The sequence below is a fragment of the Kribbella sp. NPDC051952 genome (genome assembly GCF_040680855.1).
GTDB lineage: Bacteria > Actinomycetota > Actinomycetes > Propionibacteriales > Kribbellaceae > Kribbella.
Window position 1 is genome coordinate 223,491 of record NZ_JBFAXQ010000006.1, and the last position, 113,660, is coordinate 337,150.

Here is a 113,660-nt window from a genome sequence, read left to right on the forward strand (position 1 = left end):
AATAGTTGGCCAGGCGGTACGGCTTGACCCAGAGCCATTCGGCCCAGCGGATGATCCGCAGGTTCGGGTACTTCTCCTGCTCGTCGTACAGCTGCATGTTGAGCCACGAGCTGTTGCGCTGGTCGGCGAGCTGGAACGGCGCGGTCACGGCCTTGCGGACGACCTGCAGGTTGACCCAGAACACCGTCCGGTTCGAGCCGACGATGCTCATCGCCCGCTCGACCTGCGCCGCGAACTTCGGCGGGTCGAAGATGTCGTTCGATCCGCTCGCCATCAGGATCCGTCGCGGCAGTCCGTACGTCGTCGCCCACTGCTGCAGCGCGTCGACCGCGCCGGACGTGGGCCGGCTGGACCAGTTGTGAACGGCCATCTGGCTGCCGTCGCGCTTCAGCAGCCGTGTCGCCAGCGCCTTCCCATCCTGGACGGAGATGCTGTCGCCGAACATGTACACGCCGTTGGTCTCGCGGGTGTGCTGGATCTGCGCCGCGGTCGAGATCGCCTTCGTCCCGTTGGCCCACGGGCCGAGCGTGCCGGAGCCGTAGAGACCGCCGGGGGTCGCGGTGGCGGAACTGGTGGCGGCCGTCGCGGTCAGGGTCGGGACGACAACGGTCGAGGCGGCGACGGCTGCCCCGGTCGTAAAGATTTGCCGTCGGTTGGGTTTCAACGAACTCAAGCGCTTCCTCACGGAAAGGAACTGTGCGGCCTGAGGACCGAGAGGCGCAAGTCCGGTTCTGCATCGTTGCACGAACGTGCCAACGCCTCGATCGCGGCGGAAATAATACAGGCCTAGTCCGCGATCGGTAACCCTCCGCAATGGGTTCGCGCCTGAGTTTCCCGGTTTTCCGGAATTCTGTAACGCCTTGCAGTGCTTGAGCGATGAAGCAGCTGTCGGACGAGCGCCTGTCGAACGGGTCGGCGCGGCTCTGGAGGGGTGCCGCGTCAATCCGTTCGTCTGACTAGTCAGCCGACGTCGCAGTATCGGTCAACGCGGTGAGCAGCGGGCCCGCGATGGCCAAGATTTCTTCCGGGTCCGCATCCAGCCCGTCCAGCCGCACCAAGTGCCGCCCGATCACGAGCCCGAGTGTCAACGCTCCGATCACGCCGGAGCGCAGGACGGCGTCCTCGCCCGGCAGCTGCGCTGCCACCTGGCGCTGCTGCCCGGTCATCGCGGCGCGAACCTCTTCGGCCGCCTCCGGGTGGCTGAACATTGCCCGCAGCGCAGCGAGGGCCGCGGCCGGCTCCTCCGCGAGCTTCTGGGTGAGCCCGGCTCGCAGCAGCTCGGCGATCTGCGCCGGCGAGCCCTCGATCGGCCCGTCCGGGGGGATCGTCGCCGCTTGGGCGAACAGCTTCTCCTTGGATCCGAAGTACCGCATCACCAGGCCGGGATCGCTGTCGGCCGCCGCGGCGACCGCGCGGATCGTGGTCCGGTCGTACCCGTGCTCGCCGAACAACCGGCGCGCCGCCGTCAGGATCCGCGCTTCTGTCCGCTGTCGCTGCTCCGCCCTCGTGGTCACGCGTTCAGTCTACGCATGTTGACTCAGCTCGGTGGCTAGGTCTACGGTTTCAGTCAACGTGTGTAGACCGAAATGAGGAGAGATGATCCAGGCAATCGTGCTGACCTTCCTGGCCAGCCTGATGGGGACCAACGGCGTACCGCACTTCGTCGTGGGCATCAGTGCTCGCGAATACCCGAACCTGACCGGAAACTCACCGACCAGGAACGCGGTCGGCGGCCTGGTCGCGTTCGTCATCGCGGGTGCGCTGATCGTCGTCGCGCAGGTCGGTGAACACCCCTGGTCGGCCGCGATCGCCGGTGTGCTGGGTGCTCTGGTGATGACCGTCTTTCATGCCGGGGGTGGTGCTTTCCGGTTGAACAGAAGGTTTGGGAAACCCATGCCGAGCAGCGGAACGTTATCGTCGGGGGCATGAGCGGTGAGGCGATGCTGGTCTTTGACGACGGACTGACGGCGTACGACTTCGGCCGTGGTCATCCGATGAGTCCGATCCGGGTCGAGCTGACGATCCAGCTGGCGCGTGCGCTCGGCGTACTCGACGAGCTCAAGGTCGTGCCGGCGCCGATGGCGGACGACGCTCTGCTCGAGACCGTCCACACCGCCGAGTACGTCGCCGCCGTCAAGCGAGCCGGGGAGAACCCGGACGAACCGGATCCGGAGCACGGGCTCGGCGATCACGACACGTACTGCTTCCCGAACATGCACGAGGTGACCGCGCGCATCGTCGGTGCGTCGGTCGAAGCAGCCCGGGCGGTCTGGGAGGGCGACGTACTGCATGCCGCCAACATCGCCGGCGGTCTGCATCACGCAATGCCCAACCGGGCCAGCGGATTCTGCGTGTACAACGATCCGGCGATCGCGATCCAGTGGCTGCTCGACCACGGCGCCGAGCGCGTCGCGTACGTCGATGTCGACGTGCATCACGGGGACGGCGTACAGACCGCGTTCTACAACGATCCCCGGGTCCTCACCGTCAGCCTGCACGAGTCGCCGACCACCCTCTTCCCTGGCACCGGATCAGCCGGCGAGACAGGTGGTCCGAATGCTGAAGGTACGGCGGTCAACGTCGCGCTGCCCCCGGGGACGGGAGATGCCGGGTGGTTGCGGGCGTTCCACGCGGTCGTCCCGGAGGTGGTGAAGGCGTTCCGGCCGTCGGTGCTGGTGACGCAACACGGATGCGATTCGCACGTCGAGGATCCCCTGGCGCATCTGTCGAAGACGATCGACGGACAGCGGGCGGCGTACCTGGCCCTGCATGACCTCGCGCATGAGGTGGCCGGCGGGAAGTGGATCGCGACGGGTGGTGGCGGCTACGCGATCATCGACGTCGTGCCGCGGGCCTGGAGTCACCTGCTGGCGATCGTCGCGGGCAACCCGGTGGCCCCGGAGACGCCGGTGCCGGAGGTGTGGCGCGAGGAGGTCCACGGCCGGTTCGGGCGGGTCGCGCCGGTCCGGATGACGGACGGCCGGGACGCGTCGTACGTCGACTGGTCGACCGGTTACAACCCGGACACCTGGTTGGATCGCGCGATCAAGGCGACCCGGGAGGCCAGTTTCCCTTTGTTAGGTCTTGATCCGTCCTACTAGGTCATCCCTGGATCCCGGTTGAGTCACAGGAGTCCCCCTCTTTCCCATTCGTACCAACAGCCACTACGCTCATTGCATGCACGGACGGAGGTGCCGGAGGGGAAGCCGGCGCACGATCCGTGCTGGAAGTGCGGTGCGCAATGGCATCAAAGAAGTCCGGTGGTGAGCAGCCGCTCGCCGAGGTGAAGTTCCTGACCGTGGCGGAGGTCGCCACGGCCATGCGCGTGTCCAAGATGACGGTGTACCGGTTGGTGCACTCCGGTGAGCTGCCCGCGGTGCGGGTAGGTCGTTCGTTCCGGGTATCGGAGGACGCCGTGCACGACTACCTCAAGGGCGCCTTCTTCCAGGCCGGATAACCACGAGAAGCCGAAGCGGCCGGATCCCCGTGGGGACCGGTCGCTTCGTCATTTCCCGGATACGTCTCTGAGCGCGGCGGCCGCCTGCTTGACCACGTCGTCGGGCAGGTCCGACCACAGCTGATGATGAGCCGCCGCACTGGCCTGTACGGCGCGCTCCGCCAGCGCGACACCTTCGTCGGTCAGGCGGATCTGAGTGCCGCGGCCGTCCACAGGATCCGGCTCCCGGACCACGAGCCCGCGCCTGACCAGTTGGTTCGTCACGTTGCTCGTCCCGCCGGATGACAGCAGTAGATTGCGGCTCAGGTCGGAAGGCTTCTGCCGGTACGGCGTCCCCGTACGGCGCAGCGACACGATCACGTCGAACTCCGCCGTGGTCAGCCCGAGCTCCCGCAGCACCTGCCGGGTCGCCTCGTTCAGTTCGGTGGCGAGCAGGAGGATGCGCTTCGTCAGCTCGCTGGTCGGATAGAGCACCTCCGGCAACTCCCGCTGCCAGGACGCGATCAACCGATCCACCCGGTCACCGGTGGGGTCGCTCATGGTTGACAGCCTAACTGCCTTTGGTGATAGCTTTCAGAAAAGCTTTCTAGTGAGGGAGTTCTGCGGATGCGGATGTTGTTGCGGGGTGGAGTGGTCGTCGACACCGAGCCGGAGGTGGTGGCGCGGCCGGAGACCGACGTACTGATCGAGGACGGGCGGATCGCGGCTGTCGGGGCTGCGTTGATCGGGGACAGCGAGGCGGCGGACGTCGAGGTGATCGACGCTCGGGAGCGGATCGTGCTGCCCGGGTTCGTCGACACGCATCGGCACCTGTGGCAGTCGGCGTTGCGGGGGATCGCGGTCGACGCGGATCTCGGGGTGTACTTCGAGCGGGTGCTGACCGGCTTCGGCGCACGGTTCCGGCCGGAGGATGTTGCTGCGGGCAACCTTGCCGGTGCGCTCGACTGCCTGAACGCCGGCACCACGACCGTGCAGGACTTCTCCCATGTGCAGAGCTCGGACGAGCACGCCGACGCAGCGCTGGATGCCTTGCAGGACAGCGGAATCCGGGCTGTCTTCGGCTACGGTCCGCCGCCGCTCGGTGGCGGTGCGGTCGATCCGGCCGGGATGCGGCGGATCATGGCACGGGCGTCGGACCGGCTGAGTCTCGCGGTCGCGGCGATCGGGCCTTCGTTCGTGCCGTTCGACATCGTTCGCGCCGACTGGGAGTTGGCCGACTCCCTCGGGGTGCCGGTCGTGGTGCACATCAGCAGTAGTGCGCAGGCGGTCGATCCGATCACGCGGCTGCGCGACGCGGGCCTGCTGCGGTCGAACACGCTGTACGTGCACGGCAACAACCTGCCGGACTCCGAGTTGAAGCTGATCGCAGAGTCCGGTGCGGCCGTCTCGGCGACGCCGGTGGTCGAAGCCCGGATGGGGATGGGACAACCGCTGGCCGGCCGGTTGCGTGCGGCCGGCGTCAATCTCAGTCTTGGGACAGATGTGGTGACGACCGGTGGTGGTGACATGTTCGGTGCGATGCATGAGGTGCTTGCGCTCGGCTACCGGACGTTCTCGGCTGCCGACGTACTCCGGATCGCCACGCTGGAGGGTGCTCGGGCGCTCGGGCTGACGAATGTCGGCTCGCTTGCTGTTGGCAACCAGGCTGACGTGGTGTTGCTGCGGACAACCGATATCAACCTGGCCGGCGGATTGCATGATGCGGTCGGGACCGTGGTCACCTCGGCTCATGCCGGGAACGTCGACACGGTGCTGGTCGGCGGCCGGATCGTCAAACGCGGCGGTGAGCTTGTGAGTGCGTCAGTTCCCGCAGCTCTGCAGGCGTTGGCCGACTCGACCGCCTACCTCACCGCTTGAGGAGCTCGGTGATGGCCGCGACGATCTCCGCCGGGGCCTCCTCGGCCATGAAGTGACCGGACTTCGTGGTCTGGTGGTGCAGGTCGGGAGCCCAGGCCCGCCAGTGGGCGGCGGCATCGAAGCCGAGTGCGGCACCCCAGTCCTGCTGGATCACCATGACCGGCATCCGCAGTTTGTTGCCCTCAGCAAGATCGTGCTCGTCGTGGGTGACATCGATGGTTGCCGAGGCGCGGTAGTCCGCGACGATCGACGGTACGGCGGCCCGGCAGGCGTCCAGGTAGTGGGCGCGGACGTCGACCGGGATCACCGTCGGATCGTTCGACCAGATGTCGAGGAAATGGCCGAAGAACCTGTCGGCAGTCGCCGCGATCATCTCCTCGGCGAGGCCGGGCGGCTGTGCCATCAGGTAGAGGTGGAAGCCGACCGCGGCGGTGGTCCCGTGCATGACGTCCCACATGTCCAGGGTCGGCAGGACATCAAGGCACATCAGGTGCGTGATGGCGTCCGGGTGGTCGAGACCCGCGCGGAACGCGACCAGAGCGCCGCGATCGTGACCGGCCAAGGCGAAGCGCGGGAAGTTGAGCCCATTGGCGAGGGCGACAATGTCCGCGGCCATCACCCGCTTCGAGTAGCTGTCACCAGCCGGCTTGTCGCTGGCGCCGTACCCGCGGAGGTCGGGGACGATCACCGTGTGGTTGCTGGCCAGGTCGGCGGCGACGTGCCGCCACATCAGGTGGGTCTGCGGGAAGCCGTGCAGGAGGACGATCGGCGTACCGGAACCGCCGACGGCGACGTTGAGTTCGACGTCGTCCACGCCGGGCAGGCGGAGATAGTCGAAGCCGTTGATCTTCATGCCTGCCAGCGTCGCGGGTCCGGATGAGCATTGGATGAGCGCTACCGTGGCCGGGTGGAATTCGGGGTGCTCGGGCCGGTCGTTGCCTGGGACGAGGCCGGGCAGCCGGTGGCGCTGAAGGGGCCGCGGCACCGGGCGGTACTGGCGCGGTTGATCGTGGCTCGTGGTCGCGTCGTACCGGCGACTGCTCTGGTGGATGAGCTGTGGGTCGATCCGCCGGATGGTGGGTTGAGTGCGGTGCGGACGTTCGTGGCGGCGCTGCGGCGGGCGCTGGAGCCTGACCGGCCGCCGCGGACGCCTGCGCGGTTGCTGGTGACCGAGGGCCCTGGGTATGCGTTGCGGACAGACGCTGTGGACGCCTGGCGGTTCGAGGAGGCCTTGCGGGTTTCGTCGCGGCCGGAGGAGTTGGTGGCGGCGCTTGGGTTGTGGCGCGGGCCGGCGTACGCGGAGTTTGCTGACGAAGGGTGGGCGCAGGGGGAGCGGTCCCGGCTGACTGAGTTGCGGCTGCAGGCTGTTGAGCGACTGGCGGAGATGCGGCTGGCGTTGGGGCTGGCGGCTGAGGCTGTGGCCGAGTTGGACGGGCACGTGACCGAGCACCCGTGGCGTGAGGACGCATGGCGGTTGCTGGCGTTGGCCTTGTACCGGAGCGGTCGGCAGGGCGATGCTCTCGCCGTACTGCGTCGTGCCCGGGCCATGCTGGTCGACCAGCTCGGAGTGGATCCGAGTACGGCGCTGAGCCGGTTGGAGACCGACATCCTCAACCAGGCCGCGCAGCTGATGCCGGTCTCGAACGTGTGGGCGGAGACGGCCGCGGCGTACGAGGCGACTGTAGGTGGGACGCGGGCCCGGTTGGAGTCAACGGTTGGTCTGCTACGCGATCTCGCCGTCACCGGGGCCGGCGGGCTGGAGGCTGCCCGTCGGCATCGGCTGGCCGCGATCAGTGCGGCGGAGGAGTTGGGGGATTCTGAGCTCACCGCGCGGGTGATCGGGGCGTACGACGTACCTGCGATCTGGACGCGGTCCGACGACGCGGCGCAGGCCTCGGCGGTCGTGGCTGCGGCTGAGCGGGCGTTGCCTAGGCAGGAGCATCCGAAGGCGCGGGCTCGGCTCCTCGCGACGATCGCGCTCGAGTCGCGGGGCTCGCGGGCGCCTCGGCCTCGGCAGGCGGCGTTGGAGGCCGTGGAGATCGCCCGTGAGGCTGATGATCCGGGGTTGCTCGCCTTTGCGCTGAACGGGCTCTTCATGCAGGCGTGTTACCGGGCCGGCCTGTCGGCCGAACGCGACGCGATCGGTGCTGAGCTGATCGCAATCTCCCAGCGCCATGCGCTGACGACGTACGAGGTCCTCGGTCACCTGATCTGCCTGCAGTCCGCCTGCGCCGTCGCCGACCACTCTGCGGCCGACCATCACGCAGCAGCCGCTGACACCCTGGCTGCTCGTCACGAGCTCCCGTTGGTTGGGGTCTTCACCCGGTGGTACGCCGCACTTCGCGAAGACACCGTCTCCGCCTACCAGGAGGCCGCCGCGGAGACCGCGGGCATGCCGGGGCTGTCCGAGGGACTGCTCCCGCTGGCTCTCGCGGCCCACGCCGTACGCCATAAACAGCCGTTGCCCGAGGCCGACTACGGCCCGCACACCCCGTGGGTCCGCCCACTGCTCCTGGATGACGTCGCCGCCCTGCGAGCTGTACCGGATCCACCACCAGGCCTTCTCCTGGAAGCCCACTGGGCCCTGATCGCCCACGCCGCACGGCAACTTGGTGACGCCCAGACCCTCGAACGCGCGCGGACCGCGCTCGCACCCGCGTCGACCGAACAAGCAGGAGCGGCCTCGGGTCTTCTCACCCTTGGCGCGGTCGCCGACTACCTCTGACGACTATGTAGGCCAGACCGAAAAGGCTTCCGGGTGCCTCGGCCAGCTCCTAGGGTCAGGAAGAAGCGACCCCCGAGAAGGCTGGAGTGGCGGATGAAGGTCAGCATGACGGTGACGGACCATGCCTGGACCGATGCTGTGGACGGCTTGCGGCGGATCGTGGAGCTTGCCGACGCGGGTGGGATCGACACGATCTGGGTGCCGGATCACCTGTTCCAGGCCGATCCGACCAGTCATCCGCAGGCCGAGCTGTTCGAGGCCGTCAGCATGCTCGGGTACCTGGCCGCGATCACCAGCCGGTCCCGGATCGGGATGCTGGTGTCGCCAGTGCCGTTCCGGCCGCCCGCTGTTCAGGTGAAGGCGATCGCGACGCTGGACGCGTTCACGCGTGGGCGCGCCTGGTTCGGGGTCGGGATCGGGTGGGAGGGCGACGAGGCGCGGGCGATGGGGATTCCGCTCGAGCCGGCCAAGGCGCGGTTCGAGCAGTTGGACGAGTTGCTGGACATCGCGGATCGCATGTTCGCCGGCGACAGTTCGCCGTACGAGGGCAAGCATTTCCAGCTCGGTGGGCCGATCTGCAGCCCGCGGCCGGCCACCCGTCCGCCCGTACTGATCGGTGGCACGGGGGAGCAGAAGACGCTGCGGATGGTGGCGCGGCGTGCGGACGCGTGCAACCTGTTCGACCTGCCCGACGGAGGTACGACGGTCCGCCACAAACTCGACGTACTGCGCAAGCACTGCGAGGACTACGGCCGTCCGTACGGCGAGATCGCGAAGACCCTCTCCACCCGGCTGACTCCGGACGACACCGTCACCACCTTCGTCGAACGTTGCCGCGAGCAAGCATCGTGGGGAATCGACCACGTCATCGTGATCCGCTCAGGCCCATGGACACCAGAATCCACTGAGATCCTCACCACCGCAGTACCCGAGGTCGCCGCCCTCTGACTCCCAGCGACCTCCCAGGTTCCTCCCAGGACGGTCGCAGTCCTCGGGTCGAGGATTGACTCATCGACCCGAGGAGGAACCCATGATCCCGATCAAGCTCGTCAAGACCGTTGCCGTGAGCACCATTGCCGGCCTGGGCCTGGCAGCCGTCGCGTTCACGCCGGCGGCCTATGCAACCACCACCACGCCGACCGCCGCCCCACACCTGGCCGTCCTCACCGACCCGATCATCCAGATCCCAACCCGCAAAGCCGCGTGAGATCAGCAGCTCTTGAGTGAGTAGACCGGCCTGAATCGACGAAAGAGTCGAACGTGCTACGGGCGGCGGGCCCGGACGGCGAGCGAGTGCGGGACGCCGGTCTCGCCTGGTTCCTCGAAGCGTTCGATGGTGAGGCCGGTGTTGAGGAAGGCGTTCAGGTAGTCGGCCAGCGGGAGATGGTTCATGCCGATCCGCCGGCGGATACCGTCGGCTGCCCACCACTCCGACTCCTTCTGCCAACCCGGCTCCCGGTAGTTGGGGTGGATGAGCCTGCTGCCGTCCTCGTCCCAGACGACGTGCGGACCGTTGAAGCACGGATGTACGCCGTACTCGACCAGGACACCGCCCGGCCGCAGCAGCCGGGTCGCCTCGTGCAGGACCGCACCGAAATCGTCGACGTCGGTCGAGATCCACATCACCATCACGGTGTCGAACGACTGGTCCGCGAACGGGAGGGCGGCGGCGTCCGCATGGCTCAACGGTCCGTCGGTCCGGGTGCGTGCGCGGCGAAGTTGATCCGTCGAGTAGTCCACACCGACGACGCTGCGACCGCTCGCACGGATGGTTTCGAAGTTCCGGCCGGTGCCGCAGCCGAGGTCCAGACAGGGTCCTGAGCCTGGCCCGAGCAGTTCGAGGAGTCCGGGTTGGTGTGGCTCCGCGCCGTTCACGAAACGGTCGTCGTACCAGTCGGCCAGACCGTCGTACTTGGCCTTCGTGCCAGCGCCCATCGCAGCCTCCCCAGGTCGGTCTCCACCCTATCCGCGGCCTGCTTTAGGTTCACGCGGTCGCGTACAGGTAAGCTTTGCCGACGTTCTCTTTGAGTTTGGATGGTCGACTGTGGGTTCGGTAATCAAGAAGCGCCGTAAGCGGATGGCGAAGAAGAAGCACCGCAAGCTGCTGAAGAAGACGCGGGTGCAGCGCCGCAAGCTCGGCAAGTAAGCAGGTCCCGCCGCGCCCGATCGTAGGACGAACACAGGGCGCGGCATCGTGTGGGATTGCTGTCTGGCTGGGGGTCTCTCGTGGCACAGGTGGTGATGGTGACCGGCGTCTCGCGAGACGCCGGTGCTCGCTGTGCCCGGAAGCTGGCCGACGACCCGTCGATCGGCACGGTGCTCGGCGTCGACGTGGTGCCCCCGCGCGCCGAGCTGGGCCGGGTCCGGTTCGTCCGGGCCGATATTCGCAACCCCGTGATCGCCAAGGTGATCGCCGCGGAGGACGTCGACACCGTCGTCCATACCGGCGTCGTGGCGACCCCGGGCAGCGCCGGCGGCCGGGCGTCGATGAAAGAGATCAACGTCATCGGCACCATGCAGCTGCTCGCCGCCTGCCAGAAGGCGCCCGGCGTGGCCAAGCTGGTGGTGAAGTCGTCGACCACGGTGTACGGCGCGGGTCCGCGTGACCCGGCCATGTTCACCGAGGAGATGGCGCCGCGGGCGATCCACCAGACCGGTCTGAGCAGGGACGCGGTCGAGGTCGAGGGGTATGTGCGCGGGTTCGCCCGGCGCCGCCCCGATGTCTGCGTGAGCACGCTCCGGATGGCGAACTGGATCGGCCCCAAGACCGACTCCCCGATGACGCGCTACTTCGCGATGCCCGTCGTACCGACCGTCTTCGGGTACGACGCCCGCCTGCAGTTCCTGCATGAGGACGACGGCGTCGCGGCGATCCTGCACGCGACCGTGAACGATCTCCCGGGGACGTTCAACCTGGCCGGCGACGGTGTGATCTCGCTGTCCCAGGCGATCCGCCGGCTCGGCCGGCCGACGCTCCGGCTGCCCTCGTTCACCGCGGCCAGCACAGCGGCTGCCGTCCGCCGGGCGCGGCTCGCGGACTTCTCGCCGGACCAGATCACGTTCCTGACGTACGGTCGGGCGGTGGATACGACGCGAATGCGGACGGAGTTCGGGTTCGAGCCCGGGTACACGACCGCCGCGGCGTTCGACGACTTCCGGGCCTCGCTCGGACCAGGCACCATGACGCGGGTTTCGGGGTTGCTGTCGGCCGGACTGGGAGCGCTGCGTGGCTGACGCGGACGTGATCCCGATCGGTTCCGGCGGACGCCCGGGCCGCGGGAGTGGCCGACGTACGACGCCCTCCGCCGCGACACGTGCTCTCGCCGGGCCGGGTGCGGGCCGGTCGAAGAAGGCGGGCCGGAAGCCTGACCAGGACAATCGGGTCACCGAGGTCGAGGACGCGGTCATCGAGGCGCCACCGATTGCCGAGGTCCCACCGGCCCAGGCCGGCTTCGACTTCGCCGGGCTCGAGCGGGTGGTGCGCGAGCTGTTCGGTGAGGACGGGGAGCGGCGGGTCGCGGAGTGGCTGGCCTTCCTGCGGCGGCGGTTGAGCGGGCAGTACGAACTCGACGAGTTCGGGTACGACTCCGAGCTGACCGACCAGGTGCTGCTGCCGATGCTGCGCCCGATGGTGGAGAAGTGGTTCCGGGTCGAGGTGCGCGGGATCGAGAACATCCCGACCGACGGCAGCGCGCTGATCGTCGCGAACCACTCCGGCACGATGCCGCTCGACGGACTGGTCACCCAGGTGGTGGTCGCCGATCAGACGAACCGTCCACTGCGGACACTCGCGGCGGACCTGGTCTTCCAGACGCCGTTCGTCGGCGAACTGTCCCGCAAGGGCGGCGCGACGCTGGCGAACAACGACGACGCGGAGCGGCTGCTGCGGCAGGGCAACCTGGTCGGGGTCTGGCCGGAGGGGTTCAAGGGCCTCGGGAAGCCGTTCGCCGAGCGGTACAAGCTGCAGCGGTTCGGGCGGGGCGGATTCGTGAGCGCTGCGATGCGGACCGGCGTACCGATCGTTCCGTGCTCGATCGTCGGGGCCGAGGAGATCTATCCGCTCGTCGGCAACATCGCCTCGCTGGCCCGGCTGCTCGGTGTTCCTTATATCCCGATCACACCGTTCTTCCCCCTGCTCGGGCCGCTCGGCCTGATCCCGCTGCCGTCGAAGTGGCTGATCGAGTTCGGCGAGCCGATCCGCACCGACGAGTTCCCCGAGGGTGCCGCCGACGACCCGATGCTGGTCTTCAACGTCACCGACCAGGTCCGCGAAACCATCCAGCAGACCCTCTACACCCTCCTGATGCAACGCCGCGGCGTCTTCTTCTGACCCCACCCCACGCCTTCGCCGGCCCCACCGCGCGCGGCATTCGAGGGGATATCGACTCCGGTGATGGGTTCTCGGCTGGTATGCGGGTAGAGAACCCGCGACTCGAGGGGGTATCCCCTCGAATGTCCGGACGACAGAAAGCCCGGCACACCACCTGGTGTGCCGGGCTTCTGATGTCAGTGGTCTTGGCGAGCTACTTCCATGGGGGCAAGAGGGTCTCCAGGACTCCTGGGATGTTGATGATCGGGGTCGAGGGCAGTCCCAGGGACGGGAACGGCCACGGCCACGACGGGGTGCCGCTGGGTGGAAGTGAAGGGATCACCGTCGGGGTCGTCGTCGGCGAGTGAGACGACGAAGATGGTTTCGGCGGGGTCTTCAGTGATGGCTGGGGCGTGTTGGACTGCTCCAGGATCGTGGTGTTCGGAATCTTGGACGGTGCCGTGGTCGGCACCACCGTGGTGGAAACACCAGGCGTCGGCGCCGTCGACGGCTTTGTCGTCGGATTGCCGTTGCCCGAGTCGCTCGGCTCCGTGGTCGGAGCCGGACGGTTCGGCTGGGTACCACCCTTGGCCGGCTTCGGTGCATCGCACTTCGGGCAGGCGACCGTGGTGTGCTTGGCCAGGTCCTCGATCGTCGCCAGTGCCTCCACGGCGTACTTCAGCGACTCCGGTGGGAGCTTCGGCGCGAGCTCACCAAGGGCCTGGCGGGCGCTGGTGATGAAGCCCGTGATCGCCGTGATCGACGTCTGGTCGCCGTCCTGCTGGTACGACGCGACCAGTCGGGACACACCCTTGCGGGCCTGTGCCGAGAAGTCGTCGAGAGTGCTGTTGATGGTGCCAACACTGCCGCCGGAGTCGGCGAGTTGCTGGACCTCGGACAGTCGGGTCATCGCATGCTCGAGATCGCGCCGGCCGCGAGAGTCGTCGCCGACGCTCACATTGGTCGAAACGTTCTCGATGCTGCGCTTCATCCCGTACAGCGTGTCGCCGGGCATGGCCTGTTGAGCGGCGGCGGCAGAACCGATGCCACCTCCGAGCAGGACCAGCGCGGCGGTACTGGCCACGAGCCGGATGCGCCGGCCGTGACGATGGCGGATATCTGTCACGGACGCGTCGACGTCCTCGCCACCCGGCGGGTCGTCGGAGCTGTCTGGGGTGCTGCGCACCACCATCGGAGTCGTCGTCGCCGCGCGGGCGGCCGCCTGTTCGAGCAGACGGTGCCGTAGTTCGGCGCTGAACTCCGGACGCGGTGCAACTGCGCCGGCGGTCCTCAGCCGTCCGACGAGTTCTACAGCCTCCACAAGCTCCGGGTCATCGCTGTGTCGCGAAGAGTGACGGGGCCCGTGATCGACGGCGTGCGCGAATTGCTCCGCGCGCGCTCGAGCCCTGTGTAGGTCACTCATGGATTCTCGTTCTCCTCAATGGTCCAGTCGGGGTCACCGACAGGTCCTCACCAGGCAAACGAGGAAACTCCCTGACGGGTTACGAAAGACATTCGTTGTCATCCGCCTCACCTCAAGTCCTTGGGGATAACCTTCGCCAAGTGCCGTACGGCCCTCAGTTGCAGTTGCTTGACGGCGCCTTCGGATTTCTCCAGCGCCTTGGCCGTTTCCGCGATCGACAACCCTGCGAAGAACCGCATCGTCAGACAGTCGCGTTGTTCGTCGGGCAAGCCCGCGACGGCGTCCCGCAGCACCTCGGCGGTGGCGGCGGCCAGTACGTCGACCTCCGGCCCCTCGGTCTGCCGGTCGTGCGTCTCGATCTCGTCCGTGACCACTTCCAGCCGGACCCGGCCGGATTTGTAGTGGTCGGTGATCAGGTTCCGGGCGATCGTCACCAGCCAGGCGCCGAAGTCCCGGCCCTGCCAGCGGAACGAGTCCAGCGCACGCAGCGCCCGGACGAAGGTTTCACTGGTCAGGTCCTCCGCGAGTGCCGATGACGACACCCGCGCGTAGATGTAGCGATAGACGGTGAGCGAGTACTCGTCGTACAGCTCACCGAAGGCACCGACGTCCCCGGCCTGGGCGCGATCGACGAGCTCTGCACGTCTCATCCCGTCCGGGCTTGGCTCCGGCGTCGTCAAGATCTCTCCCCGTTCAAATGACCCGTCGTCTGACACATCCGCGCTTGGCCACAGCTGCTGAGACAGCACCGAGCGTTACGTGAGAAGCACTCGCTGTCAACAGCGCGAGGCGCGCCGTCCTTCCGTCCGGTCATCGATCGTCACGAATGCGCCAGCGGACCGCGGCCGGTGTACGGCGCAGCCTGCTGTCGGGGTTCTCGCGCATGGTCTCCCCATGCGGACGGTTCTGCAGTGTGAGGTTCAGCAGATGTCGCCCACAAGGTCACTTGTATATATCCCGTCACGCTCTGCTGCAACCGTTCCGACCAGCCGGTCGGGAAAGAACGCCCCGGGCCGCATGACAGACTCACCTGGTGAACTTCAATTTCGCGGACATTCTTCGTGACACAGCGCAACGTCACGGCGAACGTCTCGCGCTGGTCGACGGGGATCGGCGGCTGTCCTGGAGCGAGCTCGACCAGGCCGTCGACCGGACCGCGCAGGGGTTCGCCGCGGCCGGTCTGGTGCCGGGGTACCGAGTGGTGCTGCTGGTTGCCAACAGCATCGAATTTGTCACGTCCTACCTGGGGATTCTCCGCGCCGGCCTCGTTGCCGTGCCGCTGAACACCGGGCTCACCAAACCCGAGATCGCGAACGTCGTGACGCACTCCGGAGCCCGGCTCGCGGTCGTCACCGCAGACCTCGCGGAGCGTGTCGAGAGCGTGCGAGCGGTCGCACCGGACGAGCTCGAAGGTAACGCTCCGTTACTTCCGTCGATCGACCCGGAGACCCTCGCCGTGCTGCTGTACACGTCGGGGACGAGTGGCGATCCGCGCGCCGCGATGTTGAGTCATCGTGCTCTGGCGTCGAACGTGAAGAACCTCTCCGAGCTCGGCGAGGACCGGATGGGACCGGAGGACGTCGTACTCGGCGTCCTTCCGATGTTCCACGCGTTCGGTCTGAACGCCGTCCTCGGCTGGGCGGTGAAGACCGGCGCGGCCCTCGTCATCGATCAGCGGTTCGAGCCGGCTCACACCTTCGACCTGATCCGGAAGCACGGCGTGACGCGGTTGCCGCTCGCACCGCCGGCGCTGCACGCGCTCGTGGCCAGCCCGGAGCTGCGCGACGCGCTGCAGTCGGTCAAGGTCGTCCTGACCGGGGCGTCGACCCTGGATCCCGCGCTCGCGGTTCGCTTCGAGCTGGCCAGCGGCCTCTTCGTGCACCAGGGGTACGGCCTGACCGAGGCTTCCCCGGGCGTCACCACGACGTTGGGCGAGAGCGAGCCGAAGCCCGGTTCGGTCGGCCGCCCGCTGCCGAACGTCGAGCTCCGGATCGCGGACGAGCAGGGTGAGGACGTCGAGGGCGACGACCCCGGCGAGATCCTGATCCGCGGCGGCAACCTGTTCTCCGGTTACTGGCCGGACGGTGTGGAAGGCCCGGACGAGGAGGGCTGGTACCGCACCGGCGACGTCGGCTACCTCGACCCGGAAGGCGATCTGTTCCTGGTCGACCGGTTGCGCGAGCTGATCATCGTGTCCGGCTTCAACGTCTTCCCCAGCGAGGTCGAGGAGGTGCTCGTCGGTGCTCCCGGCGTACGGGAGGCTGCCGTTATCGGCGTACCGTCCGAGGAGACGGGCGAGGCCGTGAAGGCGTTCGTCGTACCGCAGCCGGATCAGACCGTCGACCCGGGCGAGGTCCGGGAGTACGCCGGGTCCCGGTTGGCCCGGTTCAAGTGCCCGGCCGAGATCGAGGTGGTGGACCACCTGCCGCACTCGGTCACCGGCAAGGTCGCGAAGGGCAGGCTGCGGGAGGCACCCCGATGAGCCGCGTCACGCTGTACAGCAAACCCGGCTGTCACCTCTGCGACGACGCCCGGACGATCGTCGAGCAGGTCTGCGCCGAGCTGTCGGTGGGGTGGACCGAGGTCGACATCACGCAGGATGACCGGCTGTTCACGGAGTACGGCGAACAGATCCCGGTCACTTTCGTCGACGGCAAGCAGCACGACTTCTGGCGTGTCGACCCCGTACGGCTCCGAAAGGCACTGTCCGGGTAGTGGGATGTCTCCCACGTCACTCTTACCGATTTTGTTCTCACGTTCACAAGCTCCTAGAGTAAGAACGGTCGCCGGCCGTCAGACCGCGGCTTGAACTACCGTTCCCAGGAGAATTGTGACGCGTGCCAGCAGCCGTCGCCCCGGCCCGCCGACGAGAACCGAACGCGGGATTCCCGAGGCGACTGTCGCGCGCTTGCCGGTCTATCTGCGGGCCCTGACCGCGCTGTCGGACAGTGGTATCGCCACCGCGTCGAGCGAGGATCTGGCGACCGCGGCCGGCGTCAACTCGGCCAAGCTCCGCAAGGACCTGTCCTACCTGGGCTCCTACGGCACCCGCGGGGTCGGGTACGACGTGGAGTACCTGCGCTACCAGATCGCCCGCGAGATCGGCGTCACCCAGGACTGGGCCGTGGTCATCGTCGGGATCGGAAACCTGGGTCACGCGCTGGCGAACTACTCCGGCTTCGGGACCCGCGGATTCCGCATCGTCGCCCTGCTCGACGCCGACCCGAACCTGGTCGGCGAGCGGATCGGCGACATGGAGGTCCGCGACTTCGCCGAGCTCGAGGACATCGTCGAGACCGACCGCGTCTCGATCGGGGTCATCACCACTCCCGCCGGTCCGGCCCAGGAGGTGTGCGACCGGCTGGTCGCCGCCGGGGTGACCAGCATCCTGAACTTCGCGCCGGTCGTGCTCTCCGTGCCCGACGGCGTCGACATCCGCAAGGTGGACCTCTCGATCGAGTTGCAGATCCTGGCGTACCACGAACAACGAAAGTCCGGAGAGGCGGCGCTCCCCCAGGTGCCCGAACTACCAGCGATGAACGGTCTGACCGATCTGCCCAGTGTTGGCGGGGGTGTCGGCGCATGAGTTACCTGGTCGTCGGCATCTCGCACCGCTCGGCGGACATCAACGTCCTCGAGCGCGTGGCGCTCGACCCGGACGCGGCGACCAAGCTGGCACTGACCGTCAAGCAGTCCCCGGCCGTCGCGGAGTCCGCCGTCCTCGCGACCTGCAACCGGACCGAGGTCTACGCGACCGTCGACCGGTTCCACGCCGGTATGGACGAGGTCACCGCGATCCTCGCCGACATCACCGGCGTACCGCTGCTGGACCTGGCCGAGCACCTCTACGTGCACTTCGAGGAAGGTGCCGTCGCGCACCTGTTCCAGGTCGCGGTCGGACTCGACTCGATGATCGTCGGCGAGAGCCAGGTCCTCGGTCAGGTGAAGGAGTCGCTGCGCTTCGGGCAGGACCTGGAGACCATCGGCACCGACCTCAATGCCCTGTTCCAGCACGCGTTGCGGGTCGGCAAGCGGGCTCGCGCCGAGACCGGCATCGACTCCGCCGGACGCTCGGTCGTCTCGGCCGGACTCGAGGCGGTCGGCGGGTTCGAAGGCCGCCGCGCGCTGGTCGTCGGCGCCGGATCGATGGCTTCACTGGCCGCGCAGACGCTGCTCAACGGCGGCGCGAAGAGCGTGACCATTGCCAACCGCAACTATGAGCGCGCGGTCGCGCTGGCCGATCGGGTCGGCGCTACCGCGATCCAGCTCGCGGCCGTCCCGGAGGCCTTGGCCGACGCGGATCTGGTCGTGTCCTGCACCGGCGCGCGCGGCGTCGTACTGACCGAGGAGATGATCCGGAACGCGGCGGACGGGCGACCGTTCGGCGTTCTGGACGTTGCCCTGCCGCGGGATGTTGCCCCCGAGGCGGCCCGGGTCGCCGGCGTCACGCTGGTCACCCTCGCCGACCTGGCCGGGACGGCCGGCGGCAGCGAGCACGACATCGACGAGGTACGCCGGATCGTCGGCGAGGAGACGGGTTCGTTCGAGGCCACCCGGCGGGCGGCCTCGGTCGCGCCGACCGTGGTCGCGCTGCGGGCGATGGCGACCGAGCTGGTCGACTCCGAGCTGGCCCGGCTCGAGCGCCGGCTGCCCGGACTGGACGAGACCCAGCGGCACGAGGTCGCGCGGACCATCCAGCGCGTGGTCGACAAGGTCCTGCACAATCCGACGGTCCGGGTGAAGGAGCTCGCGGCCGACCCGGGCGGACCGACGTACGCCGATGCACTCAGGCAGCTGTTCGCGCTGGATCAGGCGACCGTGGATGCCGTGACTACACCCAAGGCGAGCGGGGGTGAGCAGGCATGATCCGGCTCGGAACGCGGCGGTCCGCACTGGCGACCGCGCAGGCTACGCTGGTCGCGGAGGACCTGCGGAAGCTCGGTCACGAGGTCGAGCTTGTCCTGATCACCACGACCGGCGACGTGAACAGGGCCCCGGTCGAGCAGATCGGTGGCACCGGCATCTTCGTCAGCGCGCTGCGCGACGCCTTGCTGTCCAACGAGATCGACATCGCCGTGCACTCGCTCAAAGACTTGCCGACGGCACCGATCGACGGCCTGTCCATCGGCGCCATCCCGGTCCGCGAGGACCCGCGCGACGTCCTGGTCGCCCGCGACGGGCTGACGCTGGGCGAGCTGCAGACCGGTGCCCTGGTCGGCACCGGCTCGGCCCGCCGGGTGGCTCAGCTCGACGCGCTCGGCCTGGGCCTGGAATGCACCGGAATCCGCGGCAACGTGGACACCAGGATCTCGATGGTGGCCGAGGGCAAATTGGACGCGGTGGTGCTGGCAAGGGCAGGGTTGTCCCGGTTGGGACGGCTCGCCGAGGTGACCGAGACCCTGGATCCGATCCAGGTCCTGCCCGCGCCGGGACAAGGTGCCCTGGGCATCGAGTGCCGCGCGGACGACACCGAGGTACTGGCCGCCCTGGCCCAGCTGGACGACCCGGCCACGCGCGCGGCGGTGACAGCGGAACGGCAACTGATGGCCACCCTCGAGGCGGGGTGCACGGCTCCGGTCGGAGCACTCGCCGAGGTGGTCGACGGTGAGGACGGCCCCGAGCTCTGGCTCCGGGGCGCGCTCGGCCAGGACGACGGCGTACGGCGGCTCTCCGCGAACGGGCCGGTGGACGACCCGGTGTCCCTGGGCAAAGCGCTGGCGAACGAGTTGCTGGAGCGGACATGACACCGGTACGGGGAACGACGGCGGCCCACGATGCGGCGCACGAGCACAAGACGAGCAGTAGGACGAGGACGAGGGCGAAGGCAGACGTGAGCAGCGCTAAGACAGCCACCGCGGCATCCACGACACCTCAGAATGTGCCGGCGAAGGCGGCGGCCACCACGAGCACAGCCAAACAGACCAGGCCACTCGGCCACGTGACCTTCGTCGGCGTCGGTCCCGGTGATCCGGCCCTGCTGACGCTGGCCGGTCGCGACGTACTCTCGAACGCCGACGCGGTCGTCGTCGAGGGCCCCGAGCACGATGCGTTCCTGACGTACTGCAAACCGGGCGTCGAGGTGATCGACGGTTCCGGTGCCGAGGGCAGCCGGGCGCTGAAGGTCGCGGCCCGGGCCCGGCTGGTCGTGAAGACGGCCAAGTCCGCGGCGAACGTCGTACGCCTGCTGACCGGTGACCCGTTCACCTTCTCCAGCGGCGCCGAGGAGGCGGCCGCGTGCAAGAAGGCCGGCATCGGGTTCAACGTCGTCCCGGGTGTCAGCGAGGTGTCGGCGGTTCCGACGTACGCCGGGATCCCGCTGACCATGAAGGGCGACCGTGAGGTCACCGTGGTCGACCTGGCCGAGGCCAAGCTCGATCTGACCCGGTTGCACCCGAAGCAGACGCTGGTGCTGCTGAACGCGACCGAGGTCCTCAAGGACACCGTCGCCGCGCTGGTCGAGGCCGGCTTCGACGCCTCGACGCCGGTCGCTGCCACCGTTGGTGGTACGACGACGGCCCAGACGAGCGTGGTCGGGACCCTCGAGACGATCTTCGCGGATCTGCGCGCGGCCAAGGTCACCGGCGAGGCCCTGATCGTGGTCGGCGCCGTGGTCGAGCAGCGCGAGGCGCTGTCCTGGTTCGAGACCAAGCCGCTGTTCGGATGGCGCATCCTGGTGCCGCGCACGAAGGACCAGGCCGGGCCGCTGATGGACCGCCTGCGTCGGTACGGCGCGATGCCGGAAGAGGTCCCGACCATCTCGGTCGAGCCGCCGCGCAACCCGCAGCAGATGGACAAGGCGATCCGCGGTCTCGTCGAGGGCCGGTACGAGTGGGTCGCGTTCACCTCGGTCAACGCGGTGAAGGCGGTCCGGGAGAAGTTCGACGAGTACGGCTTGGACGCGCGGGCGTTCTCCGGGCTGAAGATCGCCGCGGTCGGCGACAAGACCGCCGAGGCCATCGGTGCCTGGGGCATCCGCCCGGACCTGGTCCCGTCCGGTGAGCAGTCCGCCGCCGGGCTGGTCGAGGACTGGCCGCCGTTCGACGAGGTGCTGGACCCGATCAACCGGGTCTTCCTGCCGCGGGCGGACATCGCCACCGAGACTCTCGTCGCGGGTCTGACCGATCTCGGCTGGGAGGTCGACGACGTCACGGCGTACCGGACCGTGCGCGCCGCGCCGCCGCCGGCGCCCACCCGCGAGGCGATCAAGTCCGGCAAGTTCGACGCGGTCGTGTTCACCTCGTCGTCGACGGTCCGGAACCTGGTCGGTATCGCCGGCAAGCCGCACGCGTCGACCGTGATCGCGGTGATCGGTCCGGCGACGCTGAAGACGGCCGAGGAGCACGGACTGCGCGTCGACGCGATGGCCGAGTCGCCGTCCGCCGAGGAGCTGGCCGACGCACTCGCCCGGTTCGGTGCGGACCGGCGTGACACCATGGTCGAGGCCGGTGAACCGGTCACCCGTCCGTCCGAGCGCCGCTCGGGATCTCGTCGGAAGAGCTGATTCAGGTGCCCGGATTTCCAGAGGTCAGGCCGCGGCGGCTCCGGTCGTCGGCGGCGGTGCGCAGGCTGGTCGCGGAGACCACGCTGGAGCCGCGGCAGCTGATCCTGCCGATGTTCATCCGGGAGGACGCCCGCGAGCCGATCGCGATCAAGTCGATGCCGGGCGTCGTACAGCACACTCGTGACACCGCGCGGAAGGCGGTTCATGAGGCCGCTCAGCTCGGGCTCGGTGGGGTCATGCTGTTCGGCATCCCTGCTGAGAAGGACGAGGTCGGCTCGGGTGCGATCGACCCTGCCGGCATTTTGAACGTCGCGATCCAGGACGCCGTCTCGGAGGCGGGTGACTCGCTGCTGGTGATGGCGGACACCTGCCTCGACGAGTTCACGTCGCACGGGCATTGCGGCGTACTGGACTCTGCCGGCCGGGTGGACAACGACGCGACGCTTCCGCTGTACGCGCAGATGGGTGTCGCGCAGGCGTCCGCCGGTGCGCATGTGGTCGGGCCGTCCGGGATGATGGACGGCCAGGTCGGCGCGATTCGTACGGCGCTGGACGCGGCCGGGTTCGTGGACACGGTGATCCTGGCGTACGCCGTGAAGTACGCGTCGGCGTTCTTCGGCCCGTTCCGTGAGGCCGTGGACTCGTCGCTGACCGGTGACCGCAAGACCTACCAGCAGGACGGCGCGAACGCCCGCGACGCGATCCGCGAGGTCGACCTCGACATCGCCGAGGGCGCCGACATCGTGATGGTGAAGCCGGCGCTGGCCTACCTCGACATCATCCGGCAGGTCCGCGACCACGTGAACCTGCCCGTTGCCGCGTACAACATCTCCGGCGAGTACGCGATGGTCGAAGCCGCCGCCGCCAACGGCTGGATCGACCGCGACAAGGCCATCCTCGAAACCCTCACGTCGATCCGCCGAGCCGGCGCCGACACAATCCTCACCTACTGGGCCACCGAAGCCGCCGCCCGCCTCCTGAACCCCCGCTAGACCACGAGCTCTCCCGCGGCCCCGGGGTGTTCCCCTGGGGTTGGGGGAGCGGCAGAATGGGGTGGGGGATGGGGGTTGGTGTGGCGGGTGAGTTGTTGCCGGTGGTGGCGGATACGCCTAGTGAGCGGCCTGCCATGGGGTTCGAGGCTTATGCGGAGGCCATTGCTGCTGCGGTTCGGGGTGGGTCGCCGCCGCAGTTCACGGTGGGGATCTATGGGTCGTGGGGGAGTGGGAAATCCTCGCTGCTGAACGCGATCCGGGCCGAGTTGGCCAAGGATCCGGGCGTGCTGACGGTGATGTTCGACGCCTGGCGGTACGAGCGGGCGGACCACATCGTCGTACCGATGCTGAACGCGATCTACAACGCGACGCCTGAGCTCTCCGACACGAAGCTGACCGAGAAGGTGCGGTCGGCGCTGACGTCCGTGGTCCGGAGCGTGACGATCAGCATCGGGCCGGTGAAGCTGGATCCTGGTGCGGCCTTCGCGGCGGCGCCCGCCGATACGCCCGACAAGCGGTATACGGATGCGCTCGATTCGGCGTACGTGCGCCCGTACCAAGACTTGAAGGCGATCGCCGAAGCCCTCGGCAACCGTCGCATCGTCGTCCTCGTGGACGACCTGGACCGTTGCTCGCCGGACAAAGTGGTGTCGTTGCTCGAGGCGATCAACCTCGTGCTCGACGTGCCGGGATTCGTTTTCGTACTGGCGTTGGACTACGACGTACTCGTCCGTGCCGTCACCGCGAAGTATCCGCACGCGTCCGGGCATGTGTTCATCGAGAAGATGGTCCAGGTCCCGTTCCGGGTGCCGCGGCTGGACATCCAGGAAGACCTGTTCCTGCACGACCTCGTGCCCGGATGGGCACCGCCGGAGGGTTCGCTGCCCGATGAGTTCAGCCGGATCGCGTTCGATGTCGCGACGCTCGGACTGGCGGCGAATCCACGGCAGGTCAAGCGATTCATCAACTCGTTCCTGCTGTTGCTCAGGATCGCGGGGACCCGCGGGATCACGACGTACCCTCGACTGATCGCAGGCCTGGTTGGGCTTCAGCTGCGGTGGCCGGCTGAGTACCAGGACCTCACGGACGCCGTCTATGCCGAGGACAGCGATCCGCTGGCGTCGTTGCAATCGGGCGATCATCCGGATTTGGCCAAGTATGCAAAGGCATTCTTCTCACCCGCTCCACAAGCCGAGGAGCTACGAGCCGTCATGCACCTCACCGAGGTCGTCGCTCAGCCCGAGTCGTCGGCCGATCGTGAGTTCGGTAGTCGCGCCTCGGATTCGGTCAGTGCGGACCAGGTACGGGCGGAGACGGCGGAGGCGATCAGGTCCGCGCTGCTGCAGAAAGGCTTCACCGAATCGTCGCGCGCGGCGGGTATCTACAACCACGAGGCGTTGCCGTATCACCGGGTCCGGATCGGCAAGACAGTCGTCCGTTTCGAAGCCAAGGAAACCAGCGGCCGTTGGGTGATGGGCGTGTCGATGTACCTGACCAGGGCGCTCCCCGAGGCGCTGCAGTTGATCGACGATTTCCCGGTCATGCGCCAGCGCATCAACGCCGGCGTGATGACGTCGTACGGACGAACCCTCCCCGAGGCCGCACTGCGCTGACTGCCTGGGGGCCTGAGGCAACGGATGGGTTAGCCTGCTGGAGAGTCCTCAGCGGAAAGGGAGTGCGTCGTGCCGGATCAGCCGGATGCGTTGGACGAAGCGCGGTCGAACGTCCAGGCGGCGCAGGACCATCTCCGGGGCGTCAGCGACATGATCCTCGACGCGCTGGCCGCCGACGATCTGCTGGCCGGTGGGCAGTCCACCGATGACTCGCCCGGTCAGGCGAAACGATGAGCGAGGCCGCTCCGGAGCAGACGTTCGAGAAGCAGGCGCACGCGCTGGCGGAGAAGACCGCCAACGCGATGGAGATGGTCCGCAACTCGTTGCGTACCGCCGCGGATCGGACCCGAGCGGTCGACGGCCACCTCAGCAAGATCCGCAGGGATCTGGCCGAGCTGCCGGATCAGGCGCGGCGGATGCGATCCTCTGACTCCCCGCGGACGCACCTGCTCGATGCTCAGTCGTACGGCGATGAGATCCACCGCCAACTCGGATATGCCCAAGATGCGCTCACCGAAGTCCATGAGCTGATGAGCCGGGCGAACGGCCCGCTGGCGCACGCGAAGGGCTTTCTCCAGGAACTCGAGACCCTCGAGGCCGCGGAGACCGCCCGGAAAGCCGCCGTACAGCGGGAGTCTGATGAGCAGACTGAGTCCAAGCCGCCGGTGACGGCGAAGTCGCTCGGGGAACGGCTCACGAAGCTCGAGGCGACGGTCAACGTCACGAAGAACGCGGTCGAGCCGGCCATCGCGGAGCTCCAGAACGCTGCGAACTCCCTCCAGAAGTTGCGCGGCGCCTCGGTCGGCTTCGAGGATCGGCAGACGACCTCGGCCTTGATCGACCGGGTCGGCGACACCGTGAAGAACGACCTGAAGCAAGTGCCTGCCACCCTCCCCAACGCCGGTCCCGCCGAAGCGGAGGCCGATCGAGCCACCCGCGCCGCGAAGGACCTGGAGAAGCACTTCAAAGCCGGTCTGAATCCGACCGCGCCGGCTGCTCAGAAGCAGGTCACGGCGGAGGACCCCCGCGTCGCCTGGTCCGCAGGCAAGGACCTCACCAAGGACCGCGGCAACCTCGACCGTTAGCGGCCGTTGGTCATTCGGTCAGGGAGTCGCCTCGGGTAGTCCTGCGGTAGAGAACCGTGCCGGCTACTCGGGTTCGGGACAAGAGGCCGCTGGCGGTGAGGATCGAGAGATGTTGGCTGATGGCGCCAGGGGTTAGTTGGAGGCGGCGGGCCAGGGCTGTGGTGGTCGCGGGTTCGGCGAGTGTGGTGAGGATGGTGGCGCGGGTTCGGCCGATCAGGGCGGCCAACGCGTCGGGTGGGGGTGGTGGGGTGGTTTCCCACAGGGTGGCGACGCCGCGGACCGGGTAGGCGATCATCGGCTGGTACCGCTCGCCCGGGAAACCGGGCTTCACGCGGCCGGTCATCGTCCGCACCCACGGCCATCCCATCGCGAACGGCACCAGGGTCAGCCCGGTGCCCGACAGTTCCCCTGACCAGTCGAAGGGTTCCGCGACGGTCAACCGGTTCCCGTCGAGGGTGACGGTCTCGTGCAGGTCGTCGAACAGCGCCTGCAGGCCGCCGGCCGCGAGTCGTTGCGAACGCCAGAGCACGTCCGCCTCGAGCAGTCGCAGGATCCTGGGCCAGTGCTCGGCCAGCGCCACCTCCCAGTACGCCGCGAGTGTGTCGGCGATGCGATTGATCGCAGCCGCCGGGTCCGAACGGATCCGGTCCGCCACCTCCTCGGGCATGTTCGGCACTTCTTCGGCGATGTCGGTGATGACCCGCTGCGGATCGGTACGCCGGATCTTGTCGAGCTCGGTGTTGATATCGGGCTGTGGCTCGGTCGGCGTGAACGAGATGAAGTCGGCGATGAACCCGCGGACCGGTGCGAGCGCGAACACCTCGGTCAGGTCGAGCTCGGCCACCCTGGACCGGGTCGCGCGCGCCCAGGGCAGGTGCAGCGAGTGCTCGCCGGGTGCCCGGAGTGCGACCGTACTGAACGTCAGCTCCATCAGCGGTGAGAAGGCGAACCTGATCCGGGCCACGTCCTCGGGTCGTAGCCGCCACTCGATCAAGGCGCCTCCCAGCTGGGCTTTTAGGTCAGGCTAAAAGTATCGCCCGCTCTCGGTGCCCCGGCCACAGTCGAGGCCAACCGTTGAAAGGAAGAGCGTGATGAGCAAGCTGATTCTGGATGTGTCGGTGTCGCTGGACGGGTTCTCGGCCGGCCCGAACCCGCGGCCCGAGGAGCCGATGGGCGACGGCGGGGAAGGGTTGCACGAATGGGCCTTCTCCGGGGAGGGGCCGGAGGGTGAGCTCGACGCCGGCGTCCGCAAGGAGCTGGACGCGATGGTGGGGTCCGCGATCGTCGGACGGCGTACGTTCGAACTCGGCACGGCGCCGTGGGGCGGTACGCCGTGGCCCAACATGGCGAGCTTCGTGGTCACTCACGAGACGCGGGACGACCTCCTGGCCGACAACGGTGGGACGTTCTACTTCGACGGGCTCGAGTCCGCGGTCCGGCGGGCCAAGGAGGCAGCGGGGGACAAGGACGTGGTCGTACTGGGTGCCGAACTCGCCCAGAGCCTGCTCAAGGCGGGCCTTCTCGACGTGGTCTGGATCCACCTCGTGCCCCGGTTGATGGGGTCGGGCACGCGGTTGTTCGACGGGGTGCAGGCCGAGCTGATCCCGGAGGGAAAGCCGCTCGCGGGGGCGGCGACGCACCTGCGCTACCGGGTCGCCAAGTAGTGCTCGGGGCCTAGGGAGCCTTGCGGGAGGGGAATCGCGGGCGGAACTTCGAGCCGTACTCCAGCTGCGTGTAGCCCGAGGAGTGCACGCCGACCGCGATACACCCGACCGCCAGGAACACGATCCCCGCGAGCATCGAGATGTGCCAGAAGGCGGCCGTGATGCCGGCGAACGCCGCGCCTTGGGCGACTGCCTTCGCCACCGCGACCGACCGTGATCTGGTCGTTCGGCGCCGGAACTCCTCTTGCCGGTTCAGTACGAGAAGCGCGGCGAGCAACGGGATCGAGACGGCGAACGCGACAACGCAGATCGTCGCCGACAGATCCAGCGAGTCCTCGGTCAGGAACGGCTGCACCACCACCAGACCAGCGGCCGCCAACCCGCCGTAGATCAGGTTGGACTGACGGATCCACTCCTGCTGATTCGCCGGATCGGACGCGGCATCCCTGACCTCCTGCCCGAACCGCTCGGCCTCAGCCTCCACGAGCTCCGGCCGCTCGAGCAGAAAGTCCTCGTCCTCATCCATGCCCACATCCTGCCCTAGCTCCGGCCACCTGACCTCAAAGGTGGCACGCGGCAACTAGCGGTGGATGGTGTAGTCGGATTGGGTGAAGCCGGCCTTCAGGGTCCGGGTGGCGTTGTGGGTCAGGGGGATGTCGGCTTCGAGGGGGCCGAAGAGGGGGATGCCGGTGCCGAGGAGGACGGGGGCCGTGGTGATGGTCAGTTCGTTCAGGAGGCCGGCGCGGAGGAAGGTTTGGATGACGCTGCCGCCGTCGGTGTAGACGCGCTGGGCGCCGCGGTCGTTGAGCGTCTCGACCAAGCCTTCGAGGGTCCGGTGCACAATGACGCGCTCGTCGGCGTCCGGGGCGAGGGTGGTGCTGAGCACCTCCACCTGCTTGCCGTCGTACGGCCAGAAGTCGAAGGCGAGCACGGTCTCGTAGGTCTTGCGGCCCAGTACGACGGTGTCGATGGACGCCATGAACTCGTCGTACCCGGTGTCGCCCGCCTGCTCCCCGCGCTCGGTGAGCCAGTCGATCGAACCGTCGGCGCGGGCAATGAACCCGTCAAGACTCACCGCGATGAACACAGCCGCATGGAAACTCACCCACCTATCTTTCCATGGTGGTTCAACGCCAGTGTCCCGTAAGCGATGTAGCTTGACGGGACACTAGTAGCCGGTGACGTCGGGCCAGGTCAGTTCGATGCCGTCGGAGGTCAGGCGGGACTGGAAGTCGGCGAGCAGGCCGGGGGTGTTGCGGACTGCTCGAGGGGTGGCGTCGTGGTCCAGGCAGAACGCGGCAAGGAGGCCCGCGGCTTCGCCGATGTTCCATTCGATCGGGTGCAGGCGGTAGCAGCCGTTGGTGATGTGGGTGGTGCCAAGGTTCTTGCCGGCCGGCAGTAGGTTCTCGACCCGTTGCGGGATCAGCGCCCCGAGGGGGATGCGGAACGGGCTGCTGGCCACGTCGATGTAGTTGTCCCCACCCGTGGACGGGTGCAGGTCGATGCGATACATGCCGACGCCGACGGTGTCGTCGTACTCGACCGCACCCCGTTCGCCGCGCACCGCGACCGAGAGGTCCTGCTCGACGATCGTGTACTCCGCCTTGATCCGCCGGGACTCCCGGATGTACGGCGCCTGGGCCAGACCATCCGTGGATCCGAGCAGATCACCGCGCAACCGCAGCCCGGGGAACCCAGCGCCGCCGTCCGGTCGCGGTGCCTCGGTCTGGAGCCAGTAGAAGACCGACTGCGACAGTTCCTTGGCCGCGGCGAGGTGCTTGGCCGCGTCGGGTACGTCGATGACCGGGCCCTCGAAGTAGTCGATCATCGGCCAGTTCACCAGGCAGATGTCGCTGTCGTACGCACCCGGCTGGAAGTGCCGTCGGGCCGCGATCCGGCGGAACGTCCAGAGGTTCGTATCGCCGCCGCTCTGCCGCTGATCCGCAACCACCGCCAGCGGATCGTCGTCCGGGTTGGGTGTGAACGACCGCCGCGAACTCTCCAACGTCCGCGGGTTCGGCGCCGTCCAGGACAGCAGCCGGTCACCCCAGAACGGGGGCTGGTAGTTCCGCCAGAACGCATAGTTGGCCGGCTTGTCCCCGACGTGATCACCGTCGACATGGTCGACCACGAAGCAGTACGACACGGCCTGCATGTTCATCGGCTGGGCCTCGGCCGGCGCACTCGGTTCCCCGGTCTGGCTCTGCGCCTCGAAGCCGGTGACGTACTCCGTCCCCGTCAACGGAAGCAGCTCACCGGTCTCGGTCGCATCGAGGATGTACGGCGCTGTGACGGTGACCCGATCGTCCGTGTCTCGATGCCGCACGGTCACCGCGGTTACTCGATCGCCGTCGGTATCCGCGGCGACCGGCACGTACGGCTGAAGGATCTGCAGTCGTTTGCTCGCACGGTACGGCGCCAGCATCCCTTCCAGCACGGCCAACGCCACCCGCGGTTCGTGGCAGAGCTTGGACACATACCCGGCGCCCGGATTCAGCTGCACCGCCGCCCGCGATGCCGCGGTGAGCGGATAGAAGCGGCGGTAATACTCACGGATCCCGTCGCGCAAAGCCCGGTACGACGCGGTCACCCCGAACTGCTCGACCCAGGTGTGCTCGTCCGGCGGGACGGCCTGGCTTGTGAGCTGCCCGCCAATCCAGTCGAACTCCTCGGTCAGGACAACCGAGCGACCAGCCCGCAACGCAGCCAGGGCCGCGGCAACCCCACCCAGCCCACCGCCAACCACAAGAACATCCGTATGCATTCAGACACCTTTGGGCGTAGTAAGGGTGATTCCCTCAGTCAGTTCGCAAGGAAGTAGTTGTTGGCGCTTGGCCGGGGTGCCGCTCAGGATCGACTCCAGCAGCTCGACCGCGCGCAAACCCATCGCGCGCCGCGGCACATGGAACCCACTGAAATCCAGATCGCTCTCGGTCGGCCGAGTGGCATCACCGAGCGCGACCACGGACAGGTCGGCCGGAACCTGCACACCACGTGCGGAGGCAGTGGCGAGTAGCGCGATCGCGTCGGCCCGCTCCTCCACGAAGACGGCCGTGATCTTCCGCTGGAGCAGCACGTCGAGCAATGCGCCCGGATCGCCGCCCGGAAGATGCGGTGCCCGTGCACCAGCGGCCGCGCGGAAGCCCCGCATACGGTCGGCGGACGACTCCGCACCGGCACCAGGCCCGGCGTACGCGATGTGCTTGTGGCCTAGGGACTGGGCTCGCTCTACGACGGTGCGGGTGGCGGTGGTGTAGTCGGCTCCGACGTACGGGACCGGGCCGCCGGCGTCGTTGCGGCGGCCGACCGAGACGTACGGGTAGCCCTCAGCGTTCAGGCGGGTCAGCTCGTCGCGCGGGACCTCGCGACCGAGCAGGAGACAACCGTCGGCGATCCGGAGCCGGTTGTTCTCGTGGAAGATCCGTCGCCGGCCGGACGTCACCGGCGCGCTGGTGAACAGCAGCAGATCCCACCCGAGCTGCTCCGCGCAGTCCTCGATGCCGGCCATGAACGGGTGGTAGAAGTCCCCACTCGAGCTCGGGAACACGGACTCGTACGTGAACACGCCGAGGATCTGGTTCCGCTGTTTGAGCATCCGGCGGGCCAGCGGATCGGCCTGGTAGCCGGTCTCACGGATCACCTTCAGCACCCGGTCCCGGGTCTCGGCCGGGATCCGGGCGGTCGCGTCGCTGCGGTTGTTCAGCACCAGCGACACCGTCGTCTGGCTGACGTTCGCAAGCCGCGCGATATCGCGCTGGGTCAGTCGGGTGGCCTTGTCCGGCATCATGCGACAGTAGCTCGGCAGCACGAAGCCGGTCAAGCCAGAGCCTAGTGATAATACGGATCAGCAGACCATCAACTGACCTGCCTCCAGGGCCAGGTGGCTGCCGGTGAACCGTTCGCGCAACCGCCGGTCATGGGTGACGACGACCAGCGCGCCCCGGTAGCTCGCCAGTGCCTCCTCCAACTGCTCGACCAGCAGCGGCGACAGGTGGTTCGTCGGTTCGTCCAGCAACAGCAGATCGACCGGCTCGGTGACCAGCCGGGCCAGCTCGATCCGCCGGCGCTGCCCGAACGACAGCTCCTCGACCCGCTTACGCAGATCGGCGGTATCGAACAGCCCGAGCGACAGCAGCGACTCGGCGGCGTCGTCCAGCTCACCCGTCCGCCCAAGCGCAAACGCCTGTACGAGCGTCAACCCGCAAGGCCACCTGACACCGTCCTGATTGAGATGCCCCACCCGGGCCGGCCGTCGTACCGTCCCCGTATCCGGACTGAGCTCCCCAGCGAGTACCCGCATCAGAGTGGTCTTCCCGGCACCGTTGGGCCCAGTCACCAACAGACGCTCACCCTGCTCGATGCGCAGCGACTCCACGTGCAGCCGGGTCCCGACGCGCACTCCAGTCAGCTCGACGTCCGAGTTCTGCCCGGACTCTTCGAGCCGCGCGACGAACGTGAGTGGCTCGGGCGGCGGCGCGACCGGGTTGTCGGTCAGCCGGTCCAGACGGCCCTTGAGGTTGCGGATTCGGCTCATCGCGCCATGCCCTCGACCGCGGGCCCGGAACGGACCGGCGGCGAAGACCGCCAGCTCCATCTTCCGGGGAATCTCGTCCAGCTTGGCCGCGTTGGCCTCGACCAGTCGTCGGCTACGCGCGATCTCCTGGCGCCATTCGTCGTACTCACGGAGTCGTCGGCGCCGCTCGGCCGCCTTGGCCGCGAGGAATCCGTCGTACCCGTTGCCGTACCGGGTGACGCTCCGCTCCTCCACCTCGAGGATCGTGCTGGTGAGCCGCTCCAGGAAGACGCGGTCGTGAGTAACCGCGACGACCGTGCCGCGATGGGCGCGAAGGTGCTCCTCCAGCCACTCCACGGCCTGGTCGTCCAGATCGTTCGTGGGCTCGTCGAGCAGCAGCACCTCCGGCTGGGCAGCTAGCGTCGCCGCCAGTGCGAGCCGGGACCGTTCACCACCGGACAGGGTGCCTAGCGTCCGGGTGCGGTCGAGCCCCGGCAGTCCGAGTCGGTGCAGCATCAGGTCCACGCGAGCATCAGCGTCGTACCCGTCGCTCGCCTCGTACCGTTCGACCAGAGCGCTGTAGACGCCCAGCAGTTCCTCGAGTCGTTGACCCGAGGCGATGGCGACCTCGACGGATCGCATCTGCGCCTCGAGCTCGCGCAGGTCGGCAAGGGCCAGGTCGACGGCGTCCTGCACGGTCGCCTCGGCAGGCAGGTCGAGGGCCTGTGCGAGATGGCCGACGCCGCCCGGAGCAATGCGCCGTACCTCACCGTTGTCGGGCGCCTCGACACCGGCGAGCAGCTTGAGCAGGGTGGACTTGCCGGCGCCGTTGTCGCCGATCACGCCCACCTTCTCGCCGGGGCGGATGATCAGATCGACCCGGTCGAGTACGACGTGGTCGGCATAGCGTTTGGTGACACCACAAAGGGCGATATGGGCAGTGCGCATCGGGCGCACACCTCCTGTGATTGATGTGAGTGCGAGCAGAGATGCGCACTGATCACAGGGAACCCATGCGCCCAACGATAGAGACGCACCATCGTTGGGCGCAACGGACTTTCTAGGACGTACGAAGCGTGAGGACCTGTCGACCGGGAACGCGACCGGTGAGGTAAACCCGCAGTCCGTCCGGCGTGAGGCTGCCGCCGAGGTAGGTGTATCGCTCACCCGGATCCATCGCGACCCGGGCGGCGCCGTTGCCGGGCCCGAACTCGATCCGGTCCGAGCCGACCGTGTACGCCCCGGTCCCGGACACCAGCTGGTAGTTGCCAGCGGCATCCAACGCTTCGACGCCGGACAACGTCCCGCCTGGACGGAAGCAGAGCTCGATCGCGTACGCCGTCTCGTCACCATCCAGCTCGAAGGTCAGATCGAATCCGTTGCCGACCTCAACCACCGTGACCTCGGTCCGCAGCGAGCGGTACTGCTTCGGCCGGTGCGGGAAGTCCATCGACGCGTAGAAGCGGCCCTCCGGTGTGAGCGCATACCGGCCGTCCGCACGCCGGTAGCGCTTCGGCAACGGCAGGTGATACGGCACCTTGACCTCGTCGGCGAGCTTGAACGCGCCCGGCCCAGTACGCCGTAGCCCGTCGCTGCGGAAGTGGCCGGTACTGAAGAACTGCGGCGACAACCGGACCGAGTCGAGGATCGCCGCACCCTGCCGGAACTTGAAGAAGGTCGGGTTGGTGGACAGCCCGGACGAGATCACCGGGATGTCGTGGAAGTCGGTCCCGCCGAACACGGTCGCCGTCCGTGTACCTCGCCGGATCCGGGCCGACGCCTGCGCCGGGAAGTGCTGGACGAAATCGGCAGGAGCGGGCTGCGCCGCCGGAAGGACGCCCGCCAGTTCGGGCCGCTCGAGCACCTCGGCGAGGAAGTCGCCCAGCTCGCCCGTCCCGCGCTGCTCGATGCCCTTGGCAACGGTCGTGAACCGGCCGTCTTTGGTGTGCAGGGCGAGTTCGCGGAACTGGGTCAGGTACCACCAGACGTCACGGACCGACTTCTGGTCCTGCCGTCGGGATGCGGTCGTGTCCACCTCGTCGTTCGGCTCGAGGAGGTACAGGGTCGCGTCCAGGTTCCGGCGTACGTCGTCGAGCAGGTCGGGCTTGTTGCGCAGCCAGGCAATGGTCAGCAGGCACGGGTTCGTCACCTCGGCGGCGTACGTCGAACTCCGCTCGCTGTAGATCCCGTCCTGGGTCGCGTCGATCCCTTCGTCGAGCCAGTCGTCGATGCGAGCGGCGTACCGGCGGTCGGGGAAGAGGTGATGGGCGCGGGCCAACGCGGCGGACACCTCCCAGCGATGGTTCGGCGTGTGGACACCGCCGGCCGCGAGCGCCGGACCGGCCTTCTTGATCACCTTCGCGAGGATCGCGCGCTGCGCTTCGGTGTTCGGCTGGCCGTCGAGCAGGGCGTAGAGCATGCAGACGTCCTGGATCGCGAACGCACTGTCCGGCGGCGAGTGCAGGTTGCCGACGTCGTACAGACCGTCGTCGTGCTGCCGCGCGGCCAACTGCTCGACCAGCCACTGCAGCGGCCCGAGCAAAGACGCGTCGTGGTGGTACGACGACCGCTCCCAGGCGTACCCGGAGACGAGCCGGCGAGCCTTGCGCGCCACCGTCCGGATGCTGTCGGAGGCGTTCTGGTACGTGCTCAGCACCAGTGGGATCTGGACCTGGTTGGCATTGGTCAGCACGGTCAGGAAGTCGTCGTCCACAGCAGCTACCTCAGCATGAGCGGTGGCGGCCGGGTGTAGTGCACCCACCGCCACGGTGGTCAGTGAACCGGCCAGGAAGGTGCGGCGCTGCATCAGGAACTCCCTTGGTAAACGGTTGCCGAATGCCCAGAACTGTCGCTGCGGGACTTTGTCCTGTCAACACCTCGCATCCGTCCGCATCCGGTCACCCGCCAGGCTCACGAGCTCTTGCATAAACCGGTTTCTCGTACTAATTTGACCGACCAAGGCAAGCGCTTTCCGCTTGCTGTGAGCCTTTCCGGAGGTAAAGACGTATGAGTGCGCTGGGTGAGCTCGGCAGCCTCCGGCGGCAGAAGAAGACAGCTGGTCAGAAGAAAGACAACTTGGCCGCGTACCTCTTCCTGACCCCGTGGCTGCTCGGCCTGTTCCTGATCACGATCGGCCCGATGCTGGCCTCGCTGTACCTGTCGTTCACCGACTACAACCTGATCCAGGCGCCGAAGTGGATCGGGCTGGAGAACTTCACCCGGATGCTGTCCGACGAGCGGCTGCACAACTCGCTCCGGGTCACCTTCACCTACGTGTTCGTCTCGGTGCCGCTGCAACTCGCGATCGCGCTGCTGCTGGCCGTCGTACTGGACCGGGGCGTGCGCGGGATGGCGTTCTACCGGTCGGTGTTCTACCTGCCGTCGCTGCTCGGCTCGAGTGTCGCGATCGCGGTCCTGTGGCGCCAGGTGTTCGGCACCGAGGGCCTGCTCAACCAGGTGCTCTCCCTGGTCGGCATCGACGGCAAGGGCTGGATCTCCGACCCGAGTACGGCGCTGGGAACGCTGGTGGTGCTGAACGTCTGGACGTTCGGGTCGCCGATGGTGATCTTCCTGGCCGGCCTGCGGCAGATCCCGACCATGTACTACGAGGCCGCGTCGGTGGACGGAGCCGGCGTACTGCGCAGGTTCTTCAGCATCACGCTGCCGCTGCTCACCCCGATCATCTTCTTCAACCTGGTGCTGCAGATCATCCACGCGTTCCAGTCGTTCACCCAGGCGTTCGTCGTCTCCGGGGGCAGCGGCGGTCCGTCGGACTCGACCATGTTCTTCACGCTCTACCTCTACGACCGGGGCTTCGGGAATTTCGACATGGGCTACGCGTCCGCGATGGCGTGGTTCCTGCTCGTGATCATCGGGGTCTTCACCGCGGCGAACTTCTTCGCCTCGAAGTTCTGGGTGTTCTATGACGACTGAGACTCTGCGTACGACCGTCGCCGCCCGGCGGACGTCCGTGGTCAGCTGGGCCCGGATCCGTCCGGTGCTGATCCACGTCGTGCTGGCGGCGTCGGCCTTGGTGATGCTCTACCCGGTGATCTGGATGGTGGTCAGTTCGCTGCGGCCGGGCAACGAGATCTTCCGGGATCCGGGCATCCTGGTGAAGGACCTGCAGATCGAGAACTACAAGGCCGGCTGGAACGCGCTGTCGGAGCCGTTCACCCGCTACCTGCTGAACTCCGCGGTCGTGGTGCTCGGCGCGATCCTGGGCAACCTGGTGTCGTGTTCGATGGCGGCGTACGCCTTCGCGCGGCTGGAGTTCACCGCGAAGAAGTTCTGGTTCGCGATCATGCTGCTCAGCATCATGCTGCCGATCCACGTGGTGATCGTGCCGCAGTACATCCTGTTCTCGCAGGCGGGCTGGATCAACACGTTCCTGCCGCTGATCGTGCCGAAGCTGCTCGCCACCGACGCGTTCTTCGTCTTCCTGATGGTGCAGTTCATCCGCGGCATCCCACGGGAGCTGGACGAGGCGGCCCGGATCGACGGCTGCGGCCGGGGTGGCATCTTCCTGCGGGTGATCCTGCCGTTGATGGTTCCGGCCCTCGCGACCACTACCATCTTCACTTTCATCTGGACCTGGAACGACTTCTTCAGCCAGCTGATCTACCTGACCGATCCGAAGATGTACACCGTCCCTGTCGCGCTCCGATCGTTCGTCGACGCCACCGCGAGTACGTCGTGGGGGTCGATGTTCGCCATGTCCGTCGTCTCCCTCGTCCCGGTCTTCCTCGCCTTCCTGCTCGGCCAGCGGTTCCTGATCAAGGGCATCGCGACCACAGGCATCAAGTAACCCCCTGAAAGGTGCACATCATGAGGCCGCACATCCCGCCCACCGCAGGCCGACGCCTGCGGGCCCTGGCCGCCGTCGCGATCGCTACCACCCTGCTGGCCGCCAGTGCCTGTGGCGGTGACTCCGGTGGTGCCTCGTCCGCGAACGGCGGCGACGTCACGCTCCGGTTCACCTGGTGGGGATCGGACACCCGGACCAAGCTGACCCAGCAGGTCATCGAGGCGTACCAGAAGGACCACCCGAACGTGAAGATCAAGGGTGAGTTCGGCGAGTGGGCCGGCTACTGGGACAAGCTCGCCACCACGGTCGCCGCGAACGACGCACCCGACGTCATCCAGATGGACGAGAAGTACCTGCGCGAGTACGCCGACCGCGGCGCTTTGCTCGACCTGAAGAAGGCGCAGGGCCTGGACACCGGCAAGTTCGAGGACGACACCCGCAAGGCCGGTGAGTTCGACGGCGGCCTGTACGGGCTGAACGCCGGGATCAACTCGTTCGCGGTGGTCGCGAACCCGGCCGTGTTCAAGGCCGCGGGGGTGGCGATCCCTGACGACACCAAGTGGACCTGGGACGACTTCGACAGTCTCGCGGCCCAGATCACCACGAAGATGAACGGCAAGAGCTGGGGCACCGGGGTCATCGGGACCAACGAGGCCGGGCTGAACCTGTGGGCCCGCCAGCACGGTGAGTCGCTGTGGACCCAGGACGGCAAGCTCGGCGTCTCGCCGGAACAGACGACGGCGTTCTTCAACTACGTGGTCAAGCTGCGCGACAGCAAGGCGATCCCGTCGGCGGAGTTCGTCTCCCAGGACATCAACGCCCCGCTCGAGCAGTCCGCGATGGCGACCGGCAAGACGGCCATGAGCTTCATCTGGAGCAACCAGCTCAACGCGATGAGCAAGGCGTCCGGCCAGCAGCTGAAGCTGCTCCGCATCCCGAGCGCGCAGGGCAGTGCGAGCGTGAACGGCTCCTACTACAAGGGCTCGATGTTCTGGTCGATCTCCTCGCGGTCGAAGCACCAGAAGGAAGCCTCCGAGTTCGTCAACTACCTCGCCAACAGCAGCGCCGCCGGTGGCGTTCTGCTGGCCGAGCGGGGCGTGCCGCCGAACACCGAGATCCGCGCCGAGGTGACGCCGAAGCTGCAGCCGGCCGACGCCGCGTCGGCGAAGTTCATCCAGGACATCTCCAAGGACCTCGGCGAGCCGTCACCGGCTCCGCCGGTCGGCGGTGGTCAGGTGGAGAAGATCATCCAGCGCTACACCACCGAGGTGCTGTTCGGACGGATGACGCCGGACAAGGCCGCGAAGGCCTTCATCGACGAGGTCAACGGGGAGCTCAAATAGTGTTGCTACTGGCAACTGATTGGTTGTGACGGGGCCCCGCGTGGCCGTGGCAGGTGTCCACGGCCACGGGGCCTCCCATGTCCGTAACGTCACCCGGCTCGCGGCGGCCGGCCGGGCCGAACTCGTCGCCGTCGCCGATCCACGACCGGCCGAGGGCCTGCCGCCCGGAGTGCAGGTCTTCGCCGGTGTCGATGAGCTGATCGCTTCGACCGAAGTCGATGTGCTGATCATCAGCACGCCGATCCAGACCCACGTACCGCTGGCGGAGCTGGCGATGCGTGCGGGTGCCGACGTACTGCTGGAGAAGCCGCCGACGGCGTCGCTGGCCGAGTTCGAGCAGTTGTCCGCGTTGGTCGCGGAGACCGGTCGGGCCTGTCAGGTCGGCTTTCAGGCCCAGGCGTCCCAGGCCACGCTGACGCTCGCGTCGATGATCGCGGCGGGTCGGTTCGGCGAGCTCCGCGGCATCAGTGCCACCGGCAAGTGGGTGCGGAAGGCGCAGTACTTCCAGCGGGCGACGTGGGCCGGACGACGGACTCTCAACGGAGTCGCGGTCGTCGACGGTGCGATCACCAATCCACTGGCGCACTCGACCGCGGCCGCCCTGCTGCTCGACGGGTCGCCGGGTGCGAACGACGTACGGTCGGTGGAGACTGAGCTGTACCGGGCCAACGAGATCGAGTCCGACGACACGTCCACGGTCCGGGTCGTCACCAGTCGCGGTACGACGATTCTGATCGCGGTCACGTTGTGCGCGTCGGAACATCTCGACCCGGTCGTGATCGTGCATGGCTCCGAGGGTCGCGCTGTGCTGCGTTATACGACGGACACCCTGGAGACGGCTGACGGCGTACAGGCCTTTGAACGGGCGGACCTGCTGGAGAACCTGCTCGATCATCGGGCGGATCCCGGCGTACCGCTGTACTGCCCGCTCGCGGCGACCGGTGGGTTCACCCGGGTCGTCGAGGCGGTGCGGGTGGCGAAGGAGCCGGCCGTGATCCCGGCCGGGCTCGTGCAGTGGGAGGGCGAAGGACTCGAACGGCATCCGGTCGTGCTCAACGTCGAGCAATGGATCGACCGGGCTTCGGACTCGTTGGCGTTGTTCAGCGAGATCGGAGCGCCCTGGAGCAGGTAACCAACTCGGGAGAGTTCATGACGAAGAATCTCGGCTGCAACCACGCGGTCGGACGCTCGATCCAGGTGACCGCCGGCGACGGCGAGTTGTTCACGTATGTCTACAAAGCAACCGATCCGCAGTACGAGTCGCCGCGGCCGTACTTCCACCCGATCCGAACACTGACCGGCGATCTGGTCACCGTGTACCGGCCGTGGGATCACTTGTGGCACAAGGGAATGGCCTGGTCGTTGCCGCACTTCGGGCACGACAACTTCTGGGGCGGACCGACGTACACCAAGGAGAACGGCTACAAGCCGCTCGACAACAACGGGTCGCAGGACCATGACCGCGTCGACGCACTCGACGTCGCGGACGACCTGGTCCGATTCGCGCACCACCTGTCCTGGCACACCCAGGGCGGCGCTCACATCGTCGACGAAGCGCGAACGGTGACCGCTCGACTCGCGGACGACGGCTGGGTGCTGACCTTCGAGACCGCGATGACGAATGTCTCCGGCGCGACGATCCAGATCGGCAGCCCGACCACGGCCGGCCGGCCGAACGCTGGGTACGGCGGCCTGTTCTGGCGTGGCCCGCGTGCGTTCACGAACGGCACGATCCTCGCCCCGCAAGGCAAGGGCGGCGACGAACTCCGCGGTCAGCACGCACCGTGGATGGGCTTCACGGCCAGGCAGGACGAGACCGACACCGCCTCCACCATCATCGTCGCCGACGCGACCGACAATGTCCGCCACCCACCCGAGTGGTTCGTCCGCTCCCAGGACTTCGCCGCCGTCTGCCCGGCCCCGTTCTTCTCCGAGGAACTCCCCTTCCCCGCAGACGACACCCTCCGCCTCCGCTACGCCGTACTGATAGCCGACGGCCTCTCCGACGACAACCGCGCCGCTTCCCTCGCCGCCCAGGCCCAGAAGGCACTCGCCAGCTGACGAACCGTGCCCGGGCTAGCCTGCTCGTCCATGGTTCTTCTTGCGGAGTACGACGAGAGTTGGCCCGGGCAGTTCGCGACGACGGCCGCCGAGCTACGGGTGGTGTTCGGCGACACGGTCACCGAGATCGAGCACATCGGGAGTACGTCGGTGCCCGGGCTGGTCGCCAAGCCCGTGATCGACATCGCCGCGCGGGCGGTGACGCTGGAGGGCGTTGCCGGGAAGGATGCGGGACTCCGTGAGCTCGGGTTCGAGTTCGCGCCCGACGGGCCGCCCGGGCGGCGGACGTACACCCGCGCCGGCTGCAACCTGCACGTGTTCCCGTTCGAGGTCTGGGACGAGCTCAACCAGCGCATCCTCCGCGACCACCTCCGCGAGACGCCTGACGCAGTCCGGCGGTACGGCGACCTGAAGCGCAAGCTCGCCGTGGACGGCCTGTCCGGCTTCGACTACACGGCCGCCAAGACCGACCTGATCCAAGAGCTCACCGATACCGCTCGCGCCCACCGCGGTCTGCCGTCCGTTCGGGTGTGGGAAGACTGAGGCATTGCCTCGATCAGGCCGAGGGCGCACGCTGACGAGTAGGGGATCGACACAGCGATCGCCGTATTGACGACCGCGTCGCACGGGGACGAGGCGTGAGGACGGTGGCGGCCGTGGGGGGCTCGGTGATGGTGCCGGCCGTGGGCAAGGTCCACGGTCCCGGTCCGTGGGCCCTGTGGGCGGCCGTCGTACTGGGGTTCGGCACTCTGCTCGGCTCGATCGCCCTCGCGGTCGCGGGTGACGAACTGGTCCGGCCCGGTCTGCAGGCGTTCCTGTTCAACTGGATCACCATCCCGTACCTGATCAGCGGCACGCTCGCGTGGTGGCGCCGGCCGGAGAGCCGGCTCGGTCCGCTGATGATCGCCACCGCGTTCGTGATGGCGCTGACCGCCTTGCAGTGGTCCTCGGTTCCGGCTCTGCACTCGCTCGGTCACCTGCTGGACATGCTGCCGTCCGCGATGTTCCTGCACGTGTTCCTCGCCTATCCGACCGGCCAGCTGCGGACCCGGCCTCGCCAGGTGCTGGTGATCGCGGGCTACGTGAACGTCGTGATTCTGCAAGTGGCAAAGATCCTGCTCGGATCCTCGTCGGACAACCTCTTCGTGATCACCGCCCGGTCGGCGATCGCGAGCCGGATCGAGGAGACGCAGCTCATCGTCATGGCCGCTCTGCTCCTGACCGGCGCCGCCTTACTACTGGTACGGCGAGTCCCCGCGCGCAGACGCCCGGTCGCGCTGCTCGTGGACGCTTTCGGCCTGGCCCTGATCATGCTCGCGGTCCTGTACATCGCCGGTCTGCGCGGCTGGTCCCACATCGAAGCCGTCCGGAACATCACGTTCGCCGCGCTCGGGCTCGCGCCGATCGCCTTCTTGCTGGGTCTGCTCGACGCCCGGCTGGCCCGCACCGACGTCGGCGCTCTCCTGATGGAACTGCGTGCACACCCGACCAGCGATCTCCGCGAACCGTTGGCACGCGCCCTGCGCGATCCGTCTCTGGCCCTCGCCTATTGGCTACCGCAGTACGACACCTGGGCGGATCCGGACGGCCGGTCCATCACCTTGCGCGGTGCGGAGGAAGGGCGGGCGACCCGGGTCATCTACCGCGACCACGAGCCGATCATCGCGCTGGAGTTCGACCGGTCGCTCGAGGACGAGCGCGAGTTGCTGGACGCCGTCGCCGCGGCCGCCGGGATCGCCTTGGAGAACAGCCGGCTCCAGGTCGAACTGCGTGCCCGCCTGCAGGAGTTGCAGGGCTCACGCGCCCGAGTGATCGACGCGGGTCAGAAGGAGCGGCAACGACTCGAACGCAATCTGCACGACGGCGCCCAGCAACGCCTTGTTGCCTTGGCGCTCGAGCTTCAGTTGATTGCCCGCAGCTCCAAAGACGACCCCGAGACCTCAGCTCGGCTATTGCAGGCGAAGAGCGAGGTCACCGCCTCGCTCGACGAGCTACGTGCTGTTGCCCGTGGCATCCATCCGGCCGTGCTCACCGGTCACGGACTCGCGGTCGCACTCGAGTCGCTTGCCGCTCAGGCCGCCGTACCGGTCGAACTCGACGTCACCGTCGACGGGCGGTTGGCCGAACGGATCGAGGTCGCGGCGTACTACGTCGTCAGCGAAAGCCTTACGAATATAGGCAAGCACGCGAACGCGACCGTGGCCACGGTCCGAGTGAGCCAAGCGGCGGACGCCATCGTGGTGGAGGTCGCCGACGATGGCGTCGGCGGTGCGGACACCGAAGGTGGGACGGGTCTTCGTGGACTCGCCGACCGGGTCGAGGCGATCGGTGGCCGGTTGCGGATCTGGAGTCCGGCCGGGCAGGGGACCCGGCTCGAGGCGGAGTTCCCATGCAAGTAGCGATCGCCGAGGACAGCGTGCTGCTGCGCGAAGGCCTGACCCGGATTCTCAGTAGTGCGGGGCTCGAGGTGGTGGCGGCGTACGACAACGCGGACGATCTGCTCCAGTACGTGCGGAGCTTCCCGCCGCAGGTCGCGATCCTCGACATCCGGTTGCCACCGACCCACAACGACGAAGGGATGCGGGCCGCGTTGCGGATCCGCGAGCAGCACCCGGGGGTCGGCGTACTCGTGTTGTCGCAGTATCTCGAACTCGGCTTGGCCCTGCAGTTGCTGTCGGACTCGGCCGAAGGGGTCGGGTATCTGCTGAAGGACCGGATCAGTGACGTCGACGACTTCATCGGCGCCGTACGGCGGGTGGCCGGTGGCGGCTCGGCCGTGGATCCGAAGATCGTCTCCACCTTGCTGAAGCGGCGGCGTGGGGACGACCCGCTCGACGTACTGACGCCGCGCGAGCGTGAGGCGCTCGAGTTGATGGCGACCGGTGCCTCCAACCAAGGCATCGCGGACGCACTGACGATCACGTTGCGGGCCGCGGAGAAGTACGTCTCGGGCATCTTCACCAAGCTCGGCATTCCGTCCACCCGCAGCGAGTCCCGCCGGGTGCTGGCCGTCCTGCTCTACCTGCGGGCCTGACACCAGAAACCCGAACCCCTCCTTCACCGGTCGACCGGTCTCCCGAACGCGCCCAGAAACGGGAGTCTCGGACGTAGGCCGAGTCCCCTGGAGGAGCAGTGCACAAGTCCCGCGTGATGCAGAACGATCCCGACCCCGAACCCAACCCTGCCTCGTCACCCCGGAGATCCATCATGACGTTCATCCGCAATCACCCCGTCGCCACGTTCTTCGTGCTGGCCTACGCACTGGCCTGGGGCGCTGTCCCGTTCGGGAGCTTCTTCGCCCCCGGTGCCCTGGTCGCCGCGATCGTCGTCGTCCTGCTCACCGAGGGCCTGGCCGGCCTGCGATCGGTCGGCGCCCGGTTGATCCGCTGGCGGGTCAGCTGGATCTGGTACGTCGTAGCGATCGCCGTACCCCTGATCGTGCACTTCGTGACGATCTCGGTGAACGTCGCGATGGGTGCACCGTCACCGGACACCGGTCAGTTCACGCCGTTCTACGGCCTCGCGGTCGTGATCGGGATGAACATCGTCAACCCGACCGGTGGCCCGCTCAGCGAGGAGCCGAGCTTCCGCGGCTTCGCGCAGTCCAGCCTCCAGTCGAAGCGCACACCGCTGGCCGCGACCGCCATCATGGCGGCGGCCATCACCGGCTGGCATGCCCCGCTGTTCTTCATCTCCTCGTTCGGCCTGAAGCCCTTCGAGGCACTGACCACGGTCGCCGTCACCATCTGGTACGCGTGGCTGTTCAACCACGCCGCCGGCAGCGCCCTCATCACCCTGATCGCGCATGCCACCGAAGGTGCCATCAACACCGAGGACCTCTGGCCCGCCGGCGGGGACGCGACCCGCGAGACCTGGCTGTACGTCGCCGTCTGGTGCGCCGTCGCCATCGGCCTGCTGATCGTCAGCCGTCGCTTCTGGACCAGTCCCGCACCCGTCGCCGCGACCCACTCGCAGCACCCGAGCAACGTCAAGGAGACAGTCTCATGACCACCACGCTCGCACCGTCGGACCGACGCTCGTGGAGCGGCTGGCGCACCATCCTGGTCGTCATGGGTTCGCTCTTCGGTCTCGTCAGCCTCATCCTGTTCGCGATCGGTGGCGTCGGGCTCTGGGCGCAGCAGCAACGTGAGAACGGGTCCTTCACCGCGGGACCGGCACGGGTCGCCACGAGCACCTCCGCGCTGTTGTCGCCGTCGGTCGACGTCGGCGGAACCGGGCCGGACGCCTTCTACGCCGATGACTTCCTCGGTGAGGTTCGCATCGACATCACGTCCAAGAACGGCACGCCGGTGTTCGTCGGCATCGGTCCGGCGGCCGAGGTTGCGACGTACCTGAAGGGCGTCGGGTACGACGAGGTCACCGACTTCGACGTCGATCCGTTCAAGGTCTCCACCGAGGCCCGGGCCGGCGACAGGACTCCGGCCGCTCCCGCCGACCAGTCCTTCTGGGTCGCCACCGGCACCGACACCCTCAACTGGACCGCCAAGGGCGGCGACTGGTCAGTCGTAGTCATGAACGCCGACGGCTCCCCGAACATCGACGCCGAACTCAGCCTCGGAGCGACCCTGCCTGCAGTCGAAGGCATCACCATCGGCTCACTCATCGGCGCCGTCCTGATGCTGCTCATCACCACCGCGTTCATCGTGCCGGCTGTGGTTCGGCCTCGACGCGCTGGCGGGGAAGCAAGGGTTACCTAAGTCGCTTAGGGTCGTGGGTATGTCGGAGCCCGCGCTGCAGATTCCCTTCGATGACGCGTTTCGCTTTGACCCCTCGCCGACGTTCGCCGAGCTCCGGGAGAACCAGCCGGTGGCCCGGGTGCGGACGTTGGCGGGGGCCGAGGTCTGGCTGGTGACCCGGTACGACGACGTACGGATGGTGCTCGCGGACCCGCGGTTCTCGCGGGCCGCTGTGGTCAAGCAAGGAGCACCCCGGGTCGCGTTGGCGAAGCCGATGCCGAACAGCCTGACCACGACCGACCCGCCGGAGCACACCAGGCTGCGCAAGCTGGTGTCGTCGACGTTCGCGCACCGGCGGATCGAGCGGACCCGGCCGTGGGTGGCCGACCTGTCCGCGCAACTCGCCGAGGACGTGGCGGCCGCCGGGGACGGGGCCGACATCCGGCAGTTGGTCGCGTTGCCGCTGCCGATCCAGGTGATCTGCCAGTTGCTCGGCGTACCGTACGAGGACCGGGAGCAGTTCCGCGAGTGGACCGAGCTCGGGTACAGCATGAAGATGGCCGAGAAGGACCTGGTCGAGGATGCGATGACCAGTCTGACGGCGTACATCGAGGACCTGGTCATGAAGAAGCTCGCGAACGCGGACAAGCCGGCCGAGGACCTGCTGGACGAGCTCGTCCGGGCCCGCGAGGAAGGTGACCGGCTCAGTCAGGAAGAGCTGATCGCGTTCGGGGTGAACCTGCTGGTCGCCGGCCACGAGACCTCGGCGAACCAGATCTCGAGCTGCGTCGCGACCCTGCTGCGCTGGCCGGAGAACTGGGCCAGGCTGGTCGCGGACCACTCGTTGGTGCCGTCCGCGATCGAGGAGCTGCTGCGGTTCAACCGGTTCAGCGAGGTCGGTCAGCTCCGGGTCGCGGTCGAGGACCTCGAGCTGCACGGCGTACAGATCAAGGCCGGCGAGGGCGTGATGGCGGCGCTCAACTCGGCCAACCGGGATCCACGCGAGTACGACGCTCCCGACGAGCTGCGGATCGATCGGCCGGACAACAAGCACCTGTCGTTCGGCTTCGGACCGCACTTCTGCCTGGGCGCCCAGCTGGCCCGGATCGAGCTGCAGGAGTCACTGCTGGCCCTGGTACGACGCTTCCCACAGCTGAGCCTGGCCAAGCCGGCCGAGGAGCTGGAGTGGCGTCGGGTCCTGGTCAGTGGACTCGCAGAACTGCCGGTGAACCTCGGTCTCGACTGAGGTCCACCGGCAGCTTCTGCTGCTTCTGTTCAGTTCTGCGACGTGAAGGCGAGGCCGTGCTCGGCCTCGTACTGCTCGATGAAGCGCGCGGCCATCGGCTCGCTGCAGGAGATCGCGTCGGCCAGCTTCTTCGCCGTCCGCTCGTGCCCCTCCGGCCAGTCGGACAGCAGCGCCCACGCGCGCATCCGCCGCTTCTCCAGCACGGTCGGCTCGACGGCCGGCTCCTCGATCTTCACCGACTCCATCGCCGGCTTCTCGACCACCGACTCGTCGACGACCGACTTCCGCGCGGCCGGCTCGACCTTCGGCGTGGTGATCAGCGCCGGCGGCTGGTTGTCGCCCGGCTCCGCGAACGGCGACGGGCCCTGCGGCTTCTGCACCACCGGCTCGGCCTTCGGCTGCGGTGCCATCGGGGTCAGCTTCGCCTTCCCGTTGGCCGAGCCGTTGCTCTGGACAACGTGCTGCGGCTCGCCCTCGTCCTCGACCACGACCGCCTCGGCGACCGGTTCGTCGCTGTCGGGCTGGTCGACGATGGCCATCAGCTCACCGGTCCAGGCGTCCTCGTCGCGCAGCGACATCCCGGCGTTGTCCGCCCGCCTCGGCTGCCCACCCTCGAGCACCCAGACCGCCGCGCGCAGGTCGCCGCGATCCTCGAGCTCCGCCGGCTCCGGCGGCGGTGAGATCGCCTTGGTCAGCTTGTTGGTGATGACCTCGTAGTTGATCCGCTCCTCGAGCATCCCGGCCAGCCGATCCGGGTCGTACGTCGTCTCGGCGATCTTCGCCAGCCGCTCGTCCTGGTGCTCGGACCGGATGTACTCGGCAACGGTCCCGGCGATTGCCTCGCGCCGCGACCTGTTCCGGATCTGGTGATGGGCCGCGCGCAGGCTCTCGTACAGGCTGTATCCGTGCTCGATCGCCAGCGACCGCGCGAGCCAGGTGACCCGCGGCTCGCGGACCCACTGGACGACGCCGTACACCGGGCCGGTCTCGCGCATCTGCCCCGCGCGGCGCAGTGCGTCGCGACGGCGGGCCGAGCTGTGGATCAACCAGAGCACGTAGGCGAACGCGGACAGGCCGCCGAAGCCGAAGGCCAGGAAGCGCTCCTCCGGCCGCCAGTGGCCGACCACGTTGAACACGACCGCGACCAGCGCCGCGAAGAACGACATCGCGCGGTAGGCGTAGGCCTGCTCACCCTTGCGACGACGCAGGTCGGCGAGCGCGGCAGTGGCGACACCACCGAGCTCGAGCACGGCCACCGCGGGTGTCACGAGGGCGATCTTGAGCGCCGCCGAGAAGCCGTGGTCAGGCCAGGGGATATGGGTCACGCCGGCCCAGACCTGGCCGACAAGTGCAGCCGCGGCCGCAGTAGCGTAGAAGGCGTAGGCGACCTTGTCCGCACCGGTAAGGGGTACGTTCGCCAGTTCGCCAGTACTGGTATTGCTGGTGTTCTCCTGCAAGACGTGGTCTCCTGACCGGTTTGGGCTCTCCGGCAGTTTCGTCGGGATTGTGGTACGGCGGCCCCTTCCCCCTAGGAGGGCGCTGCATGAGGCTACCGGTTTCCGGCCCCGATAGGGGAGGCGAATCCGGAAACGTCTCGAACCTCCCCACTCCGGTCCCGGTTCACACCTACTAATTCAAACGACTTATCGCGGCGTCGGTAATGGCTACCCGGCGTTCTCGCAATGTCTAGTTGACTGGGCAGGGACTTGATCCCGCGACTCACGGGAAGTCGCCAGGGAATGTGGAGGGAGTCCCAGGGGTGGTTGCGCACCCTGGGGCTATGAGGTCGAGATGGGGGTTCGCCGCGCGCTCGTTGAGTGTGCGCGTGGCGGCGGCGATGGTGGTGCTGGTCGCGGTGGTGAGCATCGTGATCGGCGTACTGACGACGGCCGCGATCAGCTCGTACCTGACCAAGCAGCTCGACGGAAAGGTCGAGGCGTCGCAGGGGCGGACGATCATGGCGCTCACCAAGGGCGGGGGTGGGCCGCCGCCGGATGCGCCGCACGGGCAGGACGCCGGCACGGTGACGGCGTACCTCACCTCGTCGGGTGCCACCGGCAACGTCATCACGTCGGACGGCGTCGTCGCGGAGCTGTCGGACCAGGCCATCGACGTCCTGGATGTGCAGACGGCCGGGACGAACGGGACCCTCGACGTTCCAGGGCTCGGGCAGTATCGCGTGCATGCCACGCAGGTCGGCGGGATCACGGTGGTCACCGGGTTGCCGACCAAGGACATCGACGACACGATCACCAGTCTGATCGGGTGGGAGGTGCTGTTCGGCGGTGTCGGCGTACTGACTGCTGGTGGGGTCGCGGTGCTCGTCGCGCGTCGGCAGCTGCGGCCGTTGCGCCGGGTCGCGCAGACCGCGCGGGAGGTGGCCGGTCTGCCGTTGGACACGGGCGAGATCGGGATGACTGCGCGAGTACCGGAGCAACTCACCGATGGGCGGACCGAGGTCGGCCAGGTCGCGGTCGCGCTCAACACGTTGCTCGGGCACATGGAGAACGCTCTGGATGCGCGGCATCGCAGTGAGCTGCAGGTCCGCCAGTTCGTTGCCGACGCATCCCATGAGTTGCGTACGCCGCTGACCACGATCCACGGGTATGCCCAGCTGAGCCTCCGTCAGCAGGACCCCGAGTTGTTCACGCATGCGATGGGCAAGGTGATGGTGGAGACGACCCGGATGGCGGCGCTCGTGGAGGACTTGTTGCTGCTGGCCCGGCTCGACGCGGGCCGGCCGCTCGACCGTCGTCCGGTCGACCTCAGCCGCCTCGCCCGCGACTCGGTCACCGACGCCGAGATAGTTGCCCCGAGCCACCAATGGGAGCTCAGCCTGCCGCGCGAACCGGTCGTTGTCATCGGCGACGAACAACGCCTGCACCAGGTCGTCACCAACCTCCTCAACAACGCCCGCCGGCACACCCCGCCCGGCACCACGGTCGCCGTCGCGGTCACGGTCGCGGACCATTCCGCCGTACTCACGATCCACGACAACGGCCCCGGTATTCCCGCCGACCTGCAGCCCAACGTGTTCCGCCGCTTCACCCGAGCCGACACCTCCCGCACCCGAGACTCCGGCGGCGCCGGCCTAGGCCTCTCCCTGGCCCAATCCATCACCCAAGCCCACCAAGGCACCCTCACCCTCACCTCAACCCCCGGCAACACAAACTTCACCCTCGCCCTACCGCATTAGCATCGGCCCATGGATGCGCTCAGCGACTTTCCGTTCCCGGTCTTTGTGAGTACCGGTGGGACCGAGCGTGGCCGCTCGGTCGCGACGAGGGCCGCGCAAGCAGCCCAATGGCTGGACCAAACCGTCGGCATGCCAACGATCCCACCCTTGTACGTCGTGAACTCGAACGACTGGGACGCGGTCGCGACAACGCCTTTGTACGGGATGCCGCATGTGGACAGTGATCGAGTCGTCGTCGGGCAGGAGCCCGCCGCCTTCTGGTCGACGCTGACCGGGGTGATCGCGCCGGTAGCCGGCTCCGACGGGCTGGCGCGGCTCCGGCAGGTGTACGGCGAGGACCTCGACCTGGGCGGGTTCGCCGACCTGCTGGTGTGCCATGAACTGACTCACCTTGCTCACGGCGCTTCGTGGGTGGAGGGGGCGGTGGGGTTCTGGTTGAAGGAGTTGGCGGCGAACCTCGGGCTGCAGGGGTATGTGAGCGAGGTCGAGCCTCAGCAGTTGGCAACGCTGGAGACGGTCGTCGAGGTTGTTTGGGCCGCACCGAATGAGGCTTGGCCGATCCACGACCTGGCGCGGATGAAGGATTCGCTGACCGGTGACGGATCGAACTACGTCTGGTTCGAGTTCGGCCTGCAGGTGTTGGCGAAGCGGCTGTGGGACACCGCAGGGGCTGCCGCTCTACAGACGATCATCACCGCCCTACGCGGCCCGACACTGAATTTCACCCAGGTCCTGCACATGCTGGCCGACCTGGACCCATCGGTCGCCCAGACAATCCAGAACTGGCCGAATCACTGAGCCCACGGTCGCCTACGGCGGTGGGTGCAGGACTTGGGGTCCTGCACCCACGGGGTGGGTTACTTGGTGCCGAAGGTGTAGATGGTGGTGGATTTGTAGGTCTCGCCGGGGCGGAGGACCGTGGACGGGAAGTTGGGGTGGTTGGGGGAGTCGGGGAAGTGCTGGGTCTCGAAGGCGAAGGCGTCGCCCTGGCGGTAGGCCTTGTTGCCGATGCCCAGGAAGGTGCCGTCGAGGAAGTTGCCGCTGTAGAACTGGACGCCGGGCTGGTCGGTGCGCACGGTGATCGTGCGGCCGTGCTCGGGTTCGGTGAAGCGGCCGGCGAGGCGTAGCCCGTCGCTGTCCGTCCGGTTGGCGAGGACGAAGTTGTGGTCGTAGCCGCGGCCGAAGATCAGCTGCTGGTGATCGCCGCGGAGGCGGGCGCCGATCGCGGTCGGCCGGTTGAAGTCGAACGGCGTACCCGCGACCGGAGCGATCTCGCCGGTCGGGATCAGGTTCACGTCGACCGGGGTGTACTTCGGCGCGGGGAGTTCGAGCACGTGGTCGTAGATCGTGCCGTTGCCCTCGCCGAGCAGGTTGAAGTACACGTGGTTGGTCAGGTTGACGATCGTCGGCTTGCCCTTGACCGTCGCGTGGTAGTCGATCCGCAGGTTGTCGCGCTTGTCGAGTGTGTACGTCACCGTGCTGGTGAGCTCACCAGGGAAGCCCATCTCACCGTCCGGGCTGACATAGGTGAAGGCGACCCCGACGGCCTTGTCGTTCTGCACGACCTTGGCCTTCCACACCTTCTTGTCGAAGCCGATCGTGCCCCCGTGCAGCGCGTTCTCGCCGTTGTTGATCGGGATCTGGTACGACGTCCCGTCGATCGAGAACTTGCCCTTGGCGATCCGGTTGCCGTACCGGCCGATGGTGGCGCCGAAGTACGGGCTGAGGGCCGCGTAGTCCGGCAGGTTGTCGAAGCCGAGGCTGATGTTCGTGGTCCGGCCGCGCCGGTCCGGCGTCTCGACCCGCTGGATGGTCGCACCCCAGGTCAGCATCGAGATCGTCACCCGGCCGTTGGTGAACGTGTAGACGTCCACCTGCTGGCCGTCCGGCGTTGTCCCGAACGGGTCTTTGTGGATCTCGAGCTTGCCGTGATGGTGTTCGCCCATGCCGGTCAATTTATCCGGCGTACCGGCGGTGGAGCCGGCCTGGGTGGTCGCGTCCGCTGTGCTGGTGAGAGCGCCCGCGGCGGCGGCACCGAGGCCCAGGGCGCCGGCGGTCCGCAGGACCTGACGGCGGGGCAGGTGATCGGGCATCGCAATCCCCTCAATCGTTGTAGACAGCTGCGTGGGCACGATAAGCACGGCAGCCGAGTGTTTGGAACAGTTCGTAACGGTTCGAATTCGTCCGATGTCTCCGGGCCGGTTGGACGGTTTCCAGCGGTCTGACCGGATCCGTCCGCTCCCGGCCCCGATCAGGCCTACTCCCGTACGCCGTCCCGCCCGCACACTGAACGCATGAGCCGAACCGCGCTGATCGTGATCGACGTCCAGGAATCGTTCCGGATCCGCCCGAACTGGCAGGCCGTGAACCACCCCGACATCGCCGACCGGGTGAACCGCCTGGTCCGCGCCGCCCGCGACAACGGCGACCTCGTCGTCTGGGTGCTGCACACCGAACCCGGCACCGGCGGCGCCTTCGACCCGGCCGAAGGCAACGTCCGGCTGATCGAAGGACTCGCTCCGATCGACGGCGAGCCTCTCCTCGCCAAGACGTCTCACAACGCCTTCACCACAACGAATCTGCAGCAGATCCTGACCCAGCACGGTGTCACCGAGGTCGTGATCAGCGGCATCCGCACCGAGCAGTGCTGCGAGACCACCGCCCGGGTCGCCTCGGACCTCGGGTACGACGTCGTGTTCGTCACGGAGGCGACTGCGACGACCCCGCTCCCGCACTGGACGCTGCCCGCGGACGCGACCCTGGACGAGATCCTGGCCGACCCGCGCACCCTCAGCCCGGAGATCGTCACCGAGCGGACCGAGTACGCCCTGGCCGGCCGGTTCGCCACGATCCGGACGCTGGAGGAACTGACCGCCGTACCCGTGGCATCCTGACTGGATCATGACTACACAAGTCGTCTTCCTGCTGGTGCCGAAACTGCACCTGCTGGATCTGGCTGGGCCGGCGCAGGTGTTCTCGACCGCGAACGACCTCGGGTACGGCTACGAGTTGAGCTACGTGGCCGAGGTCGACGAGATTCTGACCGCGCAAGGCGTGCCGGTGAAGGCGCGATTGGAGTGGCCGGAGCTCGGTCCGGATGACCTGATCGTCGTCCCCGGATGGCGTTCTCCGAGCCTGTCGCCGGTGCCTCCGATCGGGCCGGCGACGCGGCAACGGCTGCGCACTCACCACGCCGGCGGGGGCTCGGTCGCCAGTGTGTGTTCCGGCGCCGACGCACTTGGTGCGGCCGGGTTGCTGGACGGACATCGCTTCACGACCCACCACGACCTGACCGAGACTCTCGCCGAGCGGTACCCGAAGGCGACGATCGTGCGGGACGTCCTGTACGTCGTGGACGACCGCGTCATCACCTCCGCAGGGATCGCGAGCGGGATCGACCTGGCACTACATCTGGTCGCGGTCGCGCGAGGTGCCGAGGCGGCCGCACGGGTCGCCCGCCAGATGGTCGTCTACGCGCGGCGCAACGGGGACGACCTGCAGGAGAGCGCGATGCTGCGTCATCGCGGTCACCTGAGCGATATCGCCCATCGCGTCCAGGACCTGATCGACGCCCGGTACGCCGATCGTCTGTTGCTGGCCGAGCTCGCCGAGCAGGTCCGCGTCAGTGAGCGCACGCTGACCCGCCTGTTCACCACTGCGACCGGCCTGACCCCGCTGCGCTACCAGCAACTCCTCCGGCTGGAACGCGCGGAGCACCTGATCGGCCACGGCAGCACGATCGAGGCGGCGGCCCGAGCGGTCGGCTTCGAGGACGCCCGCATGCTCCGCCGCCTGCGGGCCCGCACCATGCAGCCGATCGCCGGGTAGATCTAGGTCCACCCCCCAGGGGAGGTCAGAGCCCCTGAGTTCAGCGCGCCGTCCCGTCACGCTCGTCCTGTCGGCAACGAGAGGTGGGGCAAAGTGAGCAGGCATGCGGTGACTGTGCGGGTGGCCCGGTGGAGTGCGACCCATCCGTGGCGGGCGATCGGCCTCTGGCTGTTGCTCGTGATCGTGGCAGTCGGGATGTCGGTGGTCATCCCGAAGCAGCAGGTGCAGAACAAGGATCTCTGGGTCGGCCAATCCGGCCAGGCCGCGGAGCTGGTCGAGAAGGCAGGCCTCGGTGATCACCCGACCGAGACGGTCCTGCTGACCGACCCGGACGGCCCGCTCGACAAGGCGGCCGCGACCACCGCGATCACCCAACTGGGGCAGAAGCTCAAGGCGCTGGACACCGTCCAGACCGTCGGGCAGCCGGTCTGGTCCGAGAACGGCAAGGCCGCGCTCGTACCGATCCAGCTGAAGGGCACAGCCGACGACGCGTCGGACGCGATCTCGAAGATCGTCGACACGACCGCCGAGGTGCAGCAGGCCAATCCGGGCCTGACCATCGCGCAGGCCGGCGAGGCCTCGCTGGACGCGGGTATCTGGAAGCAGGTCGGCTCTGATCTCGCGAAGGCCGAGAAGCTCAGCCTGCCGATCACCTTCGCGTTGATGTTGCTGGCGTTCGGTGCGCTGATCGCGGCCGGAATCCCGGTCCTGCTGGCGTTCTCGGCCGTCGGCGCCGCACTCGGCTTCTATGCGCCGCTGTCGTATCTCTTCCCGGACGGTGGTTCGGTCGCCAACGTCGTGCTGCTGATCGGTATGGCGGTCGGCGTCGACTACTCCCTCTTCTATCTCAAACGAGAACGCGAAGAACGCCGTAAGGGCCACACCACCCTCGACGCGGTGGAGATCGCGGCCGCCACGTCCGGTCACTCGGTCGTCGTGTCCGGGTTCGCCGTGATCGTGTCGATGGCCGGGCTGTACGTCGCGCAGGACATGACGTTCTCGTCGATGGCGACGGCAACGATCGTGGTGGTCGCGGTGGCCGTCCTCGGTTCGCTCACCGTCCTCCCGGCGCTACTGGCGAAGCTGGGTCACCGGGTCGACCGGCCGCGGGTCCCGCTGCTGTGGCGGCTCAACCGGCGCATCGGTCCCGGCGGAATCAGCCGCCGCATCCTTGCTCCGGTACTGCGTCATCCGCGCGCGGCCCTGTCCGTGTCCGCGATCGCCATCGTGGCTCTCGCCGTACCAGCGCTCGGGATGAAGACCGAGCCGTCGGACCTGAACTCGTTGCCGCAGACCATTCCCGAGGTACGCACGTTCAAGGCACTGCAGGAGAACTTCCCGTCGCAGGGCGGTCTTTCGTACGACGTTGTGGCGCAAGGCGGAGATGCGGTTGCGGCGTTGACGCAGTTGCAGGGGTCCGCAGTACGTAGTGGGAAGTTCGTCGTACCGCAGGGTGAGGCGATTCGGCAGGCGGGTGATACCGCGGTGCTGAAGCTGATTTCGGTGTTGCCGGAGGGCAGTAAGAACAGCGAGCTCGCGCTGAGGCAGTTGCGGGACGACCTGGTGCCGGCGTCGTTGGGATCCGTGCCAACCTGGGCGGTCGGTGGTGGGTCGGCCGAATCGGTTGACTATGGCAACAATCAGCGGGACAAGCTGCCGTGGGTGATCGCGTTCGTACTGGCGCTGACGCTGGTGGTGATGGCGGCGACCTTCCGGAGTGTGGCGATCGCGGTGGTGACCACGCTGCTCAACCTCGCGTCGGTAGCGGCGTGCTTCGGAGTGCTGTCGCTGGTGTTCCAGCATTCGTGGGCCGAGGGGTTGCTCGGGTTCACGTCGTCCGGGTTCGTCGTGTCGTGGATCCCGCTGTTCCTGTTCGTGATCCTGGTCGGGCTGTCGATGGACTACCACGTGTTCGTACTGGGACGGATCCGCGAAGGCGTTGCGGAGGGGTTGACGCCGCGTGAGGCGGTTCGCAAGGGCGTCACCGAGTCGGCCGGCGTGGTCACGAGTGCGGCCGCGGTGATGGTGTCGGTGTTCGCCGTGTTCGCGACGCTGGGGATGCTCGAGATGAAGCAGATGGGCGTCGGCCTCGCGGTCGCCGTACTCATCGACGCGACCCTGGTCCGGATCGTCATGCTTCCGTCCATCATGGTCCTGCTGGGCCGCAAGGCCTGGTGGCCGAACCGTCTGCACCACCAGGCCGCAACCAGTGTTCCCGATCGGGAACTCGTACCGATCAGCTGAGTTTCGAGGCCGCCGTCAGTTTGCTGACGGCGGCACTCAGTTGGCCGGTCAGCAGCAGGTGTTCGGCGTCCGAGGTGAGCTTGGACGCCGGCTCGGTGAGATTCTGGCCGAGATGGTTCTGTGCCATCCACCGGACGGCTCCCACCACCGCGTCGTCCTCGGCGAATGTGTCCGCCTTCGTCCGCTCCAGGTAACGGGCGGACTGCGCCAACGCGGCTTGCGCGATGGTTGCCTGCGGCCCGGACCAGTCTTTGACCTGGAGCGCCACACTTGCGGCGATCCCGGCGGCCAGCGCATAGGCATCGTGCTTGCGCAGCAGGCTGTTTCGGGCGTCCGTCAGCTTCTGCCGAGCCGCCGCCTGGGTGGTCAGACCCCACCCGAACGGGTACTGCGGATCGTAGGAAGCGTCACCGACGTTCAACGGCTGCTGGGCTTCCGTCCGCGGCCAACTGACCGGCAGCCGTCCGCTGAACGGCTTCTTGCCGAACAGTACGTCGGCCACCCCGGCGCCCTCGGTCCCCGGCAGCCACGACGCCACCAGGGCGTTGATCTTGCCCAGTTGGTCCGTGATCACCTGAGGCCGGCCGGACACGATCAGTACGACGCACTTCATCGCAACGCACACCTTGTCCACAGCCGCCTTGTCGGCATCGGAGAGCAACAGGTCGTGACCGTTGCCCACGTCACCGATCCCTTCGGCGTACGGGCGTTCGCCGACCACGACCACGCCGACATCATGACCCTCCAGCGGCGCGGACGCGTCCGCACTGAAGGTTGCCGTCGGCACCACCTGCTTGATCCCGTCCAGGATCGTCGTACCGGTGGTGGTCGCGCCCGAACCGCCTTGCCAGCTGATGCTCCAGCCACCCATCTGGTTGCCCAGGTCGTTCGCGTTGCTGCCGGCAACGTAAACCTTCTGGCTCGGTGCCAGCGGCAACAGGTTGCCGTCGTTCTTCAACAGCACCTGGGACTTCGCCGCCGCCTCCCGGCCGACTGCGCGGTGCGCGGCTGACCCGATCGAGCTGATCTGCGAGGTGTCGGCGTACGGGTGCTCGAACAGGCCGAGCTTGAACTTCTCGGTCAGGATCCGCCGGACCGCGTCGTTGACCCGGGTCAGCGGAACCCGGCCGGCGGTGACCTCATCGGTCAGGCCCTGCGTGAAGGCCTGGTAGTTCGTCGGCACCATGATCATGTCGAGGCCGGCGTTGATCGACGTACGAATGTCGCTCGCGTAGTCGCCCGGCAGCTGGTCGATCGCCTGCCAGTCGCTGATCACGAACCCGTCGAAGCCCATCCGCTGCTCCAGTACGCCGTTGATCAGCTCGCCGTTCCCGTGCATCTTCACCGGGGTGGCACCGTCGATCGAGACGCTCGAGTACGACGGCATCACGGTGCCGATGCCGAGGTCCACCGCCGTCTTGAACGGTGCCAGGTGCAACGTCTTCAGCTGCGCCTTGGTGACCTGCGTGATGCCCTGGTCGATCTTGTACGAACCCGTCGTCGAGGACCCGTACGTCGTACCGCCGTCGCCGACGAAGTGTTTCGCGGTGGCCAGGACGTGATTGTTCTGGTCGAGTTGGCTGCCGTCCGCCTTGCCCTGCAGGCCGGTGATCACGGTCGCCATCGACTGGACCAGCGCCGGGTCCTCGCCGTACCCCTCGTACGCACGGCCCCAGCGGTCGTCACGAACCACGCAGACGCACGGTGCGAAGTCCCACGGGATACCGGTCGCGCGGACCTCGGTCGCGGTCACCTCACCGGTGCGCTTGGCCAGGTCCGGGTCGCGGGTGGCGCCGAGGCCGATGTTGTGCGGCAGGATCGTCGCGCCGACCACGTTGTTGTGACCGTGGACCGCGTCGACGCCGTAGATGAGCGGGATCTGCAGCCGGGTCGCCTGCGCGTTCAGCTGGAAGTTGTCGATCATCGCTGCCCACGCGGCTGGGGTGTTCGGCGTCGGCACCGAGCCACCGCCGGAGAGCAACGAGCCGAGTGCGTACGACGCGATGTCGGTGCGGGACCGGAGTGCGTTGCGCTCGGCCTGGGTCATCTGGCCGACCTTCTCCGCCAGCGTCATCCGGCCGAGTAGGTCGTCGACGCGCTTCTTCAATGGGAGCTTGGCGTTGAGGTACGGGAGGTCGTGCGCGTTGATCACCACGACCGGCTGGGTTGCGGGGGCCTTCGCGCCGGTCACCGTGAGTTCGAGCGGGATGGTCTCGGCGGCTTCGGCGGTGCGGTCCTTGCGGGTGGTGATTGCCACGGTCTGGCTGGTGCCGGACGCCGTACCCGCTGGGAACGTGATCGTGCCGGCGACGGGGGTGTAGTCGTCGGCGCCCGCGCTGCCGGTGCCGGTCTTGTAGTCGACGGTGACCGGTTCCTCGAGTGGGGTGCTGCCGGTGGTCGCGACGGACACCTTGACCTGCGCGGTGCCGCCCTCCTTGACCGGGTAGACGCCGGCGTCGGTGACGACGCTCGCCTTCAGCGCCGGGTCGGCCTTGCCGTAGATCTCGACCTGGTCGATCGCGAACTCACCCGGTGAGCCGACCGGCATCGTGATCGCGTAGCCCCACATCTGCGTGAGGTTGAGGACCTGGTCTATACCGCCGACGGGTTGGTAGTCGGTTCGGTAGACGAGTTCGCTGAACGGGATCTCGACCAGGTGCCAGCCCTGCCAGTCGTCGGTGAAGCTGGTGTTCCACAGTTCCGAGGCTTCGGCGTTGGCGCCGCCGTCCTTGATCTCGAAGAAGATCCGTTTCCCTGAGCCGGGTGGGAGTGGGGCGGTGTTCTGCCCGTACCACCAGAACCGGATCCCCTTGTGCGCCGACCAGTCGCCGGGGTTGACGTCGTACGTCACGTCGTGGCTGAAACCGCCGTACCCGCTGATGTTGTAGGTGCCGTGCAGCACCTTCTCGCCGGACGGCGCGTCGGCGCGGGTCTGCAGTTCCATCGTCGGTGGGTCGTCGGCATCGCTGCCCCAGCCGAAGATGCCCGCGTTCGGTGGTGAGGCGAAGGGCTCGCCGCCTTCGAACGCCGCCAGTACGATCGGCGCCGGATCGTCGGCCGCCGCCTGCAGGGGCAACAACCCCGCCACCAGAGCCGCCGCCGCAACCAGAGCCGTCCGCCGAAATCCACGCATGGCCGCTCCCCACCTCCGCGCGAGCCTCACACCCACGTCCGGCCCGACTCTCATCCACCCCCCGCCCCCGGTCAACCCCTCACCGGTTCCGGAACTAGAGCGCTCTCACACCACCCATCACCTCGGGACGCATATGGGGCGGCGGCCCTGCGTAGTTGAAACCGGACTAGTTCAGGGAAGGCGATGCGGACCTCCCCGAAGGGATTAGCGCGGTGCGCGGCCACCCACTCAATCAAGTCCACAGGCGAGCTGACCGCGATGGTGAAGTGCACGCCAGCACCGTGCCTGCGGTGAGCATGAGGCCGGCAACACGGAAGTGGTCTGGGCCGGCTGAGGATGCGGCTTTGGTGGTGAGTGTGTCGAGGACGTGGCTGAGGGGGCTGTCGACGGGTGGGCGGAGGGCGACACTGACCGGCCAGCGGCCGCCTTCTTGAGGGATTGTGTCGCGCTGGTGGTGGCCGGAGCGGATGAGTGGGGCGGCTTGGGTGAACAGTTGGTCGAACTTCTGCAAAGGACCTCCCTTGACCTTGATCAGGTACGACGCGGGGGAGGCGGGATCGGTTGGATTAGGTCTGGACAGCGGGGGGTTGGTGGGTGAGGGTGATGGCTGCGGGGGTCGGGTGTGCTTGGGGGCGGCTTTCGTTGTGTCTGCGTTCTTCGGGTCTAGGGAGGAACTGTGAGAAAGCTCGCCTGTTTGTTGAGTGGCGTGGCACTGGTCGTGCCGTTGGCTGTGGTGGCTGCGATCCAGCCCGCCACGGCGGCGCCGTCGGCCGACGCCGGTGCGGCCGCCAAGCCGTCGAAGGTCCCGTCGCTGTTGCGGCAGAGTGCCGAGATCGCCAAGGCGTCGGCGTCCGCCCGGACGAAGGCTGCCGGTCCGGAGGCCCGCGCGCTCGGGGTGAGCGACGGCGGCCGCCTCGGCGTGCAGGTCTACGCCTCGTCGCCCGTGACGGCGGCCCAGGAGGCGGATCTGTCCAAGCTCGGAGTGTCGGTCCTGAAGAACTCGGCGGACTTCAAGGCCGTGCCCGGCGCCGACATGCCCAGCACCGGGCTCGTATCCGTCTCCGTGCCCTACGACAAGCTCGACGCCGTCGCCGACCTCGGCTGGGTGACTGCTCTCCGGCCCTCGCTCCGGCCGGCCGTCGACGTCGGCCCGATCACCGCTGAGGGCGTCCAGCTGCACAAGGCCGACAAGGCTCAGGCGCGTGGCCTGACCGGACGCGGCCAGAAGGTCGGCGCGATCTCCGGCGACGTGGACCACATCGCCGACTCGATCTCCGCGGGCGAGCTCCCGGCGGATGTCCAGGTGCTGCAGCAGGCGGCGTCGTACGAGGATGACGAAGGCACCGCGATGCTGGAGATCATCCACGACCTCGCGCCGGGCGCGAAGCTCGCCTACGCGAGCACGCAGGACACCACCGCGCAGTACGTCGAGGCCTTCCACACGCTGGCCAACGCCGGTGTCTCGATGATCGCCGAGGACATCGCGCTCGACGACGAGCCGGCCTTCCAGCAGGGCATCGGCGCCGCCACCGCGGAGAGCCTGGCCAAGCACGGGATCTGGGTCAGCTCCTCGGCCGGCAACCTCGGCAACCGGCACGCACCGCGGGTGACCGCGACCGGAACCGGCAAGGGACCCGACGGCGTCACCGGACCGTTCAACGGCTGCCCGAACGCCCCCGACAACGTGGTGAAGCTCCGCGGCGCGGACACGTCGTACGACCTGAACCTGCTCCCCGGCGCGGCGATCCTGCCGACGCTGCAGTGGAGCGAGCCGCGGGCGGTCTTCCCGACCGCGGGCCAGGGCGGCTTCACCGACCTGAACCTGTACCTGATGGACGCCTCCGGTACGACGTGCCTCGCGGCCAGCAACGGCGTCCAGGCGAACGGGGTCGGCGACACCATCGAGCAGTTCACCTACGAGAACACGACCGGCGTGGCGCAGCCCGTCAAGCTCGTCGTCGACGTCCAGGGCACCTCGACGGCCAAGAAGGCGCCGATCCTGGACCTGCGCTGGCGGGCGCTGTCGGCCGGCGTCCAGACGATCGACCCGCCGGAGCGGGCCGGTTCGATGAACCCGGACTCGAACTACCTGGGCTTCGCGACCAGCGCCGGTGCCGTCAACGCCAGCCTGTCGGTCGACCCGAAGACCATCGCACTCGAGGCGTACAGCGCGGCCGGTCCGACCCAGATCGTCACCACCACCCGCTGCCCGGGCGGGAAGCCGGGTCCGTGCAAGGGCGTCTCCGGCTCGTCGCGGAGCTTCCCGGCGCCGTACTGGGCTGCCTCTGACGGCGTCTCGGTCAGTGGAGCCGGCGGCTTCGGATCGGGTACCTGCCCGACCACGGTCCAGGGCGCGTGCCGCTTCTTCGGTACGTCGGCCTCCGCGCCGACCGCAGCCGGTGTGGCGGCGCTGACCAGGCAGGAGTTCGGCGGCCGACTGGCACCGGTTGCCCTGAACGTGATCCTCGCGGCCCGGGCCACCCACCGATCCGATTCCGGTATCGGAGCCGGCGTACTGAGCGCTCGCTGACACGTCGCCCCTGGATGCATCCGCCGTACCGGGTGCATCCAGGGGCATTCAGAAGCCTCAGTGGTTGAATTGAGAAAGTATTCAGTAGCCAGAGTGATGGACCCTGCCCGGCGCTGCCGGACAGGATGGCAGCATGACTACACGTTTCGGGATATTCGTTCCGCAGGGCTGGAAGATGGATCTGGCGGGGATCGCCGATCCGATTGAGCAGTGGGAAGCGATGACGGCGGTCGCGAAGCGGGCCGACGAGCAGTCCTGGGACTCGATCTGGCTGTTCGACCACTTCCACACGGTGCCGGAGCCGAGTGACAACACGACGTTCGAGTGCTGGTCGGCGACGGCCGCGCTGGCGCGGGACACCTCGCGGGTGAACATCGGCCAGATGGTCGGCTGCAACGGTTACCGCAACCCGGCGCTGTACGCGAAGATCGCGTCCACCGTCGACGTCGCCAGCCACGGCCGCCTGTACGCCGGTATCGGCGCGGGCTGGTACGAGCACGAGTGGAAGGCCTACGGCTACGAGTGGACCGACATCCCGCCGCGGATGGCCGCGTTCCGGGAGGCCACCGAGATCATCTACAAGATGTGGACCGAGGACAAGCCGGTCTACGACGGCAAGTACTACTCGATCAACGAGCCGATCAACGAGCCCAAGGGTGTGCGCAAGCCGCACCCGAGCTTCTGGATCGGCGGCGGCGGCCCGAAGGTGACGCTGAAGCTCGTCGCGCAGTACGGCGACGCCGCGAACATCGGCGGGGGCAACCCCGAGGTGATCAAGGAGAAGGCGGCGATCCTCAAGGGTCACTGCGAGAAGGTCGGCCGCGACTACGACTCGATCATCAAGTCGACCAGCTTCAACGTCTTCCCGATCGACAAGGGCGACGACCCGCAGAAGGCGACCGAGAAGGCGCTCGGCCCGATGAACCGGGAGAAGTTCGACAACGACAACCTGATCGGCACCGAGGACGAGATCGCGGACAAGGTCGAGGCGGCCCTCGAGGCCGGCGCCGACTACGTGATCTTCTACGTCCCCGGCGTCGCGTACGACCTGGACCTGGTCAACCGCGTCGAGCAGGTCACCAAGCGCTTCACCTGAGCACCGTCCGGGGCGCCCGCCTTGACTGGTATCGGTCATGGCGGGTGTACGTCAGGGTGATCGGTGGACTGGGGCCGACGGCAACTGTCAGGCTCCCGGAGATGGCCTCGCGTGGGTCGGGGCGTCGGGAGGTGTCCGCCCGTGTTTGCCCGAACGTCCCGGATAGCGACCAGCCTGCTGGCCGCGGTGGTCGTCAGTCCCCTGCTGCTGACGACCACCACGGCCCAGGCCGCCGTACCGCCCGCGGCTGATCAGCCGGCGCCGGGGGCGAAGACTCAACGCATCACCCTGGTGACCGGGGATGTTGCGGAACTGACCACCAGCTCCAACGGTCAGGTGTCGGCCCACCTGACCGACGACGAGCCGTACTACTTCGGCACCTTCGACGGTGACCTCAGCCTGGTCCCGGCCAAGGCCTACCCGCTGCTCACCGAGGGCCGCCTCGACAAGCGGCTGTTCAACCTCACCGACCTGGTGGCCCAGGGGTACGACGACGCGAGCAGCGACCAACTGCCGCTCCTCCTGAACACGCCGTCGACCCTGCGGCAAGCACCGGCCGCCGCGACCCTTCGCCGTACGCTCCCCAGCGTCGGCAGCAGCGCGGTCACGGTACGGAAGTCCGAGGCCAAGACCTTCTGGGACAGCATCAGCGGCCCGACGGCCTTCAAGACCGGCCAGGTCAGCAAGATCTGGCTCGACGGCCGCACACACGCGACCCTGGACCAGTCCACGAAACAGATCGGTGCCCCGACCGCCTGGAAGGCCGGGTACGACGGCAGCGGCGTCAAGGTCGCCGTCCTCGACACCGGGTACGACGCCGGCCACCCCGACCTCGCCAAGCAGGTCGTCGCGTCCGAGAGCTTCGTCCCCGACCAGACCGTCCAGGACCTGCACGGCCACGGCACGCACACCGCGTCGATCGTCGCCGGCCTCGGTACGGCGTCCGACGGCAAGCGCAAGGGCGTTGCGCCAGGGGCCGACCTGTTGATCGGCAAGGTGCTCGGCAACAACGGCAACGGGACCGACTCCGAGGCCATCGCCGGGATGGAGTGGGCCATCCAGAACGGCGCGAAGGTCATCAGCATGAGCCTCGGCGGCCTGCCGTCCGACGGCACCGACCCGATGAGTGAGGCCGTCGACCAGTTGTCGAAGTCGACCGGCGTCCTGTTCGTCATTGCCGCAGGCAACTCCGGTACCGAGGAGTCCGTCGGTTCGCCCGGTGCGGCGGCCGAAGCCCTGACCGTGGGTGCGGTCGACCGCGACGACAACCTCGCGAACTTCTCCAGCCGTGGCCCGCGCCTCGGTGACGGCGCGATGAAGCCCGAGGTGACCGCGCCCGGCGTGGAGATCGTGGCCGCCCGGGCAGCCGGCACCGAGCAGGGCCATGTGCTCAGCCAGTACTACACGGCGCTGAGCGGCACCTCCATGGCGACTCCGCATGTCGCCGGCGCCGCCGCGATCCTCGCCCAGCGACACCCGGACTGGACCGGCCAGCAACTCAAGGCTGCGCTGGCCTCGACCGCCGTCCCGTCGGCGACCGCCCGGCCGGATCAGCAAGGGCTCGGCCGGATCGACATCCCGAACGCACTCGACCCGAAGGTCCTGCCCGACACCGCGAACCTCTTCTTCGGTGACGTCTCCTGGACCGGCCCGACCGCGCCGGCCCCGGTCACGCGCACCGTTGCCTACCGCAACATCTCGAACCGGCCGGTGACGCTGGACCTGTCCGTCGGAGCGGAGTCACCCGCGAAGGTCAAGGCCGCTGTCACGGTCAGCCCGTCGCACCTGACGGTCCCGGCCCGCGGTACGGCGTCCGCGACCGTCACCCTCGACCTCTCGAAGACCCAGCCGGCCAAGTACTCCGGCGTACTCACGGCTCGTGCCGGCAACACGTCGTACCGGACCGGGCTCGGGTTCGCGGCCGGTGGGCGGCTGAACCAGGTGACCGTGAAGGCGATCGGCCGCAACGGCAAGCCCGCGACCACCGAGGCCGGGGCGAGCGGTGTCCAGCTGTGGAACCAGGACACCGGCGACGTGGTCGGGATCGCGTTCGACCAGACCGGCAGCCGGACCCTGGAGGTGCCGACCGGCCGGTACAGCGTGATGGCGTACGCCGTCGGCGCCGACGAGGCGCACTGGGCGAACTCGCTGACCCTGCTGGGCAATCCGGATGTCTGGATCGGGAGCGACCGGACGTTCACCTTCGATGCCCGCCAGGCGCACAAGGTGACGGTGAAGACGCCACGGCCGGCCGACGCGCAGAGCATCGGCCTCGCGTGGCACCGCAAGGTGGGCGCTCGCGACGCGGTCTCCGGCTGGGCCTTCAACGGCAAGATCGCCGACGGCGTGTACGTGCAGGACTTCGGAAAGGTTGCCAACGGCACCTTCCAGGTCGTGCAGCGCTGGGACCTCGCCCAGCCGAAGCTGACCGTCGACGCGATCGGCGCGGGCACCAGCCTCCGCCTGCCGACACCGGCCGAGGGTGACCGCCGGACCGGGTACGTCGGAACCGGCAAGTTCCCGCTGTTCAACGGCGGCGACGGTACGCCGGCCGAGCTCACCGGAGCCAAGGACAAGGTCGCCCTGGTCCGCTGGGTCGGTGTCGACGACATCGTCCCGCAGGTCCGGGCGGCCAGGGACGCCGGTGTGAAGGCGATCTTCATGTACAAGGAGGCGCCGGGCTACTGGTCGACCGGGACCGAGCAGGGCATCCCGTTCTACCTGCTGCGTTCCGAGCAGGGCAAGCAGTTGCTCGACCTGCTGGCGAAGGGGCCGGTATCCCTTCAACTGAACGGTTTGCTCGACAGCACCTACCGCTACGACCTGGCCGTCGGACCGTCGACCGTGAAGGGCGGACTGACCTACGACCTCGCGAAGATGCGGCCGGCCGCGGTGACCACGGCGTTCCAGCGCAACGACGCCTGGTTCCTGCACACCGACCAGCGGGTCGCGCACCTGCCGGGGATCGCGACCGGGCTGACCTCGACCCGCGCGGTGACCGGACCGGTGACCCGGACCGATTACCTCGCCACGGATCTCACCGGTGTCACCTGGGACGAGAAGACGTCCGCGGGGGAGTGGAACGAGAGCGGCTTCGAGTACTCGATCGCTCGCGGCTACCGGCCGAACGAGAGCGTCACCCGCGGTTGGTGGGAGTCGCTGATGCGTCCCGCCGTACCCGATGCGACCGGTGACGAGGAGCAGGGCGTGCCGCCGGCCCGGTTCGAGAACGCGCTGCGGATCGCGATTCCGCAGTACGTGAACGGCGATCGCACCGTCTACGGCTGGTCCGATCGTGGTGACGTGACGAGCCTCAGGCTCAGCAGCAACGGTGTTGAACTCGGCAGCAAGGCCTCGTCGGTCGCGCAGTTCGCGGTCCCGGCGAAGGCTGCCTGGTACGACCTGACCCTCGATCAGACGCGTGGTCCGAGCAGTTGGGCGACCACGTCGACCTCGACGCACACCGCCTGGCACTTCCTGTCCAAGCCCGCCAAGGGCCGGTCGGTCCTGCCCCTCGTCCAGGTCGACTACAAGCACACGAACGGGAGGCTGGAGCTAACCCCGGGTTATCAGCCGGGCGTGCGTGGTCTGGGCATCTTCCACACCACGGCCGAGATCTCGTACGACGGGAAGACCTGGCAACGACTGCAGTTGCGGGGGATCGGCACTGTGCGGGCGCAACTCCCGGCGGCGCCGAAGGGCTCGTACGCGAGTGTGCGGGTCAGCGCGACCGACCTGCTCGGGAACAAGATCAGCCAGACCATCGAGAAGGCCTGGCAGAACTAGCGTTTCTGATCGTTAAAAGGGCGACGCCACGAAGCCGGGGGGAGTTGCTCCGTGGCGTCGCCGGGGGCGCGCCAAGGGAGGGGTGGGGGCAGGCGCGCCGGTCTTGTTGGTCAGCTCCCGGCTAGGCCTCCACCGAGGATGCCGAGCAGTCCGAGCAGGGACAGCAAGTTGCGGATGACCTGATCGACGGCCTTGGTGCCGCCGGTCTGGTAGGCGGTCACGCACTTCTGCAGCTGCTCCTGGGACGGCTTGGTGATCGTCACCTTCGCCATCTCGGACTGGCAGTACTGGGTGGCCTTGGTCAGCTCGCCCACCGTCGTCCCGACCGTGCCGACGATCAGGCCGGCCGCGGTCTGCAGCGTCGCGAGGGGCGTCGCCGGCGGCTTGCTGGTCGTGGGCGGTTTGGGCGGGGTTGTCGTCGGCGGCTTCGTGGTCGTCGTCGGCGTGGTGGGCCGGCTGACCGGCGGCTTGCTCGTCGTCGGCGGACGCTTGGTCGGGTCCGTCGTCTGCGACTTGCCGGGCTGCTGGACGATCGTCGGCGTCGGCTTGGTCGTCGGGTACGTGTTGAGGTCCGTCGCCTGCGGCAGATCGTTCTCCGCGGGGGCGTTGATGGTCGGGTCGTCGACGTTGTCGCTGGCCCGGTCGATGCCCTGGTCGTCGTCCTCGGTCCCGTTGCCGACCGCCATCCAGCTGCCACCGGCGTAGGCCTTGGCGATGCTGACCACGAGGTCGACGTACTGCTGGGAGTGGTTGTAGCGCAGGACAGCGGCGTTCACGTCGCTCGCCTTGGAGAGGTCGGTCTTGCCGGCGCAGAGGTACACCGCCGTGGACATCGCCGCGTCGTCGATGTCCTGCGGGTTCCGCACGCCGTCGCCGTCGCCGTCGACACCCATCGACCGCCAGGTGCCCGGGATGAACTGCATCGGGCCGACCGCTCGGTCGTAGGCGCCGTCGCCGTCGAACGCACCGGCGTCCGTGTCGGTGATCCGGGCCGTGCTCGAGCCGTCCAGCCGGGGGCCGTAGATGCCCGGCGTGGCGACGCCCTGCGAGTTCAGCGAGTTGCCGCCGAAGCGGCCGTGGTTCGACTCGACGCGACCGATCGCGGCCACGAGCGTCCAGGGCAGGTGACAGCCCGGATCCGCCTGGGCGAGCATCTGCTGGGCCCGCGAGTACGCCTTCAGGGCGGCGTTCGGGATCCCGTTGCGGGACAGCCCGGAGACCACCTGCGTCGGCTGCTCACCCGGATCGACACCGTGGCCGACCGAACCCGGCACCGGCACGTTGGCCGGCTGGGTGATCGGCTGCTTCGGCACGACGACCGAGTTCTTGCCGGACAGACCCTGCTCCAGCGACGCCGTGGCGACCGCCGGGTCGTCCGTGGCGCTGACGGTGAACGCGCTCGCGAACAACGCCAACGGGATGAGCGGCGCTACCTGAAGCCACCCGCTACCCGTGGCGCGGCGCTTGCCCTTCGCCATCGATGATCCCCTCCGTGACTCATCGACCTGCCCAGCCCCACGCTGCGGACACGTCTTGTCGCCCTCTAGGGGCTTTCGTCCGGTTTCCGTCCGTTATTGGTCTAACGCCGGCCTCGTGCGTGGGTTACGCGCCGGGTGCAGACCGTCTCGTCCGGTGACCGAGTACCCATACTGGCGCGTAACAACACCCCTTGTGAACCCCCGGTGCCGCAATTCCCCCTGCCCGCCCGCCTGAGCGGAGAGCCCGTCGGGGAGAATGGCGGCCGTGCCCGACCACACAGAACAGTCCGCCGCATTCTTCGCCAGGGCGTCCGCAGTCACCCCGGGAGGGGTCAACTCTCCCGTCCGCGCGTTCCGCGCCGTCGGCGGCGTACCGCGCTTCATGGCATCGGGTGACCGATGTCACATCACGGACGTCGACGGCAATCGCTACCTCGATCTGGTCTGCTCCTGGGGCCCGATGCTGCTCGGCCACGCCCACCCGGAGGTGACCGCCGCCGTCCAGGCCGCCGTCGCCCGCGGTACGTCGTACGGGACGCCGACCGAGACCGAGGTCCTGCTCGGCGAGGAGATCGTCGGCCGGACCCCGGTGGACAAGGTCCGGCTGGTCTCTTCCGGGACCGAGGCAACGATGTCCGCGCTCCGGCTGGCCCGCGGGTTCACCGGTCGCGCCAAGATCATCAAGTTCGCCGGCTGCTACCACGGTCACGTGGACGCACTGCTGGCCCAGGCCGGTTCGGGCGTGATCACCCTCGGCATCCCCGGTACGCCGGGAGTCACCGAGGCGACCACCGCCGACACGATCGTGCTGCCGTACAACGATCAGGCTGCCGTCTCCGCAGCATTCACCGAGTACGGCGACCAGATCGCGGCCGTGATCACCGAGGCGTCGCCGGGAAACATGGGCGTCGTTCCGCCCCGGGACAACTTCAACGCGTTCCTCGCGCAGATCTGCCGTGCGAACGGTGCGCTCTTCATCTCCGACGAGGTGATGACCGGTTTTCGGATCACCCGCTCCGGTTGGTACGGCGTCGACGGCGTACAGCCGGATCTGATGACGTTCGGCAAGGTGATGGGCGGTGGTTTTCCGGCCGCGGCGTTCGGTGGACGGGCCGACATCATGGCCCACCTCGCGCCGGAAGGCTCGGTGTACCAGGCCGGCACGCTGTCCGGGAACCCGATCGCCACCACGGCCGGACTGACCACGTTGCGGCTGGCAACCGACGAGGTCTACGCCAGACTGGACGAGACCTCGGTCACGATCCAGCGGCTGGTCTCGACCGCGCTGGACAAGGAAGGTGTGCCGCACGTCATCCAGGCGGCCGGGAACCTCTTCAGTGTCTTCTTCGTGGAGTCCTCGGAGGGACCTGCCGAGATCCGGGACTTCGCCGGGGCCAACGCTCAGGTGCTGCCACGGTTCGCGGCGTTCTTCCATGCCATGCTGGACGCCGGCGTCTACCTGCCACCGAGCGCCTTCGAGGCGTGGTTCGTCAGCGCCGCCATCGACGACGACGCGTTGGCCGAACTGGAGTCCGCTCTCGCCCCGGCTGCCCGTGCGGCAGCCGCAGTACCGAACTGAAGGGCCGTGTCTTTGATGGAGGGCAAGCGGTGACCGAAACGACGGTCGTGCACCTGATGCGTCACGGCGAGGTGCACAACCCGACCGGAGTGCTCTACGGCCGGATCCCCGACTATCACCTGTCCGAGCTCGGTCGCCAGATGGCCGACCGGGTGGCCGAGCACGTCAAGGGCCGCGACATCGTGCACCTGGTCAGCTCGCCGCTCGAGCGGGCCCAGGAAACGATGGAGCCGATCGCCAAGGTGTTCGGGCTGACCCCGGACATCGACGAGCGGGTGATCGAGGCGGCGAACCTGTTCGAGGGCAAGAAGTTCGGTGTCGGCGACGGTGCACTGCGCAATCCGAGTGCCTGGTGGCTGCTGCGGAATCCGCTCAAGCCGTCCTGGGGTGAGCCCTACCAGCAGTTGGTACGGCGGATGCGGGACGCGATCGAGACCGCCCGGCAGAAGGCCGCCGGTCACGAGGCGTTGATCGTGTCGCACCAGCTGCCGATCTGGATCGTCCGGTCCGCGATCGAGGGCCGCCGGTTGCCGCACGACCCGCGCAAGCGGCAGTGCAGCCTGGCCAGCCTGACCTCGTTCACCTTCCACGGCGACACGATCGTCTCCGTCGGCTACTCGGAACCCGCGAAAGATCTGTTGCCGGTGAAGAACCCGAAGAAGTTCGTAGGCGGTGCGTGATGCGCCGGGCGATGGTGGCGGCCGGTCTGCTGCTGGCCCTGACCGCTTGTTCCTCCGGGCAGCAGGCATCGCAGAACCGTGAGGGTCAGGCCGGGTTCGTGAGTGGCACCGGCAACGTGTCGGTGTTCGCGCCGGCCGACCGCAAGCCGGCGCCGGCCCTGACCGGTACGACGCTGGACGACAAGACGTGGACGCTGTCCGATCGGCTCGGCAAGGTCGTCGTACTGAATGTGTGGGGCTCGTGGTGCCCGCCTTGCCGCAAGGAGGCACCCGACCTGATCGCGGCCGCGAAGGAGCTAGGGCCGTCGGTGCAGTTCATCGGCCTGAACACCCGCGACCTGGACAAGGCCCAGGCGAACCGGTTCGTGCAGGAGTTCGGCGTACCGTTCCCGAGCCTCTACGACCCGGACGGCAAGGCGCTGCTGCGGTTCCGCGGTCAGATCTCGCCGAAGGCGATCCCGACCACGCTGGTGATCGACAAGACCGGCAAGGTCGCTGCCCGGGTGGTCGGCGAGACCACCAAGGAAACCCTGCTCGGAATGGTGAAGGACGCCGGTTGAGCTGATGGGTCAGTGGTTCGCGGAGTCGATGACGGGTTCGATGCTGGTGGCACTGCCGATCGCGGTGCTGGCCGGTGCGATCTCGTTCTTCTCGCCCTGCGTCGTCCCGTTGCTGCCCGGCTACCTCTCGTACGTGACCGGCCTGTCCGCGGCCGAGCTCGGGTCGGCCAAGCGCGGCCGGATGCTCGCCGGTACGGCGTTGTTCGTGGCCGGGTTCTCCGCGGTGTTCATCCTGACCGGGGTCGTGTTCGGCAAGGCCGGTGACCTGCTGATCGACCACCAGACCGCGATCACGCGGGTACTCGGCGGGCTGACCGTCGTACTCGGACTGGTCTTTCTCGGCGGGTTCGGGTTCCTGCAGAAGGACGTGCGGGTGCACCGGGTGCCGGCGGTCGGAATCGCGGCCGCGCCGTTGCTCGGCGTACTGTTCGGATTCGGGTGGACTCCGTGTATCGGTCCGACGCTCGGGACCGTGATGACGCTGGCCACGACCGAGGGCAGCACCGGGCGGGGTGCGACGCTGGCGTTGGTGTTCAGCCTGGGGCTGGGCATTCCGTTCATCGTCGCGGCACTCGCGTTCCGGCGGATGCTGTCCGCGGTGGCGTGGGTCCGGCGCCACCAACTGATGGTGATCCGGATCGGCGGCGTACTGATGATCGCGGTGGGGCTACTGCTGCTGACAGGAGTGTGGGACTCGATGACCGCCGACCTCAGGCAGTGGGTCAGCAACTTCGGATCGGCGGTGTGAGATGACCGAGGTCAAGGCAGAGCGCAAGGACCGCATCGGCGCCGCCTCCGGTCCGGGAGACTCGTCCGGATCGCCCGCACTCGGGCTGGTCGGCTGGCTGCGCTGGACCTGGCGGCAGCTCACGTCGATGAAGACCGCGCTGGTGCTGTTGTTTCTTCTCGCGCTCGGCGCGGTGCCGGGATCGCTCGTGCCGCAGACGCCGATCGACCCGATCAAGGTCTCGGACTTCCTCGGCGCGCATCCGAAACTCGGGCCGCTCTACGACAAGCTCGGGCTCTTCGACGTCTACAAGTCGCCGTGGTTCTCGGCCATCTACCTGCTGCTGTTCATCTCGCTGATCGGCTGCGTCGTACCGCGGCTCGGGGTGTACCTGAAGGCAGTCCGGGCCCGTCCGCCGAAGCCGCCGCGCAACCTGAACCGCCTGCCCGGGTACGAGAGTTTCACCGCGTCGGGCTCCTCCGAAGACGTGCTCGCGGCGGCCAGGCGCGAGCTTCGCCGGCGTCGCTTCCGGGTCGAGACGTACGACGGCGCGATCGCGGCGGAGCGTGGTTATCTGCGCGAGGCGGGCAACCTGCTGTTCCACTTCTCGCTGATCCTGGCGCTGGTCGGGGTCGCGTGGGGTTCGCTGTTCGGTTACCGCGGCACCGTCTTGGTTGTCGTGGGCAACGGTTTCGCCAACACGGTGGCGCAGTACGACGACTTCACGCCGGGCCGCGCGTTCGGCGGGGACGAGGATCTGCCGCCGTTCTCGCTGACCGTGAAGGACTTCCAGGTGAAGTTCCAGGAGGACGGGCCGCAGATGGGTGCGGCCCGGGAGTTCAAGGCGCAGCTGGCCTACCAGCAGACGCCGGACGCGCCGGAGCAGTCGTACGAGCTGCAGGTCAACCATCCGTTGAAGCTCGACGGGAGCAGCGTCTTCCTGGTCGGCCACGGGTACGCGCCGCGGGTCACCGTGAAGGACGGCCAGGGGAACGTCGCGTTCTCCGGGCCGGCCCCGTTCCTGCCGCAGGACAGCAACTTCTCGTCGTTCGGGGTGATCAAGGCGCCGGACGCGCGACCGACGACGCTGGGCTTCGAGGGGTTCTTCCTGCCGACCGCGCGGATCGACCAGCGCGGTCCGATCTCGGTGTTCCCCGACGACCTGGACCCGGCGCTGGTGATGACCGGGTACTACGGCCGTCCGCAGCCGGAGACCGGGAAGCCGGAGTCGGTATACCAGCTGGACAAGACGAAGCTGACCCAGTTCGAGCAGAACGGCGACAAGTGGCGGTTCCAGCTCAAGCCGGGCCAGAGTGTGGCGCTGCCGGACAAGGCCGGGTCGATCACCTTCGACGGCTACAGCCGCTGGGTGAAGCTGCAGATCAGCCATACTCCTGGCACCGGCCTTGCGCTGGCGGGCATCCTGCTGGCCATCCTCGGACTGATGGGATCGCTGTTCGTGCATCCGCGTCGTACCTGGGTGCGGGTGAAGACCGAGGACGGGCGTACCGTGGTCGAGGTCGCGGGTCTGGACCGCGGACCCGAGCGAGGCCTCGGCGACGAGATCCAGGCCATCGGTAAGGCACTGAAACCAGATCGATCGAGCACGCAGGAGACGACATGAGCCCGGAGACCTACGCGCACGTCTCCAACCTGCTGGTCCCGACCGCCACCGTGATCTACATCCTGGCGATGGTCTCGCACGCGATGGAGTGGGCCGTCGGCCGCGCCGCGGTGGCGAAGACCGCGGAGGTGAAGACGGAGGCGCTGGTTGCTTCCGACGGTGGACCGGTGAGCGGCTCGGATGCTGTCGAGGTGGTTGAGGCCGCTCCCGCGAGTACGGAGCGGTTGGAGGCGGCCAGCCGGATCGGGCTTCTGCTGACCTGGTTGGGATTCGTCTTCCACCTCGTTGGAGTGGTGACGCGTGGACTCGCCGCCGGGCGGGTGCCGTGGGGGAACATGTACGAGTTCTCCATCACCGCATCGCTGGCTGTCGCGATCGTCTACCTGATCTTCGTGCAGCGGGCCAAGCTGCAGTGGCTGGGCCTCGGCGTGACGTTCGTCGTGGCCGCCGTACTCGGCCTGGCGACGCTCGCGCTCTACACGCCTGCCGGTCCGCTCGTGCCGGCGCTGCACTCGTACTGGCTGGTCATTCACGTGTCCGCGGCCGCCATCTCCGGTGGCGCGTTCACGATCGGTGGCCTGGTGTCGGTGCTGTACCTGGTCAAGGCCCGCGCGGAGCGGAAGGTCCTGGCCGGCGGCACGATGCCGGCGTCACTGCGGCGGCTGCCGACCGCGGAGGCGATGGACGGTACGGCGTACAAGGTGCTGGCGTTCGCGTTCCCGTTGTGGACGTTCGGAGTACTCGTGGCCGGGCCGATCTGGGCCGAGCACGCCTGGGGCCGGTACTGGGGCTGGGACCCGAAGGAAGTCTGGTCGCTGGTGACCTGGGTCGTGTACGCCGCTTACCTGCACGCGCGGGCGACCGCGGGCTGGCGGGGCCGCCGGGCCGCGACGATCGCGATCGTCGGCTGGTTCGTCTTCATCTTCAACTTCGTCGGAGTCAACCTGTTGGTCTCCGGTCTGCACTCCTACGCCGGGGTGTGAGATGAAGGAGTTCGCCATCTACACCGGCCTGCGGGCGGCGCTGTTCGCCGTCTGCCTGGCCGTGCTGTGGTTCGCCCTGCGCGGCGCGCTGTCGATCTGGCCGATCGCCCTGCTCGCCCTGATCATCTCGTCGATCCTCTCGATCTACGTCCTGCGCGCCGCCCGGGACCGGCTGGCCAGCCAGATCGAGAACCGCGCCGAGCGCATCTCGCACCGGATCGAACAAGCTCGCACCGCCGAGGACGACGACTGACCGTCGCGGGCGATCTTTACGCCTGAGCGCGCCGTACCACCGGTACAACTGGTACGGAGAGTGACCTACCCCACTCCGGGATTTCTTCCAAAATCGTTTGTGCATGCCTTCACATGAGTCGTACTGTGGTTGATAGAACGAAACGGTTTCGTTCTATCGGTAACACGGGGCATACGCAGGGTGATCATGGTGGAGACAGCGGGAGTGCGGCAGCAGCGGCCTCGGGTCGAGGGTGGGCGCGAGGAAGAGATCCTCGACGCCACCGTCGCGGTGGTGGCCGAGCTGGGCTATGACCGGCTGACCATGGACGCGGTCGCGACCGCGGCGAAGGCCAGCAAGGCGACGCTGTACCGGCGCTGGCAGACCAAGGCCGAGCTGGTCGTCGACGCGATCAGCCGGGCCAAGGGCTGTCCGATGCCGGAGGACGTCGACACCGGCAGCCTGCGCGGCGACCTGATCTCGATGTCCTGCGGCGACGGTGGCTTTACCGATGAGATGCCGATGTCGGTGATCGCGGGCCTGGTGACCGCGCTGCACCGGGACCCGGAGCTGCAGAAGGCGTTCCAGGAGCGCTTCCTCGCACCCCGGCTGAACCTGACCCGCAAGGTGTACGAGCGCGCGGTCGAGCGCGGCGAGATCGGCCCCGAGGTCGACATCGAGCTGCTCGCCGTCACGCTGCCCGCGGTCATCGTGCACCAGGCCTACATCATCGGCGTCGAGCCGACGGACGACCTGATTCTGCGAGTGATCGATCACGTGATCCTGCCTGCGGCGCGGGGGTCGCAGGTGAGCTGACCGGTGAGGGGCCGGTCCGCGACAAGCAAACAGTCTGCCCAAGAGGGGAAATAGTTATGTCCGAAGACGTTGTGAAAGCCGATCCGCCGGACCGCCGGCCGGTCGACACGGCCACCGGTACGCCCGGCGCCGAGGCGGGCACCGGGAGCGGCGGCCACCGCAACCTCGGCATCGCGCTCGCACTGATCAGCATGGCGCAGCTGATGGTGGTGCTGGACGGCACCATCGTCAACATCGCCCTGCCACACATCCAGACCGCGCTGGGCTTCAGCGACGGGAACCTGCCGTGGGTGGTCAACGCCTACGCGCTGGCGTTCGGTGGTCTGCTCCTGCTCGGTGGCCGGATCGGCGACATCATCGGTCGCCGCAAGGTGTTCATCTTCGGCGTCGTGCTGTTCGGCCTGGCGTCGTTCGTCGGTGGTATCGCCCAGAGTGAGAGCGTGCTGCTGGCCAGCCGGATCCTGCAAGGTCTCGCGGCCGCGGCGGCTTCGCCGAACGCGCTCGCGCTGATCACCACCACCTTCCCGGCCGGCAAGGAGCGCAACCGGGCGATGGGTGTGTACGCCGCGATGTCCGGTGCCGGCGCGGCCGTAGGCCTGATCCTCGGTGGCGTCCTGACGGAGGCCTCCTGGCGCTGGACGTTCTTCATCAACACCCCGATCGGCCTGATCGTGGCGGTGCTCGCGCTCCGCTTCCTGGGTGAGTCGGCCCGGCAGAGCGGGAAGTTCGACCTGCCTGGTGCGATCACCGGCTCGGTCGGTCTGGCCGGTCTGGTCTACGGCCTGAACCACGCGTCCGCGGACGGCTGGAGTGACCCGCTGACGCTGACCTTCATCCTCGGCGGTCTGGCCCTGGTCGCGATCTTCCTGCTGATCGAGGCCCGCTCGCGGCACGCACTGATGCCGTTCCGGATCCTCGCGAACCGGACCCGCGGCGTCAGCTTCTTCGTGATGCTGATCGTCGGCGCGGCGATGTTCTCGATGTTCTACTTCCTGGGCATCTTCGTGCAGAACATCATGGGCTACAGCGCGATCAAGACCGGATTCGCGTTCCTTCCGTTCAGCGTCGGCATCGTGATCGCGGCCCAGGTCGCGTCGACCCTGATCGCCCGGGTGGACCCGCGCTGGCTCGCCGGTGCCGGTGGGGTGTTCGTCGCGGCCGGCATGTTCGGATTCAGCCGGCTCGAGGTGGACTCGTCGTACCTGACCCACCTGCTGCCGTTCATCATGCTGCTGTCGTTCGGGATGGGCCTGATCTTCGTGCCGCTCACCCTGACCGCGGTCAGTGGAGTCGCGAACGAGGACTCCGGCGTCGGTTCCGCCGTACTGAACACGGTCCAGCAGATCGGTGGTGCGGTCGGCCTGGCGCTGCTGGGTACGATCTCCACCAGCGCGATCAAGGACAAGTTCGCCGAGCTGGCCCCGGGCCTGCAGCAGGCGGCCGCGTCCGGGCAGTCGCCGGAGCAGATCAAGCAGTTGCAGGGCCAGTTCACCGCGGTGGCCACGACGCACGGATTCACCCGCGCGTTCCTGTGGTCGACGTTCCTGGCCCTCGGCGCGGCTGTGGTGACGCTGATCGGCTTGTCGGTGAAGGCCAAGGACCTGGCCGGTGACAACCCGAGTGGACCCGTCCACATCGGCTGACGCCCCGAATACACGAAGGGCCCGCTCTCCGGGAGGAGTAGAGCGGGCCCTTCGGTTCGTCCTGGGTCAGAGTGCTTTGTGCATGACGAGTTCGCGGCGTACGCCGTCGGGCATCAGGTCACCGAGTTTGTCGGTATCGGTGAAACCGTTGCGGAGATAGAGCTTGTGCGCCGGGTCGTTGCCGTCCGCAACGGCCAGTTCGAGGACGGTCGCGCTGACGCCGCGGGCCCAGGTCTCGATGGTCGTCATCAGGGCGTCGCCGACGCCCTGGCCACGTCCGGCCGGTGCGATCCACATCGACACGAGTTCCGCCGTACCGGGTTCGTCGGCGAGGAAGCCGCCGGCCATGCCGACCGGCGTGCCGTCGAGCGAGGCGATCACCTGGTAGGCGCCGGGTGCGGACAGCCGGTCCCGCCAGCGTTGTTCGGGTGCGTCGATCCAGTCGGCCAGTTGCGAACCGAAGGCGTACGGCGCTTCCTCGAGCGCCGCGAGCCGGAGTTCGCGCCAGGCCTTCCAGTCGTCGGGACCGACCGGGTTGATCTCGATCATCAGGTCCTCGGAGGGAACTTCGAGGAAACCCAGTCGCGGACACCGCCCAGGCCGTCACCGAGGTCGCGGAGCAGCTTGGCCAGCGGGTCCTGGGAACGGTTGAAGGCGTCGGAGTACGACTTGGCCGCGTTCTTCGCCTCTTGGGAGATCGAGGCGGCGTCGTCGTCCTGCCGCTTCGGGTAGTCGCCGGAGACGATCGTCGTGTACTCGCCCTCGTCCACCCAGCGCCGCAGCTCGTGCGCGCGGATGACGGCGAGCGGGTGCGACTGCGCCTCGAGCAGCAGCAGCTTCAGCACGCTGTCACGCAGGTCGCCGGAGCTTTCGTACTCCGTTCCCTGCGCGAGGAAGGCCGTGGTGTCGAGCTCACCGAGCTGACCGCCGCTGGCGAGCTTCATCTGGACGCGGAGCGCGACGGCGGGGTCCTGGACGGCGAGCAGGCCGGCCCGGTCGCCGGACAGCTCGGCCTTGCGGGACCACTCGTGCAGGGCCGCGACGATGGCGCGGATGCCCAGGGCGCCGATCGGCATCCACTGGAACGCGCCGGTCAAGCGCATCAGCCAGAACAGCAGGGACTGGTACAGCGCGTGTCCGCTCTGCGCGTGGCCGAGCTCGTGACCGAGGACGAACCGGAGCTCTTCCTCGTCCATGCCCTGGATCAGGGCGCTGTTGACCACGATGAACGGGCGGTCCATGCCGATCGTGACGGCGTTCCAGATCGGGCTGTTGGTGACGAACAGTTCGGGCAGTTCCCGGACGTCGAGCGTCGTACCCGCTTCGGTGTAGAGCCGGTGCACGGTGGGGAACTGGCGCTCGTCGACCCGGATCGCGGAGCCGAGGAACTGCAGCCGGAAGGCCCGCTCGTTGATCAGGCCGGACATCTTCCGCAGGATGAAATCGAATCCCTTCAGCTGCCGCAGCGCCACCAGCGCGCCCCGGTCCGCCGGGTGTTCCCACGCCCGCGAACTGATATCGGTCAGCGTCGCCCGCTGCCGCGTCGGCCGGTCGTCGTTCTCGCTCATCGCTCCCCCTGCCCAGTCGTCATGTCCCCCCAACCTAGCTCGCCGTTGGGTCGTGCCTGGGGGCGTGGCCGGCGCAGATAGGCCAGTACGGCGATCAGTCCGGTGGGGATCCAGCCGAGGGGGACGACGGCCCAGCCGATACCGGTCTGGATCAGGCTGCCCATCACGGCGACCGAGAGGCCGGTGCCCCAGAGCCAGTACCAGAAGGCGTTCCACCCGGGGTGCTGAACGCCGCGGAGCCGCCCGACGAGAGCCAACGGGATCGTGACCGGCAGCGCCGCGCACACACCGATGACCAGCAGCGCGCCGAGGATCAACGCGATGTCGGCCGGCGAGAAGTTGATCGGTCCGAGGGGAATCATGACGTTTATCGTTCCGCCCGGCCGTCCGTTCACCGAGCGTAGGAATACTCAAATCCGCCTATAACCCCTAGCCTGGCCCGCATGAGTGAGGTTGACGGGGTGTGTCGTGAGGTGGACCGGCGCGACGAGAAGGCGCGGGCCTGGGTCTCGGAGGCGATCCGGATCGTGGACGCCGATGCGAACCGCAGTGCGGACACCCACCTGCACGTCTTCCCGATGCCCGAGGGCACCGGTGTGGATCTGTACCTGAAGGACGAGTCCGTGCACCCGACCGGCTCGCTCAAGCACCGGCTGGCCCGGTCCCTGTTCCTGTACGCGCTCTGCAACGGCTGGATCACCGAGGGCACCACGGTGATTGAGGCCTCCAGCGGCTCGACCGCGGTCAGCGAGGCGTACTTCGCCCGCCTTCTCGGCCTCCCGTTCGTCGCGGTGATGCCGCGCTCGACCAGCCCCGAGAAGGTCGAGCTGATCGAGTTCTACGGCGGCCGCTGCCACTTCGTCGAGCGCTCCGGCCAGATCTACGGCGAGGCCAAGCGCCTGGCCGAGGAGACCGGCGGCCACTACATGGACCAGTTCACGTACGCCGAACGCGCGACCGACTGGCGTGGCAACAACAACATCGCCGAGTCGATCTTCGACCAGCTCAGCCTGGAGCAGCACCCGATCCCCACCTGGATCGTCGTCGGCGCCGGTACCGGCGGCACCTCGGCCACCATCGGCCGCTACGTCCGCTACCAGCGCCACGACACCTCCGTCGCGGTCGTCGACCCGGAGAACTCGGCCTTCTTCCCCGCCTTCGAAGCCGGCGACCACGACCACTCCACCGGCCGCCCCTCCCGCATCGAGGGCATCGGCCGCCCGCGCGTCGAGCCGTCGTTCGTCCTCGGGGTCGTCGACCGGATGATCTCCATCCCCGACGCGGCCTCGATCGCCGCCATGCGCTTCTGCTCCCGGGTCACCGGCCGCCTCGTCGGCGGCTCCACCGGCACCAACCTCTGGGGAGCTCTCCGCCTGGCCGCCGAAATGCGTCGTACCGGCGCCCGCGGCTCGATCGTCACCCTCCTCTGCGACAGCGGCGAACGCTACGGCAACACCTACTACGACGACGCCTGGCTCCGCACCAGCGGCATCGACATCACGCCCTACCTGACCACCCTCGAGGGCTTCGCAACCACCGGCCGCTGGACCGAACCAGGCGAGTAGTTAGGCGCCGAGGGCGAGGCCTACTGCCAGGCCTACGGCGTACAGGAGTTCGGTTTGGCCGGTGCCCTTGAGGACTGGGATCAGGGCTGGGCCTACGGCGTCGCTGAGGACTACTCGGATGGACTTGATGGCCAAGGGGATGGCTATGAAGGCCAGGAGGGTCCACGGGGTGGCGAGGACTGAGACGGCCGCGAGGACGAAGGCCAGCGCTACCAAGGCGGCGTAGAGGCGGCGGGAGTTCGGAGCGCCTAGGACTACCGCGAGGGTGCGTTTGCCGGAGACCGTGTCGGTGGGGATGTCGCGGAGGTTGTTGGCGACCAGGAGGGCGCAGGCGATGGAGCCGACCGAGACGGCGCCGGCTACTGCGGTCCAGCTCAGGGCCTCGGCTTGGACGTACGTCGTGCCTAGTACGGCGACCAGTCCGAAGAAGAGGAAGACGCTGACCTCACCAAGAGCCCGGTAGCCGTACGGCTTGGACCCGCCGGTGTAGAACCACGCCCCGACCAGAGAGGCCGCACCGGCGACCAGGAGCCACCACGACGAGGTCGCGCAGAGGACGATGCCGAGTACGGCGCCCACGCCGAAGCAGGTGAAGGCTGCGGTCTTCACCTGTCCCGGGGTGGCGACTTTGGAGCCGACCAGGCGCAGTGGGCCGACGCGGTTCTCGTCCGTACCGCGGATGCCGTCGCTGTAGTCGTTGGCGTAGTTGACCCCGAGTTGCAGGGTCAGGGCGACGCCCAGGGCCAGCAGTGCCTTCCACCAGACGAAGCCGTCCAGGTACGCCGCTGCGCCGGTTCCGACGAGGACAGGGGAGATCGCGGCGGGGAGCGTGCGCGGGCGGGCGCCTTCGATCCACTGGGCAAGGGTGGCCATGACCGTCGATTCTGTCAGCCACTCGGCAGCCGTCGGCAACGAGGGCCGTACGCTCGGACTGACATGTCTACTTTGCGCCTGGTCCCCGGTACGCCGGAAGACGTGCTGTCAGCGCTCACCGGCGTACTGGAGGGCAGCGGTACGCCGTTTGCCCCGGTACCGTCCGACCCGGCGGCGGCTGCCCGGGTCCGGCAGGCTGCGGCACCGGACGAGCCGCTGGAGGGCGACTGCGCGGTCGTACTGACGACCTCCGGGTCATCCGGTGAGCCGAAGGGCGTGCTGCTGTCCCGCGAGGCCCTGCTCGCGTCCGCGGTCGCAACACACGAGCGACTCGGCGGACCGGGTCAATGGCTGCTCCCGATGAAGCCGTACTTCGTCGGAGGCCTGCAGATCCTCACCCGCTCGGTCGTGGCCGGTCTGACGCCCGTGCTCCTCGGAGACAGCTTCACTGCGGCCGCCCAGTCGATGACCGGCGGGCGACGGTACACAGCGATGGTGCCGACCCAGCTCGCACGCTATCTGGAGACCGACCTCGACGCATTGCGGTCGTTCGACGCGATTGTGATCGGTGGTGCGGCCACTCCGGCTCCACTGAAGGCTCGAGCCGCGGAGGCCGGCGTCACCGTGATTCCGGCGTACGGGATGACCGAGACGGGCAGTGGCTGTGTGTACGCCGGTGAGCCGCTGACGGGGACGTCGATCGGACTGGACGATGGGCGGATCCTGATCAAGGGCAGCACCCTGTTCTCCGGGTACCGGCTGCGGCCCGAGCTGACCCAGGAGGTACTGCGGGACGGGTGGTTCCGGACCCAGGACCGCGGTGAGCTCGTGGATGGACGGCTACGGGTGATCGGTCGGGTCGACGACGTGGTGATCTCCGGCGGCGTCAACGTCACCCTCACCACCGTGCAGGCCCGGTTGCTCGAACACCCGCGCGTCAAGGACGCAGTGGTGCTGGGCGTGCCGGATGCGGAGTGGGGGACCCGCGTGGTCGCGTTCGTCGTCGGTGAGCCCAGCCGGGACGAGTTGCGCGACTGGGTCAGTGAAACCCTGCCCCGGAACTGGGCGCCGCGCGAGGTGATCACCCTGGACGCGTTGCCGATGCTTGCCTCGGGCAAGGTTGATCGCCAGGCGTTGCTGGAGGGCGTGCGGTGATCACGTACTCGATCGGCCTGAAGAACAAGTTCCGTGGCATCACCGTGCGCGAGGGCATGCTGTTCGAGGGCCCGGCCGGCTGGGCCGAGTGGAGTCCGTTCCTGGACTACGACGACGCCACGTGCGTGTCCTGGCTTCGGGCCGCGCGGGAGGCGGCCGATGACGGATGGCCGGCGCCGATCAGGGATGCGATCCCGGTGAACTGCACAGTGCCCGCAATAGGTCCGGAGAAGGCTGCCGAGATCGTCAGGGCGTCAGGCTGCGGTACGGCGAAGGTGAAGGTCGCCGAGCCGGGTCAGACACTCAAGGACGACCTGGCGCGGGTCGAGGCCGTCCGGGACGCGATCGGTGGCGGACGGGTGCGGATCGACGCCAACGGTGCCTGGTCTGTGGATGAAGCGCTCCGGTGCCTCAAAGAGCTCAAGCGCTTCGACCTGGAGTACGTCGAGCAGCCCTGCGCGACTGTGGAAGAGCTGGCTACGGTCCGACGACGCACGGACGTGTTGGTCGCGGCCGACGAGTCGATCCGGCGGGCCGAAGACCCTTTGCTGGTGCGGGAGTTGGATGCGGCGGATATCGCCGTACTGAAGGTGCAGCCGATCGGTGGGGTCCGGGCGTGCCTCGAGATCGCCGAGCGGATCGGACTGCCCGTAGTGGTGTCGTCCGCGCTCGAGACGTCCATCGGCATTGCGGCCGGAGTCGCTTTGGCTGCTGCGCTTCCGGAGCTCCCGTACGCGTGCGGCCTGGCCACGGTGTCGATGTTCACCCAAGAGGTTGTCGCGGAACCCCTGCTGCCCGTGGACGGCTACCTACCCGTCCAGCGACTGCAGCCGGACCCCGTGCTGCTGGACGCGGCACGTGCGGATGAGAGCAGGACTGCAGTGTGGGAAGAGCGCATGGAACGAGTAAGGAGTGCCGGATGAACCCGTCCACAGCGTTTGCCACGGTAGTGGTCGACGAACTGATCCGGTGCGGCGTCCGCGAGGCAGTGGTCGCGCCGGGATCGCGGAGTGCCCCACTGGCGTTGGCACTCGCCGCTGCGGACCGCGACGGCCGGCTGCGGCTACATGTCCGGATCGACGAGCGTACGGCGGGATTCTTGGCGATCGGCCTGATCCGGGGGACCGGACTGCCCGTGCCGGTCGTCACCACTTCCGGTACTGCGGTCGCCAACCTGCACCCGGCCGCACTCGAGGCGTCGCACAGTGGGCTGCCGTTGATCGTGCTCAGCGCAGACCGCCCGCCGGCGTTGCGGGGGAGCGGCGCCAACCAGACCACGGATCAGCTGAAGGTCTTCGGCTCTGCGGTGCGGATGTTCCACGAGATGGGTACGCCGGTCCGAGAGGTCGGTCAGGTCGCGTACTGGCGTTCACAGGTCGCACGCGCCGTGGCCAACGCGGTCGGTGCACGATCGTCGGATCCGGGGCCGGTGCAGCTCAACTGCCCGTTGGCGGAGCCGCTGGTACCGACGGATGGTCCTGAGTGGCCGGAGTCGCTGAGCGGACGCAGCACCGGGCCGTGGACCGCTATCCATGCCGCGGCCGGGCAGCCGTCCGCTGTGTCGCCAGGGCCGAAGACGGTGGTGGTCGCGGGTGACGGTGCGTCGCAGGCCGCGCGGCTGGCGGCGGAGGCGGGCCGGTGGCCGTTGTTCGCGGAGCCGTCGAGCCGGGCCCGGATCGGTCCGTCGGTGATCTCGGCGTACCGGTTGTTGCTGCAGGCAAGTTCTTTGGCGGACCAGATCGAGCGGGTGCTGGTGTTCGGGCATCCGACGTTGTCGCGACCGATCTCCAAGCTGCTGGCGCGGCCGGACGTCGAGGTGATCGTGGTCTCGCCGACGGGGTTGTGGCCGGATCCGGCGCGTCGCGCGGCGGCCGTGGTGACCGGGCTCGAGGTCACCGAGGCGGATACCACCAACTGGTTGGATAGTTGGCAGCAGGCTGATCAGCAGGCCCGTCCGGCGATCGACAAGGTACTCGCGGACGACCTGAGCGGACCCCGGGTGGCGGCGATCGTCGGCGAGGCCGTCGGCGCCGACGGCATGCTGGTGGTCGCCTCCTCGAACCCGGTCCGCGACCTCGACCTCGCCCAGATCGTCCCGATCCGGACCATCGCCAACCGCGGCCTGGCCGGCATCGACGGCACCATCTCGACCGCGGTCGGCGCCGCGCTGGCGAACGCAGGACCGACGTACGCGCTGATCGGCGACCTGGCCTTCCTGCACGACAGCAACGGACTCGTCATCGGTCCGGACGAGGCCCGTCCCGACCTACGGATCGTGGTGGTCAACGACAACGGCGGCGGCATCTTCTCCACCCTCGAGCAGGGTGACCCGACGCATGCCACGCACTTCGAGCGGGTCTTCGGTACGCCGCACAACGTCGACCTCGGCGCACTCTGCAGTGCCACGGGTACGCCGTACGAGCTGGCGGAGACTCCGGATGCCTTGCGGGCCGCGCTGGCACCGACTGTCGCCGGTCTGAGTGTGGTGGAGGCGCGCATCCCGCGCAGTGGGCACCGGCCGCTCAACGAAGCACTGGTTGCCGCTGTCAAACAGCTGTAGGGACCTCGACGGGCGCGGGCTTCCGCTTCGGGTGCATGGTGCGCAGGTGGTTGAGCAGCGGCACGACCGTGGCGATCGCCAGCGCGGTCGTGGTGAGGATCGGGATCGTCGCGCCGCGCAGGGACGAGTTGAGTGGCGCGGCGATCGTGAAAATCAGGCTGACCGCGGTGATGATCATGGTCATCCGGCGGCCCGGTCGGGCTACGGCCAGGAACGGCAGGCACCAGAGGAAGTACCAGTCGTGTGCGCTCGGACCCAGTACGACGACCGCCAGCAGTGCGATGCCGACCGCGCGTGCCGCATGGTGGATGGACGAGCGAAGGCTCAGGACAGCGATCAGGCTGACCGCGACCACCATTCCGACCAGGCGGACGATCGCCAACGCTTGTTGAGCCGCGGAGTCGTCGCCCAGCCACTGCAGTACGCCGGACGCCGCCATGCCGATCAGGTTGGCGATCGAGAACGGTGAACGGACCAGACCGGGTACGTCGAGCGCACTCATCCAGCCTGAACCCACACCGGTCAATTCACCGATGGTGACCAGGGTCAGGACGGACACCACGCCCGCGACGACCAGACTGGCGAACCGCAACGCCCGTCCGGCCAGCGGGCTCATCACTGCGGCGATCGCGATCACCACGAGTCCGCCCGGAAGTTTCACCGCAGCCGCGGCCCCTGCTACGACTGCCGCCGTACCCCATTGGCCGGTCAGGGCCAGTGCGAACGCGCTACAGGCCAGTCCGAGCATCAGTACGTCGTTGTGGGCCGCGCCGATGCCATGCGTGATCAGCATCGGGTTCAGCACCACCAACCAGACCGCGAAGGTGGGGTCCACCCGACAGGCGGCTGCCAGCCGCGGCACGGCCCAGGCGATCAGCACGAAGCCCAGTACGGCGAGTAGACGGTGCGCGAGCATCAGGACGTACGGGTCCATGGTGAGGTGCGCGACCAGACCGCCGTACGCGAGTGGCAGTGGACCGTACGGCGCAGGGGTCTGCATCCACATCGGGTCGACCGCTTCGATGATGTGGCCGGACAGTACGCCAGGGCCGACGTCGTACGGGTTGTAGCCCTCGGCGACGAGTGCGCCCTGCGCTGCGTAGCTCCAGGCGTCGCGGCTGAACAGTGGCGGGATCAGGAGCAGCGGTGCGCTCCAGTACGCCGCCATCCGCAGCAACGGTGGCCGCAGTCCCGCCATCACTTGCCGGCCCACGGTCAGCCAGGCCCAGGCCATCAGCCCGAGCCCGGCGACCATGAACGTCAGTCCGATCATCCGGCCGGGCAGGGTGTGTCGAAGTGCGCCGGTGATGGGCAGGGTGGCGACCCATGACGACGCGGGCACCACCGAGGTCACCAGGCTGGCCAGGGCGACTACGACAGAGCCGGCAACCCCACGGACCAACGACGAGCGCACAGTGCGACGCTAACCACGCTGTGCGACTTCTCGATGAACGTCAGGCGGATTCCTTGCGGAAAGTGCGTGCCCCGACCGCCAGGCCGATCACAGTGAGCAGTACGACCCAGAACAGACCCCACAGCGACGAGCTGCTGCCGATGTCCCCACGGAACAACGCCCGTACGCCGTTGACGACGTGCTTGAGCGGGCTGATGTCGGACAGCCGCTGCAGCCAGGTCGGGCCGATCTGCATCGGCAGCAGGATGCCGGACAGCAGCAGCAACGGCATGGCGATCCCGTTCAGCAGCGGGGCCAGTGCGTCCTCGCTCTTGGTGATGAGCGCGACCGAGTACGACAGCGAGGCGAAGGTCGCGCCGAGCAGAGCGACGATCACCAGCGACAGCAGTACGCCGCCCCACGGTGCGCGCAGGCCGAGCGGAAGAGCGGCGACCAGCAGCAGGATCGACTGGACCACGAGTACGACGACATCGCGCAGTACTCGCCCTGCCATCAACGCGATCCGCGACGCCGGGGTGACCCGGTCCGCCTCGATCACGCCGGCCCGGTACTCGGCGATCAGGCCGAAGCCGACGAACATCGCGCCGAACATGCCGAGCTGGACGATCAGGCCGGGGATGAACACCTGGTAGGCGTTCGTGGTCGCGCCCTGGCTGATCTGTGCGGTGATCGGCTTCAGCAGTGGGCCGAACAGGAACAGGTACATCAGCGGCTGGCTGAGCATCAGGATGGACCACATCGGGTTGCGCAGCGACAGCCGCATCGCCCGGTGGAACACAATCCACGTCTCCCTGAGCACGGTCATGCCACGGTCTCCTTCTCTGCTTCGGCGGTCTCCGGAGCCGGGGCGTCCTCGTCGCGCAGGGACCGGCCGGTCATGGTCAGGAACACGTCGTCGAGCGTCGGGCGATGGACCTCGACGCCGTGCAATTCGATGCCCTGGGCATCGATCGAGCGGAGCAGGCCGGGCAGGACCGAACCACCGCGGGGAATGCGGAAGCCGACCACGTCGCCGTCGGTCTCCACCTCGACCGCGCCGTCCAGATCGCCGACGATCTTGCTGACCGCGGGTGCCTGCGCGGCATCGCCAAGGCTGAGGCGTACGGCGTCGCCGGAGACCTGCTGCTTCAGCGCCTCCGGGGTGCCGGCGGCAACGATCTTGCCGTGGTCGATGACCAGGATCCGGTCGCAGAGCGCGTCCGCCTCGTCCAGGTAGTGCGTGGTGAGGAAGATCGTGGCGCCACGATCGCGGAGGCCGCGGATGTGCTCCCAGAGGTTCGCCCGGGCCTGCGGGTCGAGGCCGGTGGTCGGCTCGTCCAGGAAGATCAGCTTGGGGTTGTGGATCAGCCCCATCACGATGTCGAGTCGGCGACGCTGTCCGCCGGACAAGGTCTTGCACTGCCGCCGCCAGAGGCCGGGCAGGTCGAACTCGTCGAACAAGCGCTGGCCGTCCGCGGCCGCCTTCGCCTTCGGTACGCCGTACAACCGGGCGTGGTCGACGACCTCGTCGCCGGCGATCGCCTCGGGCAACGTCGACCCGCTCTGCGGCACATAGCCGATGCCGCGGCGGACGCCGACCGGGTCTTTCGCCAGGTCACAACCGGCCACCGTCGCGGTCCCGCTGGTCGGCGTGATCAGGGTCGCCAGCATCCGCAGTGTGGTGGTCTTGCCGGCCCCGTTCGGGCCGAGAAAGCCGACGATCTCTCCGTCGGCCACATCCAGGTCTACCCCCTGCACGGCCTGCACCGGCCCGCGCTTGGTCTTGAAGGTGCGGACAAGCCCGCGAGCTTCGATCATCATGCGGAACAGTGTCCAGAATCAACCTTGAATAGTCAACGTTGATTAAATCCGGTTCTAACCCGCCGGAGGATCCGGGATCTCGCGCCAGTGGGTGACCATGTCGGGGTGGGGGGACCAGTCGGGAGGTTCGCCGGCGAAGGAGTAGTCGCCGGCGGCGACGCGTTCGCGGAAAGCACGGGTCCAGTCGAGTTCGCCGTTGTCGCGGGCGGTGGTGATGCGGAACATCTCCACCACGTGGTTCGGGACGGCCGGGTCCTCGAGGATCTGGCGTTCGGCGAACGGTTCGGCCTTCTGGCGGGCCTCGAGTTGGGTGATCCGCGCCTCGAGCGCGGCCAGGATCTCGTCGCGCCGCAGCGACCACATGAAGGTCAGGGCGACCCCCATCCGGTCGGGGTGGTAGCCCTCCACGTTCCACAACATCTGCCGCAACAGCGAGAAGTACTCCGTCTCACCGTCGGCCGTCAGCTTGTACGACGTGCGCCCGGGCCGGTGCGGGCCGGGCGAGTCGATCTCCTGCAGGTAGCCGTGTTTGGCGAGCGTCCGCAGACCGGTGTAGATCGAGCCCGGGTTGATGTTCGCCCACTCCTGCACGTTCCACGTCAGTAGCTCGCGGCGCAGCTGGTACCCGTGCGCCGGCTGGAAGATCCGCACGACTCCGAGCAGGAGCAACCGCGTCGTGGACATAAGCGCAGTGTAAATCCGCGCGACCGATCCACAGCTGCAGGCGTACCGTCCCGGACATGGATGTCCGGGTGACGACCGACGCACAAGCGTTCGAGCAGACCGTGTTTCCTTTTCTGCAACAGGATCCGGTGCTGCACACGATCATCATGAGCAACGTGCACGAGCGGGCCAACGGGTCGATCAAGGCCCAGGACGAGGCGTCGTACTTCGTGTCGGTCCACGTCGGTGAAGTCGTTGGTGTAGCGATGCGTACGCCGGGACGCGGGGTCTACCTCGGCGCTCTCCGCGAGGACCTCGCCGCGCCGATCGCCGATGCGTACGCCGACCTGCTGCCGGAGCTCGCCGGCGTCGCGGGAGACCGGCCGGCCGCCGCCAGGTTCGCGGAGCGGTGGTGTGAGCTTCGTGATTCCCAGGCGACCGAGAGCAAAGGCACGCGGTTGCACAAGCTCGGGACGCTCACCGAGCTCTCTGCCGACAGCGGCACCCCGCGGATCATGCACGCGGACGAGGTCGACCTGGTCGCTTCGTGGGCAGGCGACGGATTCGCCGAGATCGCGGCAGGCTCCCGCGGGTGGGCCGAGCGGCGTTTCCGGGAAGGGACGATGTGGATCTGGGACGTCGACGGTGAACCGGTCAGCATGGTCGGCTACCACCTGCCGATCTTCGGGGTCTGCCGGATCGGGCCGGTCTACACGCCACCCGAGCACCGTCGGCACGGGTACGCCGGTGCCCTGACCAGTCACGTCTCCGCGGAAATCCTTGCCCAGGGCAACCAGGCGTGCCTCTACACCGATCTCGCCAACCCGACGTCGAACAAGATCTACCACGAAGCCGGCTACCGCTCGGTCGCCGACTTCGTCGACTACGACTTCAGCTGATCTCGGTGCTGTCGCCGGGGGCGAGGCCGAGGTAGTTGGTGCCGGCGACCTCGCCGATGAAGCGCTTCATCATGCCGAGGCCGACCGGGCTGAGGAGGCCGTCGTGGATGCCGACGGTCTGCTGCGCCTTGATCGCCCGGGCGTACTCGACCGCGGGCGGCACCGAGAACCACGGGCCGGAGATCGGGACCAGGTTCGTGTGCACCTCGCGGTCGGGCTGGGTGAACGAGTCGCCGGGGTGATAGACGGCGTCGTCGATCAGGTAGCCGATGTTCTCGCACGGTACGCCGAGCTCCGGCAGGATGATCGCGTGGTCCTTGCCATAGGCACGGATCGCGAAGCCGGCCGCGTCGAAGGCCTGCCCGTCGGCGACGACGGTGACCCGCTCGCCGAGATCGCCCAGCTGGGCGGCGACGCCGGCGGTGGTGTAGATCGGTGCGTCCAGGCCGCGCAGCCGCTCGGCGTCGATGTGGTCCGGGTGCTCGTGCGTGACCAGGATCGCGTCGGCGGTCTCGAAGGCCGCGTCCTCGCTGAACGTCCCCGGATCGACCAGCAGCGTCGTGCCGTCCTTCTCCAGCCGGACACAGGCATGTGCGAACTTCGTCAGCTTCACCCTTAGTCTCCCAACGCGTCTCTCATCGGCACCAACTTGGCGTTCGTTTCGGCCAGCTCGGCGACCGGATCGGATCCGGCCACGATTCCCGCCCCGGCGTACAGGCGCATCCGGCGCGGGTCCTCCGGATCGGCCTGGCCACAGCGCAGCGCGATGCACCACTCGCCGTCGCCGGCCGCGTCCATCCAGCCGACCGGTCCGCTGAACCGGCCGCGCTGCATGCCCTCGATCTCGCCGATCAGGTCGCGCGCGACGGGTGTCGGCGTACCGCAGATCGCGGCGGACGGGTGCAGTGCGGCGGCCAGGCCCAGCGCGTTCGCGCCGTTGGCGGCGACGCCGGCGACGTCGGTGGCGAGATGCATCACGTTCGGCAGATGCAGTACGAACGGCGTCTCGGGCACGTTCATCGACTTGCAGTGCGGCTTGAGCGCCTCGGCCACCGACCGGACGGCGTACTCGTGCTCTTCCAGATCCTTCGAGGACCGGGCCAGCGACGCGGCCAGCGCGAGGTCGTGCGCGTCGTCACCGGTACGGCGGATGGTCCCGGCCAGTACCCGTGACGTGATCAGGCCCTTCTCCCGGCGGACCAGCAGCTCCGGGGTGGCGCCGATCAGTCCGTCGACGGAGAACGTCCAGCAGTTCGGGTACGCCGTCGCCAGCCGGCGCAACGGCCACCGCAGGTCGATCGGCTGCTCTGCGATCGCGATCAGGTCGCGGGCGAGCACCACCTTGTCCAGCTCGCCGCTGGTGATCCGCTTGACCGCGTCCGCGACGATGCTCGACCAGTCCGTCCCGGACCGGGCGCCGTCGGCGAACGCGACGTCGTACACCGGGGACGGCTCATGCGTGACCAGCTCGGGCGGCGCGGCCAGTGAGCTGGCCGGTGCGACCGTGGTCACCCAGGTGGTGCCGCCGCGGCGGCCGACGATCACCTCGGGGACGACCAGCTGGCTCGGGTCCTGATCGGTGAAACCGAACGATCCGAAGCAGACCAGTCCCGACCCTGGTACGCCGACCTCGTCGCGGATCACCGCGTTCGCGGTCAGCTCCTGCCACCAGTCCACCGCCTCCTGGAAGCGGTTGCCACCGGCAACGTCAAGACGGGCGGCGACACCCCAGCCGACGTGACCGTCACCACGCCGGACCCAGGCCAGGCCGCCTTCGGCCGGCAGATGGTCCATCAGTTGCGCCGCGACGTCGTCGACGGGCTGGCTGCGGATCACCAGTTGAGGTGCTTGCGATTGACCGGATCGAACCGGGTCAGACAAGCTCACGCGACCACTCCTAGCTCGGTGTACCGGCCCCGGGTCGCGGCGGCCGGGTGGCTCCCCGGAGATGCACTCACGAGATGCAAGCGTATGCCTGCAACATAACCGGCGAATTTCGGTGCCTGTCCGGACCGTGATCAACTAGACAAGTGACCCGCGCAGATCTCAGCAAGGACCCGCACGCCGTGGCGGCCATGTTCGACAACGTGGCCGAGGGGTACGACCGGACCAACGCGGTGGCGACGATGGGTCTGGAGAAGCTGCACTGGCGGCCGGAGACGTTCAAGGAGATCGCGCCGCACAAGGGGATGAAGATCCTCGACCTGGCGGCCGGGACCGGTGCGTCCAGCGTCAAGCTGCGCGAGGCCGGCGCCGAGGTGGTGTCGTGCGACTTCTCGGTCGGCATGCTCCGGGTCGGCAAGCGCCGCAACCCCGAGCTCGACCTGATCGCCGGGGACGCGCTGAAGTTGCCGTTCGCCGACGACACGTTCGACGTGGTGACGATCTCGTGGGCGCTGCGGAACGTGAACGACGTCACGGTCGCGCTGCGCGAGATGCTCCGGGTGACGCGCCCCGGCGGGCGACTCGTCGTACTGGAGCAGTCGCACCCGACCTGGAAGCCGTTCCGGGTCGTGTACCTCGAGTACATGATGCGAGCCGTGCCGGCCGTGGCGAAGGTCGTCTCGACCAATCCCGAGGCCTACGAGTACCTCGCCGAGTCCACCCGCGCCTGGCTGCCCCAGGAACCACTGGCCCGCACCATCGAGGCCTCCGGCTGGACCCGGGTCCAATGGCGCAACCTCACCGGTGGTCTGGTCGCCATCCACCGGGCGATGAAGCCTGCTTAATTACGCAACGGAACTTATGCGTAAATTACTTGTCTGCAAGGGGGTTGGGGCGAGTTTCGTGTCCGTGTCAGGCAGTCCTAGACTGTCAAGTGACGAGTGCTCGTGAATCGCTTCACGAGCGCACCAGCCCCCACTTCCAGGCCAGGATGAGATGAGCCAGAGCGTGCCGAACGGGCAGCAGGCGGAGACTGCCGATGTGATCGTCGTCGGTGCCGGACCCGCCGGCTCGGCAGCGGCGTACCACCTGGCCAACGCCGGTCTCGACGTCCTGCTCCTGGAGAAGACCGCGTTCCCGCGGGAGAAGGTCTGCGGCGACGGGCTCACCCCGCGCGGGACCAAGCAGCTCATCAACATGGGCATCGACATCTCCGAAGAGGCCGGCTGGATCCGTAACTACGGCCTCCGGATCCAGGGCGCCGGGCACCAGTTGCAGCTGGACTGGCCGGACCTGGCCAGCCATCCGAACTACGGCCTGACCCGGAACCGGATGGACTTCGACGACATGCTCGCCCGGCAGGCCGTGAAGGCCGGGGCGCGGCTGCGTGAGCGGACCAACGTGGGTGCCCCGATCCTGGACGACAAGGGCTTCATCGTCGGTGTCACCGCGAAGCCGGTCGACGACAACGGCCGCCGGGCCGGGGCCGACCTGGAGTACCGCGCGCCGCTGGTGATGGCGGCCGACGGCAACTCGTCCCGCCTCAGCGTCGCGATGGGTCTGCACAAGCGCGACGACCGGCCGATGGGTGTCGCCGTACGGACGTATTTCACCAGCCCGCGGACCAACGACGACTACCTCGAGTCCTGGCTGGAGCTGTGGGCCGAGGACCCGAAGCAGCCGGGCGGGAAGGTGCTGCTGCCCGGGTACGGCTGGATCTTCGGGATGGGTGACGGCACCGTCAACGTCGGTCTCGGCATCCTGAACACCTCGGATGCCTTCGGCAAGGTCGACTACTCGGATCTCCTCAAGGCGTGGCTGAAGAACACCCCGGAGGAGTGGCAGTTCACCGACGAATTCCAGACCATCCCGATCCGCGGTGCGGCGTTGCCGATGGGCTTCAACCGGCAGCCGCACTACACCCGTGGCCTGATGCTGCTCGGCGACGCCGGCGGCATGGTCAACCCGTTCAACGGCGAAGGCATCCCGTACGCGATGGAGTCCGGGGCGTTCGCCGCCGAAGTCGCCGCCCAGGCCCTGCACCGGCAGTCGAACCAGCGGGAGCGCGCGTTGTCGGCGTACCCGAAGGCGCTGAAGCAGGAGTACGGCGGTTACTACACGCTCGGCCGGATCTTCGTGAAGCTGATCGGAAATCCGGAGGTGATGCGGCTGTGCACCAAGTACGGTCTGCCGCGCACCACGCTGATGAAGTTCACCTTGAAGTTGCTTGCCAACCTCACCGACCCGCGTGACGGCGACGTGATGGACAAGATCATCAACGGTCTCACCAAGCTCGCACCGGCGGCCTGACCGGCGGGGCGAGTGAGCTGAGCCACAGCGGTACTGATAACACAGTGCTTGTTCCATAGCTGTTCCGAAATAGGCAGAAACAGACAGACACCGGCTGAAGGAGAGGGAGCACGAGACCGATGCACCCTTACGTACCGATTCTTGCTCTTGGTGTGCTCGCGGCGCTCTTCGTGGCGGGCAGCATCACAGTGAGCGCGCTGGTCGGCCCGAAGCGCTACAACCGGGCCAAGCTCGACTCGTACGAGTGCGGGATCGAGCCGACCCCGCAGCCGGTCGGCGGTGGCCGCTTCCCGGTGAAGTACTACATCACCGCGATGCTGTTCATCGTCTTCGACATCGAGATCATCTTCCTCTACCCCTGGGCCGTCGCCTTCGACCAGATGGCGCTGTTCGGGTTGGTCGAGATGGTCATCTTCATCGTCACCGTCTTCGTCGCGTACGCCTACGTATGGCGCCGCGGCGGACTGGAGTGGGACTGACATGGGTCTTGAAGAACAGCTTCCGGCCGGCGTGCTGCTCGGCACCGTCGAGGGCCTGCTGGGTTATATGCGCAAGGCGTCGTTGTGGCCGGCAACCTTCGGGCTGGCCTGCTGCGCGATCGAGATGATGACCACGGGCGCGCCGCGCTACGACGCCGCCCGGTTCGGCATGGAGGTCTTCCGGGCCTCGCCGCGCCAGGCCGACCTGATGATCGTGGCCGGCCGGGTGAGCCAGAAGATGGCCCCGGTACTGCGCCAGATCTACGACCAGATGCCGAACCCGAAGTGGGTGCTGGCGATGGGTGTCTGCGCGTCGTCGGGCGGCATGTTCAACAACTACGCGATCGTGCAGGGCGTGGACCACGTCGTACCGGTCGACATGTACCTGCCCGGCTGCCCGCCGCGGCCGGAGATGCTGCTGGACGCGTTCCTGAAGATCCACGAGCAGATCCAGAACATGAAGCTCGGCGCGCACAAGAAGGCACTGCAGTCGGAGCAGGAAGCCGCCGCACTGTCCGCCGCGCCGACGATCGAGATGAAGGGTCTGCTCCGGTGAGCGATACGCAACCCGAGAACCTGCCGGCGACGAGCTCGGCCGGGGACGCTCAGACTCCGGACGCCGAGGTGGTGGACCAGCGCGAGGGCATGTTCGGTGTCCGCGGCACTGGTGACACCTCCGGCTTCGGTGGCCTGCGCCGCCAGGTCGCACTGCCCGGCGGTACGCCGAAGCCGTACGGCTCCTGGTTCGACGGCGCGACCGAGCGACTCGAAGGCCTGGTCGACGAGGGCGCGATCGAGAAGGTCGTGGTCGACCGCAACGAGCTGACCCTGCACATCGCCCGCGAGCAGCTGGTCGACGTCTGCCAGCACCTGCGCGACGACGAGGCGCTGCGGTTCGAGTTCTGCTCCGGCGTCAGCGGGGTGCACTACCCGAACGAGACCGGTCGCGAACTGCACGCCGTCTACCACCTGCTGTCGATCACCCACAACCGGCGGATCCGGCTGGAGGTGTCGGCGCCCGACGCCGACCCGCACATCCCGTCGGTCGTCTCGGTCTACCCGGCCAACGACTGGCACGAGCGCGAGACCTGGGACTTCTTCGGCATCATCTTCGACGGGCACCCGGCCCTGACCCGGATCCAGATGCCGGACGACTGGCCAGGTCACCCGCAGCGCAAGGACTACCCGCTCGGCGGTATCGACGTCGAGTACAAGGGCGCCGTCATCCCACCGCCCGATACGCGGAGGTCGTACAACTAATGACCGCAACAGACCCGTACGCGACCACCCGGGACACCACCGAGGGCAAGGTCTTCACCGTCACCGGCCAGGACTGGGACTCGGTGGTGGCCGGCCTCGGCGACGAACCCGATGAGCGCATCGTCGTCAACATGGGCCCGCAGCACCCGTCCACCCACGGCGTGCTCCGGCTCATCCTCGAGATCGAGGGCGAGACGGTGACCGAGGCCCGCTGTGGCATCGGCTACCTGCACACCGGTATCGAGAAGAACATGGAGTTCCGCTCCTGGGTGCAGGGCGTCACGTTCTGCACCCGGATGGACTACCTGTCGCCGTTCTACAACGAGGCGGCCTACAGCCTCGCGGTCGAGCGGCTGCTCGGGATCGAGGACCAGATCCCCGAGAAGGCCAGCGTGATGCGGGTGCTCCTGATGGAGCTCAACCGGATCAGCAGCCACCTGGTCTGCATTGCCACCGGTGGTATGGAGATCGGCGCGCTGACCGTGATGACGATCGGCTTCCGTGAGCGGGAGATGACGCTCGACCTGTTCGAGCTGATCACCGGCCTGCGGATGAACCACGCCTTCATCCGCCCCGGCGGGGTCGCCCAGGACCTGCCCCCGGGCGCGCTGGACAAGATCCGCGAGTACATCACCTGGATGAACAAGCACCTGCCCGAGTACGCCGACCTCTGCAACGCGAACCCGATCTTCAAGGCCCGCCTGCAGAACGTCGGATACCTCGACCTGGCCGGCTGCATGGCGCTCGGTATCTCCGGCCCGCCGGTCCGTTCGACCGGGTACGCGCTGGATCTGCGCAAGTCCCAGCCGTACTGCGGCTATGAGACGTACGACTTCGACGTACCGACCTGGGACTCCTCGGACTCCTACGGACGCTTCCGGGTCCGGCTGCAGGAGATGCACGAGTCCCTGAAGATCGTCGAGCAGTGCGCCGACCGGCTGGCCAAGATGGACGGCGACCCGGTGATGGTGGCGGACAAGAAGATCGGCTGGCCGAGCCAACTGGCCGTCGGCTCCGACGGGATGGGCAACTCGCTCGACCACATCAAGCACATCATGGGCGAGTCGATGGAAGCACTGATCCATCACTTCAAGCTGGTCACCGAGGGCTTCCGGGTGCCGGCCGGACAGGCCTACGTGGCGCTGGAGTCGCCGCGCGGCGAGCTCGGCTGCCACCTGGTCTCCGACGGCGGCACGAAGCCGTACCGGGCGCACTTCCGTGACCCGTCCTTCGCAAACCTGCAGGCGATGCCGATCATGTGCGAGGGCGCACAGGTCGCCGACGTGATCGTCGCTGTCGCCAGCCTTGACCCGGTGATGGGTGGAGTGGACCGATAGATGGCCGAGAATCACGCGACTGCGACCGACGTTCCGGTGCCCTACAGCACCGGTGACTCCAAGATCACCGACACCACTCTCGCGGAGATGCGCGAGCTGGCCGCGCGGTACCCGGTCGGCCGGTCCGCACTGCTGCCGATGCTGCACCTGGTCCAGTCGGTCGAGGGCCGGGTCACCCCGGAGGGCATCGAGGCCTGCGCCGAGATCCTCGGGCTGACCGGTGCCGAGGTGTCCGCGGTGGCGACCTTCTACACGATGTACAAGCGCCGCCCGGTCGGCGACTACCACGTCGGGGTCTGCACCAACACGCTGTGCGCCGTGATGGGTGGCGACCTGATCTTCGAGCGGCTCAAGCAGCACCTCGACGTCGGCAACGACGAGACCACCGAGGATGGCAAGATCACCCTCGAGCACCTCGAGTGCAACGCCGCCTGCGACTACGCGCCGGTGATGATGGTGAACTGGGAGTTCTTCGACGACATGACGCCGGAGTCGGCCACGCAGCTGGTCGACGACCTGCGCGAGGGCACCGAGGTGAAGTCGCCGCGCGGTGCGACGATCTGCACCTGGCGCGAGGCCGAGCGCGTGCTGGCCGGCTTCCCCGACGGCCGCGCCGACGAGGGCCCGACCGGCGGCAAGGCCACCCTGGCCGGCCTGCGGCTGGCCCGCGAGCGCAACTGGACGGCTCCGGCCGGCCGCAACGGCAGCAACGGCGGCAACGGCCAGGCGGCCGAGGCGACCGTCTCTCCGGAGGCGGCGGCCGGGCCGCGGCCCGAGGACCAGCCCGGCAAGGAGTCCGGTTCCGGGCACTCCGACGACTCCCGGAAGGAGGACTGACCATGCTGACCCCGGTACTGTCCGACAACTGGGACCAGATCCGTTCCTGGCAGCTGGCGTCGTACCAGCGCTCCGGTGGGTACGACGCCCTCCGGACCGCGCTGCAGATGGCGCCGGCCGACGTGGTCACCGCCGTCAAGGACTCCGGTCTGCGCGGCCGTGGTGGCGCGGGCTTCCCGACCGGGATGAAGTGGTCCTTCATCCCGCAGGACAACCCGAAGCCGAAGTACCTGGTGGTGAACGCGGACGAGTCCGAGCCGGGCACCTGCAAGGACATCCCGCTGATGCTCGCCTCGCCGCACACGCTGGTCGAGGGCGTCATCATCGCGTCCTACGCGATCCGTGCGTCGACCGCGTTCATCTACGTCCGTGGTGAGGTCCTGCACGTGGTCCGCCGGCTGCAGCAGGCGGTCGCGGAGGCCAAGGAAGCCGGCTTCATCGGCGCGAACATCCTCGGCAGCGGCTACGACCTGGACGTGATCGTGCACGCCGGTGCCGGCGCCTACATCTGCGGCGAGGAGACGGCACTGCTGGACTCGCTGGAAGGTCGTCGCGGTCAACCTCGGCTGCGTCCTCCGTTCCCGGCGGTCGCCGGTCTGTACGGATGCCCCACAGTGATCAACAACGTCGAGTCGATCGCGTCGGTTCCCGTGATCCTCAAGAACGGCGCCGACTGGTTCGGCTCGATGGGCACCGAGAAGTCCAAGGGCATGACGCTGTACTCGCTGTCCGGCCACGTCACCCGGCCGGGGCAGTACGAGGCGCCGATGGGCATCACGCTGCGGCAGCTGATCGACCTGGCCGGCGGGGTCCGCCAGGGCCACAAGCTGAAGTTCTGGACGCCGGGTGGTTCGTCGACGCCGCTGCTGACCGAGGAGCACCTCGACATCCCGCTCGACTACGAAGGCGTCGGTGCGGCCGGCTCGATGCTCGGGACCAAGGCACTGCAGATCTTCGACGAGACCACCTGCGTGGTCCGCGCGACGCTGCGGTGGACCGAGTTCTACAAGCACGAGTCCTGCGGCAAGTGCACCCCGTGCCGTGAGGGCACCTGGTGGCTGGTGCAGATCCTCGAGCGGCTGGAGCACGGCAAGGGCACCGAGGAGGACCTGGTCACCCTGCTCGACCTGTGCGAGAACATCACCGGCCGGGCGTTCTGTGCGCTGGCCGACGGTGCGACCGCGCCGATCAGCAGCTCGATCCAGCACTTCAAGGACGAGTACCTGGCGCACTTCGAGAACGGCGGCTGCCCGTTCGACCCGATGGCAAGCACTGTCTTCGCTACCGCTGGAGCAAGCGCATGACGATCCAAGCGAACCCGCCGACCGGTTCGGAGGTGGAGCGGACCGATCTGATCACCGTGACCATCGACGACATCGAGGTCAAGGTTCCCAAGAACACCCTGCTGATCCGGGCCGCGGAGCAGATCGGGATCCAGATCCCGCGGTTCTGCGACCACCCGCTGCTCGACCCGGTCGGTGCCTGCCGGCAGTGCCTGGTCGAGATCACCGACGCCGGCAACGGCCGCGGGATGCCGAAGCCGCAGGCCTCCTGCACGATCACCGTCGCCGACGGCATGGTGGTCCGGACCCAGGTCAGCTCGCCGGTGGCGGACAAGGCCCAGCACGGGAACATGGAGTTCCTGCTGATCAACCACCCGCTCGACTGCCCGGTCTGCGACAAGGGCGGCGAGTGCCCGCTGCAGAACCAGGCGATGAGCAACGGGTACGGCGAGACCCGGTTCCACGAGATCAAGCGGACCTACCCGAAGCCGATCAACATCTCGGCCGAGGTACTGCTGGACCGCGAGCGTTGCGTGCTCTGTGCCCGCTGCACCCGGTTCTCCGAGCAGATCGCCGGTGACCCGTTCATCGCGCTGGTCGAGCGCGGTGCGCTGCAGCAGGTCGGCATCTACGAGAAGGAGCCGTTCGAGAGCTACTTCTCCGGCAACACGATCCAGATCTGCCCGGTCGGCGCGCTCACGAGTGCGGCGTACCGGTTCCGGTCCCGGCCGTTCGACCTGGTCTCGGTTCCGTCGGTGGCGGAGCACGACTCCTCCGGTGCGGCGATCCGGGTCGACTACCGGCGCGGCAAGGTGATGCGCCGGCTCGCCGGTGACGACCCGCAGGTCAACGAGGAGTGGATCTCGGACAAGGACCGGTTCGCGTTCAACTACGCGACCACCGGCGACCGGCTGACCCACCCGATGATCCGGGAGGACGGCGAGCTGCGGCCGGCGTCCTGGCCGGAGGCGCTGACCTTCGCGGCCGAGGGCCTGTCCGCGGCCCGCGGCAACGCGGCGGTGCTGACCGGTGGCCGGCTGACCCTCGAGGACGCCTACGCGTACTCGAAGTTCGCCCGGGTCGCCCTCGGCACCAACAACATCGACTTCCGGTCCCGGCCGCACTCGGAGGAGGAGGCGGACTTCCTCGCCGCCGCGGTGGCCGGCACCGGCATGGGTACGACGTTCACCGACCTGGAGCAGGCCGGATCCGTGCTGCTCGTCGGGTTCGAGCCCGAGGAGGAAGCGCCGGCCGTGTTCCTGCGGCTGCGCAAGGCGGTCCGGTCGCACGGCACCAAGGTGTTCACGGTGGCGGCGTACGCGTCCCGGGGTATCGAGAAGCTGGACGGGGTCGTCGTACCGGCATCGCCTGGTACGGAGGCCGCCGTACTCGCGGATCTCGGCAAGGCGGGCGAGACCGGGGCTGCTGCCCGGGCCGCGCTCGGTGCGGACTCGATCATCGTCGTGGGCGAGCGGCTGGCGAGCACCCCGGGTGGGTACTCGACCGCGCTGCGGCTCGCGCTCGACACGGGTGCGCAGCTGGCCTGGATCCCGCGGCGCGCGGGTGACCGCGGTGCGCTCGAGGCCGGATGTCTGCCGGGGCTGCTGCCCGGTGGCCGGTTGGTCTCCGACGCGCAGGCTCGGGTCGACCTGCAGGCTGCCTGGGGTGTCGACAACCTGCCGGCGAGTGCGGGCAAGGACCTGACCGAGATCATCGCCACCGCGGGATCGCTGCAGGCGCTGGTGGTGGCGGGCGTCGAGATCGACGACCTGCCGGACCCGGCCGCGGCGCTGGCCGCGCTGGAGGCCGCGCCGTTCGTGGTGAGCCTCGAGGTGCGCAACTCGCAGGTGACCGAGCACGCCGACGTCGTCTTCCCGGTGGTTCCGCCGGCGGAGAAGGACGGCACCTTCGTGAACTGGGAGGGTCGCGAGCGGCCGTTCCCGGTGGTGCTGAAGGTCCCGACCGCGATGCCCGACGTACGGGCGCTGGCCGCGCTGGCCCAGGAGATGGACCGCTCGATCGGGTTCAGCACTCCGGCCGGTGCGAAGAAGGAGTACGACGAGCTCGGCCGCTGGGACGGCGATCGCGCGCAGGAGCCGACGTACCAGGCCGGTCCGTCGCTCGGCGCGTTCGACTCGACCCGGCTGGCGACCTGGCGGATGCTGATCGACGACAGCCGCGCGAACGACGGTGAGCCGCACCTGACCGCGACCGCGCGTACGCCGGTCGCACGGGTCTCGCTGACCACGGCCCGCCGGGTCGGTGTCGCCGACGGGGACGAGCTGGTGGTCAGCACCGACGCCGGGTCGATCCGGCTGCCGGTCGTGATCACCCCGATGACCGACAACGTGGTCTGGCTGCCGACCAACTCGGCCGACTCCCACGTCCGCCGGTCGTTGCACGCAGACCATGGCTCGATCGTGACGATCGCCGGAGGGAACGCATGACGAACATCCCACTTGCGGTGCCGGATGCGGGGGTCGGTCACGACCCCTGGTGGGTGGTCCTGATCAAGGTCCTCTTCATCTTCGTCTTCCTGGTCGTGCTGACGCTGTTCAACATCTGGTGGGAGCGCCGGGTCGTGGCCCGGATGCAGCAGCGGATCGGCCCGAACGTGCACGGCCCGCAGGGTCTGCTGCAGTCGCTGGCCGACGGCGTGAAGCTGATGCTCAAGGAAGACCTGATGCCGAAGGGCGTCGACCGGCTCGTCTATGTGCTGGCACCCGCGATCGTCGCGGTGCCGGCCTTCCTGACGTTCGCGGTGATCCCGTTCGGGCCGACGGTGAAGATCCCCTGGACCGACACCTACACCCGGCTGCAGCTGACCGACCTGCCGGTCTCGGTGCTGTACGTGATGGCGATCGCCTCGATCGGCATCTACGGCATCGTGCTCGGCGGCTGGTCGTCGAACTCGACGTACTCGCTGCTCGGTGGTCTGCGGTCCAGCGCGCAGATGATCTCGTACGAGGTCGGCATGGGCCTGGCACTTGTCACGGTCTTCCTGTTCGCCGGCTCGATGTCCACCTCGGACATCGTCGCGGCGCAGTCGCACCAGACGGTCACGCTGTTCGGCAGTGACATCCCGCTGCCCGGGTGGTACGGATTCCTGCTGTTCCCGTCGTTCGTGATCTACGTGGTCTCGATGATCGGCGAGACGAACCGGGCGCCGTTCGACCTGCCGGAGGCCGAGGGCGAGCTGGTGGCCGGCTTCCTGACCGAGTACTCCTCGATCAAGTACGCGATGTTCTTCCTGGCCGAGTACATCAACATGGCGACCGTGTCGGCGCTGGCGACGACGCTGTTCCTGGGCGGCTGGCGGGCACCGTGGCCGATCACGATCTGGGACGGCGCGAACTCCGGCTACTGGCCGGTGCTGTGGTTCATGGGCAAGCTGATGTGCTTCATCTTCTTCTACATCTGGCTGCGCGGAACGCTGCCGCGACTGCGCTACGACCAGTTCATGAAGCTCGGCTGGAAGATCCTGATCCCGATCTCGCTGGCCTGGATCCTGCTGGTCGCGACCGTCCGCGCGGTCGGCCGGGAGACCACGTTCAGCCGCACCACCCTGCTGGTTGCCGCGGGCATCGTGCTGGTGATCGCGATCGTCAGCCTGTTCGTCCCGCAGAAGCCCAAGCCCGAGAAGACCGAGGTGGCCGACGGCGAGGAGTTCGACGCCTTCGCCGGCGGGTTCCCGGTGCCACCACCGCTCGCTGTGAAGACTCCGAGCCGAAGCGAGACCGAGAGCCGTAGCAAGGAAGGCAGCCGTGGCTAGCGTCAAAGAGTCCATCTGGGATCCGGTAGCCGGGTTCGGCGTCACCTTCCGGACGATGTTCCGGAAGGTGTTCACCGAGGAGTACCCGTTCACCAAGAAACCGACCGCTCCCCGGTTCCACGGCCGGCACCAGCTGAACCGCTGGCCGGACGGGCTGGAGAAGTGCGTCGGCTGCGAGCTGTGCGCGTGGGCCTGCCCCGCGGACGCGATCTACGTCGAGGGCGCCGACAACACCGACGGTGGCCGGTTCTCCCCGGGTGAGCGGTACGGGCGCGTCTACCAGATCAACTACCTGCGCTGCATCCTCTGCGGTCTGTGCATCGAGGCCTGCCCGACCCGGGCGCTCACGATGACGAACGAGTACGAGCTGGCCGACACCAGCCGCGCTTCGCTCATCTACGAGAAGAAGGACCTGCTGGCGCCGATGCTCCCGGGCATGCAGGAGCCGCCGCACGACATGCAGCTCGGTGCGACCGAGAAGGACTACTACCTCGGTCTGACCGGTGCCGCCGTACCGGCCGAGGGTGGTGACGCGAAGTGATGCCACTGGTCACCGGCGGGCAGTTCGCCTTCTGGCTACTGGCTCCGGTCATGATCCTGGCCGCGATCGGCATGGTCCTGGTCCGTAAGGCGGTGCACTCGGCGCTGCTGCTGGCCGCGGTGATGGTCTGCCTCGCCGTCCAGTACGCCGCTCAGGACGCACCGTTCCTGTTCGCCGTCCAGATCATCGTCTACACCGGCGCGATCCTGATGCTGTTCCTGTTCGTGCTGATGCTGGTCGGCGTGGACGCGTCCGACTCCCTGGTGGAGACGATCCGCGGTCAGCGGCTGCTGGCCGGAGTGGCGTTCCTCGGCTTCGGCATCCTGCTCGTCGCCGCGGTCGGCAACGCGATCTACGGCAACCCGGTCGGCGTGGCCGACGCGCAGCCGGACGGGAACCCGAAGGGCATCGCGCAACTGCTGTTCGGCAAGTACGTGTTCGCCTTCGAGGTCACCTCCGCACTGCTGATCACCGCGGCACTCGGAGCGATGATGCTCGCGCACCGCGAGCGGCTGACCAAGAAGAAGACCCAGCGCGACCACGCCGAGGAGCGGATCCGCAAGTACGCCGAGCAGGGGATCCACCCGGGTCCGTTGCCGACTCCTGGCGTACTGGCCCGGCACAACGCCGTCGACACGCCGGCGCTGCTGCCGGACGGATCGATCGCACCGACCTCGGTTTCGCGCGTGCTCCAGGCACGTGGCACCGTGTTCCCCGAAGCTGACGAGCGGGCGGACATCGACGAGGTCCGCAAGCTCAACGCGGGCGAGGTCGGCGACGACGTACCGTCCGAGCCCGAGAGCACGGACCTTTCCGGATTTGGCGAGGAGGACAAGCTATGACTACAGAGCCGTACATCGTCCTCGCGGCGATTCTGTTCAGCATCGGCGCACTGGGTGTGCTGGTGCGGCGGAACGCCATCGTCGTCTTCATGTGTGTCGAGCTGATGCTGAACGCGGCCAACCTCGCGTTCGTCAGCTTCGCCCGCCAGCACGGCAACCTCGACGGCCAGATCGCCGCCTTCTTCGTGATGGTGGTGGCCGCGGCCGAGGTGGTCATCGGACTGGCGATCATCATGGCCATCTTCCGCACCCGTCGTTCGGCCTCGGTCGACGACGCCAACCTGCTCAAGTACTGAGGTAAGCACCGATGAGTCATGAGCTGATCTGGCTGCTGGTCGCGGTCCCGGCCGTGTCCGCGGCGATCCTGCTGCTGGGTGGCAAGGCCACCAACGCATGGGGTCACCTGCTGGGCACGCTGGCACCGCTGATCTCCTTCGCCTTCGGCGTCGTGCTGTTCATCCAGATGCAGGGCCGCGACGGCGAGGAGCGGTCCGAGACCGTCAAGCTGTTCGAGTGGTTCTCGGTCGGCAACGTCAAGGTGGACTTCAGCCTGCTGATCGACCCGCTCTCGATCCTGTTCGTGCTGCTGATCACCGGTGTGGGTTCGCTGATCCACATCTACTCGATCGGCTATATGGAGCACGACGAGCGCCGGCGCCGGTTCTTCGCCTACCTGAACCTGTTCATCGCGGCGATGCTGCTGCTGGTGCTCGCGGCGGACTACCTGCTGGTCTTCGTCGGCTGGGAAGGCGTCGGTCTGGCGTCGTACCTGCTGATCGGGTTCTGGCAGCACAAGAACTCGGCCGCGGTCGCCGCGAAGAAGGCGTTCGTGGTGAACCGGGTCGGTGACATCGGCCTCTCGCTCGCGGTGATGAGCATGTGGGCGCTGTTCGGTTCATCCGCGTTCGCCACCGTGAACGCCGGCGCCGAGCACACCTCGAAGACCTGGGCCACGCTGCTCGGCCTGATGCTGCTCCTGGCCGCCTGCGGTAAGTCCGCGCAGGTGCCGCTGCAGTCCTGGCTGCTGGATGCGATGGAGGGCCCCACTCCGGTGTCGGCCCTCATCCATGCCGCGACCATGGTCACCGCGGGCGTCTACCTGGTGGTCCGCTCGCACGCGATCTACGAGGTCACCGACGCCGCGTCCACCGCGGTGGTGATCGTCGGCACGGTCACCGCGCTGGCCGGTGCGATCATCGGTTGCGCCAAGGACGACATCAAGAAGGCGCTGGCCGGTTCGACCATGAGCCAGATCGGCTACATGATGCTCGCCGCGGGCCTCGGCCCGGCCGGGTACGTGTTCGCAATCTTCCACCTGCTCACGCACGGCTTCTTCAAGGCGAACATGTTCCTCGGTGCCGGTTCGGTCATGCACGGCATGAACGACGACGTGAACATGCGCCACTACGGCGCCCTGCGGACGCCGATGAAGATCACCTTCGCCACCTTCGGGTTCGGCTACCTGGCCATCCTCGGCATCCCGCCGTTCGCCGGCTTCTTCAGCAAGGACAAGATCATCGAGGCCGCGTTCGCGGACAACATCGTGATCGGTCTGTGCGCGCTGCTGGGCGCCGGTATCACCGCGTTCTACATGACGCGGGTGATGCTGATGACGTTCTTCGGCAAGAAGCGCTGGGCCGACGACGTGCACCCGCACGAGTCGCCGAAGGTGATGACCTGGCCGCTGATCATCCTGGCGGCGCTGTCGCTGGGTGGCGGTGCGCTGTACTTCGCCGGCCACTGGATCGTCGACTGGCTCGAGCCCGTGGTCGGGCACGAGGAGGAGCACGGTCCGCTCAACGCCACGGTCATGACGATCATCACGCTCGCCGTGGTCCTCGTCGGCCTGGCGATCGCGATCCTGTTGTACCGCCGCGAGATCCCGCGGGAGGCGCCGGCCGGTTCGCCCGTCACCGTCTTCGCCCGCCGGGACCTGTACGGCGACGCACTGAACGAGGCGGTCCTGATGCGTCCGGGCCAGTACCTCACCCGGACCCTGGTCTGGCTGGACAACCGTGGGGTGGACGGCCTGGTCAACGGGCTGGCCGCACTCTTCGGTGGACTGTCCGGCCGGCTCCGCCGGGTCCAGACGGGCTTCGTCCGTTCCTACGCACTCAGCATGGTCTTCGGCGCCGCACTCGTGGTCGTCGCCCTCCTCGCGGTGAGGTTGTCGTGAACATCGGTTGGCTGACCCTGTTACTGCTCCTGCCGTTCGTCGGGGCCATCGCGACGATGCTGGTGCCCAAGGCGAAGGCGCTGCTGTCCAAGCAGGTCGCGCTCGGGTTCTCGCTCGTCACGCTCGTGCTCACCGCGATCGTTGCCATCGGCTACCACCGCAACGGTGCCGAGGACTACACCGAGTCGCACACCTGGATCAAGGCCTTCGGCGCGCACTACGCGCTCGGACTGGACGGTCTCGGCGTGGTCCTGGTGGTGCTGACCGCGCTGCTGACGCCGATCGTGCTGATCGCGTCCTGGAACGACGCGCAGAACGGCCGCTGGTCGGAGAAGTCCTTCTTCGCCTGGATCCTCGGCCTGGAGGCACTGTCGATCGGCGTGTTCTCCGCCACCGACGTGTTCCTCTTCTACGTGCTGTTCGAGGCCACGCTGATCCCGATGTACTTCCTGATCGGTGGCTTCGGTGGCCCGCAGCGTTCGTACGCCGCGGTGAAGTTCCTGCTGTACTCGCTGCTCGGCGGCCTGCTGATGCTGGCGTCGGTGGTCGGTCTCTACGTGATCTCGGCCAAGGCCGGTGACCCGTCGTACCTGCTGTCGGACCTGATCAAGCTGGACATGGGCCAGAACACCGAGCGATGGCTGTTCCTCGGCTTCTTCTTCGCCTTCGCGGTGAAGGCGCCGATGGTCCCGTTCCACACCTGGCTGCCGGACGCGGCCGGTGAGGCGACGCCGGGTACGTCGGTGCTGCTGGTCGGCATCCTGGACAAGATCGGCACCTTCGGGATGATCCGGTTCTGCCTGGGCCTGTTCCCGAACGCGTCCGAGTGGGCCACCCCGGTGGTCCTGATCCTCGCGCTGATCTCGGTTCTGTACGGCGCCCTGCTGGCGATCGGGCAGACCGACATCAAGCGGCTGATCGCGTACACCTCGATCTCGCACTTCGGCTTCATCGTGATGGGTATCTTCGCGCTGACGTCACAGGGCCTGACCGGGTCGACGCTGTACATGTTCAACCACGGTCTCTCCACCGCCGCGCTCTTCCTGGTCGCCGGGTACCTGATCTCCCGGCGTGGATCCGCGCGGATCGCCGACTACGGCGGGGTGGAGAAGGTGGCGCCGGTCCTGGCCGGCACGTTCCTGTTCGCCGGCCTGTCCAGCCTGGCGCTGCCCGGCCTGTCGCCGTTCATCTCCGAGTTCATGGTGCTGGCCGGGACGTTCAGCCGGCACAAGACGATCGCGGTGATCGCGGTGGTCGGTATCGTGCTGGCCGCGCTGTACATCCTGCTGATGTACCAACGCACGATGACCGGGCCGGTCCGGGACGGGATCGAGAAACTGAAGGACCTGAACGCGCGTGAGATCCTCGCGATCGCCCCGCTGGTGGTCCTGATCGTCGGCCTGGGGATCTTCCCGAAGCCGGTGGTCGACATCATCAAGCCCGCGGTCGAGTCGACCATGCAGCGGGTGGGCGTGACCGACAAGGCTCCGCAGATCCCCGTGACGGAGGGACAGAAGTGATCGCGTACGTTCTGCCGCTGGCGGACTTCGTCGCGCCGAAGATCGAGTACAACGAGCTGGCTCCGCTGCTCGTCGTGTTCGGTGCGGCGTGTGTCGGCGTCCTGGTGGAGGCGTTCCTGCCGCGGTCGCTGCGGCACCTGGTGCAGCTGGCGATCACGGTGGTCGCCATCGTCGCCTCGGGTGTCCTGACCGGCATCCTGATGAACGACAACAAGGAACTGATCGCGGCCCAGGGCGCGATCTCGGTCGACGGCCCGGCGCTGTTCACCTGGCTGACCCTGCTGGCGCTGACGCTGATCAGCGTGCTGCTGTTCGCCGAGCGGTCGGTAGACGGTGGACTGTCCGCGTTCGCCGGCCAGGCGGCCGCCGTACCGGGGTCCGAGGCCGAGCGTGAGGGCACCGCGGCCCGGATCGAGCACACCGAGATCTTCCCGCTGACCCTGTTCGCGGTCGGCGGCATGATGTTGTTCGCCGCCAGCAACGACCTGCTCGTGCTGTTCGTCGCACTCGAGGTCTTCTCGCTGCCGCTGTACCTGCTCTGTGGGCTGGCGCGTCGTCGCCGGCTGATCTCGCAGGAAGCCGCGATGAAGTACTTCCTGCTCGGTGCGTTCTCGTCGGCATTCCTGCTGTTCGGCATCGCCCTGCTCTACGGGTACGCCGGAACGATGTCGCTGGGCGGGATCTCGGACGCACTGGCCTCCCAGACCGGTGGGGACACGATCCTGCTGGCCGGCACCGGCCTGATCGCCGTCGGCCTGCTCTTCAAGGTCGGCGCCGTACCGTTCCACTCGTGGACGCCGGATGTGTACCAGGGGGCGCCGACGCCGGTCACCGGGTTCATGGCGGCCTGCACCAAGATCGCCGCGTTCATCGGGCTGATGCGGGTCTTCTACGTCGCCCTCGGTGGCACGCGCTGGGACTGGGCGCCGATGATGTGGATCGTCGCGATCCTCACCATGGTGATCGGCTCGATCGTCGCGATCACCCAGACCGACGTGAAGCGGATGCTGGCCTACTCGTCGATCGCGCACGCGGGCTTCCTGCTGACTGCGTTCGTCGGGCTCGCGCAGTCCGGGAACGGCGTCCACAACGGGATCACCTCGACCCAGGCGGTGCTGTTCTACCTGGTCTCCTACGGTTTCGCGACCGTTGGTGCCTTCGCCGTCATCACGCTGGTGCGTGACGCCGGTGGCGAGGCGACCCACCTGTCCCGGTGGGCCGGTCTCGGCAAGAAGTCGCCGCTGCTGGCCGGCATCTTCGCGTTCTTCCTGCTCTCCTTCGCCGGCATCCCGCTGACCGCGGGCTTCACCGGCAAGTGGGCCGTGTTCAGCGCCGCGTGGACCGGTGGCGCGTGGCCGCTGGTCGTGGTCGCCGTACTGTCCAGCCTGGTGGCCGCGTTCTTCTACGTCCGCGTGATCGTGCTGATGTTCTTCTCCGACCTGCCGGCCGACTCGCCGGACGTGGCGCTGCCCGGTTGGCAGACCACCAGCGCGGTCGCTCTCGGCCTCGCCGCCACCGTCGTGCTCGGTCTGGTTCCCGGACCGGTGCTCGACCTGGCGGCCCGAGCAGGTGAGTTCATCCGTTGAGTCCGACCCCGCTGCCGGCCGAGAGCCTGGGATTCGCGTTCGCCGACGAGGCGCTCGAGTCCCGGGTTCGTGCTGGGCTGGAGACCGTCGAGCAGGCGCTGCGCGACGCGACCCAGTCCGAGGCGCCGTTCGTCACCGCGGCGGCGCAGCACGTCATGGTTGCCGGCGGCAAGCGGTTCCGGCCGCTGCTGGTGCTGCTGGCGGCGGAGTTCGGGCCGGCCGCGACTGACGACGACGTGGTGAAGGCGGCCGTCGTGGTCGAGCTGACCCACGTCGCGACGTTGCACCACGACGACGTGATGGACGAGGCCGCGCTGCGGCGGGGCTCGTCCACCGCGAACGCCCGCTGGGACAACTCGGTCGCCATCCTGTCCGGCGACTGGCTGTTCGCCCGGGCGTCGGACCTGGTCGCCGGCCTCGGGCCGGAGGCTGTCCGGATCCAGGCCCGTACGTTCGGCCGGCTGGTCGAAGGTCAGATCCGCGAGACCCTCGGCGTCGGCGAAGGCCAGGACCCGCTGAAGCACTACCTGTCGGTGGTTGCCGACAAGACCGGTTCGCTGATCGCGACCTCCGCTCTGTTCGGTGCCCGGTACGCCGGTGCGTCGGAGCAGATCCAGGAGTCGTTGCGGGCCTTCGGTGAGGAGATCGGCGTCGCCTTCCAGCTCGCCGACGACATCCTCGACATCGCCTCGGAGTCCGACCAGTCCGGCAAGACTCCCGGCACCGACCTCCGCGAAGGTGTCCCGACCCTTCCGGTACTGATCTTCCGGGCCCAGGCCGATCCGTCCGACCCGACCGACGCGCGGCTGCTCGACCTCCTCGACTCGGACCTGTCGGACGACGCCCGCCTGGCCGAGACCATCGAGCTGCTCCTGGCCCATCCGTCCTTCGCGCAGGCCGAGGACGACGTACGCCGTCGTGCCGCCGACGCCCGCAGATTGCTGGCCGACCTCCCCGAAGGTGCCGCCCGCGACGCTCTCGACTCGCTCTGCGATCTGGTCGTCACGCGGTCGGTGTGAGCCTCTGCCCTGGAAGGGTTGGGGTGTGCGCAAACTCACCTACTACATCGGCTCGTCCGTGGACGGGTTCATCGCTGATCCCGATGGCGGTCTGGGCATGTTCAAGGTCGGCCCGGAGCTGGTCGACTTCATCGCGACCGAGTACCCGGAGACGTTGCCGGGCGACGCTCGTACGCAGCTTGGACTGGACGGACCCGGCAAGCACTTCGACACCGTCGTACAGGGGCGTGCGAGCTATGGGCTCGCACTCGACGCCGGTGTGACGAGTCCGTTCCCGCATCTGCGCCAGTACGTCGTGTCCTCGAGCCTCGGCGAGACTCCGGATCCGGCGGTGACGGTGATCCCCGCGGATCCGGTCGCGGCGGTCCGGGCCTTGAAGGCGGAGGACGGCGGCGGCATCTACCTGGCCGGCGGCGGCAACCTCGCGGGTCAGCTCTCCGGCGAGATCGATGAGCTGGTCGTGAAGGTCTACCCGGTCGTCGCCGGCGGCGGCATCCCCATGTTCGGCCGCGGCTTCGCGCCGACCCACCTCGCCCTGACCAACCACCACGTCCTCGACGACGGCACCGCCATCCTGACCTACACCTCTGCTTGAAAGCGGAATGAAAGGTTGTCGTGGTCCGCTGGGGCCATGAGTACGGCGGAATCTGTGCAGCGGCCGCACCGGCCGTGGGTGTTGCGGCGGTGGCCGGCTGCGGCTGGGCTGGTGATGGCGGCGTTCGCCGGGATCGGTATCGAGAGCGGCGCCGAGGTGGCCGCGATCGTGACGGCATCCGCGTTCGTCTATGTGGGCGCCGCTGCGCTCCAACGACGAGTCGCGGCCTGGCCGGTGTTCGCGGTCAGCTTCGTGGTGGTCGGCATCGGCTCCCGGGTCGACGGCGTCAACGCCACCTGGGTGATGCTCGCGCTCGCCGCGATCCTCGCGGTGTACGGCGTACTCCGCGGTGCACTGCGCCCGCCGTGGGGTCTGCCCCTGCAGGCCGCGGCCATCCTGGTGCTGGCCGCGGCTGCCCTGGCGGCGCTAGAGGTGGGCCAGACCGCCGCCGGTCTCATCGTGGCCGGTGGTCTCGTGGTCCACGGCGCCTGGGACACCTACCACCACCGCGTCGACCATGTCGTCACCCGCCCGTACGCCGAGTTCTGCGCGGTTCTCGATTTTGCCCTGGCCGCGATAGTTCTCGTCGTCACGTTCGCCTGACGGAGTGGAGCCGACCAGCCGCCAGCGCCGGTAGGCGTCGACGGGGCGGTGCTCTTCGACGTACCCGCCGTCCGGGGTGCGGATGACCCGGCCGGTCTCGATGCCGTGCAGCGCGATCTCGGCATCGTGGTTCTGCAGGCCCAGGCAGATCCGGCGAGTGATCACCAAGGCGAGGGGCGGCCCCAAGATGACGAGCACCTGGAAGAAGCGCAGGAGTGTGTTGACGGACATGTGGAACAGCACAGCCATCGTGTCGGCGCTGGCCGCGGCCCACAGGGTCCCGTAGAAGGTCATTCCGGCGACGCCGACGCCGGTGCGGGTCGCGTTGTCTCGCGGGCGTTCGAGCAGGTGGTGCTCCCGGCGGTCGCCGGTCAGCCGCTCCTCGATGAACGGGTAAACGGCAAGCAAAAGCAGGAACAGCGTGCAGATCCCGACCGGCAGGAGGATGGCGAAGCTGAAGGTCCTGCCCCACCAGACGGCTTCCCAGGCCGGCGCCAGCCGGAGTGAGCCGTCGAGGAAGGCCAGGTACCAGGCCGGGCCGACACCCGCGGAGGTGTTCGCCGGATCGGCCGGTCCGTACATCCACACCGGGTTGATGGTGAACGTGGCGGCCATCGCGATCGCGACTCCGGCCACGAAGGCGAACAGTCCCGCACCCTTGATCGCGGCCACCTTCGCCGGGCGCCCGACTACGTTGTCCTCGGTCCGCCCCGGCTCGGCGAACTGCGCCGGCCGGTGCCGAAGCGCGAGCACCGCGCCGGCCACAAAGAGCAGAAGGATGATCGCGGGCAGCACGACAATGTGCAACGGGTAGAACCGCGAGATCACGTCGCCCGGGAAGTCACCGCCGAACAGCCACGCCGAGAGGTGTGTGCCGACGAGAGGTGTCGCCTGGAGGGTGCCGTCGAGTACGGCGAGACTCGTCCCGGACGCCATGTCGTCGGGCAGCGAGGTGCCGGTGAGGCAGGCGCCGAGGGTGGCGACGAACACCCCGAACCAGATCAGCCAGTTCAATCGCCGCGGCCGGCGGAACCCCGCGGTGAAGAACAGCCGCAAGAGGTGCAGCATGATCGCGGCCACCATGATCAGCGTGGACCAGTGGTGGAGTTGCCGCATCAGCAGCCCGCCCCGGATGTCGAAGCTGATCGCCAGCGTCGATTCCAGCGCTCGTGACATCTGTACGCCGCGCAGTGGTGTGTACGGTCCGTCGTACGTAACGTGTTCGGTCGACGGCTCGTAGTACACCACCAGCAGGATGCCGCTGAGTACGACCACAACGAAGCTGTAGAAGGCGATCTGGCCGAACAGCAACGACCAGTGATCCGGGAACACTCGCGCTCGCAGGTTCTTCCACAGTCGACGCATGGCTCGGCCCTCCTCGATCCCGCCGGCCGCAATCCGCGGTCACCAGTACGACCCCATAGCCAGCAGGATTGTGACGCGCCGTGTCGCACATCACCTGTCAGAAGGTGCTGCCGGTTAGAAGGTGTTGTGGCGGCGGGCGGAGCGGGGGCGGCCGTCGGGGTCGTAGAGGTGGCGGGCGAGCCAGCTGGCCCAGAGCGGCTGGAGGCCGGTAACGGGGGCGGGGCGGTGCGGGCGGATCCGGCCCGGAGGTCGGGGCCCAGGGCAACCATTGGCATACCACTCGTCCAGTACGGCGGCCCGCTGCCGCCACTGCTCGAAACCCGTGGCCGGGTCGAGGTCCGGGTCGTCGATGCCGAGGTGCTCCGACCACAGTTCGGATCGCAGCGAACGCGCTACCTCCGGGGAGTCGACGGCGCAGGTCAGTTCGCTGTCGTTGGTCCAGGACCGGCGGTTGAAGTTGTCCGAGCCGACTGTCATCCACTCGTCATCCACGATGCACACCTTCGCGTGCACGTAGATCGGCGTACCGGCTTCGTTCTCGAGGTCGTACACGGCGACCCGGTCCGAGTCCAGCAACCGCATCGCGTCGAGCTGGGCCAGCCGGGCCGGCGGGCCGCTGAACCGCCCGTCCTGATCGGGATACCGCGGTACGACGGCAATCAGCCGCAACTCCGGTGATCGGTCCAGTGCCTCCCGCAGACTCTTCGTCACGGCCGCCGACCACAGGTACTGGTCCTCGACGTAGATCAGCCGCTTCGCCCGCCCGAACGCCTTCAGGTAGCCCCGGGCGATGCTGTGCTCACCCCGCGGCGCGAACGGAAAGCCCGGATGCTTGTGCGCGTACGTCCGCAACACCTGCACCGCGTGTCTCCCGGCCGCCGGCGGATCCGGGAACGCCTCCGGCAACCGCGACGGATGCCGCGGCATCTTGGCCATCCGCTGCACCACCATCCGGTACGGCGTCCGCCGATCGAGCGGATGCGGATCGTCCCATCGTTCGACGAAGCATCGGAGCAGATCGCCGACCGCGGGACCCCGGACCTCCAGCATCACGTCGTGCCAGGGCGCCCGGGATCCGTACCGCGGATCCATCGGTGCCTGCTGCGGATCACCCAGATGCCGTTCGTCGTCGCGTCGCCCGTGACACAGGTCGATGCCACCGACGAACGCGACGTCCGCGCCCGGATCGTCGCGGTGCCGGATCACGAACAGCTTCTGGTGGTGCGACGCCAGTCGACGGACCCGCTGATCCAGCAGGACCTCACCACCCACCTCGTTCAGTTCGGTCCCGAAGTGCTGGTTCTGCTGCGAGTTGAAGTTGAGGTGGTCCGAGTGCGACCGCCACAGCAGTCCCCGGACCTCGACTCCACCTTCTGCGAGTTCGCAGAGGACCGAGCCGATGGTCGGTCCGTCCGTGATCAACGCCTGGTCCGGGTCACCACGCCAATCCGTGAAGTACACCCGGTCGCCGCGCTGCAGCACCCGGAGTTCGTCGTACAGGCGTTGGAAGTAGGTCGCGCCGTGCACCAGCGGCCGCACCTGGTTGCCCTCGATCCACGGCCCGTCGGCATCGATGTCGGTCGCGCGGTTGCCGCGCTCGACCGTGGTCAGAAACCATTCGTGCCTCATCCAGCCCCTGTGCCCTAATGACCGAACTTCATGACTGGCGCGACTCCCAGGCCGGGCTGGCGACGTAGTGGTTGTCGTAGCGGTCGCTGGTCTTGCCGAGCTCGGCCGGGTCGGTCTCGCCGCGGTAGACGCCTTCGAGCAGGCGGTAGTAGTCGAAGCGCGGCTTGGCGTGGGTGAGGACGAAGAGGACCTCGGCGTCCTCGTCGCCGGCCGCCTCGAAGGCGTGCGGGGTGTTCGGCGGTACGACCAGGAAATCGCCCTTGTCCAGCGTGATCAGGTCGTCGCCGGTGAGGACGCGGAGCGAGCCGGTCAGGACGAAGAACAGCTCGGAGGCTTCCTTGTGCTGGTGCGGGGGAGCGCCTTCCTTGCCGGGCTTGAAGACCGAGCGGTGGCTGGTCAGGTGGCCACCGGTTTCGTTGACGTCGGCGAGCAGGGTGACGCCGCTGGCGGACAGGACCTCGGCAGCGGTGGCGCGGACGAGTACGGGGTTCTGGACATTAGACATCTTGAATCAGCTCCTAGCTATAAGCGGGGGATGGTGGATCAGGATTTGAGGTTGGCGAACCAGTTGCGGGTGTTGTCCGGGGCGGCCGGGGTCTGCTTCTCGACGTCGGCCACGATGTCGCCGATCGTCGTACCGGCCAGCTCGCGGCGGTAGGTGAGCTCCGCGGCCCGCATCGCCTGGGAAACCAGGCAG

104 protein-coding genes (2 of these 104 cut by a window edge) are annotated in these 113,660 nt (G+C 68.0%); 72 read left to right on the top strand and 32 right to left on the bottom strand.

Annotated elements, in window-relative coordinates; genetic code table 11:
• Window positions 1–685: the 5' portion of a hypothetical protein gene (locus AB0L70_RS14405; RefSeq protein WP_363683841.1), read on the bottom strand. Its footprint begins 86 nt before the window's first position; the window shows 685 of its 771 coding nt (coding positions 1–685); it begins with the start codon at window positions 683–685; the stop codon falls past the left edge of the window.
• A 271-nt stretch (window positions 686–956) separates the two neighbouring features.
• A complete protein-coding gene (locus AB0L70_RS14410; RefSeq protein WP_363683843.1) occupies window positions 957–1,514 on the bottom strand; it encodes a TetR family transcriptional regulator in 558 nt (185 codons plus the stop codon).
• Between the two features lie 82 nt (window positions 1,515–1,596).
• On the opposite strand from AB0L70_RS14410, the gene AB0L70_RS14415 reads away from it, so the two are divergent.
• From AB0L70_RS14415 to AB0L70_RS14425, 3 genes are all read left to right on the top strand, one after another.
• Entirely contained in the window at window positions 1,597–1,929 is a 333-nt protein-coding gene (locus AB0L70_RS14415; protein ID WP_363683845.1) for a hypothetical protein, read from the top strand.
• A complete protein-coding gene (locus AB0L70_RS14420) occupies window positions 1,926–3,101 on the top strand; it encodes an acetoin utilization protein AcuC (RefSeq protein WP_363683847.1) in 1,176 nt (391 codons plus the stop codon). Before AB0L70_RS14415 ends, AB0L70_RS14420 begins: the two co-directional genes overlap by 4 nt.
• A 140-nt stretch (window positions 3,102–3,241) precedes the next feature.
• On the top strand, window positions 3,242–3,457 hold the full coding sequence (locus tag AB0L70_RS14425; protein WP_012923942.1) for a helix-turn-helix domain-containing protein: 216 nt from the start codon (window positions 3,242–3,244) through the stop codon (window positions 3,455–3,457).
• Between the two features lie 48 nt (window positions 3,458–3,505).
• On the opposite strand, the gene AB0L70_RS14430 is transcribed toward AB0L70_RS14425, so the two are convergent.
• The gene (locus AB0L70_RS14430; RefSeq protein ID WP_363683849.1) at window positions 3,506–3,997 is read right to left on the bottom strand and encodes a MarR family transcriptional regulator; all 492 of its coding nucleotides are present in this window, start codon (window positions 3,995–3,997) and stop codon (window positions 3,506–3,508) included.
• A gap of 66 nt (window positions 3,998–4,063) precedes the next feature.
• Between AB0L70_RS14430 and AB0L70_RS14435 the strand changes: the two genes are divergently transcribed.
• On the top strand, window positions 4,064–5,314 hold the full coding sequence (locus AB0L70_RS14435) for an amidohydrolase family protein (protein ID WP_363683851.1): 1,251 nt from the start codon (window positions 4,064–4,066) through the stop codon (window positions 5,312–5,314).
• Here AB0L70_RS14435 and AB0L70_RS14440 read toward each other — a convergent pair.
• A complete protein-coding gene (locus tag AB0L70_RS14440) occupies window positions 5,304–6,167 on the bottom strand; it encodes an alpha/beta hydrolase (RefSeq protein ID WP_363683853.1) in 864 nt (287 codons plus the stop codon). The two genes, AB0L70_RS14435 and AB0L70_RS14440, sit on opposite strands and share 11 nt — an antisense overlap.
• A 54-nt stretch (window positions 6,168–6,221) precedes the next feature.
• On the opposite strand from AB0L70_RS14440, the gene AB0L70_RS14445 reads away from it, so the two are divergent.
• From AB0L70_RS14445 to AB0L70_RS14455, 3 genes are all read left to right on the top strand, one after another.
• Window positions 6,222–8,039, top strand: coding sequence for a BTAD domain-containing putative transcriptional regulator (locus tag AB0L70_RS14445; RefSeq protein ID WP_363683855.1), 1,818 nt, complete (start codon window positions 6,222–6,224; stop codon window positions 8,037–8,039).
• 93 nt (window positions 8,040–8,132) lie between these two features.
• Window positions 8,133–8,987 carry an LLM class flavin-dependent oxidoreductase gene (locus AB0L70_RS14450; protein WP_363683857.1) on the top strand — a complete coding sequence of 285 codons (855 nt, stop codon included), beginning with the start codon at window positions 8,133–8,135 and terminating at the stop codon, window positions 8,985–8,987.
• Window positions 8,988–9,069: 82 nt separating this feature from the next.
• Complete coding sequence (locus AB0L70_RS14455; RefSeq protein WP_363683859.1) at window positions 9,070–9,246, top strand: hypothetical protein; 177 nt, start codon at window positions 9,070–9,072, stop codon at window positions 9,244–9,246.
• Window positions 9,247–9,302: 56 nt separating this feature from the next.
• Here the strand turns inward: AB0L70_RS14455 and AB0L70_RS14460 are convergent, their stop codons facing one another.
• On the bottom strand, window positions 9,303–9,974 hold the full coding sequence (locus AB0L70_RS14460; protein ID WP_363683862.1) for a class I SAM-dependent methyltransferase: 672 nt from the start codon (window positions 9,972–9,974) through the stop codon (window positions 9,303–9,305).
• Window positions 9,975–10,083: 109 nt separating this feature from the next.
• Between AB0L70_RS14460 and AB0L70_RS14465 the strand changes: the two genes are divergently transcribed.
• The 3 genes from AB0L70_RS14465 (at window position 10,084) to AB0L70_RS14475 (ending at window position 12,369) form a co-directional block, all read left to right on the top strand.
• Window positions 10,084–10,185 carry an AURKAIP1/COX24 domain-containing protein gene (locus AB0L70_RS14465; protein ID WP_008356322.1) on the top strand — a complete coding sequence of 34 codons (102 nt, stop codon included), beginning with the start codon at window positions 10,084–10,086 and terminating at the stop codon, window positions 10,183–10,185.
• A gap of 80 nt (window positions 10,186–10,265) precedes the next feature.
• On the top strand, window positions 10,266–11,273 hold the full coding sequence (locus AB0L70_RS14470; protein ID WP_363683864.1) for an NAD-dependent epimerase/dehydratase family protein: 1,008 nt from the start codon (window positions 10,266–10,268) through the stop codon (window positions 11,271–11,273).
• The gene (locus tag AB0L70_RS14475; protein ID WP_363683866.1) at window positions 11,266–12,369 is read left to right on the top strand and encodes a lysophospholipid acyltransferase family protein; all 1,104 of its coding nucleotides are present in this window, start codon (window positions 11,266–11,268) and stop codon (window positions 12,367–12,369) included. Before AB0L70_RS14470 ends, AB0L70_RS14475 begins: the two co-directional genes overlap by 8 nt.
• 193 nt (window positions 12,370–12,562) lie before the next feature.
• On the opposite strand, the gene AB0L70_RS14480 is transcribed toward AB0L70_RS14475, so the two are convergent.
• Both AB0L70_RS14480 and AB0L70_RS14485 read right to left on the bottom strand, forming a co-directional pair.
• Entirely contained in the window at window positions 12,563–13,669 is a 1,107-nt protein-coding gene (locus tag AB0L70_RS14480) for a DUF5667 domain-containing protein (RefSeq protein ID WP_363683868.1), read from the bottom strand.
• Window positions 13,670–13,878: 209 nt separating this feature from the next.
• Window positions 13,879–14,421 carry a sigma-70 family RNA polymerase sigma factor gene (locus AB0L70_RS14485; RefSeq protein ID WP_363683870.1) on the bottom strand — a complete coding sequence of 181 codons (543 nt, stop codon included), beginning with the start codon at window positions 14,419–14,421 and terminating at the stop codon, window positions 13,879–13,881.
• A 383-nt stretch (window positions 14,422–14,804) separates the two neighbouring features.
• Between AB0L70_RS14485 and AB0L70_RS14490 the strand changes: the two genes are divergently transcribed.
• From AB0L70_RS14490 to AB0L70_RS14535, 10 genes are all read left to right on the top strand, one after another.
• Window positions 14,805–16,253: an AMP-binding protein gene (locus AB0L70_RS14490; RefSeq protein WP_363683872.1), complete on the top strand. Its 1,449-nt coding sequence runs from the start codon at window positions 14,805–14,807 to the stop codon at window positions 16,251–16,253.
• Complete coding sequence (locus AB0L70_RS14495; RefSeq protein WP_363683874.1) at window positions 16,250–16,486, top strand: glutaredoxin family protein; 237 nt, start codon at window positions 16,250–16,252, stop codon at window positions 16,484–16,486. The genes AB0L70_RS14490 and AB0L70_RS14495 overlap by 4 nt, the downstream gene beginning before the upstream one ends.
• Before the next feature lie 115 nt (window positions 16,487–16,601).
• On the top strand, window positions 16,602–17,357 hold the full coding sequence (locus AB0L70_RS14500; RefSeq protein WP_360359975.1) for a redox-sensing transcriptional repressor Rex: 756 nt from the start codon (window positions 16,602–16,604) through the stop codon (window positions 17,355–17,357).
• On the top strand, window positions 17,354–18,637 hold the full coding sequence (locus tag AB0L70_RS14505; protein WP_363683876.1) for a glutamyl-tRNA reductase: 1,284 nt from the start codon (window positions 17,354–17,356) through the stop codon (window positions 18,635–18,637). Before AB0L70_RS14500 ends, AB0L70_RS14505 begins: the two co-directional genes overlap by 4 nt.
• A complete protein-coding gene (hemC, locus tag AB0L70_RS14510; RefSeq protein ID WP_363683878.1) occupies window positions 18,634–19,515 on the top strand; it encodes a hydroxymethylbilane synthase in 882 nt (293 codons plus the stop codon). Before AB0L70_RS14505 ends, hemC begins: the two co-directional genes overlap by 4 nt.
• Complete coding sequence (locus AB0L70_RS14515; protein WP_363683880.1) at window positions 19,512–21,272, top strand: uroporphyrinogen-III synthase; 1,761 nt, start codon at window positions 19,512–19,514, stop codon at window positions 21,270–21,272. Before hemC ends, AB0L70_RS14515 begins: the two co-directional genes overlap by 4 nt.
• A 5-nt stretch (window positions 21,273–21,277) precedes the next feature.
• The gene (gene hemB / locus AB0L70_RS14520) at window positions 21,278–22,264 is read left to right on the top strand and encodes a porphobilinogen synthase (protein ID WP_363683882.1); all 987 of its coding nucleotides are present in this window, start codon (window positions 21,278–21,280) and stop codon (window positions 22,262–22,264) included.
• A 68-nt stretch (window positions 22,265–22,332) separates the two neighbouring features.
• Window positions 22,333–23,877 carry a P-loop NTPase fold protein gene (locus AB0L70_RS14525; protein WP_363683884.1) on the top strand — a complete coding sequence of 515 codons (1,545 nt, stop codon included), beginning with the start codon at window positions 22,333–22,335 and terminating at the stop codon, window positions 23,875–23,877.
• 69 nt (window positions 23,878–23,946) lie between these two features.
• Complete coding sequence (locus AB0L70_RS14530) at window positions 23,947–24,111, top strand: hypothetical protein (RefSeq protein ID WP_363683886.1); 165 nt, start codon at window positions 23,947–23,949, stop codon at window positions 24,109–24,111.
• Entirely contained in the window at window positions 24,108–24,962 is an 855-nt protein-coding gene (locus tag AB0L70_RS14535) for a hypothetical protein (RefSeq protein ID WP_363683888.1), read from the top strand. Before AB0L70_RS14530 ends, AB0L70_RS14535 begins: the two co-directional genes overlap by 4 nt.
• 10 nt (window positions 24,963–24,972) lie before the next feature.
• Here AB0L70_RS14535 and AB0L70_RS14540 read toward each other — a convergent pair whose 3' ends face one another.
• A complete protein-coding gene (locus AB0L70_RS14540; protein WP_363683890.1) occupies window positions 24,973–25,956 on the bottom strand; it encodes a DUF5937 family protein in 984 nt (327 codons plus the stop codon).
• 97 nt (window positions 25,957–26,053) lie between these two features.
• Here AB0L70_RS14540 and AB0L70_RS14545 point away from each other — a divergent pair, with 97 nt between their 5' ends.
• Window positions 26,054–26,626, top strand: coding sequence for a dihydrofolate reductase family protein (locus AB0L70_RS14545; protein ID WP_363683892.1), 573 nt, complete (start codon window positions 26,054–26,056; stop codon window positions 26,624–26,626).
• Between the two features lie 10 nt (window positions 26,627–26,636).
• On the opposite strand, the gene AB0L70_RS14550 is transcribed toward AB0L70_RS14545, so the two are convergent.
• The 6 genes from AB0L70_RS14550 to AB0L70_RS14575 form a co-directional block, all read right to left on the bottom strand.
• Window positions 26,637–27,152, bottom strand: coding sequence for a hypothetical protein (locus AB0L70_RS14550; RefSeq protein ID WP_363683894.1), 516 nt, complete (start codon window positions 27,150–27,152; stop codon window positions 26,637–26,639).
• A 54-nt stretch (window positions 27,153–27,206) separates the two neighbouring features.
• A complete protein-coding gene (locus AB0L70_RS14555) occupies window positions 27,207–27,731 on the bottom strand; it encodes a dihydrofolate reductase family protein (RefSeq protein ID WP_363683896.1) in 525 nt (174 codons plus the stop codon).
• 63 nt (window positions 27,732–27,794) lie between these two features.
• A complete protein-coding gene (locus AB0L70_RS14560; protein ID WP_363683898.1) occupies window positions 27,795–29,390 on the bottom strand; it encodes an FAD-dependent oxidoreductase in 1,596 nt (531 codons plus the stop codon).
• Complete coding sequence (locus AB0L70_RS14565; protein ID WP_363683900.1) at window positions 29,391–30,410, bottom strand: LacI family DNA-binding transcriptional regulator; 1,020 nt, start codon at window positions 30,408–30,410, stop codon at window positions 29,391–29,393.
• Window positions 30,411–30,470: 60 nt separating this feature from the next.
• Window positions 30,471–32,087, bottom strand: a complete 1,617-nt coding sequence (locus AB0L70_RS14570; protein WP_363683902.1) for a TlrC/CarA/OleB/SrmB family ABC-F type ribosomal protection protein — start codon at window positions 32,085–32,087, stop codon at window positions 30,471–30,473.
• A gap of 112 nt (window positions 32,088–32,199) precedes the next feature.
• Window positions 32,200–33,945 (bottom strand): hypothetical protein, encoded by a 1,746-nt coding sequence (locus AB0L70_RS14575; protein WP_363683904.1) that lies wholly within the window; start codon window positions 33,943–33,945, stop codon window positions 32,200–32,202.
• 200 nt (window positions 33,946–34,145) lie between these two features.
• Between AB0L70_RS14575 and AB0L70_RS14580 the strand changes: the two genes are divergently transcribed.
• The 11 genes from AB0L70_RS14580 to AB0L70_RS14630 all read left to right on the top strand — a co-directional run bounded on the left by AB0L70_RS14580 (window position 34,146) and on the right by AB0L70_RS14630 (window position 45,293).
• A complete protein-coding gene (locus AB0L70_RS14580; protein ID WP_363683906.1) occupies window positions 34,146–35,072 on the top strand; it encodes a sugar ABC transporter permease in 927 nt (308 codons plus the stop codon).
• Window positions 35,062–35,946, top strand: coding sequence for a carbohydrate ABC transporter permease (locus AB0L70_RS14585; protein ID WP_363683908.1), 885 nt, complete (start codon window positions 35,062–35,064; stop codon window positions 35,944–35,946). The genes AB0L70_RS14580 and AB0L70_RS14585 overlap by 11 nt, the downstream gene beginning before the upstream one ends.
• 20 nt (window positions 35,947–35,966) lie before the next feature.
• Window positions 35,967–37,289 (top strand): sugar ABC transporter substrate-binding protein, encoded by a 1,323-nt coding sequence (locus AB0L70_RS14590; RefSeq protein WP_363683910.1) that lies wholly within the window; start codon window positions 35,967–35,969, stop codon window positions 37,287–37,289.
• Window positions 37,290–37,329: 40 nt separating this feature from the next.
• Entirely contained in the window at window positions 37,330–38,421 is a 1,092-nt protein-coding gene (locus tag AB0L70_RS14595) for a Gfo/Idh/MocA family oxidoreductase (RefSeq protein ID WP_363683912.1), read from the top strand.
• A 17-nt stretch (window positions 38,422–38,438) separates the two neighbouring features.
• The gene (locus tag AB0L70_RS14600) at window positions 38,439–39,350 is read left to right on the top strand and encodes a PmoA family protein (protein WP_363683914.1); all 912 of its coding nucleotides are present in this window, start codon (window positions 38,439–38,441) and stop codon (window positions 39,348–39,350) included.
• A gap of 30 nt (window positions 39,351–39,380) precedes the next feature.
• Complete coding sequence (locus AB0L70_RS14605) at window positions 39,381–39,893, top strand: GrpB family protein (protein WP_363683916.1); 513 nt, start codon at window positions 39,381–39,383, stop codon at window positions 39,891–39,893.
• Window positions 39,894–39,997: 104 nt separating this feature from the next.
• On the top strand, window positions 39,998–41,749 hold the full coding sequence (locus AB0L70_RS14610; RefSeq protein WP_363683918.1) for a histidine kinase: 1,752 nt from the start codon (window positions 39,998–40,000) through the stop codon (window positions 41,747–41,749).
• Entirely contained in the window at window positions 41,740–42,384 is a 645-nt protein-coding gene (locus tag AB0L70_RS14615) for a response regulator transcription factor (protein ID WP_363683920.1), read from the top strand. The genes AB0L70_RS14610 and AB0L70_RS14615 overlap by 10 nt, the downstream gene beginning before the upstream one ends.
• A 173-nt stretch (window positions 42,385–42,557) precedes the next feature.
• Complete coding sequence (locus tag AB0L70_RS14620) at window positions 42,558–43,358, top strand: CPBP family glutamic-type intramembrane protease (RefSeq protein ID WP_363683922.1); 801 nt, start codon at window positions 42,558–42,560, stop codon at window positions 43,356–43,358.
• Complete coding sequence (locus AB0L70_RS14625; RefSeq protein WP_363683924.1) at window positions 43,355–44,068, top strand: hypothetical protein; 714 nt, start codon at window positions 43,355–43,357, stop codon at window positions 44,066–44,068. The genes AB0L70_RS14620 and AB0L70_RS14625 overlap by 4 nt, the downstream gene beginning before the upstream one ends.
• A gap of 19 nt (window positions 44,069–44,087) precedes the next feature.
• Window positions 44,088–45,293 carry a cytochrome P450 gene (locus AB0L70_RS14630; protein WP_363683926.1) on the top strand — a complete coding sequence of 402 codons (1,206 nt, stop codon included), beginning with the start codon at window positions 44,088–44,090 and terminating at the stop codon, window positions 45,291–45,293.
• 29 nt (window positions 45,294–45,322) lie between these two features.
• Here the strand turns inward: AB0L70_RS14630 and AB0L70_RS14635 are convergent, their stop codons facing one another.
• Complete coding sequence (locus AB0L70_RS14635; RefSeq protein ID WP_363683928.1) at window positions 45,323–46,750, bottom strand: hypothetical protein; 1,428 nt, start codon at window positions 46,748–46,750, stop codon at window positions 45,323–45,325.
• 323 nt (window positions 46,751–47,073) lie between these two features.
• Here AB0L70_RS14635 and AB0L70_RS14640 point away from each other — a divergent pair, with 323 nt between their 5' ends.
• Both AB0L70_RS14640 and AB0L70_RS14645 read left to right on the top strand, forming a co-directional pair.
• Window positions 47,074–48,489 (top strand): HAMP domain-containing sensor histidine kinase, encoded by a 1,416-nt coding sequence (locus AB0L70_RS14640; protein WP_363683930.1) that lies wholly within the window; start codon window positions 47,074–47,076, stop codon window positions 48,487–48,489.
• A 9-nt stretch (window positions 48,490–48,498) separates the two neighbouring features.
• Complete coding sequence (locus tag AB0L70_RS14645; RefSeq protein WP_363683932.1) at window positions 48,499–49,287, top strand: hypothetical protein; 789 nt, start codon at window positions 48,499–48,501, stop codon at window positions 49,285–49,287.
• A gap of 59 nt (window positions 49,288–49,346) precedes the next feature.
• Here AB0L70_RS14645 and AB0L70_RS14650 read toward each other — a convergent pair whose 3' ends face one another.
• A complete protein-coding gene (locus AB0L70_RS14650; RefSeq protein ID WP_363683934.1) occupies window positions 49,347–50,582 on the bottom strand; it encodes an aldose epimerase family protein in 1,236 nt (411 codons plus the stop codon).
• 201 nt (window positions 50,583–50,783) lie between these two features.
• Between AB0L70_RS14650 and AB0L70_RS14655 the strand changes: the two genes are divergently transcribed.
• From AB0L70_RS14655 to AB0L70_RS14665, 3 genes are all read left to right on the top strand, one after another.
• Entirely contained in the window at window positions 50,784–51,383 is a 600-nt protein-coding gene (locus tag AB0L70_RS14655; RefSeq protein WP_363683936.1) for an isochorismatase family protein, read from the top strand.
• Between the two features lie 7 nt (window positions 51,384–51,390).
• Window positions 51,391–52,317 (top strand): DJ-1/PfpI family protein, encoded by a 927-nt coding sequence (locus AB0L70_RS14660; RefSeq protein ID WP_363683938.1) that lies wholly within the window; start codon window positions 51,391–51,393, stop codon window positions 52,315–52,317.
• Between the two features lie 93 nt (window positions 52,318–52,410).
• Entirely contained in the window at window positions 52,411–54,561 is a 2,151-nt protein-coding gene (locus AB0L70_RS14665) for an MMPL family transporter (protein ID WP_363683940.1), read from the top strand.
• Here AB0L70_RS14665 and AB0L70_RS14670 read toward each other — a convergent pair.
• Complete coding sequence (locus AB0L70_RS14670) at window positions 54,554–57,694, bottom strand: glycoside hydrolase family 3 N-terminal domain-containing protein (RefSeq protein ID WP_363683942.1); 3,141 nt, start codon at window positions 57,692–57,694, stop codon at window positions 54,554–54,556. The two genes, AB0L70_RS14665 and AB0L70_RS14670, sit on opposite strands and share 8 nt — an antisense overlap.
• Before the next feature lie 676 nt (window positions 57,695–58,370).
• On the opposite strand from AB0L70_RS14670, the gene AB0L70_RS14675 reads away from it, so the two are divergent.
• From AB0L70_RS14675 to AB0L70_RS14685, 3 genes are all read left to right on the top strand, one after another.
• Window positions 58,371–60,224: a hypothetical protein gene (locus AB0L70_RS14675; RefSeq protein ID WP_363683944.1), complete on the top strand. Its 1,854-nt coding sequence runs from the start codon at window positions 58,371–58,373 to the stop codon at window positions 60,222–60,224.
• Window positions 60,225–60,357: 133 nt separating this feature from the next.
• A complete protein-coding gene (locus AB0L70_RS14680; RefSeq protein WP_363683946.1) occupies window positions 60,358–61,320 on the top strand; it encodes an LLM class F420-dependent oxidoreductase in 963 nt (320 codons plus the stop codon).
• Window positions 61,321–61,461: 141 nt separating this feature from the next.
• Window positions 61,462–65,106, top strand: coding sequence for a S8 family peptidase (locus AB0L70_RS14685; protein ID WP_363683948.1), 3,645 nt, complete (start codon window positions 61,462–61,464; stop codon window positions 65,104–65,106).
• 110 nt (window positions 65,107–65,216) lie between these two features.
• On the opposite strand, the gene AB0L70_RS14690 is transcribed toward AB0L70_RS14685, so the two are convergent.
• Complete coding sequence (locus tag AB0L70_RS14690) at window positions 65,217–66,584, bottom strand: lytic murein transglycosylase (protein ID WP_363683950.1); 1,368 nt, start codon at window positions 66,582–66,584, stop codon at window positions 65,217–65,219.
• Between the two features lie 256 nt (window positions 66,585–66,840).
• Between AB0L70_RS14690 and hemL the strand changes: the two genes are divergently transcribed.
• From hemL to AB0L70_RS14735, 9 genes are all read left to right on the top strand, one after another.
• Window positions 66,841–68,163 (top strand): glutamate-1-semialdehyde 2,1-aminomutase, encoded by a 1,323-nt coding sequence (gene hemL, locus AB0L70_RS14695; RefSeq protein ID WP_363683952.1) that lies wholly within the window; start codon window positions 66,841–66,843, stop codon window positions 68,161–68,163.
• 56 nt (window positions 68,164–68,219) lie between these two features.
• Window positions 68,220–68,843, top strand: coding sequence for a histidine phosphatase family protein (locus AB0L70_RS14700; protein ID WP_363684107.1), 624 nt, complete (start codon window positions 68,220–68,222; stop codon window positions 68,841–68,843).
• Window positions 68,843–69,403 (top strand): TlpA disulfide reductase family protein, encoded by a 561-nt coding sequence (locus AB0L70_RS14705; protein WP_363683954.1) that lies wholly within the window; start codon window positions 68,843–68,845, stop codon window positions 69,401–69,403. Before AB0L70_RS14700 ends, AB0L70_RS14705 begins: the two co-directional genes overlap by 1 nt.
• Window positions 69,404–69,407: 4 nt before the next feature.
• A complete protein-coding gene (locus tag AB0L70_RS14710; protein ID WP_363683956.1) occupies window positions 69,408–70,151 on the top strand; it encodes a cytochrome c biogenesis protein CcdA in 744 nt (247 codons plus the stop codon).
• 1 nt (window position 70,152) lies between these two features.
• On the top strand, window positions 70,153–71,754 hold the full coding sequence (locus AB0L70_RS14715; protein ID WP_363683958.1) for a cytochrome c biogenesis protein ResB: 1,602 nt from the start codon (window positions 70,153–70,155) through the stop codon (window positions 71,752–71,754).
• On the top strand, window positions 71,751–72,737 hold the full coding sequence (ccsB, locus tag AB0L70_RS14720) for a c-type cytochrome biogenesis protein CcsB (protein WP_363683960.1): 987 nt from the start codon (window positions 71,751–71,753) through the stop codon (window positions 72,735–72,737). Before AB0L70_RS14715 ends, ccsB begins: the two co-directional genes overlap by 4 nt.
• 1 nt (window position 72,738) lies before the next feature.
• Window positions 72,739–72,990: a DUF4229 domain-containing protein gene (locus AB0L70_RS14725; protein WP_363683962.1), complete on the top strand. Its 252-nt coding sequence runs from the start codon at window positions 72,739–72,741 to the stop codon at window positions 72,988–72,990.
• Between the two features lie 186 nt (window positions 72,991–73,176).
• Window positions 73,177–73,785, top strand: a complete 609-nt coding sequence (locus AB0L70_RS14730; RefSeq protein ID WP_363683964.1) for a TetR-like C-terminal domain-containing protein — start codon at window positions 73,177–73,179, stop codon at window positions 73,783–73,785.
• A gap of 56 nt (window positions 73,786–73,841) precedes the next feature.
• Window positions 73,842–75,428 carry an MFS transporter gene (locus AB0L70_RS14735; RefSeq protein ID WP_363683966.1) on the top strand — a complete coding sequence of 529 codons (1,587 nt, stop codon included), beginning with the start codon at window positions 73,842–73,844 and terminating at the stop codon, window positions 75,426–75,428.
• A 66-nt stretch (window positions 75,429–75,494) separates the two neighbouring features.
• Here AB0L70_RS14735 and AB0L70_RS14740 read toward each other — a convergent pair whose 3' ends face one another.
• Genes AB0L70_RS14740 through AB0L70_RS14750 form a run of 3 tightly spaced genes read right to left on the bottom strand, consistent with a single transcriptional unit; the run spans window position 75,495 to window position 77,358 of the window.
• Window positions 75,495–75,977, bottom strand: a complete 483-nt coding sequence (locus tag AB0L70_RS14740; RefSeq protein WP_363683968.1) for a GNAT family N-acetyltransferase — start codon at window positions 75,975–75,977, stop codon at window positions 75,495–75,497.
• Window positions 75,977–76,996, bottom strand: a complete 1,020-nt coding sequence (locus AB0L70_RS14745) for a M48 family metallopeptidase (protein WP_363683970.1) — start codon at window positions 76,994–76,996, stop codon at window positions 75,977–75,979. The genes AB0L70_RS14740 and AB0L70_RS14745 overlap by 1 nt, the downstream gene beginning before the upstream one ends.
• A complete protein-coding gene (locus tag AB0L70_RS14750; protein ID WP_363683972.1) occupies window positions 76,993–77,358 on the bottom strand; it encodes a hypothetical protein in 366 nt (121 codons plus the stop codon). The genes AB0L70_RS14745 and AB0L70_RS14750 overlap by 4 nt, the downstream gene beginning before the upstream one ends.
• Window positions 77,359–77,439: 81 nt before the next feature.
• On the opposite strand from AB0L70_RS14750, the gene AB0L70_RS14755 reads away from it, so the two are divergent.
• A complete protein-coding gene (locus AB0L70_RS14755) occupies window positions 77,440–78,561 on the top strand; it encodes a PLP-dependent cysteine synthase family protein (RefSeq protein ID WP_363683974.1) in 1,122 nt (373 codons plus the stop codon).
• Here the strand turns inward: AB0L70_RS14755 and AB0L70_RS14760 are convergent, their stop codons facing one another.
• Entirely contained in the window at window positions 78,562–79,434 is an 873-nt protein-coding gene (locus tag AB0L70_RS14760; RefSeq protein ID WP_363683976.1) for a 1,4-dihydroxy-2-naphthoate polyprenyltransferase, read from the bottom strand.
• Between the two features lie 63 nt (window positions 79,435–79,497).
• Between AB0L70_RS14760 and menE the strand changes: the two genes are divergently transcribed.
• Genes menE through menD form a run of 3 tightly spaced genes read left to right on the top strand, consistent with a single transcriptional unit; the run spans window position 79,498 to window position 83,149 of the window.
• Window positions 79,498–80,589, top strand: a complete 1,092-nt coding sequence (gene menE, locus AB0L70_RS14765) for an o-succinylbenzoate--CoA ligase (RefSeq protein WP_363683978.1) — start codon at window positions 79,498–79,500, stop codon at window positions 80,587–80,589.
• Window positions 80,586–81,512 carry an o-succinylbenzoate synthase gene (locus tag AB0L70_RS14770; RefSeq protein WP_363683980.1) on the top strand — a complete coding sequence of 309 codons (927 nt, stop codon included), beginning with the start codon at window positions 80,586–80,588 and terminating at the stop codon, window positions 81,510–81,512. Before menE ends, AB0L70_RS14770 begins: the two co-directional genes overlap by 4 nt.
• The gene (gene menD, locus AB0L70_RS14775; protein WP_363683982.1) at window positions 81,509–83,149 is read left to right on the top strand and encodes a 2-succinyl-5-enolpyruvyl-6-hydroxy-3-cyclohexene-1-carboxylic-acid synthase; all 1,641 of its coding nucleotides are present in this window, start codon (window positions 81,509–81,511) and stop codon (window positions 83,147–83,149) included. Before AB0L70_RS14770 ends, menD begins: the two co-directional genes overlap by 4 nt.
• Here menD and mptB read toward each other — a convergent pair.
• From mptB to AB0L70_RS14795, 4 genes are read right to left on the bottom strand one after another with little or no spacing between them, the layout of a single operon-like run.
• Complete coding sequence (mptB, locus tag AB0L70_RS14780) at window positions 83,136–84,563, bottom strand: polyprenol phosphomannose-dependent alpha 1,6 mannosyltransferase MptB (RefSeq protein WP_363683984.1); 1,428 nt, start codon at window positions 84,561–84,563, stop codon at window positions 83,136–83,138. The two genes, menD and mptB, sit on opposite strands and share 14 nt — an antisense overlap.
• Before the next feature lie 40 nt (window positions 84,564–84,603).
• Entirely contained in the window at window positions 84,604–85,368 is a 765-nt protein-coding gene (locus AB0L70_RS14785; RefSeq protein WP_363683986.1) for an ABC transporter permease, read from the bottom strand.
• Window positions 85,365–86,363: an ATP-binding cassette domain-containing protein gene (locus AB0L70_RS14790; protein WP_363683988.1), complete on the bottom strand. Its 999-nt coding sequence runs from the start codon at window positions 86,361–86,363 to the stop codon at window positions 85,365–85,367. The genes AB0L70_RS14785 and AB0L70_RS14790 overlap by 4 nt, the downstream gene beginning before the upstream one ends.
• A gap of 54 nt (window positions 86,364–86,417) precedes the next feature.
• On the bottom strand, window positions 86,418–87,047 hold the full coding sequence (locus AB0L70_RS14795; RefSeq protein WP_363683990.1) for a PadR family transcriptional regulator: 630 nt from the start codon (window positions 87,045–87,047) through the stop codon (window positions 86,418–86,420).
• A gap of 56 nt (window positions 87,048–87,103) precedes the next feature.
• On the opposite strand from AB0L70_RS14795, the gene AB0L70_RS14800 reads away from it, so the two are divergent.
• Window positions 87,104–87,925: a GNAT family N-acetyltransferase gene (locus AB0L70_RS14800; protein ID WP_363683992.1), complete on the top strand. Its 822-nt coding sequence runs from the start codon at window positions 87,104–87,106 to the stop codon at window positions 87,923–87,925.
• On the opposite strand, the gene AB0L70_RS14805 is transcribed toward AB0L70_RS14800, so the two are convergent.
• Window positions 87,918–88,538: an MBL fold metallo-hydrolase gene (locus AB0L70_RS14805; RefSeq protein ID WP_363683994.1), complete on the bottom strand. Its 621-nt coding sequence runs from the start codon at window positions 88,536–88,538 to the stop codon at window positions 87,918–87,920. The two genes, AB0L70_RS14800 and AB0L70_RS14805, sit on opposite strands and share 8 nt — an antisense overlap.
• Window positions 88,539–88,540: 2 nt before the next feature.
• On the bottom strand, window positions 88,541–89,812 hold the full coding sequence (locus AB0L70_RS14810; RefSeq protein WP_363683996.1) for an isochorismate synthase: 1,272 nt from the start codon (window positions 89,810–89,812) through the stop codon (window positions 88,541–88,543).
• Between the two features lie 143 nt (window positions 89,813–89,955).
• Between AB0L70_RS14810 and AB0L70_RS14815 the strand changes: the two genes are divergently transcribed.
• The 18 genes from AB0L70_RS14815 (at window position 89,956) to AB0L70_RS14900 (ending at window position 109,366) form a co-directional block, all read left to right on the top strand.
• On the top strand, window positions 89,956–90,654 hold the full coding sequence (locus tag AB0L70_RS14815; protein WP_363683998.1) for a demethylmenaquinone methyltransferase: 699 nt from the start codon (window positions 89,956–89,958) through the stop codon (window positions 90,652–90,654).
• A 151-nt stretch (window positions 90,655–90,805) separates the two neighbouring features.
• Window positions 90,806–92,119, top strand: a complete 1,314-nt coding sequence (locus AB0L70_RS14820) for a geranylgeranyl reductase family protein (protein ID WP_363684000.1) — start codon at window positions 90,806–90,808, stop codon at window positions 92,117–92,119.
• 119 nt (window positions 92,120–92,238) lie between these two features.
• Entirely contained in the window at window positions 92,239–92,598 is a 360-nt protein-coding gene (locus AB0L70_RS14825; protein ID WP_363684002.1) for an NADH-quinone oxidoreductase subunit A, read from the top strand.
• Window position 92,599: 1 nt separating this feature from the next.
• Entirely contained in the window at window positions 92,600–93,154 is a 555-nt protein-coding gene (locus AB0L70_RS14830; RefSeq protein ID WP_363684004.1) for an NADH-quinone oxidoreductase subunit B family protein, read from the top strand.
• Window positions 93,155–93,174: 20 nt separating this feature from the next.
• Window positions 93,175–93,858: an NADH-quinone oxidoreductase subunit C gene (locus AB0L70_RS14835; protein ID WP_363684109.1), complete on the top strand. Its 684-nt coding sequence runs from the start codon at window positions 93,175–93,177 to the stop codon at window positions 93,856–93,858.
• Entirely contained in the window at window positions 93,858–95,195 is a 1,338-nt protein-coding gene (locus AB0L70_RS14840) for an NADH-quinone oxidoreductase subunit D (RefSeq protein WP_363684006.1), read from the top strand. Before AB0L70_RS14835 ends, AB0L70_RS14840 begins: the two co-directional genes overlap by 1 nt.
• Window positions 95,196–96,032, top strand: coding sequence for an NADH-quinone oxidoreductase subunit NuoE (gene nuoE / locus AB0L70_RS14845; protein ID WP_363684008.1), 837 nt, complete (start codon window positions 95,196–95,198; stop codon window positions 96,030–96,032).
• Between the two features lie 2 nt (window positions 96,033–96,034).
• Window positions 96,035–97,336, top strand: a complete 1,302-nt coding sequence (gene nuoF, locus AB0L70_RS14850; RefSeq protein ID WP_363684010.1) for an NADH-quinone oxidoreductase subunit NuoF — start codon at window positions 96,035–96,037, stop codon at window positions 97,334–97,336.
• Window positions 97,333–99,762: an NADH-quinone oxidoreductase subunit G gene (locus AB0L70_RS14855; protein WP_363684012.1), complete on the top strand. Its 2,430-nt coding sequence runs from the start codon at window positions 97,333–97,335 to the stop codon at window positions 99,760–99,762. The genes nuoF and AB0L70_RS14855 overlap by 4 nt, the downstream gene beginning before the upstream one ends.
• Window positions 99,759–101,087, top strand: a complete 1,329-nt coding sequence (gene nuoH, locus AB0L70_RS14860) for an NADH-quinone oxidoreductase subunit NuoH (RefSeq protein ID WP_363684014.1) — start codon at window positions 99,759–99,761, stop codon at window positions 101,085–101,087. Before AB0L70_RS14855 ends, nuoH begins: the two co-directional genes overlap by 4 nt.
• Entirely contained in the window at window positions 101,080–101,628 is a 549-nt protein-coding gene (gene nuoI, locus AB0L70_RS14865) for an NADH-quinone oxidoreductase subunit NuoI (RefSeq protein ID WP_363684016.1), read from the top strand. The genes nuoH and nuoI overlap by 8 nt, the downstream gene beginning before the upstream one ends.
• Window positions 101,628–102,470, top strand: a complete 843-nt coding sequence (locus AB0L70_RS14870; RefSeq protein ID WP_363684018.1) for an NADH-quinone oxidoreductase subunit J — start codon at window positions 101,628–101,630, stop codon at window positions 102,468–102,470. Before nuoI ends, AB0L70_RS14870 begins: the two co-directional genes overlap by 1 nt.
• Window positions 102,467–102,766 (top strand): NADH-quinone oxidoreductase subunit NuoK, encoded by a 300-nt coding sequence (gene nuoK / locus AB0L70_RS14875; RefSeq protein WP_132171174.1) that lies wholly within the window; start codon window positions 102,467–102,469, stop codon window positions 102,764–102,766. The genes AB0L70_RS14870 and nuoK overlap by 4 nt, the downstream gene beginning before the upstream one ends.
• Window positions 102,767–102,777: 11 nt before the next feature.
• Window positions 102,778–104,646, top strand: a complete 1,869-nt coding sequence (nuoL, locus tag AB0L70_RS14880) for an NADH-quinone oxidoreductase subunit L (protein WP_363684021.1) — start codon at window positions 102,778–102,780, stop codon at window positions 104,644–104,646.
• Window positions 104,643–106,166: an NADH-quinone oxidoreductase subunit M gene (locus AB0L70_RS14885; protein ID WP_363684023.1), complete on the top strand. Its 1,524-nt coding sequence runs from the start codon at window positions 104,643–104,645 to the stop codon at window positions 106,164–106,166. The genes nuoL and AB0L70_RS14885 overlap by 4 nt, the downstream gene beginning before the upstream one ends.
• Window positions 106,163–107,752 carry an NADH-quinone oxidoreductase subunit NuoN gene (gene nuoN / locus AB0L70_RS14890; RefSeq protein ID WP_363684026.1) on the top strand — a complete coding sequence of 530 codons (1,590 nt, stop codon included), beginning with the start codon at window positions 106,163–106,165 and terminating at the stop codon, window positions 107,750–107,752. The genes AB0L70_RS14885 and nuoN overlap by 4 nt, the downstream gene beginning before the upstream one ends.
• Window positions 107,749–108,771 (top strand): polyprenyl synthetase family protein, encoded by a 1,023-nt coding sequence (locus AB0L70_RS14895; RefSeq protein WP_363684028.1) that lies wholly within the window; start codon window positions 107,749–107,751, stop codon window positions 108,769–108,771. Before nuoN ends, AB0L70_RS14895 begins: the two co-directional genes overlap by 4 nt.
• Window positions 108,772–108,796: 25 nt before the next feature.
• On the top strand, window positions 108,797–109,366 hold the full coding sequence (locus AB0L70_RS14900) for a dihydrofolate reductase family protein (protein WP_363684030.1): 570 nt from the start codon (window positions 108,797–108,799) through the stop codon (window positions 109,364–109,366).
• 426 nt (window positions 109,367–109,792) lie between these two features.
• Here the strand turns inward: AB0L70_RS14900 and AB0L70_RS14905 are convergent, their stop codons facing one another.
• From AB0L70_RS14905 to AB0L70_RS14920, 4 genes are all read right to left on the bottom strand, one after another.
• Window positions 109,793–111,334 carry a cytochrome b N-terminal domain-containing protein gene (locus AB0L70_RS14905; protein ID WP_363684032.1) on the bottom strand — a complete coding sequence of 514 codons (1,542 nt, stop codon included), beginning with the start codon at window positions 111,332–111,334 and terminating at the stop codon, window positions 109,793–109,795.
• Window positions 111,335–111,448: 114 nt separating this feature from the next.
• Window positions 111,449–112,963, bottom strand: a complete 1,515-nt coding sequence (locus AB0L70_RS14910; RefSeq protein ID WP_363684034.1) for a phospholipase D family protein — start codon at window positions 112,961–112,963, stop codon at window positions 111,449–111,451.
• Window positions 112,964–112,991: 28 nt separating this feature from the next.
• Window positions 112,992–113,468, bottom strand: a complete 477-nt coding sequence (locus AB0L70_RS14915) for a cupin domain-containing protein (protein ID WP_363684036.1) — start codon at window positions 113,466–113,468, stop codon at window positions 112,992–112,994.
• Window positions 113,469–113,506: 38 nt separating this feature from the next.
• Window positions 113,507–113,660, bottom strand: the end of a protein-coding gene (locus tag AB0L70_RS14920) for an Rrf2 family transcriptional regulator (RefSeq protein ID WP_363684038.1). Its footprint extends 329 nt past the window's final position; only the last 154 of its 483 coding nucleotides appear in the window; its start codon lies off the right edge, out of view — the gene reads right to left on this strand; it ends in the stop codon at window positions 113,507–113,509.

Excerpts from the sequence above, each read along its gene's own strand:
- AB0L70_RS14415 (WP_363683845.1), top strand. The coding sequence starts at position 1,597 with ATGATCCAGGCAATCGTGCTGACCTTCCTGGCCAGCCTGATGGGGACC.
- AB0L70_RS14420 (WP_363683847.1), top strand. The coding sequence starts at position 1,926 with ATGAGCGGTGAGGCGATGCTGGTCTTTGACGACGGACTGACGGCGTAC.
- AB0L70_RS14425 (WP_012923942.1), top strand. The coding sequence starts at position 3,242 with ATGGCATCAAAGAAGTCCGGTGGTGAGCAGCCGCTCGCCGAGGTGAAG.
- AB0L70_RS14430 (WP_363683849.1), bottom strand. The coding sequence starts at position 3,997 with ATGAGCGACCCCACCGGTGACCGGGTGGATCGGTTGATCGCGTCCTGG.
- AB0L70_RS14435 (WP_363683851.1), top strand. The coding sequence starts at position 4,064 with ATGCGGATGTTGTTGCGGGGTGGAGTGGTCGTCGACACCGAGCCGGAG.
- AB0L70_RS14440 (WP_363683853.1), bottom strand. The coding sequence starts at position 6,167 with ATGAAGATCAACGGCTTCGACTATCTCCGCCTGCCCGGCGTGGACGAC.
- AB0L70_RS14450 (WP_363683857.1), top strand. The coding sequence starts at position 8,133 with ATGAAGGTCAGCATGACGGTGACGGACCATGCCTGGACCGATGCTGTG.
- AB0L70_RS14455 (WP_363683859.1), top strand. The coding sequence starts at position 9,070 with ATGATCCCGATCAAGCTCGTCAAGACCGTTGCCGTGAGCACCATTGCC.
- AB0L70_RS14460 (WP_363683862.1), bottom strand. The coding sequence starts at position 9,974 with ATGGGCGCTGGCACGAAGGCCAAGTACGACGGTCTGGCCGACTGGTAC.
- AB0L70_RS14485 (WP_363683870.1), bottom strand. The coding sequence starts at position 14,421 with ATGAGACGTGCAGAGCTCGTCGATCGCGCCCAGGCCGGGGACGTCGGT.
- AB0L70_RS14495 (WP_363683874.1), top strand. The coding sequence starts at position 16,250 with ATGAGCCGCGTCACGCTGTACAGCAAACCCGGCTGTCACCTCTGCGAC.
- AB0L70_RS14505 (WP_363683876.1), top strand. The coding sequence starts at position 17,354 with ATGAGTTACCTGGTCGTCGGCATCTCGCACCGCTCGGCGGACATCAAC.
- hemC (WP_363683878.1), top strand. The coding sequence starts at position 18,634 with ATGATCCGGCTCGGAACGCGGCGGTCCGCACTGGCGACCGCGCAGGCT.
- AB0L70_RS14515 (WP_363683880.1), top strand. The coding sequence starts at position 19,512 with ATGACACCGGTACGGGGAACGACGGCGGCCCACGATGCGGCGCACGAG.
- AB0L70_RS14525 (WP_363683884.1), top strand. The coding sequence starts at position 22,333 with ATGGGGGTTGGTGTGGCGGGTGAGTTGTTGCCGGTGGTGGCGGATACG.
- AB0L70_RS14535 (WP_363683888.1), top strand. The coding sequence starts at position 24,108 with ATGAGCGAGGCCGCTCCGGAGCAGACGTTCGAGAAGCAGGCGCACGCG.
- AB0L70_RS14545 (WP_363683892.1), top strand. The coding sequence starts at position 26,054 with ATGAGCAAGCTGATTCTGGATGTGTCGGTGTCGCTGGACGGGTTCTCG.
- AB0L70_RS14550 (WP_363683894.1), bottom strand. The coding sequence starts at position 27,152 with ATGGATGAGGACGAGGACTTTCTGCTCGAGCGGCCGGAGCTCGTGGAG.
- AB0L70_RS14560 (WP_363683898.1), bottom strand. The coding sequence starts at position 29,390 with ATGCATACGGATGTTCTTGTGGTTGGCGGTGGGCTGGGTGGGGTTGCC.
- AB0L70_RS14565 (WP_363683900.1), bottom strand. The coding sequence starts at position 30,410 with ATGCCGGACAAGGCCACCCGACTGACCCAGCGCGATATCGCGCGGCTT.
- AB0L70_RS14570 (WP_363683902.1), bottom strand. The coding sequence starts at position 32,087 with ATGCGCACTGCCCATATCGCCCTTTGTGGTGTCACCAAACGCTATGCC.
- AB0L70_RS14575 (WP_363683904.1), bottom strand. The coding sequence starts at position 33,945 with ATGCAGCGCCGCACCTTCCTGGCCGGTTCACTGACCACCGTGGCGGTG.
- AB0L70_RS14580 (WP_363683906.1), top strand. The coding sequence starts at position 34,146 with ATGAGTGCGCTGGGTGAGCTCGGCAGCCTCCGGCGGCAGAAGAAGACA.
- AB0L70_RS14585 (WP_363683908.1), top strand. The coding sequence starts at position 35,062 with ATGACGACTGAGACTCTGCGTACGACCGTCGCCGCCCGGCGGACGTCC.
- AB0L70_RS14590 (WP_363683910.1), top strand. The coding sequence starts at position 35,967 with ATGAGGCCGCACATCCCGCCCACCGCAGGCCGACGCCTGCGGGCCCTG.
- AB0L70_RS14600 (WP_363683914.1), top strand. The coding sequence starts at position 38,439 with ATGACGAAGAATCTCGGCTGCAACCACGCGGTCGGACGCTCGATCCAG.
- AB0L70_RS14605 (WP_363683916.1), top strand. The coding sequence starts at position 39,381 with ATGGTTCTTCTTGCGGAGTACGACGAGAGTTGGCCCGGGCAGTTCGCG.
- AB0L70_RS14615 (WP_363683920.1), top strand. The coding sequence starts at position 41,740 with ATGCAAGTAGCGATCGCCGAGGACAGCGTGCTGCTGCGCGAAGGCCTG.
- AB0L70_RS14620 (WP_363683922.1), top strand. The coding sequence starts at position 42,558 with ATGACGTTCATCCGCAATCACCCCGTCGCCACGTTCTTCGTGCTGGCC.
- AB0L70_RS14625 (WP_363683924.1), top strand. The coding sequence starts at position 43,355 with ATGACCACCACGCTCGCACCGTCGGACCGACGCTCGTGGAGCGGCTGG.
- AB0L70_RS14630 (WP_363683926.1), top strand. The coding sequence starts at position 44,088 with ATGTCGGAGCCCGCGCTGCAGATTCCCTTCGATGACGCGTTTCGCTTT.
- AB0L70_RS14640 (WP_363683930.1), top strand. The coding sequence starts at position 47,074 with ATGAGGTCGAGATGGGGGTTCGCCGCGCGCTCGTTGAGTGTGCGCGTG.
- AB0L70_RS14645 (WP_363683932.1), top strand. The coding sequence starts at position 48,499 with ATGGATGCGCTCAGCGACTTTCCGTTCCCGGTCTTTGTGAGTACCGGT.
- AB0L70_RS14650 (WP_363683934.1), bottom strand. The coding sequence starts at position 50,582 with ATGCCCGATCACCTGCCCCGCCGTCAGGTCCTGCGGACCGCCGGCGCC.
- AB0L70_RS14655 (WP_363683936.1), top strand. The coding sequence starts at position 50,784 with ATGAGCCGAACCGCGCTGATCGTGATCGACGTCCAGGAATCGTTCCGG.
- AB0L70_RS14660 (WP_363683938.1), top strand. The coding sequence starts at position 51,391 with ATGACTACACAAGTCGTCTTCCTGCTGGTGCCGAAACTGCACCTGCTG.
- AB0L70_RS14670 (WP_363683942.1), bottom strand. The coding sequence starts at position 57,694 with ATGCGTGGATTTCGGCGGACGGCTCTGGTTGCGGCGGCGGCTCTGGTG.
- AB0L70_RS14680 (WP_363683946.1), top strand. The coding sequence starts at position 60,358 with ATGACTACACGTTTCGGGATATTCGTTCCGCAGGGCTGGAAGATGGAT.
- AB0L70_RS14690 (WP_363683950.1), bottom strand. The coding sequence starts at position 66,584 with ATGGCGAAGGGCAAGCGCCGCGCCACGGGTAGCGGGTGGCTTCAGGTA.
- hemL (WP_363683952.1), top strand. The coding sequence starts at position 66,841 with ATGGCGGCCGTGCCCGACCACACAGAACAGTCCGCCGCATTCTTCGCC.
- AB0L70_RS14700 (WP_363684107.1), top strand. The coding sequence starts at position 68,220 with ATGCGTCACGGCGAGGTGCACAACCCGACCGGAGTGCTCTACGGCCGG.
- AB0L70_RS14705 (WP_363683954.1), top strand. The coding sequence starts at position 68,843 with ATGCGCCGGGCGATGGTGGCGGCCGGTCTGCTGCTGGCCCTGACCGCT.
- AB0L70_RS14710 (WP_363683956.1), top strand. The coding sequence starts at position 69,408 with ATGGGTCAGTGGTTCGCGGAGTCGATGACGGGTTCGATGCTGGTGGCA.
- AB0L70_RS14715 (WP_363683958.1), top strand. The coding sequence starts at position 70,153 with ATGACCGAGGTCAAGGCAGAGCGCAAGGACCGCATCGGCGCCGCCTCC.
- ccsB (WP_363683960.1), top strand. The coding sequence starts at position 71,751 with ATGAGCCCGGAGACCTACGCGCACGTCTCCAACCTGCTGGTCCCGACC.
- AB0L70_RS14725 (WP_363683962.1), top strand. The coding sequence starts at position 72,739 with ATGAAGGAGTTCGCCATCTACACCGGCCTGCGGGCGGCGCTGTTCGCC.
- AB0L70_RS14730 (WP_363683964.1), top strand. The coding sequence starts at position 73,177 with ATGGTGGAGACAGCGGGAGTGCGGCAGCAGCGGCCTCGGGTCGAGGGT.
- AB0L70_RS14735 (WP_363683966.1), top strand. The coding sequence starts at position 73,842 with ATGTCCGAAGACGTTGTGAAAGCCGATCCGCCGGACCGCCGGCCGGTC.
- AB0L70_RS14740 (WP_363683968.1), bottom strand. The coding sequence starts at position 75,977 with ATGATCGAGATCAACCCGGTCGGTCCCGACGACTGGAAGGCCTGGCGC.
- AB0L70_RS14745 (WP_363683970.1), bottom strand. The coding sequence starts at position 76,996 with ATGAGCGAGAACGACGACCGGCCGACGCGGCAGCGGGCGACGCTGACC.
- AB0L70_RS14750 (WP_363683972.1), bottom strand. The coding sequence starts at position 77,358 with ATGATTCCCCTCGGACCGATCAACTTCTCGCCGGCCGACATCGCGTTG.
- AB0L70_RS14755 (WP_363683974.1), top strand. The coding sequence starts at position 77,440 with ATGAGTGAGGTTGACGGGGTGTGTCGTGAGGTGGACCGGCGCGACGAG.
- AB0L70_RS14760 (WP_363683976.1), bottom strand. The coding sequence starts at position 79,434 with ATGGCCACCCTTGCCCAGTGGATCGAAGGCGCCCGCCCGCGCACGCTC.
- menE (WP_363683978.1), top strand. The coding sequence starts at position 79,498 with ATGTCTACTTTGCGCCTGGTCCCCGGTACGCCGGAAGACGTGCTGTCA.
- menD (WP_363683982.1), top strand. The coding sequence starts at position 81,509 with ATGAACCCGTCCACAGCGTTTGCCACGGTAGTGGTCGACGAACTGATC.
- AB0L70_RS14785 (WP_363683986.1), bottom strand. The coding sequence starts at position 85,368 with ATGACCGTGCTCAGGGAGACGTGGATTGTGTTCCACCGGGCGATGCGG.
- AB0L70_RS14790 (WP_363683988.1), bottom strand. The coding sequence starts at position 86,363 with ATGATGATCGAAGCTCGCGGGCTTGTCCGCACCTTCAAGACCAAGCGC.
- AB0L70_RS14795 (WP_363683990.1), bottom strand. The coding sequence starts at position 87,047 with ATGTCCACGACGCGGTTGCTCCTGCTCGGAGTCGTGCGGATCTTCCAG.
- AB0L70_RS14800 (WP_363683992.1), top strand. The coding sequence starts at position 87,104 with ATGGATGTCCGGGTGACGACCGACGCACAAGCGTTCGAGCAGACCGTG.
- AB0L70_RS14820 (WP_363684000.1), top strand. The coding sequence starts at position 90,806 with ATGAGCCAGAGCGTGCCGAACGGGCAGCAGGCGGAGACTGCCGATGTG.
- AB0L70_RS14825 (WP_363684002.1), top strand. The coding sequence starts at position 92,239 with ATGCACCCTTACGTACCGATTCTTGCTCTTGGTGTGCTCGCGGCGCTC.
- AB0L70_RS14830 (WP_363684004.1), top strand. The coding sequence starts at position 92,600 with ATGGGTCTTGAAGAACAGCTTCCGGCCGGCGTGCTGCTCGGCACCGTC.
- AB0L70_RS14840 (WP_363684006.1), top strand. The coding sequence starts at position 93,858 with ATGACCGCAACAGACCCGTACGCGACCACCCGGGACACCACCGAGGGC.
- nuoE (WP_363684008.1), top strand. The coding sequence starts at position 95,196 with ATGGCCGAGAATCACGCGACTGCGACCGACGTTCCGGTGCCCTACAGC.
- nuoF (WP_363684010.1), top strand. The coding sequence starts at position 96,035 with ATGCTGACCCCGGTACTGTCCGACAACTGGGACCAGATCCGTTCCTGG.
- AB0L70_RS14855 (WP_363684012.1), top strand. The coding sequence starts at position 97,333 with ATGACGATCCAAGCGAACCCGCCGACCGGTTCGGAGGTGGAGCGGACC.
- nuoH (WP_363684014.1), top strand. The coding sequence starts at position 99,759 with ATGACGAACATCCCACTTGCGGTGCCGGATGCGGGGGTCGGTCACGAC.
- AB0L70_RS14870 (WP_363684018.1), top strand. The coding sequence starts at position 101,628 with ATGCCACTGGTCACCGGCGGGCAGTTCGCCTTCTGGCTACTGGCTCCG.
- nuoK (WP_132171174.1), top strand. The coding sequence starts at position 102,467 with ATGACTACAGAGCCGTACATCGTCCTCGCGGCGATTCTGTTCAGCATC.
- nuoL (WP_363684021.1), top strand. The coding sequence starts at position 102,778 with ATGAGTCATGAGCTGATCTGGCTGCTGGTCGCGGTCCCGGCCGTGTCC.
- AB0L70_RS14905 (WP_363684032.1), bottom strand. The coding sequence starts at position 111,334 with ATGCGTCGACTGTGGAAGAACCTGCGAGCGCGAGTGTTCCCGGATCAC.
- AB0L70_RS14910 (WP_363684034.1), bottom strand. The coding sequence starts at position 112,963 with ATGAGGCACGAATGGTTTCTGACCACGGTCGAGCGCGGCAACCGCGCG.
- AB0L70_RS14915 (WP_363684036.1), bottom strand. The coding sequence starts at position 113,468 with ATGTCTAATGTCCAGAACCCCGTACTCGTCCGCGCCACCGCTGCCGAG.